This is a genomic window from Flavilitoribacter nigricans DSM 23189 = NBRC 102662, assembly GCF_002646595.1.
In the GTDB taxonomy this organism is placed as follows: domain Bacteria; phylum Bacteroidota; class Bacteroidia; order Chitinophagales; family Saprospiraceae; genus Flavilitoribacter; species Flavilitoribacter nigricans.
The window spans coordinates 1-109,597 of sequence record NZ_PDUD01000044.1 but is presented as its reverse complement, the minus strand read 5'-3'; the positions used below and the strand labels follow the sequence as shown (position 1 = coordinate 109,597).

Below are 109,597 nucleotides of genomic sequence, written 5' to 3'. Positions count from 1 at the left end.
TTCAAAGCCCTTCTCTAGACGTTTGTCTCCTAGTTTACTATTTAATCGCTTTCCCATTTGGGAAAGATAGCAATCTTGTCAAAGAACTATTGGCACATTTGTGTGCATACCGTAGGTCTTCGAGACTTAGAAGGTCTCAAGCTCCCAGGATCAACTCTACCCGTGTACCCGCCGCCCGGCCGTTCTGCATCTGGTCAATGATGTTGACCACGAAGTTGCTATTGAACAACGCCTTGTTAACCTGCAGGCGATCCATGATCAGGCGGGTGCCGAAGGAGCGATGCTGGTGTTGCCGGCTGAGATTCAATGCCGCTGCCTGTTCCCGGCCGATACCGTTATCCTCCACGATGCATTTCACGCCGGCCCCTTCCGGTCGAATCTCCAGCCGGATCTCCCGATCCCCTGCTTTATGCATCAGCCCGTGCCAGATGGCATTTTCCAGGAAGGGTTGCAATATCATCGGGGGCACGCGAAAAAAGCTGGGATCTACCTCTGGTGCGATTTTGATACGATAGGTGAAGGATCTTTCAAAGCGTAGTTTTTCCATCTCGATGTACAGCCGGGACATTTCCAGTTCCTCCTCCAGACTGATCTGTTTTTCTTCGGAATGTTGCAGCACCCGCCGGATAAATCTGGAGAATAAGGTCAGGTAATGGATGGCCTGTCTGTTGGCAGCCTCCTGGATCAGTCCTTTGATGGAATTCAGGCAATTGAAGATGAAGTGCGGGTTCATCTGGGCGCGCAGGGCCTTGGATTCGATCTGAAGCAGGTCATTCTGTAGTTGCGCCTTTTGCTTAACCGATTCCAGTTTTTCCATTTGTATCCGATTGTTGCGGATGCCGATCAGGATACCAAATAGCATTAAGGTTAGGAAATGACCAGCGATAAAAGGGGCGGCTCTTTCCAAATGAGGAAATAGGAGTTGGCCAAGCGGTGAAGCAATCACCATTGCCATTATCAGAGGTAGAAAAGACAGCACAAAACTAGCACTCAGCGGGATTTTTCGATAATAGGATTTGATGCCTGCGCATAGCACTAATATGGCTGAGCACCCTTGAAGCATCCCTTTGATACTATTGGCATAACAGGTGATACACAGATCTGTGGTTGGTAATCCATGCGTCGACCACCAGAGTATATCCAATAAATCTATTATGCTTATTATTATATACAGGCTAATAAGATAATTGGCGATCCGAAAAAATAAAGGCAGTGTGTTTTTTAGATTCAGCAAATGCTGGGTGAACTTCAACAGGGCGAATACGGCAAGAGGAGCGGCCAATCCGAGTATCCAATCCCGTTCCAGGGTACTAAACCGGAAAATAGCCTCGGTGAAATTAAGAAATTGGCTATGATCCAGCGCCATCATTAAATAGGGTGATAAACCAACCAGCAGTAAGAAAAAATATAACTGCAGGGAATCCCGATAGACGATTAATTGTAGGAAAATATAGATTAGAAAGAAAGCAAGTCCGCCGATAAAAAAAGTTTTATACTTGTCTCGATACTGTCGCTTTTGCAGATCGCCCGGATGAATATCCGCCATGTCGCCGTCATCGGCATAGGTGTAGGAGGAGGTCCGTCGGGGGTAGCGAATATAGAGCTCCAGGGTATCTCCGGCCGGAATGGAAAATGAAAATGCCTCCCTCCCCTCTGCACTCGGGAAGGCTTCCATTTTATGGTAGCGACCGACGGTATCCGGAAGGTGATATTCGATGCTTTTCCACGGATCTGAGGGATACGCAAAAGTCCTGGATTGAGCGTAACGTTTGGGATTGATCACCCGGAGTCTAGCCCAATGGCAGCTGGTATAGTCGAATTCTACCCTCTGAAATCCCTTGAAATACGATCCGCTATCCCAGCTTCGGCGTACAGATTCCAGATCCAGGTTGCAGTCGGTATCCACATAAAATTCAAAATACCAGGAGACATCTACCATTCTGGGTGGTTCAAAACGGTTCGGCTCCTCCATCGTTTCCAGGTCCTGCAAGATGTAGGCTGCCTCCAGAGACCTAACAGTAGAATGATCGATATAAAAAACAGAGAGCGGACGTTTTTCAAATTCAAAATAGCAATGATCACAATCTCCGTACTGATTATCCACCCGGATATACACCGTTTGGATAGTATCCGCCGGCAGATCCACCCAGAAGTAGGAACCCGAACGCCGGATGGTCTTTTCAGCCGGACGCCGCCGGAAACCAGCGGTCTGGTGGTAGAGCGAGTCGCCCTGCTGGTAGTAGATGTCCACCAGATTATTCTCCTCGTAAAGACGACCAACCGAAAACAGATGGGAGTCCCGGGCAGTGGCCCTAAGCTGCAATTTCATCCAGTAGATCTGGGCCAGATCACGATCCGTGCGGGTGGTGTTGGGGCCAAACTGATCGGACCTTTGCAGCACTTCCTCATATCCCCATGCTCCCGTAGGATCAAGCAGGATCTCCGTGTAATCATACAGGTCATTGTATGGTTCCTGCTCCGCGTTGACCTCCGCGAATTCAAATGATATACGGTACACCGGTGATGTCTGGGCCGACAGGAGCTTAGTCAAACATAGTAATACCGGTAGTATAGCGATATTTTTCATAGATGCTGGTGGTTCTTTTTGCAGAGTATGAGACCTTCTAAGTCTGCGAGACTTAGAAGGTCTTTAATTCGGATAATGACCGATAATCATTCGTGTTTATGGTGCGTCTCCAAATGTTGCCGCAGCAGATCTTTCCCGTAGTCATTCCCATTGGGTGTCCTCACCACCGTATGGATGTGCTTCCTGACCGGCCCCGGATACAGACGCTTGCGATCCCAGAGAAACACCGGTCCCTGGTGGTCAAATTCGATCAGGATCACCGGACTGTGAATGCGGTAATAAAAAGGCGCATCGTCCCGGGCCTCCCCTACCCAACTGAACCAGGTCTCTTCCAGATGAGCTTCCACTTCCTCCATTTTCACCCCGGCGTGTTCTTCCCGCATATTGCCGACGTATTCCCGGGTCAGGGTGAGTAACTGTTCCTGTTGACGGCTGTTTAACTCCCCGGCGGGAATGCCCACGTACGGCAGCGTACGGTTATCCTTAAAAGCTTCGGTTTGGGCAAAATTGTACAGTTTGCGATCAAGTAATGTGGTCCGGGACCTTTGCGACTCATTGAGGGAGCGGTACAGTTCCCAGCCCAATTTTTCTTCCTGTTCAAAAGTGCGAATGCCCTGATCCGGTCCCTCTTCGATGTAATTGGGTTCCGAGCCCATAAAGGTCGGCGTCATGACGACCTGATCGCCCAGAATGAAGTAATTAATAGCGAGGTGGTGTCCATCCAGCTGCCAGCCCCAGGGCTCGGTTGCAGAAGGTTGCCCCATGAAAGTCAGGTGGTAGCGGTCGTGCCCGATCAGATCGGTCCGGTTGCTGCCTACTTCGCCGGATCGGATGCTCAGTAACTTCAGATAATCTTCCATGGCCATGATGTCTCTCGTCTTTTGCAATCCCCGGGGCGAGAGGCTGGCGGCCAGTAACTGGAAAGTTAGTTCCCGTTGTACTTCGGACATTTCATACAGCCCTATGCCCTGCCGCCGGTAGGTCTCAATATTGTGCCACTTGTGCCATTCTTTATCCTCGATGCCGAAGGTAGACTGACTCCGCTGTTCCGGTGTAAAAGCCGTCAACAGGGATTCGGCCGCCTGCTGAATATCCTGGGTTGGGAATCCCGTGGATCTGATGGAAAACAAGTTTTCCCGGGCTTGCCCATTGGTCGTAATACCCGTATAAGGTTGGGCGAGTACGGCTGCTTCCTCTGAAGTATTGGTTTGCCGAACGGGCATGGGCGGCGATGGCAGAATGTGTTCCCCCGTCGTACCGACCAGGTCATTAAAAAGCGCTACCGGTAGTACGGTAGACCTCTCGGGCAATAAGATCTGGCGGTAATGGTATCCCCGGTTCTCCAGATTGAAGGTATCCACGACAAAGGCATAGGTAAGACGACGACCGATTAGCGTATCCGGCACCGTAAGCCGGATAGCATAAATGTTGCCATTGCGTTTCATCAGTTTTCTCTTATATCTGGCCAGCAAGGGGCCTTCGCCCAATACGCCTACGGAATTAGGATCCTGCAGCTGATCCAGAATCGGCGTAACGTCCACCCGTAGGGTCAGCACAATTGGGTTGCGTTGCGAACGGCAGGCCAGATTGAGCAGGAAAAGGCAAAAAACGAAGTACAGATATTTAGGCTTCATGGCTGAGGCTGGTTAGTGATAAAATAGTGGATCACAAACGGCTTGACGGAGTCGGAACCGGCCATTCGTGATATTGATCGGTACTGCAAAATGAAAAGAATATGCGGAGGAAACTACAGGCAGTTAGTATTTGGGGGCCCTTCTTAGTAACGGACGGGAGGAGCGTAGGATAGGCGGATGGTGAGGAGCTATACGAAGACTTAAGACCTTCTAAGTCTGCGAGACTTACGGTATGCACACATTTTGTGTAAGTTCTTTGACAAGATTGCTACCTGAATAAATAATATCCTTCGAGGATGTTATAGAAGCGGTTTAAGCCTCTAATAAAAGTAATGGGTCCTGGTGGTTTGTCCTTTTGGTAACCTGACCATCCTCCGAGTCTGGCGATGATCCAAGCGGCAAAAGAGAGGGTGTTTGGAGGATGTGGATTTTTTTGTTTTTGGGTCTTGCCTTCTACTTTGGTATTTAGGGCAGTCAGGCATTGTATTTCGGGCTCAAAAAAGGCATCGCCTATTCTTTGTAGTGTTTGCCCATCTCTGGCCTGGACTAGTTGCATGACTTGCACAGCCGCTATTAAGGCCATAGTAGCTAAATTAACCAGTCCATGGAACGACTCTACTTCCGCTTTTTCCACGTTGAGCCCTTTAGATTTAAGGGTTCGGAATAATTGTTCGATAGTCCATCGCCATAAATACCATTGAACAATTTGCAAGGCTTGTTCGGTATTTTGAACAGGGTGGGAAGTCAGCAAGATCCAGTGTACAGGTTTTTCTTTGCCCACTATGGTTTGTGATCTTTCCTTAGCCTGTACTACCCAGAGGTCTATCTGATCACTTAAATCAGTATTACGGCAACTTTCCGGTTTTGCAATAGCTACCGATCCGAATTTCAGATCTATAATAGCTTGGTGTGCAGTACGTTTTTTAGTCCCAGGCAGATCTAATTCATAAGTATGAGCTACCGGCCATTGTTCAATGGCTTGATATAACTTAGTCTGGCCATGGGAAGGAGTACTTAATAATCGATTCGTTCGGCTACGATACACAAAATCCCACTGCTGTTGCAGGCCCAACCCCATCAGATCGTAGATATCTGCTTCGCGATCTCCTATCAAGGTATAACTGGATGCATCAGCATAATTGGCAATAGCCTGGCGAGGCGCATCAAACCATTTATAGCGCTCCTTTTCCTCAAATGGGGTCTTCCATTTATCGCGACGCCTCTGAGCCTGGTCGGCCTGTTCTTGCTCGGTGCGAGCAAATTCTGTCTTGTAGATCGAGATGCCGCCCAAGCCATAGCAGGCTCCATTTTCACCATCTAATACAATCGCCGGATGGACATCAAAACCACTTTTGGTACTATTTGGGCCTACAAATCCTAGCTCCTCACGTCGAGCATTGGGAGCAAATGAAATTGTGGAAGTGTCATTGATCACCAATACCGGGCGACCTTTTACATCAACTCCAAGCTGCTCGCAGCAATGATCTACCAGGCCCTTTGAGGTGACTTTAGGGTTATTTACAAACCGCCCCAATTGTACTTCTTCCCCTCGACCAGTGGCTAATTGGCGCAGGATTACCGAATAATGTATCAACATACTATTGAGTAAGGCTTCAAAGCCCTTCTCTAGACGTTTGTCTCCTAGTTTACTATTTAATCGCTTTCCCATTTGGGAAAGATAGCAATCTTGTCAAAGAACTATTGGCACATTTGTGTGCATACCGTAGGTCTGCGAGACTTAGAAGGTCTTAGCAGTTTCATCACTTCACCGCCTGCATTTTTTTAGTATCCACGAGTTCTCCGTCCAGGACCAGGCTGTAGAAATAGATCCCCTGGCTCAGTTGATCGGTCTCAAGGATGGTTTTTCCCTGGCCGCGTTCGGACAAGATCATCGATTTTAATACCCGGCCCGCAGCATCCGTAAACCGGATCTCCGCCGTACGCACCGTGTCGGGAATGAAATACGAAATGGCCGTGCTGCCGGAGAACGGATTGGGTTGATTCTGATCGAGGCGGGCACTACTTAGGGTGCCGACATTCGGATCACCCTGAGCGGTATTATTCTGCGCCATTTGCCGGACCAGCGCTTCCAGTTCGTTCAGCCGATTTTCCAGAGTTTCGTTGTCTCTTTCCAGCGCGCTGATCCGGGTCTCTTTATCTTCCAGCATATTTTGTTGCTGCTGCATGGCCTGGGTGAGGATAGGGACCAAGCTGAGGTAGTCGACTCCCAGGTAATCGATCTCTTCGGTAGTCAGTTTACCGGGTTCGATCTCGTTGGTAATGACGTTTTTTTGCTGGTGTACCAACTCTGGAAATACTTCCTGTAACTCCTGGGCGATAAACCCAAACTGCCGGCCAGCGGCGAGATTCATTCGTTTAAACTCTTCCCGCTTCATGTCGAAAGACCGGGGCTGTAGTTTCATAACGCGATCCAAAGCGCTAAAAGATGTGATGTTTTTCTTGAACTTTCGGTCGGATACCATACTCAATGTGCCGGTATAAGCCAAATCGCCGTTGGCGTATACCGCGTAAGCAGTGCCTACTCCATCGTTGTCTCCGTACACACCATATTTGGTGCCGCCACCGGTGGTAGCATAGCCGTGTACCCCGTAGCGGTTCCCCGAACCGGAGCCGGAATTTGCAAAATAAGCGCCCCAGGTAGTAAAATTCGCGGTTGCGAGCTGATTAGTCCAGACCCCAACCTGTTGGGAGCCGTCCTCATAAATGTACAACTGGGCATCCCCCGTTGCAGCGGAAGAGCCTATCGTGAGATTGCCAAGTGAGGGATTGGCAAACAAAAAAGAAATATCCGTTGGGGTGACTCCCTGCAGACGATGGTATTCCAGGGAAAAAGCGGAAACCACCGGGTCTCCACCATCAAAAATACCGGCATCGGTAAGCCCGACTCTCCAGCTTTCCTCATCCGGATTCCCCTCGCTGCCGCCAATGGTCGAGAAGGATAACTCCCGGCGATCAAAATTGCCTTTACTGGCGGGAAACAGGGCGAAGTCTTCTACGGTCAGCCCCGCAGCATTGATCTTTGCGCGCTGCAGATCGTCTCCGGCCGAAACCGTATTCTCGGTAATATCGGTATAACTGAAACCATTCTGGATATGGATCGCTCCAATGTTAAAGAATGCCCCGGCGAATGGATTCCCCAGGTCGTCAAATGTGAGCGCGGTTGGTGTTAATTTTGAAGAAATCTGCCCGGTAAGCGTGATTGCAGTGGATAAAAATAAGAGCATGGGGATCAATAGATTGATCGGGTTTTTCATAGGAGCTTTGGTTTGATATTAAAAAAATAACCGGTCATCGATTTTGCATATCGGAGATCGGTGTTTTTAGGATAATGCAGAAAACAGTCCCCGGTGAGCAGGTTACAGGTTAGTTTGTTTTCACTCGAATATTATTCAGATCCACGTAGCACGGTAGCCACCGGAGGAAAGAGAAAAATGAGCTTATGTAGAGAGCTCATCAGTTGCTTATAAAGATAATCAAATATTTGATTGGATCTGATGTGATGGATTTAAGACCTTCTAAGTCTCGCAGACTTAGGTCACCGGGCGTACATCAACCCAATCTCCTCTCCACCCGCGTCCCCGCCGCTTCAAATCTTTCTGCTGGCCGATGTAGAATACTAAAAGATCTCTCCCAATACTCATCAGCACTACCCTTCGGGCACCATTCCCCATAGCTTTGTCCCATTCTTAAACAAAAAAAATGACCATGAAAACTTTACTTCCGTTATTTCTCATGTTGGGTTTCACCCTGAATCTTTCTGCTCAAAACCCCCAGGGGAGTTGGGTGATCACCACTCCCTGCGACTGTCAGGATAAAAAGGAAATGACCTGGCAATGGACCGTGAAAACAGACGGCACTTTCGAAGTGGATATCGATCTGGATGGCACAGTGGAGGTTACCGGCAAATACTGGGTGGAAGGCAACAAAATTATGGTGCAAAATGATGAAGGATGTACGGCAAAGGGGACCTACGAATTCACCGTAGATGGCGAAAAGCTTTGGATGGACCCCATTGAGGATAGCTGTGAGGGACGTAAGCCTCCGAGAAAGGTCTTTTTTACCAAGGCTTAATGACCAATCCAACGTAGATCCTCCAGCAGCTTTTTTTAAAAACCTACCTTACAAAAGTACCTCATCACTCTGGTGATCTTTCAGGCGCTTATAACTTTAAGGTTAGCCAGCGTTTTAGTAGGTAATCGTTTGTACCAAAGGGGGAAGGAGGGCTCGTATGCCAAACTTCCCCTTTCAAACTCATTTCCAGTTTATTCCTGCTCGTAATTCGTACCCGCGAATTCGGAAGTAATGGGATAAACCGGTGCCGATAGCCCGGACAATTGACCGGCGAAGCCCAGCAGAAGGAAGAGGAGGTTTTGGATTTTCATAATTGTGATTATTTGGGTCCAAGACCTTCTAAGTCTGCGAGACTTAGAAGGTCTGGAGCATACATCAGTCCAAACTCAACTCCACCCGTGTACCCGCCGCCCGGCCGTTTACGATCTTGTCGATTATATTGATCACGAAGTGATGGTTGAATAGTTGTTGATTGACCTGTAGCCGGTCCAGAATGAGCTTGGTACCGAAGGAGCGGTGTCCGTTCCGGGCATTGACCTGTAGTGCCGCGGCCTGTTTCCGGCCGATACCGTTGTCTTCCACAATGCATTTCACGCCTTCCCCTTCGGCTTTGATCTCCAATCGGATCTCCCGGTCGCCCTGTTTGTGCATGAGTCCGTGCCAGATGGCATTTTCCAGAATGGGTTGCAGGATCATGGGCGGTACGCGGAAAAAACTGGTATCCACGGCCGGATCGATCTCCACTTTATAAGTAAAAGACTTTTCGAACCGTAAGCGTTCCATCTCGATGTACAGGCGGGACATTTCCAGCTCTTCCTCCAGACTGATCTGCTTCTCTTCGGAATGTTGCAGCACCCGGCGGATGAATTTGGAGAACAAGGTCAGATAATGGATCGCCTGTTGGTTGGCCGTCTCCTGGATCAGGCCTTTGATCGAGTTCAGGCAATTGAATATAAAGTGGGGATTCATCTGCGCGCGCAGCGCTTTGGATTCTACCTGGAGAAGCTGATTCTGGAGGTAGGTACTTTTCTGGGTAGCCCGGCTTTCCTGCAGTTTCATGCGATTGAACTGCCCGCCGATCAAAATGCCGTACAGCATCAGGGAAACCAACATGCAGATGATAAAAGGAAGAAAGACGGGGATCTCCGGTAAAAAATAGGGGCGTACGATGGTATTGTTTAAAACCCCGATCGCCAGGGGTAAGATGGCGATCAGGTAATTGCCGCTCAAAGGAACTTTCCGAAAGTAAGCCTTTACGGCCAGAGAAATAATGAAGATCATCAGGATTCCATTGAAGGAATTAAATCCTTTTTCTACCAGTCGGAAGGTTGAATTAGAAAAAAAATTGGGAACATTGGTGATGATGATGGCCGTAATGGTAGCGACCAGACCCAGCATGCATTCTACGAAAAGAATGTAGCCGATCAAGCGATTGAATTTTGGGAAAGTAGTCTTAAAATCGAGGATGATCTGAGAGAATTTTAAAAACCCGACAGTTGCCAGGGTTGCTCCCACGAAAAGACTGATCCAGTGTAAGGTTCGGGAAACGTGAAAGATATTCTGGGTATACTCAAAAATCGGCGTGAGGTTCAGGGAAGCCAGCAGGTAGGGCGATAATCCGAAAAGCAGCAGGCAGTAATAAAACATGACCTTCTCCCGGGTAACGATTACCTGTAGTAAAAAGTAGATCATAAAAAATAGCATGCCGCCCGCCAGCAGGTATTTGTACCGGATGAGTTGCTGACTCCGATGAAGATCTTCCGGGTGAATATCTACCATGGAGCCGTTGGCCCCATAAGCATTGGTCTGGCGGGGATAACGAATATATAATACCACGGTATCATTAGCCGGAATGGTAAAAGTAAAGGCTTTTTGATCATTGGCGTTTGGAAAGGCTTCGTGGGCTGCGTACTGGCCGTCAGAACCCGGCAGGTAATAATCGATGCGGTCCCATCGGCAGAAGGCGTAGGCAAACGTCCTGGTTTGCGGAAAAGGTTCGGGATTGATCACCTCCAGACGGGCCCAGTAGCAGGTATCCCGAGCAAAATCAAATCGCTTATAGCCCCGGAAAAATGCCTTGTTGTCCCAATCTCTCTGCACTTCTTCCAGACTGCGGTTGCAATCCGTATCCGGATAAAATTCGAAATACCGTACCAGCGACACCACTCTCCTTTTCGTGGCCAGCCAGCTGTTATCAGTTCCCCTGACTTTGTCCATTCGACCCACCATTTCCCCGGTTTCCTGGTCCAGCGAAATAAATTCGGGAGCTTCCATGTCCGGTAAAGTATAGGCCGCCCGCCAACTCATGATGGACTGAGGATCTATATGGTAAATGGAAACGGGATAGCGTTGCATGCATTCGCAGTACCAGGTAACATCATCTACCCGGAGATAAACGGTCAGGATGTTATCCGCCGGGACGTCTATCCAGAAATAGGAACCCGACCGGCGAATGATCTTTTCCGCTGCTTTTAGCTGATAGCCGGCGGTCTGCCGGATCAGAGAATCCTGATGCTCGTAGTAAACGTCCACCTGGGCAAAATCCCCGTAGAGGTAACCCGCTGAGAAGAGGTACCTGGCAGCAGTATCCGCCCGTAGCCGGAGTTTCACCCAGTAGATGTGATCGACATTGCGATCCGTGCGGGTGGTGTTGGGCCCAAACTGATCGCTACGGGTGCGTGCGTCTTCGTAAGTCCACTCCCCGGTAGGATCGATCAGGATCTCGGTATAGTCATACAGGTCGTTATAACGTTCCTGCTCGTAATTGGTGCCCGCGAATTCGGAAGTAATGGGATAGACCGGTGCCGATTGCCCGGACAATTGACCGGCGAAGCTCAGCAGAAGGAAGAGGAGGTTTTGGATTTTCATAAGTGTGATTATTTGGGTCCGAGACCTTCTAAGTCTGCGAGACTTAGAAGGTCTGTACATCAGTCCAAACTCAACTCCACCCGTGTACCCGCCGCCCGGCCGTTTACGATCTTGTCGATTATATTGATCACGAAGTGATGGTTGAATAGTTGTTGATTGACCTGTAGCCGGTCCAGGATGAGTTTGGTGCCAAAGGAGCGGTGTTCGTTGCGGGTATTGACCTGTAATGCCGCGGCCTGTTTCCGACCGATACCGTTGTCTTCCACAATGCATTTCACGCCTTCCCCTTCGGCTTTGACCTCCAAACGGATCTCCCGGTCGCCCTGTTTGTGCATGAGTCCGTGCCAGATGGCATTTTCCAGAATGGGTTGCAGGATCATGGGTGGTACGCGAAAAAAACTGGTATCCACGGCCGGATCGATCTCCACTTTATAGGTAAAAGACTTTTCGAACCGTAAGCGTTCCATCTCGATGTACAGGCGGGACATTTCCAGCTCTTCCTCCAGGCTGATCTGCTTCTCTTCGGAATGTTGCAGCACCCGGCGGATGAATTTGGAAAACAAGGTCAGATAGTGGATCGCCTGTTGGTTGGCCGTCTCCTGGATCAGACCTTTGATCGAATTCAGGCAATTGAAGATAAAATGTGGGTTCATTTGAGCGCGCAGCGCCTTGGATTCGATCTGAAGGAGTTGGTTCTCCAGTTGGGTCTTTTGCTGGGAGGCCTGTGCTTTTTCCAGTTTCAGAAGGTTAGACCGGCCGGCCGCTATGATCCCGAACAGCATGGTGGGGAGGAGTAAACCACCGACAAAAAGAATCTGCCTGACCAGTAACGGAACAAACGAAAACGGGGAGGAAATTAAGACTATACCCAGACACAAGGGAAGCAGTGCGATCAGAAAGCTACCGCTTAGAGGAATTCTTTTGTAAGCGGCCCGGATAACAGTGAACAAAATGAAGGCCGCACTTAAGGAATAGAAATTATAGATCAACCAATGCAAAAATTGATGAAAGTCATTTGCATAAAAACCGGGAGCTTCCCAAAACCAGATCTCAAAACCGATCTGGATCAGACCAAGTATGATAACAACCCAAATGAAATATTTTCGAATGCGGTCGTAAGTTGGGAGAGTAACGGGCAATTTCAGGGCAATCCTGGTAAAATTAAGTAGCCCAATTTGTCCCAGCGTACCGGCCAGAGCCGTGACAGTGGAGCGCTCCGGATTGGGAAGGTGCAGATAGATTACCTGGGTAAATCCCAAAAGTTCTCCATCCTCCAACATGATAATCCAAAAGGGAAATGAACCTAATACCATTAAAAAATAGTAAAAAAGCATCCGATCCCGACTCAAAATGAGCTGTATCAAGCAATAGCCCAGGAAAAAGGTCATACCGCCACACAGGAAGAATTTATATTTCACCAGCAATTGCTGCTTTTTTAAACTTGCGGGCTCTACATCCAGCAGGGAACCGTTTCTCGCCCACCCGTCGGGTCTTGCCGGATATCGGATGTAAAGGGTGAGGGTATCCCGGGCCTGCACCGTAAGGGAGAACGCCTCCATCTGGCTGGCATTGGGATAAGCTGTAAATGCCTGGTATTTCCCATCCGCATCAGGTAGAAAATATTGAATTTCTCTCCAGGGATAGCGCCAGTAGGCAAACGTCCGGCTTTGGGCGTAGGGCTTTGGGTTAATGACCACCAGCCGGGCCCAGTTGCAGGTATTATAGTCAAAACTGCGAATTTGGTAGCCCCGGAAGAACGCCTCGTCATCCCATCGGTCTCTTACATCCGTAAGGGTAAACTGGCACGCCGGATCGGGAAAATATTCAAAATACCGGCCCAGAGAAATTACTTTTGGAGGTTCGGTCAGCCAGTAATCGGGTACCGGGAACTCTCCCGGAAATTTAGACAACTGCGGTTCCCAGGTATTCACCGCCACCCGGTCTTCCGGAAAATCCAGTAAAACGTAAGCTCCGGTCAGATCCGGCACCGAGGTGGGATCGATATGGTAAAGTGAAACCGGATAGCGCCGCCAGAAGTCATTTTTCCAGGCCGCATTATCCAGGCGTAAGTAAACGGTCAAAACCGTGTCCTGCGGCACCTCTACCCAGAAATACGTACCACTGCGCCGGATGGTTTTTTCGGCAGCCAGGCGTTGCGCCCCGCCCTGCTGGTGGATGGTAGTATCGCCCTGGTCGTAGTACAGGTCCACCAGTGCGTAATCTCCGAAGGGATAGCCGGCGGAAAAGAGATGGTTCCCACCCATTGTATCCTGTAATTTTAACTTCACCCAGAACACCTGTTCCAGATCGCGATCCGTCCGGGTGGTGTTGGGGCCGAATTGATCGGTCCGGGCCAGGATGTCCTCGTAGGTCCATTCGCCGGTGGGATCGACGAGGACTTGGGTATAGGTATAGAGATCGTTATACCGTTCCTGCTCGGAATTGAGGCTGTCAAACGGGTAGGCAAGCGGGTAGACAGATTGGGCAGTCAGTAATCCGCCACAGAGTTGCAGCGCAAGCAGGGTAATGGTGGCTCTCATGGTTGTGTTTAGTTCTATTAGCAGAAAAATACACATTTTTTGCAGCGGTTCTTCCTTGTAGGTTTCCAAGTGGGTAATTAGGGTGAAATCCGATACTACCGGCCCCAGGCATCTGGCATGCGGATACAATAAATAGCTCCCGGGGCAACCACCGGACTTTACACGATCTTTTCAAAATACAGGACTCTTCCAATCCAAACCACTACTAATTAGTATCGGGCGCGCTGGTTGAGTATTGGACATAGATACATTGCTCCCGTAGGGAAAACTAATGACATCCTGTTTGCCGGCGGTAGTTCACCGTCAGCAAATACAATTCACTTCAAACTGCCGATCACCAGCCTTAGCCCATGTGACCAAAAGCCATCCTGCGGTCCATATTATCACAAGTTGTAATAAAACCTTACAGACCAAGTTGAATCGAATGATGATGAAAGTTGTTATTTATGAAGATAATCTAGCGGATCTCACATTAATGAAGATCGCCTGCGAGTCCCTGGTAGAAGAGATCGAATTCATCCATTTCAAGGATGGTAATAAACTGGTCCGATATCTCGATACTGCCGATACCGAAGAGATCTCCCTCTTTATTGTTGACCTTCGGAACGGCGTGTTTTGCGGCAAGGATATCCTGCGCAACCTGAGAGCCATGCCGGAACTGGATAAACACCCGATCGTCGTTTTTTCAACCTCCAACTATTTTGTCGAAATGGTAGAGTGCAAATCTCTGGGTGCCAACGGCTATGTGGTTAAACCGGCAAACCTCGAAGCTTTTGAAAAAGCCGTCCGCTTCATTATGAAGACCTGGGCGAATACCTTCTCATAAAACGTGCTAATGTGTGAATGTGGAAATGTGTGAATGTTTGTTTCCCGGACACTCAACTTATACATTGCGCCAGACGATCGCCCGGAATTTTAGCGTGGGTTGGTCGGATAGCGCGGGTTGGCTGCGGACTTAGTATCCTTATTTATTCCGCCTGGTGAATCCATTGATATTTTCCGTCTTTGAAGGTTATCAATCCACCACCTTCCTCCTCCTTTCTCACGGCAATGGAAGGGTTTTCCAGCTCAATCTTTCTGGTGCCGGTTATTTCATTATTCTCGATTACTATTTCATAAGTTCCGGAGTCATTCACTAGGGCCCATAAATCAATCCAATTCAAATTAAAATCGGTCCAGATTGCGAAGCTCTGGCCAAAACCTATCCTGATCTCTTCCATGGTTTCCCCGTGTTGAATTAGCAGTCCGGAAGTCTCGCCAATTTTTTTTAGAATTGCCCGATCTGAATTTCCATCTCCGTTAAAGTCCGCTATTAGGGTATCCGTCAACTTGAATACTGTTACTTCTTTAAATTCAGTATTCAATCTTTGCCTTTAATCATAAGCCGAGTCCGATAAATTCAATGGTTTTTCTGATCTGATTTCCTCGCTTTTTGAGCCGATATCTACGAACTCCTCTTCAATTGGAATTTCCGAACCATCACTTTTTTCTGAGTTTACCTGTCCACAACTCAGTAAAACCAGCAATGAGAATATGTAAAATATCCGTTCCATTCTTGTTCTAACTTACAGCCAACATTCAAACATTTCCACGTTTCCACATTCACACATTCTACCGGGAGCCTATTTAGCAAATTTCACCCACTTCTAGCCGGGTACCTACCCCACCACCTGGTGCCGCGCTAAATAATCCGAATCGATCTCCACGCCCGAACCCGGACCGGTTGGCACTTTCACCGTACCATTCTCGCTTTCCAGAGGAGAAGTCGGGCAAGTCAGGGGCAGGGACCGGTTGAGGCCTTTGAATTCGTGAAAGGGCCCGGCATTGGGTACCGCAGAAACGAAGTGAAGCATATACAGATAACCGAGACCGGAGCCGGAGATATGCGGCGTACAGACTTTCCCGAAAGCCGCCCCCATCCGGGCTACCCGCATGGAGCGGATCATACCGCCGAAATAGAAGATGTCCGGCTGTACGATATCCAGCGCATCGTTGCCGATCAGCCAGCGGAAATTGTGCAGGCTGGGCTCCTGTTCGCCGCCGGCAACGGGCACTTCCAGAGCGTCGGTTACCATTTTGGTCTCCTCGTACCAGTCGAACGGAACCGGTTCTTCGTAGAAATCGATACGGTATTCCTGCAATATTTTTCCTACCCGGATCGCTTCGGGCACGCTGTAGGAGCCGTTGGAATCGGCGTAGATGGTCATGTCATCGCCGAAAGCCTGCCGAACCAGCGGGATCAACTCCTCGGTTCGTCCCGGCGGGTCATCGGCATCCTTACTCATCCGACCGCCCACTTTGAACTTGACAGCTTTAGCCTGAGATTCCGCTACGTTCTGTTGGATCCGTTCGAGCGATTCTTTGGCCGAACGTCCCCGGTTGTTGTTAGCCTGATACACGGCGATCTCCGGATGGTGGATATCTCCGATGAGCGCACCTATCGGTTGGCGGGCAATCCGGCCGAGCATATCCAGAATCGCAAACTCGATGGTAGCCAGTGGCACCCAGAGGGCCAGGTTCTGTAATTTGTAATTGCTTTGGTGGACATAGACCCCTTCCAGCAGGTTTTCCAGGTCCCGCGCGTCTTTTCCCAGGAAAAAACCCTGGAGCCGATTGACGAAAATGGGATACAGGGAGATCATCTGCATGTTGTTGCTCACCGAGAGGCCTTCCGCTCCGTCTTTCGACCGGACCCGGCAGATAAAATTATCTTCGTACCGCAGCAGTTCCAGCGATTCGATCAGCACCGGATCCGGTAAGAGCCCCGTCTTCAATACGGGGCGGGCGAGGATGCGATCCAGTTCCGGATACCGTTCCTGTTGCAGATTGGTTTTAGGCGGAGTCGCACAAGCGGAAATGCCCATGCTTCCGGCCAAGCCGGCGAAGCCGGTCTGCAAAAATGCTCTTCTGTCTTTTTTCATGTGGATAAGGGATAGTCTGATCATAAAACGCAATTTTGGCACAGTCCCCCTGAAGTTTTTGCCGCGAAAGCTGAGTTTAAGCAGCAAAACTTAACTTCGCCGGATCGATTCGTGCAAGTAAGTAACCGTAATAACGCCCTGCCCCCACTAAACACCATCACCAATGGATCAGCAACTAAATGCAGCAAGATTTACCGGAGAGCAATACGTTCACTTATACGATCAGTTCCGGCCCTCCCCTCCTATCGAGATCATTTCCCAGGGCTTGTCCTATCTGAATTCACCAAAACCGGAAACGGTCAGGGTGGCGGACCTGGGTTGCGGCACCGGAATTTCGACCAGGATCTGGGAAGGCTACGCCGTCGCCATCTACGGTATTGAGCCGAGTGAAGCCATGATCTCTATCGCCCAAAAAAACAACCGCTCGGGGAAAATAACCTACCGTACCGGGTTTGCGAATGATACGGGATTACCGGCTGGATCCGTTGAGATAGTTGCCTGTTCACAGTCCTTCCACTGGATGGAACCCGTTTCCACACTGCAGGAAATTGGCCGGATACTAGCCGATAAGGGAATACTGGTGATCTATGACGTCACCTGGCCACCATCCGTTAACTACCAATACGAGGTAGCCTACCGCAAACTCTTCCAAAAAGTTGAGGAGATGACGCTGGCCCTAAACGAAGTGATAGCTCATAAATGGGATAAAGACCAACACCTGGAACAGGTAAAAAAGAGCGGCCTATTCAGGTTTGTAAAAGCGGCCTATTTTCATAAAAGCGAAACATTTCACAAGGAAAAATTTATCGGACTGGCACTCAGTCAGGGTGGCCTGGAGGCTCTGCTCAAACGGGGATTCAGCGAGGAGGTGATTGGAGTAACTGCGTTCCAACAGGAAGTAGCAGCAATCCAGGATAGCCCTGCCAATATGAATTTTCACTACAAAGTGATCTACGGAATCCGGTAGTATGGAAATCCATAATTATTTTTACCTTATCATCTCAGTTGACATCAATGACCAAACCACCTAAAATGAAAAAATTACTATTTACAACACTCGCGATTGCTCTCTTTCAAATAGCCCAGGCGCAGATCACCCCGAGCAAAGACCTGATCAAACAGGAAGCGGCCTCAAGTGAACTATCAGTTGACATGAAGGACCCCAAAGTATTTAAGGCCAACGTTTTAGTTATCGATGGCTCTACCTACAAAAACCTTTGTGTACCGGCCAACAAAACCGGAGGAGATTGCGCGAGTTACGAAAACGCCTGGAAAAACGGCTACCTCTATACCTGCTCCGGCAACGATGGTCCCAGATTGATCCCCTTTCATTCCGGCGATAATTTCAAATGTTACAGCGACGGCGGGATCATTCACGTACAGATCACCTCTACCGCTACGAAGCAGGGCAAAAAGAAGGGGATTGAGTAGTCATGCCATTTCTTTCTTAAGGGCAGCGGGAATTGCCGTTCTTCTTCAATAGTCATCTTCCCACCACCTATTTATGTAGTAAACTTTAACGGGTATTTGTACTAATTTTAGTCGTCGGTGACTTGTCCCAAAGGTGACAACCACTGAGAAAGGGTCCCAAGATCACAAGTTGAAACCCTGGAGGTACGAGCAAACTTCGGGTCGGACGAGATACCTGAAAAGTCCAGCGTTTCCAGATCCCCTTGTACGGGGAAGTTCAGGTTACAACCGCCGTAGCTGTTTATTATCAAAATAATTCTTGCGTACCATGCGATTAGCCGGCAAAAGCCGGATCTATCCATCTAATTCTGCGTACACGGGAAGAATATTTACTGCATGGAACTGATCAAAATCGTTTACATCGAAGACGATCCATATATCCGGGAGTTTATTGCCGAACAATTGAAAAAGGATCCCGAATTTGATTTTCTGCTGGCATCCGAGTCCGTGGAATCATTTCTGGAACAGGCAAAATTAATCCGCAAACCGGACGTGATCCTCCAGGATATCAGTTTGCCCGGCATGTCGGGGCTGGAAGCCATCCGGCATTTAAAAGACCTTTTCCCCGCGGCTGAGATCATTATGTTTACCATCTATGACGATTCCGAAAAGATCTTCAAAGCGCTCTGTGCCGGTGCCGGTGGATATCTGCTAAAAAGCACACCGGTACCCAAAATACGCGAAAGCATTGTGCAGGTATACCGGGGCGAAGGAGCCATGTCACCGTCCATTGCCCGCAAAGTCATGGAATATTTCCGGCCGGAACAGCAAAGAAGTACGGTACTTACTGCCCGCGAACTGCAGATCGTACAGTGCATGGTAGAAGGACTTAGCTATAAACTCATTGCAGATAAGTTGATGATTTCCGTCAATACGACCGGCTATCACGTGAAGAACATCTATCGCAAGTTACAGGTGAACTCCAAAGCTGAAGTCATCGCCAAATCACTAAAGGGAGAAGTGTAACCAGGTTGCCGGGCCTGACCAGTTAAGTGCGCAGCGCATCCCCCTACCCTCTGCAGGGCTGTTCAGTTCTATAAAACGCAATGCGAATTTTTCAATTACAATGTCAAGCACAATAGCAATAGCAAGCAAAAGGCAGCTTTCTGCTCCGATTTTGACCTTTTCGCCTGATTTTGAGTTATTGAAATTGCTATTGCCATTGAAATTGCTATTTTTTATATTCAATGATTTGAGAACTGAACAGCCCTACTCTACCCTCTGGGTGCCGGACGTTTTAAATTCAGCTTGAGTAATTCCCCCTGCGCCTTATTCCGAAACGGAAAATTCTAATCCTTGCATACCAAATTTTCAGATCTTTTTGATAATATTGTTTCGAGCGTACAGTTGATAGCTGAAATTCGATCCGCTATCTATCGGATACTTGTAGCCCCTGCATATTTCAGTTCGTAGTCTTGATAAAATAAAGCCTCACCGTCGCTCATTAACCTACACAAGCACGATTGTTGTAACATGAAATTTCTGACCCTGCTACTGGCCATTGGATGCCTGGTCATCCCTGGGACTACAAATGCTCAAAAGCATTTATCTGATTTACCGATCGACTCTTTAGTATCAATTGCCAACGGCCTGGATACCGAAACCAGGCGAGATTCCATCATCACTTTACTGCAACTCGCGCTGGAAAAGACAGAGAGCGTGCAGGACGACACCCTTCGTCAACATTACCGCGGGCAGATCGGCGAGAAATTCTATCTGATGGTCCAGTACGATCTGGCCAAGCCGATCCTGGAGCAGCAACTGGAGTACGAAGAGGGCCGGGGAAATACGATCAGGAGCGCCGAGCTCTATCCTAAACTGGCCCGGATCCTGCGGAATCAGGGAAATCCGACCGGGGCGCTTGAACTGGCACAGAAGGGTTTGCAGGCTGCTCTGGAAGTCAAGGATACCTTCAATATGATCGAATCCTACCAGATGATGACGGCCGCCTATCTAACGGTAACCGTCATCGATACCGCCGCGGTGCTTAACAACTCCAGCAGCATGTACGAACTGGCCGTCGCCTACGGCCAAAATTTAGCCTTGGCTAAAGCCGGGTTTATCAATGGTATCGGCAACTTAATAGCCCATAATTTCAAAACGGCGGTAGAGATGTTCACGATCAGTAGTGATCAATACCTGCTGTTGGGGGATACGGTACAGAGTATGGCCGCACTCACCAAGATCGGTAATGTGTACGAGCTGAAGCAGGAAATAGAAAAAGCCATTCCTTACTACGAACGTTATTACGAATATACCCGCGAAAACGGTGGGTTTCAACCCAAGCTCAATGCCATTATGTACCTGGCGTACGCCATCATTACCCTGGAGGATCCGGAACGGGTGCGACGGGAAGCACTGCCGTTGCTGGATGAGGCCATGCGGTTCGAATCGTTAAAAAGCTTGCGCTACGAGTATACCCTGGTCATGGGCTACTACAAAGAGGCCTATCGCATCCTGCGGGATTACGAGTCGGCTTTTTTCTGGGCAGACCGTATGATGGCGTACAAAGACAGCACGCTGAACGAACAGCATTCCAAAACGCTGGCCGAGCTCCAGACCAAATACGAAACGGATAAAAAAGAACAGGAGATCCGGCTGATGGCCGAACAGCAGAAAGTGCAGGAAGCACGGATCGCCGCCTCCTTAAACCGAAATATTCTGCTGGGTGCCCTATTGTTGATCGCGCTGCTGGTTGGAGGCTTATACTACTACCGAAACCGGCTTGAACAGCAATTGAAAATGCAAAACATGCGGAGTCAGATCTCCAGTGATCTGCACGATGAGGTCGGCAGCTCACTTACCCGCATTTCGATGATCATGAATGCGGTGAAAGTTACGGATGATGAGCAATCCAGACAATATTTTGAAAAAGGCAACGAGATCCTGATGGAATCCATTACCAAAATTCGCGATGTGGTCTGGGCCATTGACGCCCGCAACGATCAGGGGGGAGATCTGCTGGATCGGATGGAGGATTTTGCGTACGATATGTTCACCTCGCGGGATATTGCCTATCGCTTTGAGCATCAGCATTTTGACCGCAAAGCCATCCTGCCGCCACTGATCCGGCAAAATATTTACCTCATTTTCAAAGAGGCGGTAACCAATGTGATCAAACATTCCAATGCTACTTCGGTGGACATTTCTCTTCAACAGAGAGACAACCGGATCCACTTGACGATTAAAGACAATGGGCAGGGTATCCATCACAAAAAGGTGGCGGGGTCCGGGCTGGTCAGTATGCAATTGCGGGCCGAGCGGATTGGCGGCCGGTTGAACTACGAACAGCAACCGGATGGATTTTTCGTAAGGTTGGAGGTATGAGAGACCGTTCCAAAACCAGAAGATGGATTTTGGAACGGTCTCTGAAAGTGCTTATTGCCGAACCAGCCGGTTGGTCCAAACTAAACTGCCGGAGGTCAGGCGGATCAGATAAACACCAGGCGGTAAGGAATTACCTTCCCCGTGGCGACCATTCCAGCTCAGCCGGTGTTCACCTGACTCCAGGAATTGTTCCGTCAATACCTCAATCTGACGTCCGGAAGCATCAAAAATACGAACGGTGGTATACCCTTCGACGGGCAGGTTGAAGTAAATGTTCACCTCATTGGTGAAGGGATTGGGAAATGCCCTGGCCTGGAAACCCGATGACTTATTTACGGTAGTGGATCCCGAAGGTTCGTAAGTGCCGGGCAGAGAGCGTCCGATGCCCTTGTTATTTCCGTTGCGCACGACCAGATTGCCGGCTGCCAGCAATTGTTGGGCCGTCTCCGCACCGGTCCAGTGACTGGAATAGCGCAGGAAGCCGTTGTTGTCGTAGAGGGTCAGACCGAGCAGGTCCAGTGTACCCGGGTTGCCGTTATCCGTCATTACTACCTGGAAATCGCCGTTGCCGAAAACGGGAATCGGGTTGTTGGGATCTGTTACATCTTCTACATTGGCTTTGCCGTAGAAAACAGCGCTTCCGTTGGATGCTTCCGTCGACAGGGAAGTCATTTTATTGCCTTTAATTTGGTAAACGCGTAAGCCGTTGGCCTCCGTACGCCGGATCAGCGCCCGGATATCCCCCATCAGATTCGTCCCCGCTTTATTGAATTTGATATTGAACCCGAAGTGCTGTCTGGACCCCACATCACCGGCCAGAGGTCCGGCAGAATGCTGTAGGAGCAGAGAACCACCTCCCGTCACAAAGTCGTCCAGCGGACGGGATACCGTGATCACCACATCGTCCTCGGGCGTATTACGGATGTAATGACCGCAAACTTCCACGCCGACCACAAATTGCCGGGAATCGTTGTTGCCGATATCTACTCCCTCCCAGGTATAAACAGCAACACCAACGCCCGGATCGTCGGCATCAACGGGCAGTACCGGAATAGGGGCAGGATTGATCACGCTGCCGTCCCGGTCAATAAAGTTGACCGTTGTGTAACCTATATTTCCGGCCAGATCATCACCGTTGGCGTCGGCCGTGAGGCTGATATCCTGGATGGTAGCCGTCAGCAACAGGTCGGCTGAACTGCTCTTGGCGTTTGCGGTGGAGACAAACAAGGCTCCGGTATAAGTAATGCGGGCGTCCTCCGGTGCAATGAAAAAGGATAGATGCTCATCGGCATCCGGTTCGTACACAACCTCCGTACCGGCATAACCAGCCGTTACGGAATAGCCATAGACCGGATCGCGCCCACAGGATTCCGAAGGAGGCTGGGTGATCACCAGGCTGGTAACTGCCAGGCCGTTGGCATCAGTAAGCGCCGAAGCGGATTGTTGACCGATTGTAAAATTAACGGTTTGACCGCCAATTCCCGCACCATTTACATCATCCGTCAATTGCGCGCGAAGCTGTACCGCATCCGAATACTGCACCCGTTGTTCTCCCGTATACGTCAGAGTAGTCGGCCGTTTTATTACGGTCACGTTTGTAGAGCAATCACTACTATTGCCGCCGAGGTCCGTTACCGTCAGGGTAACGGCATTGGGTCCCAGGCCGCTAAAGTGGCTGGGCATAACGTCCAAAGCTGCAATACCGCAATTGTCTGTGCTGTTGCCGCCGATCGCGTCAACATCATCCGGACTCAGGGTATAGGTGCCGTCGGGTTCGATATATACCTCCAAGGCCCGGCAATCAGCTTGCGGTGGCGTATTTTCTGCTACGGTAACGGTACTGTTGCAAACCGCCAGATTATTGCTCCTGTCCATGACGGTTAGCCGTACCGTATTTTCTCCCAGATCATCGCAGGTGAAAATGGATTGGTTGACCGCCAGATGACTGATACCGCAGACATCGGACGAGCCGTTATCCAGATCAACGGCCTGAATAGTAGTTTTATCATCCGGCCCGAGCACTACTGCAATATCCCGGCATTTAGCTACCGGGAAGGTTTTGTCTTTAACCATAACCGTTGCGGTACAATTGCTGGTGTTCCCACGATTATCCACAACGGTCATGACCACATAGCGCGGAGCATCCGTATCCAAACAGCTGAAATTTTCGGCACTCAGACTAAAGGCACTGATACCACAGGCATCCGAAGAACCTCCATCGACCTCAGCGGGAGTAAGGTGGCCCCGGCCGTCGGCATCCAGGATGACGGTAGCCGGTTGGCAAACCGCCGCCGGATCGATACCATCCAACACCGTGACGGTAGTGGTACAGGAGGATTCCCGATCTCCGGCATCTTTCAGGTGCAGGGTAACGCTTAGTTCGTAGTCATCACAATCGATCCCGCCGGCCGGCAGACCGGTGACCCAGCGGTTGACAATGCCGCAATCATCGGTGGAGTTGTCATCGATCTGGTCGACTTCCAGATTGCCCCGGCCATTGCCATCCAGCAGCACGGTGGCCGGTTTGCAGCGAGCCGTCGGGGCGGCGAAGTCGACAACCGTTACCGTCACTGCACATTCTTTATCGACCAGGCGGTTGTCGGCGTAAACGGTTACGGTTTGGATACCTACATCACTACAGTCAAATTCCGACTGAGAAGCAGTGTAAATTACCGCTTCGTTGCAGGGATAACCGTATACGGTGATGAAGCTGGTTATATCGTCCAGCGGTAGAGTACCGAACCCGTCGGCATCGAGTTGAATGGTGAGCGGGCGGCAACTCATGCTGAAGTTGGCCGCAGTGAATTGGTTGTCGTTGCTATTGTGCAGATAGCCCGTGAAGGTTTTGCCACCAATCACCGGAACGGGCGTATTAGGGACGGGCATAGCGATGACAAAATCGAGATCTTCCAACAGCTTGGACTTATCCACCAGATTATTGGCGGTCATGATCTGATAGATATTGACCGGCGTATTCGCCCAATCAACCGTTGTCTCCACGTCCTTTTCCAGTTCTCTCACATCGATCGCATCCTTGATCTGCATCACCGCGAACTCAATAGATACGGTGATGACCGATATTACCGAAGCGGAAGTAGAGACCAGGGTACTGATCATCTTAACGGTGGTGGCGCTGGCAATAGAACCGGCTTTTGCAGCGACATCGACTGCTGCCTTTATGGCCGAATAAATGGGCGTTTTATGGAGGATCATCCCGGCTGTAATACTGGCTCCGATACCCCCGGCCAATTCAAAGGCATCAGATGCTTCTTTTGATACAAAACGGTTGCGCAGTCCCAGATTAGCCCCCGCCTGTATGTAATTACCGTACAGGACGACCTGCTCCTCGGTCAGCTCGTCGTAATTGTACTGGGACGGCCACAAAAAATCGTTGGCATCATTATAAAAAAAGAGATCGGAGGGGGTCGCAATATCCCCTTCATTCACCACCTGTAAAAAAGCATCCAGCGACTGATCTAGCTTGGCGGCATAATTTCGACGGTTAGTTTGTATCCGGTTCTGATAAATATTGACCGCTGCGACATCAGCAGCGGACCACTCTGCCGGATTACGAAAAGCCAGATCTTCCGAAACATAGCGCCGAACGGCTATCGCGAGGTAGCCCCGGTGATCCGGGTTGTTCAGATTGATGCGGGCGATATAGTTATCCAGTTCGTCACCCGTCAATTCGGAATGATAGCCGAGGGCATTGCGGATAAAATCAAAATACTGCGCTTCAGCCGGCAATCCGACACGTTCGGCCAGTCCGCGCTTAAAGGAGGTTCCGAAAGCTTGCAGGCAACCAGCAGGCAGGGCACTTTCTTCTATTTCATCCATTTCGGTGGGCACCCCTTCCGGCTCTTCCAGCAGAACGCGGTACAGATACCATTTAATATTGGCCTGGGTGGTGATCTGAAAACTGATATTTTCCGTACCGGGCGGAGTACCCAGAAAATAGCCGGTGTATTTGCTTTTGAAGACAAAGTGATCGTTCCGCCGGATCAGTTCCCACAGGGCATAGTCGCCGGTATTAGCGATGGAGGACTCCATACGGACGGCATCGATATCACCACCCAGGCCCTGACCGCCGGTGGCCACGATGTACTGATTGGTAAGGGCATTCTGGATCTTGAAATAACCGTTACCCTGGTTGATAAAGCGCCAGTAAACGGATTGATCCGCGCGACGGATACGTTTCATATCCACCAATTCCTCCCCTTCACCGTAGATCCCTTTATCGGACAGAAAATCCGTATGCTGCTTTCCGACCACCGCGTAGCGCACGGTCGGATCATCCGGAATGTCCAGTTGAAAAGCGAACTTTTGCCGGGTATTGGTAGGCAGGAGGGCCGTTGGCGTACTCACGATGAGTCGCCCGCCCGGATGCATCTCCAGCACCAGATTGCCCAGGCGGGATCGCAGCTTGTACCAACCCGAGCCGGACGGGGCCGGGATAAGCCGGAACTGCTGATCTGCATTGTCCAGATTTGGCCCCAGATCGGCAAAGGTGACAGCACTGCCGGAAGTACTACCCGTAACCGTCAGATATTGACCGTTTTCCAGGCTGCGGATGTGAAACCAGCGCTTGTCTGCGGTCCACCACTGTCCGTCATCCGAACCATCTTCGATTAGGAAGGTAGCCTGGGGACCATTGTCCGCCGAAGAGAAATACTGGGGCAGGCCATTCAGCGTACCGAGTTTACGCTCGTCCAGTTTATTGTAGATCTGGTAGGCTTTACCGATGATATTCTGATCGTTCAGGATGGCTCGTTTAGTCAATTGATCTTCTTCGACGAGCGCCAGTTCAAAGTTCTGGTAGGATTCGTCGCCGATATTGTCGTTTTTCAGCAGAATAATCGGACTGCCGTTGTCGGTATTGTCGTCTTCAATAGAAATGACCAGAGCCACTCCGCCCTGTTTATAGCGGGAATGGATCTTGTAGAAATCGGTGGCCCCCTGCTGGATAAACTGAAACAGCTGCTGCTCGTCGTCAAAATCGGCATCCGCTTCCAGACTGAGATAAGGGTTGCCGGTCGGAGAGATCACCGTTACCAGACGGCCGGAGGCGACATGATAGATCTTATACCAGTTAGCCATTTCCGTTTTCTGGATGATGAAGACCGATCGATCAGCATCAAAACCGGCCGCCTGAAACAAAAAACGATAGGGCGAATCCTCATCGAAGCCGCCTACCCAAAAGTTGTTTTGTTTGATGTTCATTGTTACCATCTCGTCCTGAAATTTTCCAGCCAGATAGGTAAATTGGGCATCCAGGCTGCCCCAGATGGATAGAAAGCATAAGAATAGCCAGTACCTGAGCATAAGTTTGAAGATTATGAGCTGTGGAAATGATTCCCCTTAACAGAATACGAACCCGTATCCTGGTTGAAGGAAATTGGTGAATGCGGATTATCAGGTACAAAATTAGATGGGCTGAGCGTACGAAAAACCACAGGAATATGTGGGCAGTTCGAGGGCGACCGGACCGATGCGGTTAAATACCTGCCGCCGGCTCGCGGTAGACACTGAAATTTAAACTCTTGTTCTATCCAAACTTTCAGCAACTCTACCTGTTATAACTATATTGACTACCTATCTTTCGCATATTCCATGCTTCCTACTAGAGACTAAAGGACTTCCTTCTACTGAGCTGCAGTGTACAACTGTGTGCTATGCTCTTTTTTTCCAACGGAGAAAATGCAGGCAGGAAGGATCAATTATTGAATACGGCTTAGAGCCTATTCAGCAACCGTTTTTGCTGTCGAAAATGACCAGATCTGGGTGCTCACGAAGTCAGTTTCGAGTTTCGTAGCAGCGCTACGGAAGAGGAAATGAGGTTCCATTGATGGTTATTTTAAGACCAAAGGATGGTTTTTGGAGAGGCTCTTAATCACTCCTTAAGTCCAGATGTTATGCGTATTTTTCAATTTCATATCAGCCTTCCCGGCTGTAGTTTTCCGATCTGGCGTCGTTTTCGGGTAACCGAAGATTATCGCTTCGACCGTTTTCACCAGGTTATTCAGCTGGTTATGGGTTGGAAAAATTATCATTTGCACGAATTTTCCATCCAGAGCCGGCGCGTCGGTATGGTACTCGGGATTGACGATGAGACCACGGAACCGGAAGATGAAACGACCCTGCGCCTCAAAGATTTTCGTTTAAAGCCCCAGGATCACCTGGAATATCTTTACGATTTCGGAGATCACTGGCAACATCTGCTTAAGCTGGAATCGATCAGTGGTGGAATGCTGACGGCCCCGGAATGTATCGCGGGAGCCGGCCGTTGTCCGACGGAAAACAGTGGCGGGATCGATCGCTATTTATGCCTGTTGGAGGCTAGGAACAATCCGCAACATCCGGATTCGGCATTTTGGGCGAACGACGCGGAGGAAGGATTTGATCCGATTACTTTCCCCATTGAAAAAGTAAATGCGGAGCTGGAGTTTTTCGGACTGTGGCACAACAAATACCCGGCCTCCAAATCAACTCCCTGGCCTCAATTGTAATGATCGGTTTAATATGGGGATAAGAGACTGTTTGCTCCATAAAGCGTGGGTCGACTAATCGTTAGCACCACGCCTGAATACGATCTACTAACACAGAATCATCATAAATATGCAAACCGTACTTGGCGCAAACGGCCAGATTGCCGAAGAACTGACCCGGGAATTGTACCGAAACCATACCCAAGCAATTCGGCTGGTCAGTCGAAATCCAAAAAAAGTACAGCCAACCGATCAACTTTTTTCCGCTAATCTGCTGGATGGTCAGGCGACTGAAAAAGCAGTTGAGGGTAGTGATATCGCCTATTTTACCGTTGGCCTTCCCATGAACTCGCAAATGTGGGAAGAGCAGTTTCCCACGATGATGCAAAACGTCATCGCGGCTTGCAAAAAGCACCGTTGCAAATTGGTCTTTTTCGACAATACGTATATGTACGCCAAGACCAGTGAGCCGCAAACCGAGGAGAGCCCCTTCGTGCCAATCGGTCGGAAATCAAGTGTGCGAGCAGCAATGGCGGAAATGGTGTTACAGGAAATAAGCCGTCAATCCATAGAAGCGGTGATCTGCCGGGCACCCGAATTTTACGGGCCAAATAAAACGCAAAGTATTACCAATACCCTGATCTTTGATCGCATTGCGGAAAGCAGATCCCCAAGAGTACCGCTCAGGGACGATACCCGGCGAACTTTAATCTGGACGCCGGATGCCAGTCGCGCCATGGCCCTGCTTGGCAATACACCGGAAGCCTATCAGCAAACCTGGCATCTGCCCTGCGACGATGACCGTCCCACCTACCGCGAACTGATCGACATGGCTTCCGAGATATCGGGGCAGGATCTCAAATATTCGGTCGTAAAAATGTGGCAGTTTAAACTAGGTGGCCTGTTCAGCAGCCGCCTGCGGGAATTACAGGAGTTACTTCCCCGCTACCGGCACGACAATATTTTCGTTTCCGATAAATTCAAAAAGAAATTCCCGTCATTTGCGATCACGAGTTATCGGGAGGGGATTCATCAGATGATTGGATGATTCAACCGTTTGGGGGTTCGATTGTTTGGTACTGAAAAGCGTATTGGAACCCGGCTACAGCAATTGAACAGTCGATCAATTGATCTCTGTCCGGGCTAAATTTCAGTATTTCCTATGAAGTTCGGTTTCGGGCCATATAGTTCAATTTTACTGGTTTTCTTCTTTCACCTCGTAGTGTCCGGTGCACTTATCCTGAAACTGGGATTGGAACACAGATTAAGATCAGCTCAATGGCTGAGCCTGGTGCTCGTGCTGGTGGCGCTGTATATTTCGCCCTTTATGCTGGGTTATGCCGGATGGTACGGTATGGATGGATACCGGGAGACGCTTTTCTACCTGCCGCTACAGCAGATCCTGTTTATCGGTCCCGTCTTTTTATTTTATCTGAAAACCCTCTTGTATCCCGAATATTCCCCGAGCAAACGGGACCAACTTCATTTTTTACCGGGCAGTCTGTATCTACTCTATAGCCTGGTGGTATTTATTTTCGATGTTTTCCTGTTCGATCAGGTGTACTTTTATCAGGACGGGCGGGATAAAGATTTTGATCTCTGGTATCAGATCGCCGGCTTCATCTCCATGATCACCTATTTTTTGCTGAGTCTGCGACTCTACCAGCGCTACCGCCGGCAGATATTCGATCAACTCAGCTACGCGGAGGAAGTAGCCTACAATTGGGTCCGCAATTTTTTACTGATCTTTTTGCTTATCCTTATCCTGCGGGCTTTGTTCTTCATCATCAATCCCGAATGGGGTGAATTCGGCCGCAAATTCTGGTATTATCTGTCCATCTCCATAGTGGGGTATTTTTTAGCCATCCGGGGCTATCGGCAAAGTATCTTGCTGAGCACCTCGCTCGGATTGCGTAACCTGGTCCCGGAAGTGATGCCGCCCGCAATTGCGACGACCGACGCTACCACCCGGGAAGCATCCGAAAGTGAGGCCTTAAGTGAAGACCACGTTCAGCTGGTCAGGCGGATTGAGCAGATTATGCACCGGGATCACTTGTACCAAAATTCCACGCTGACCCTTTCCGGCTTAGCGGAACATCTCCAGACCACTTCCAAGAATATTTCCCAGGCCATCAATAAGGGAACGGGCCTAAATTTCAACGACTATGTGAACCGGTTCCGGATCGAAGCCTTCCTGCAGGAGATCGAAGCGGGTACGCACGAACAACACACCCTGCTCGGCATTGCCATTTCCTGTGGATTTAATTCCAAGTCTACCTTCAATCGAGCTTTTAAAAAACAGCTCGGGCTGAGCCCTAACGAATATGTACGAAAGCACCGTCAAGGTGGTGCCAAATCGTGATTTGGAGCGCAGAGCGCGGCTTTTCTGCCAATATTTGCCCAAAATTCAACCAAATCAAAATTATGTTTAAAGGAAAAATCACCCTACTTATTTTAGTACTGTGCTCAATCGTTCTGGAAGTTTACCCGCAAACACCGCTCAGCCCGGACCAGCAAAAGGCCATAGCGGCGCTGGTAACCAGGGATGTTCCGGAAGGAGCGCCCGGCGTCGCTTTTGGGATCGTACAAAACGGCCAGGTCACCTATACGCAATATGCGGGCTATGCGAATCTCGAAAAAGAGCTGAAGATCGGGAAGGACACACGCTTCAATATTGCCTCCACCGCCAAACAGTACACTGCACTCGCCGTACTGACGCTGGTAGATGCCGGCCGGCTCAGCCTGGAAGATGACCTCCGGAAATTCTTCCCGGACCTGCTGGAGGAAGTGCCGGGAAAGATCCAGATCAAACACCTGCTGACCCACACGAGCGGCATCCGCGACATATACGAGCTGTTGAGTCTGCAAAACATCACCTGGTGGAAAAAAACGCTGGATAATCAAGACGTGATCCGGATCCTGGAAAAACAACAGGGCCTGAATTTTGAACCCGGTACCGATTACCTCTATTCAAATTCCAATTACATCCTTCTGGCGGAGGTTGTTGCCCAAGTTACGGAACGGCCATTTACCGACTATCTGGATCAAATGTTTCGGAAACTCGGGATGCCCGACACCCACTTTGAGCCGGATTACACGCGCATCGAGGATCCCATTGCCCGGCCTTATTTCAATTTTAATACCTGGACCGGCTACGAATGGATCTGGAATGCAGTCGGCGACGGCAACCTCTTCACTACCCTACCCGATCAGTTGCGATTTGAGCAGATCCTGCAAACCCGAAGCTCGGACTACCTGAGTAGCGAGGTCATTGAGCTTTCCCAGGAAAGGATACTCGATGATCTGGACTACGGCTACGGGCTCGAATTCTCTACGTATAAAGACCATCCAGTAGTTTTTCACCACGGTGGCACCGGCGCCTGGAAAGCTACGGTCCTGCGGTTTCCGGAGCAAAACCTCTCCCTCATTACCCTCAGCAATAGTGGTAAAACCATAGTGGTGGACCAAAATCAGCAGATCGCCGATGTGCTCCTGTCCATCGATGAGGACCAAGCTGGCTACCTAACCGCTCCTCGGGGCATCGGAGACGCAATTACCGGAGAGGAAGTATGCGGTATCTACCGCGACGCGTCCGGAACCACCTTCCGGTTCCAGGAAAAAGAAGACGGTCTGTATCTCATTCGATGGGGCCGCAATGATGTCCGACTGGAACGGGAAGCTCAGGGCATTTTTCACCAGGCAAATGATCCGGATTTTAAGCAGGAATTTAAAAGAGACGAAGCGGGCGTATGGACGGTGACGGCCTATTACCCTACGCATGCACCCTACACCCTGAGCAAGATCGAAGCCGATTTCACCGGTTTCGTACCCGAGACGCTGAACGGTGTCTACGCCAACCGGGAGACCGGTACTACCGTGGAGATCAAGACTACGGGCGACAGGGATTATGCGGTGAAGATCGGCACCTACGAGGTCCCCGGGCTTTTGCTGACACCAGGCAGTATACTGGCGGGAAACTATACCCTGGAATTTTGTAAAGACCAGGGGCTGCTTCTGAATGGGGACCGGATCCGGAATGTGCAGTTCGTAAAGACGGAATAAAGGGGCTGGACCTAATAATCTGCCACCGTCTGCCCGGGCGGTGGCAGCTTACTTCGGCAAATGAAATCGGCACCGTACAGATCCTCAATTCCTCCTGATCCGGTGCAGCAGCATGGACGTTCGGTCGTTCGGCTGGTATTGCAGGGTCGAGACCTGATAATGGCCGGGCTGCAGATAAAAGATGATGACGTCCTGCCCGAAAAGATCGAATCCGGATACCGTGGCGTCTAATAAATAAAACTTCCGGTCCTCCAGCTGAATGTCGAAATTAATGGTCCAGCCATTGAGTTGGTTCAGCCGCTCATAATCCAGAAAGCTTTCAAATTCCTCCGTACTATCTCCATAATCCCACTTGGCGATAATTTTATTCCCGTATCGACTTTCGCCGATGACCGTCATTAAATCCGGAAGATCACCGATCACGATAACGGCATCGCCACCTTCAGCGATCCGGACGGACGCAATGGGATCTTCTACGCTACACGCTAATCCATAGTGACTCTGTTGGGGATCCATGGAATCCTCCACTTCTTCGTATTCCCCCCTCCCGGCCCCTTCGACGGAGCCGATCCCACTCCAAAGTTTGAGCAAAGGAGCACCAATGATCACCGATGGCCCTCCCAAAGATCCGATCCATTTCAGCTTCCTGGCTCGTTTATTCATTTTCATCGTTTATACCACGAAAAGTACCATTTGTATGGTTCACTCCTCCTCTCTTTATTTTTAGAACAAAAACCGCTAATAACCCTCCAATGCAGGAAATATCCAGGTATATGATTGAAAATTGCACCTGTCCCCTGCTTCGGTTTCCGATCTTAGCCACTGAAAATATTCTTTTTTTTACAATGGCGGGGATAGACGGGCAGATAGCCGGAACCGCGGTGAGCACCTCCCGGGATCAGCTTCTGCAACCAAGCCGTTAACTTTGTATCTTTAACATTGGATACCATCAATCGAATTCAATGAATATACTCCCCGGGCAATTTCGTTTGAAGATGCAAGGAGTTTGGGTACTACCGGCAATACTGTTGTTTTCCATTGCTCCACTGCTCGGCCAAACCGGTGCCGTGCAACCCATCCTGCGTTTTGAATCCCTTACCACCGTTGAAGGGCTACCCAACAACAGCACCAATGCCGTGGTGCAGGATTCGGCGGGTTTTCTTTGGATCGCTACCTGGGAAGGTCTGGCGCGTTACGACGGCTACGAAGTGCGTGCCTACCGCACCGATCCCGGTGATTCGACCACGCTGACCAACAACCGTATCGAGTGCCTGCTGGTGGACCGGAGCGGCCGGCTGTGGGTCGGCACCTGGGATGGCATCAATCGCTACCATCCGGACCGCGACGCTTTCGAAAGGATCCGCTTTGTCAACGGGGCGGACGATCAAAAGCTGCTCGGTCAGGTGAACGCTATGGCGGAAGATAGCCGGGGAGACCTCTGGGTCGGCACGCAGGCCGGAGACCTCTTTCGGTTTGATCCGGTATCCAACCAGTTCGAACGCTTCCTCGGTAGCGAAGCCGGATCCCATTCCCTGTTGAATGAAGAAGTACGGGTCATCCTGGGCGACCGGGAAGGAAACGTCTGGATCGGGACCGGTGAGCCCTTCAACCCCACGATCACCGGCGCCGGACTATTTAAACTCCATCCCGAAACCGGCGAAGTAAAGACCTACCGTCACGATCTGAACGATGCGCAGAGCCTGATCGATGACCGGGTCAGTGCGCTGCACGAAGATGAACAGGGCATGATCTGGATCGGCACCTGCCAGAGCGGCCTGCACCGCCTCGATCCCAGTACCGACAACATGATGCGGTTACCCAGTGCGGAGTTGTCCATCCGCGCCCCAATTGGCGATCCCGGTCCCTGGTCGGCCTGTCCGCCCGTTACCCTGATCGGGGAAGATCGCCAGGGAGGGCTCTGGATCGGCACCTACAACGGTGGTCTGCACCGTTACGATCTGAGTACGGGAGCCCTGCAGGCCTACGCCAACGATCCTACGGATGAAGAAAGTCTGGCGACCGATGAAGTCTGGTCTTTCTTCATCGATCGCTCCGGCATCCTCTGGATCGCTTCGCACGCATCGGGCCTGCAGAAGGTCAATCCATTCGCGAAAAAATTCCGCACTTTCCGGGAGGATCCCGATGGGCTGAGCCATTCCTTTATTTCGGGGATCTCAAGTTTTGATGAGACGCCAGAATTGCTGTGGGTGGGCACCCAGCAGGGCGGACTCAACCGGATCGACCTGCGCAGCGGTGAGGTAGCCTCCTGGCTGCACCAGCCTGCCGATCCCGGCAGTCTGAACGGCAATACGATCTGGGCCGTCCGGCACGACAGCAAGGGCCAACTCTGGGTGGGTACCGACCAGGGCATGGACCTTACCGGCCCCGTCGTCGAAAGCTTCCGGCATTTTATGGAGCAAATGGGGAGCAGCGGCAGTTTCCGCGGCAATACCGTCCTGACCATCTACGAAGACCGGCAGGGCTATCTGTGGGTGGGTAGCTGGGACAGCAACTTGTACCGCTTTGATCCCAAAACCGGAAAATATCAGGCCTTCGATTATGCCGGAGAAATAACGGCCAGCGATAGCCGGATCCACCACATCTTTGAAGATGAGGATGGGATGCTCTGGCTCAGCACCTACCTCGACGCCCTCTATCGTTTCGATCCGGCTTCCGGCGAATCCATTCCCTTTCTCAAGGGGATCGGTTCCAACTGGGTGCATCCGGCGGCCGACGGCCATTTTTGGGTGGGTACCAACGATCGGGGCCTGATCCGCTTTCATCCCGAAACGGGAGCGATGGTCGAGGCCTTTACCCACGCGGAAGGCCTACCCAGCAATACCGTATTTGCGATCCTGGAAGACGCGGCGGGCTGGTTGTGGATCAGCACCGGGAACGGTCTGGCCCATTTCAATCCCGAAACCGGGCAGTTTATCAATTACGACGCATCGGACGGCCTGCCGGGAAATAGCTTCAACATCGGAAGCGCCTTTCAGGATGCACGGGGCCGGATGTTCTTCGGTGGCCCCAGAGGAGTGGTGCTCGTCAATCCCGGCCAGATGGTCCAAAACCTGACCCCTCCCCGCGTGGCGCTGACCGGATTAAAGATCCTCCGCCGGGGTGAACCGGAACAATTGGAAAAGCTACCGCCCGGATGGGAACCAGAGCAGGAAATTAAACTGGGATATAACGAAAATGACCTGACCTTTGAATTCGTGGGGCTCCACTTCGGAGATCCTTCCCAAAACCTGTACCGCTATCGCCTGGATCCCTACGACGAAGCCTGGGTCTACGCCGGCAGCCGTCACGAGGCCCGCTATACCAGTCTGCGGCCGGGAGAATACACATTCCGGGTATCGGCCGCCAACTGTGACGGCGTGTGGAACGAAGCCGGCAAATTCGTTCAGATCAAGATCCAGCCTCCCTGGTGGAGCACCTGGTGGTTCCGCACGCTGATGATACTCGTTCTGGGACTGGCGGCTTACAATATCTACCGCTACCGGGTGAATCAGATCCGCCGGGAAGCGAAAACCCGGGTAGCCTTCGAAAGAAAACTGGCCGACGAGAAACTCAGCGCCCTGAAAGCGCAAATGAATCCACATTTTCTCTTCAACTGCCTCAACTCCATCGATCATTACATCATCAAGAACGATATTGCCAAAGCGTCGGAGTACCTCGGCAACTTCTCCCAGCTCATGCGGCTGACCCTGCAGAACTCCCGGGTCAGTTTCGTCCCGCTCAATGAAGAACTCGAAGCCCTGCGACTGTATCTGGAAATGGAAAACCTGCGGTTTAACGGCAATTTCGACTACGAGATCCGGTTGGACGATCAGATCGACCCGGAAGGCATAGAAATACCACCGATGATGATCCAGCCCTTCGTGGAGAATTCGATCTGGCACGGATTGATGCACAAAAAGCAGGGCGGTAAGTTATCCATAACCATCCGGCAGCAGGGAGCATATCTATCCTGCCTGGTGGAAGATAACGGGGTGGGCCGGGCCCGCGCCCGTGAGCTGGAAGCCCACCGCTCTTCCAAGCGCCGCTCCTTCGGGATGCGGATCACCGAAGACCGTATCCGGATGATCAACGAATTGTACAATGCCGGTGCCAATGTGGAGATCACGGATCTCTACGATCAGGACGGCGAAGCGGCCGGCACCCGCGTGGTCCTCAACTTACCGCTGTAAGTTTAGACTGATCCGGAACAGTAAGGATGATCAGGCCCGGGAAAAGTGACGGAATCGCTTTTCCGGGTCCATATTTTGGATTTCAATCCCAACTGTTTAACCGATTCAAATCCGGTAAAAAATGGCCAAAGTCGTTGTCTTTGAGAAAAATAGAGCGGGTTTTGTGTTAATGCGGGTTGCCTGCGAACCATTTCTGGAAGAAATTGAACTGATCCATATCCTGCATGAGAATGCCCTGTTCCGGTATATTGAACAGACCGATATCCGGGACATCGCCCTGTTCATCATTGCGCTGCGTAGCCCGGTTTGTTATAGCCGGGAGGTCATCCGCAAATTGCGAAGTACAAAAGAACTGATCCCAATCCCCATCATCATCTTTTCTCCAACTGCTTACCTGAGAGATGCGATTGTCTGTAAAGACCTGGGCGCAAACGGCTATCTGTTGCGTTCGCAAAATTTAGAAAAATTTCAAAAAACCGTTCGGTTCATGATCCTCACCTGGGTGGATATTGATCTGGATAGTAACCGCTACCAGTCGCTCACCTCCAGTGATTCCTGAGCAATGAAGCGGCAGCGATCCCTTCTGCACTCGAGCTATTGAGTTCAAGCAATGATGATCTTTTCAATGGCAATGGCAATTGCAATGGCAACTACAATATCCTTAACCGGCGACTGCCGAGTTAATTATTAACCTTTTCGTCTGATTTTAAGTAATTGAAATTGCTATTGCCATTGAATTTGCAATTTTATACATCCTGCAATTTGACAACTGAACACCTCTCCCCTGCTCTCCCAACGTCCGACCTCCCATTGGTACAGGCGGATTTAAAAACGATAATTCAGATACAATCCATTTCCGGTCGGTGACCAGCTCAGCTTGCTTTTTTGGCTGGGTTTTCGGTGGAGAACGGGGATAAAATAGCCGATACTGGCGCCCAGGAGATAACCTGCCACTACATCAGTCGGATAATGTTGGCCCCCTCTTACCCGCAGGTAGCCGGTGATGGCCGGCATGCCGATGGCCAGTCCCCAAACGTACGGACGCAGTTTGCTATCCGGATAATAGTCCGAAAATACACGGGCAAAAAAGAAAGACGCGGCGGCCGAACCCGAGGTGTGCCCGGATAGAAAAGAAGCCCGGTCGTTACTGCGCAGGATAGTTGAAGGCGGTAAATTTTCATCAAATACGTAGGGCCGGGGCCGCAGTGAAGTCGATTTAATAATATCCGTGAGGCCCTGATTGAGCAACATCGTTTCGGTAAACAGGATCGCGATCTTCCCGAAATCATTCCGCGTATCCCGCCCGGCCAGCAGCAACAGCGGTAACCCCGCCGAAGCCAGCAGTGTTTTATCACTCAGGCGGTCTGCTTTCTCGGAACTAAAATTAGTGGCGACCCGGTCGATGAAATTGATCCCTTCCAACTCCAGATCGGACCGCATCAGATCCGGAGTTTTCGATCGAAGATAATTGCCCAGCAAGGTAGTGGCCGCTCCGGCACCACCGTACACTATCTCTTTTTTGAAAGATAAATAATAGGGCCCCGACGATTGTCCCCAGGAGCTGAGATAGCAAAATAGCAGGGCGAGGAGCATAAAACTGCACTTCCGAATAGTATTCATAAGAAATTAGTCATTTAAGGTTCTGATCTGTCTTCGGGTCAAAGATCAGTACAGAATTTGGAGACAATTTGGAGACAATTTGGAGACGGGCGATCATTTCTGCTCTTCAGGGGACAATCTCCGGTCGCCTCCAAAATTTCTCCAAAATTGTTCCCTATTTTGTGGTTTATCCGGTACGGCAGCGCCCGACCGGGCAGTATTGTACTGCGTTCCGGTGTAAGCACTATGAGGCACATACGGGAATAAACAACCATTAAAAGATAATTTCATGAGAGCACTGCTCCGCCTTTGTATACTGGTCATTTGCGGCACGCCCCTGTTGGGACAAGACGATATCACTATATCCGGAAGGATCCTGGACCGCAGCAACGAGGAGGGAATTGCCTACGCGACCGTCGTGTTAAAAGCAGATACCTCAGCCGCTATTTTAAGCGGAACCATTTCGGATGAAAGTGGTCGCTTCGTACTCCAGTTGAGAGAGCGGGGAAATTTTGTCGTTCAATGTTCCTATCTCGGGTTTACGACCCTGAACACGGATGTCCTGATCGGACAAAAGAACAACATTTACGACCTGGGCAAACTTTACCTGGAACCGGAATCCGAGCAATTGGAGGAAGTCACCGTCACGGCCCAGAAAGCTATCATAAATGAAGGCCTGAGCAAAAAATCATTTAGTATGGCCGATCAGATCGCCCAATCGGGCGGTTCGGTGGCGGAAGCGATGAAGGCCCTGCCGGGCGTGACGATCGATCAGGATGGCAATGTACTCTTACGGGGCAGTGACAAGGTAGCGGTCCTCATCGACGGTCGCCAGTCCGGCATGACCGGCTTCGGCAATCAGCGGGGCCTGAATAATATTCCCGCGGCCAATATCGACCGGATAGAGATCATCAACAATCCTTCGGCCAAATACGATGCGGCCGGCATGGCCGGGATTATCAATATCATTTACAAAAAAGAACGGCAGAATGGCTTCAACGGCTCGGTGGGTTTCACCTACGGACTGGGAGAACTTACCACCCGGAAAGCAAGCCTGCCCACGCAGCTGGGGCGATACGCCGTTAATCCCAAATATATTCCGAGCATCAGCCTGAACTACCGCACTCCAAAGGTCAACACCTATTTACAGGCCGAGGTCATCCGGCAAAAAAAGCTGCCGAACAACGAATTTACCACCCGGCACTACGCGGACGGCGCCAATACCGTTTCCCAGGTCCCGGAAAACCGCACGCAGACCCATTATGTCCTCAAAGGTGGTATCGACTATCAGCTTGACGATCGGAATGCCCTGCGCTTTTCCAGCATCTACGATTATGAGAACCACGTGGATACGGCCCAGGTCCCCTACATCAATCTGAATACCGGGCAGCGGTACCGTTACTGGCACTGGCGCGAAGCCGAAGTCACCGGCTATCTGAATTTCCGCCTGGATTACGAGCACGATTTCCGGGAACCGGGGCACCGGCTGAACCTTGCCGCCCAGTACGTACGGGGCTGGGAAGACGAATCCTACTTTCTGAACGACAGTTCCGAAATCCGCCAGGCCAACGATATGACGCACATTATCGCTACGGAGCATACGACCTCATTTACCGGCGACTATATCAAACCGCTGAAATGGGGACGCCTGGAGGCCGGGGCCAAAGTACAGATCCGGACGATCCCCGTCACCTACGATATCCTGCGGGGCCAGCAGTCGATCATTTACGAGGGCCTGGGCGACTGGTCGGACTGGGGCGAGAATATCGTGGCGGCCTACGCCAACTACATCCTGGAAAAAAGAACCTTCGACATCGAAGGCGGCCTGCGGGCCGAGCAGACCAACGTGTTTTACGACATCTCTCCCGAGAACACCTTCTATCCGGAGAATGACGCCTACGATTATTTCGAGCTGTACCCCAATATCCGGCTCACCTTCAAGATCAGTGAGCAGAACAATTTATCGCTGTTCTACAACCGGCGGGTGGACCGGCCGGGAGAACCCGAGCTGCGGATCTTTCCCAAATACGATGATCCGGAGTTGCTGAAAGTCGGTAATCCCTATCTGCGGCCCCAGTTCACCCAAACCTTTGAAGTTGCCTACAAGCGGATCTGGAACAGCGGTTCCGTTTATCTGGCTACTTACCACCGGATCATTGAAAATCCGTTTACCCGCGTTTACAGCATCGACAGCTCCGATCCGAACTACGCCATTGTCAACAAGATCTATCAGAATGTAGGCAGCGGTACGAATACCGGGATCGAAGTCCTGTTATCCCAGCGCATTGAGAATTTCTGGAAGCTGTCCACCGGCATGAACCTCTATAACAACGTAGTGGATGCCTATCGGGGCACGCTGCTGTTCCCTACGGAGCGTCCCTTCGATATCCAGAAGACCTCCGATCAGACCTGGGACCTCAAGATCAACAATCAATTTGACCTCGGCGGCCATACGCAGATCCAGCTGACCGGGATTTACATGGCACCGAAGAACATTCCTCAGGGCCGGCAACTGGCCCGCTCGTCTGTCGATCTTGGCGTACAGCGAAATATTTGGGGTAAAAAGGGCGAACTCACCCTGGCTTTTAGCGATATATTTAATGGGTTCGGGATCCGCCAGGAGATCAACGGCATAGATTTCAGCGCCCTTTACGAAAATTATTTTGAGACCCAGGTCGTGCGTTTGGGATTAAAATACAAATGGTGAACATAAAACAGTATCTGATCGATGAATTCCGGCGGCTGCGGCATCATCCCCGGCTGGGTTTTTATTTTGTAGTTATTTTGGCCACCGCTTTTTTGCTGCTCACGACCTTTGTGCACCTACTGCCCAATTCCAATATCGATGTGGAATTTTCCGAGGAGATGCAGGAGCACCAGTATCCCTGGCTGGATGCGATCATGAAGGCTATCAGCTGGTTCGGCCATCCTCCCGTGGCGCTGGCGGTTGTTTTGGGTACCGCGCTGATCTTTGTGGTGAACGGGTACAAAAGAGAAGCGCTTTTCATTGTCCTTTCGATCTTTTCGGCCGGTGTAGCCCATTTACTCAAGATTCTGGTTAACCGTCCCCGGCCAACCGATGATCTCGTCAATATCATTGAGAGTGCCAAATTTCAAAGCTTTCCAAGTGGCCATACCGTATTGTATGTCGCCTTTTTCGGCTTTCTGGCTTATCTGATGCATCATTTGGAGAAGCTTCCCCGGAGGCTGCGCTGGACGGTGGGCATCTTTTGCCTGGCGCTCATTTTCTCGGTCCCATTCTCCCGGGTCTATCTCGGCGCCCACTGGCTGACCGATGTCACAGCGGGTTTTATGGTAGGACTGTTGTGCCTGTACGGGATCATAAGGTGGTATCTGAAAGGTAAGCTGGTTCTAGCTCAGCACTAAGATTTTACGACAGAGTGAAATCGGACGGCCCGGTATGGAAGTGGATCACTGAGCGTGAAACGATACTTCCATCTGGTGCTCTCCCTGCTGAATATCGTAATGCACCGACCATCCGTATAGCGTACAGATCTCCCGGACAATGGCCAGCCCCAAGCCGAGGGATTGTTGTTTGGTACTCTCCTTGGCAAAGCGTTCAAATAATTCTGCGGGAGGGGTACTCAGCGGTGCTCCGGTATTAGTGATCCGTAATTTACCATTACCAAGAAAAATACCGATCTGTCCATTCGGAAGGTTGTGTTTGATGGCATTCTCGAGTAAATTATTGAGGAGCACATCCGCCAGCACCGGGTGAATGTCCAGGGTGAGTTCCGACAGTTCGGTCTGCAGGTTAATATTTCTTTCTTCCAACAGCGGTTGGAGCGCAGCAAGTTTTTGTTCCAGCAGCGGAAGTAGTTGAACCCGCTCGGTATTTTGGTACTGCTCATTTTCGATCTTAGTCAGCAGCAGTAAGGCACTGTTGAGCCGACGGAGTCTGGATATAGCTTCACTCAGGTGGCTTATGCTGGCAAAATCCGCTGCCGGCCGGTCGGCATTTTGCAAAAGCAGGTCCACCTGGTTGCGCATGATCGCCAGTGGTGTCTGCATTTCGTGGCTGGCATTTTCGGTAAACCGTCGCAGGGACCGGTAATCCCGCTGCAATTTCTCCGTCATTCTTTCCAGGCTCCGATTCAGCTGATCGAATTCTTCGGTTTGGGTATGAGATAATTCCAGCTTTTCATTGTCCTGGATCGAAAACCCCTGTATTTGTTGGATGGTCTGGTAGAAAGGCCGCCAGAGTTGACGCGACAAAAATCGGTTTACCTGGTTGAGCGATACCAGCAAAAGGCTCAAAATGCCCAGATTTACCAATAAAATAGTTGTGATCAGATCCTGACTTTCCACCCGGCTATGATTGATGGAAACCAGGTAATTTTGGCCTCTGATAGAATCGAGAAAAGTAAACTTCCGGTATGGTTCGTACTCCTGCTCTTCGGGATCAAAAAATGAGGTATCGGAAAATACCTCGACCTCGGTTGCGGTAGGTGCCAATTGCAATTCTACGACCTCATCCATGATCTTCAGCCTGTCGGGCAGGGTATCCAGATCCATCAAATATTGCTTCACCACCTTGCTCGTGTGCCGAAGGCCCTCGTCCGTTTCGTAATCCAGTACCAGGCGCAGTGCCAGGAACATCACCAGCGCTCCCAATAGAAATACCATTAGGGAAAAAATAAGGTAGTAGTAGCCTGTTCGCTGCAGCAATTTCATGTTACCGACCATTTATAACCCATCCCATAAACGGACTTAATATAGTCACCGGCGCCGGCATCCATTAATTTTTTTCGCAGATTTTTAATGTGCGAATAGATGAAATCGATAGTGTCCAGGAGATCGGCGCTATCGCCGCTCAGGTGTTCGGCCACACTTTCTTTGGTGAGTACGCGATTGGGATTAGCCAGAAAATACAGCAGCAGAGCGTATTCCGAGCGGGTCAGCCGGATAGGCATTTCGTTAACCAGTACTTCCTGTTTCTGCGGATCAACCACAATTTCCCGAAAGCGGATCTGGGGCTCGCCCCCAAATTTTCGCCGCCGCAACAATGCTTTGATACGGGCATTGAGTTCCGCCAGGTGAAATGGTTTCGGCAGGTAATCATCCGAACCGATCTCCAGGCCGGTGATCTTATCGTCAATGGAATCTTTGGCCGATACAATGATGATCCCGGCCTGCTTGTGTTCTTTTTTCAACTTTCGAATGATGTCCAGACCGGTTCCGCCCGGCAAGCCGATATCCACCAGGATGCAGTCGTACTCATATACTCCGGACTTTAACCAGGCCTCCTCGAAAGTAGCCGCCGTTTCGCAGAGATTACCTTCCTGCTCCAGATAGGTAGTCATAGCCTGGGCTAAGGCCGGTTCATCCTCGATAATTAGAATTTTCATAGTCCAAAGTAACTCATGAATTTTGGATTCTTTTTGGATTTTCCGGTGGTCCGTTGGATTTTCGGTGGTTTTGGGTATTTGATTTCGGCGTTCATTAAAAGTATGAATACTGCTCTGTGTCGGTTAGACCGATCCCAAAAGGTATATTTTAGACCGATAATCTGCATCTTTGTCCAAGTAAGGGTCATAAAACCGGCAATTGATGATATAACCACAACTCCTTTCCGGGTAAAGATCCTTTCCGCTTAACAAAATACCAGCGAGGCCTTCATGACGGCACTTAACAAATTAATCCTGGGTTATGTATGCATTGTCCTGGTCGGATTTGGCCTGCTGAGCTTTCCTGTTTTCCACCTGCGGGCCGGCAGTTGGGTAAACGATCTGTTCTTTGCGGTTTCAGCCGCTTCCACCACCGGTCTGGTACCCGCGGATATCCATGAAGTCTACAATTTCGGCGGCCAGGTGATCCTGCTATTGCTGATCCAGATTGGCGGTATCGGTTATATGTCGGTCGGCGCGCTCGCCCTGCTGCTGGTCCAACATCACTGGAATCCCGAAGAGACCACCCTGATCAAAACTGATCTGGCCCTACCCCACCATTATAATCTGCTGGATTTGTTGAAGGTCAAACTGCTGTTATCGCTCGTTCTGGAAATTACCGGGGCCGTCATGCTCTATTTTGCCTTTCGCAGCCGGGGCGTGGATGATGCGCTGTGGCAGGCGGTCTTCCACAGCGTATCGGCATTTTGTACAGCGGGTATGAGCCTGTTCAGCAACGGTCTGGAGGATTTTGCCGACGATCCCGTGATCAGTATCACCATCAGCGTCCTTTGCTATGTGGGTGCGGTTGGGTTCATTGTATTTGCTGATCTGTGGCAACGGCTGCGCAAGAAACGTAGATCCATCAGCTTCACCTCCCTGATCATTTTGAAATACAGTCTGTTGATCATCGGGATCGGCACCATATCGGTATACCTGCTGGACTATGCAGCCTATCCGGCCTGGAGTTGGCAGCGATTCATAACGGCCTTTTTCCATGTCGTTTCGGCCAGTTCCACGGCGGGATTCGATACCGTTCAGGTCAGTAGTTTTTCACCCGCCATTTTGGTGATCCTGACGATCCTGATGGTCATTGGCGCCAGCCCTACCGGTACCGGCGGCGGGATCAAAGTAACCACTTTCAGCATCGTGCTGGCTCAGATCAGGAGTAGTTTTAACGGGAGAAATAAGGTTGTACTCGAAAAATGCCTGCTGCCCGATTATCGCGTTCGTCTGGCTCTCGCTACGTTCAGCACCTATATCATTGCGGTGAGCGTGTGCCTCTTACTGCTGGCCGTGACGGAAAAAGCCGACCTCTTTGCCCTTTTCTTCGAAACGGTCTCTGCCTTTTCCACGGTAGGACTGAGTCTGGGGATCACTTCCGGGCTGAGCGATATAGGTAAGTTGCTCCTCGCGCTGGGCATGTTCATCGGCCGGATCGGCATTTTATCTTTCGGACTCGCCTTGTTCGTCGAACACCGGCACATTTCCCTGAGTAAAAGTCACGATGTTGCCATTTGAACCGACCATCCTCCACTAGCGATCCAATGATGGCCAATAAATGAGCCCGGGCCTCCAGCAGGATGACCCGGGCGATGATTTAAAAATTATGGGGCGATACGTTTCTGGTTTATTGACCCCAATACTTACTGCCCTATCGATCAAACTTCTAAGAATGCTGTTGCAGCCAACCCGTCATTTTATTGATCTGGTGGCCGGTCGCATTACCCCAGTCATTGGCTTTGGTATCTTCTTTTTTCAGAAAAGCCTTACCCTCCCGGATCATGTCCTCCGCTTCCGTTTTGGCCCGACCTTCTAACCTGGCGGACGCACTCTCCATTCTGGCAATCGCTTTCTCGAGTGCCCCTCGGGCATTTTCGGGAGATTCCAAGGCGTAAACATCCGTAAAGGTCAGATAGGCGTGGGCCACATTCATTTCCGCATTGGCGAATACCTTATTCAATTCCGCTTCGTCTTTCACTTCGCCCTGCTTTACCTTATCGGCCAGGGTATTGAGGTTGCCGACGGCCATTTCCAGTAATGTTTTGTGGTTGCCGGTCAACTCCTCTCCTTCCTCCTCGATATCCGTAACAGCCTGCTCGATATAGGCGGATGCGGCGGTATTGTCGCCATCCAGAAAAGCCGCAATCGCTTCGTCCAGTTCCAGATCTGATATATTCGGTACTTCGTCAATTTCGGTCTCTTCCACCAGGGTAGCCTGTACCTCTTCCGCAGACGCTTCCTCTGATTGATTATTCTGGCAGGCGGGGAAAAGCAGTAAACCCAATAGGGCGATATACATTAGGTTTTTCATGTTGGTATATTTTTAGCGGAAAGCAATGGCGCGGCAATGAGCATCTAGCCCGGCCGGCCTTTACGTTCCCTGCGTTGATAATTCCAGGTTTCAGAGGCAAAGTTATCCACTGCACCAGGGCGCGGTGGGAATATTCGTTGGGTCCGGAAAATGGATCGGTGAGTCCGGGGTATGTGGAGGTAAGCAGCGTAATAGATGGTATTCCGGCTGCCACCGGAAGCAAAATTGACCGCAGTATTCCAAACCAATCTTATTAATTTCCGTTTTCCTTGCACATCAATGTTCAACCGTATGTCAATTCGTCTGGTCATCCTTTGGCTGAGTCTGATCACCCTCGTCAGTTGTGCGGGGCAATCAACACCCGCTACTCCACCCGAATCAAAACCCGAGCCCCAAACCGATCCTTACACCCAGGGCACTGCGTCCAGGGACGGTATCGGCAAGTTCTATCTGGGGCGGGAGATTGCCCACGTCATGGGCCACCGCGCCGCCAGCTGGCTGGAACGACCGGAAAGAGAAGAGGAAGAAAATGTAAGTACGGCTCTCCAAAACATGGAGCTACAGCCCGACATGCGCATCGCGGACATCGGTGCCGGATCGGGTTATTATACTTTTCGCATGGCCGAACAAGTACCGAATGGGAAAGTTTTCGCCGTGGACATCCAACCGGAGATGCTGGAACTCATCCGCCAAAAGGCCGAGCGGGAAGGCATCGACAATATTGAATTAATCCAGGGCCGGGAAACCAGTCCGCAATTACCGGAAAATTCGGTTGATCTGGTGTTGATGGTGGACGTCTACCACGAATTGTCCCACCCGCGGGAAATGATGGAAGTGGTGGTGAAGGCGCTGCGCCCCGATGGTAAATTTATCCTGTTGGAATACCGCATGGAAGACCCCGAGGTACCCATCAAAAGACTGCACAAAATGTCCGTGGAGCAGGCCGAACGGGAGATGGCCACGGTTGGCCTTCGGCTGCAGGAGAATAAGTCTAATCTGCCGTGGCAGCATTTTATGGTTTTTGTTAAGCAATAATGTGTTAAGGTGTTGAGGTGGAAATGTGTTAATGTGGGTATCCGACAAGTTTAGGGGCTTGCGATAAAGTGTGCCCGATCTTGATTAATCGAACAACAACAAGCTGATTTTCAATTAAATGAGCTAAACAACAAACCAAAAAAACATGAATCCTCAATCAAATTTCACCAATGCCCCCACTTCAACACTTTCACACTTTCACACCTTAGCACATTGAAACTTCTTTTCATTCAAAGGAAATGGCCAATTTTACCTCATCCGGCATTTTAAAATACCCCGCCTCCCGGTAATTGTCCTTCGTGATCTTCAGGCCGTTGATGTAGAGATCTTCAAAGCGGATATTTTCGTAGCCGTATGCCGCATTGTACGGTAGCAGCAGGTTGCCCGAGTGTTCATTGGGGGAAGTCATGCGGACGTGAATGTTCCGAAACGTAAAGTCCAGCAGGCGATGGGCGCCGCCGTCTTCCCGTCCCTTTTTCTTATCCCGGAACCGCAGATCCAGAAAGCGGTCGACCGGGGTTTCTACGTAAATGTTTTCGAAGATAAAATCACGCTGGGTTTTTCCATTTTCGCCGCCGGAAGCCAGTCGTAAATTGATCACACTATTGTTGGCCCCGCCGTTGTTGCGCCATTCGGTCCGGATCACATCGATATTGCGCACCCGCACCTGTCGGGCGGACAGGGATTGCCAGCCGAGTTGCAGGCAGGCGCCGTTAGTCATTTGCCAGATGACACAATCCTCTACCGTTACGTGGTCATCGTAAAGTTTAATGGCATCGTCATCGGCGTGAATGAAATTATGGGACAGGGTGGTACCCGCCCAGCCGACCAGGCCGTCTGCATTGTAGATCCAGCCGCCGACGCATTTCACCCAGCGCACTACATTATCCCGACCGAGAGTTCGAACGGCAAACTGAGCGTAATCGGCCACAGTGATCCCTTCGATCACTACCCGCCGGGCTGCAGGTGGTGTTTCCAGCGTGTGCGCTTCCCGGTGGGCCAGCCGGGCGGACGAAAGTACTCCCCGTCCGTCAACCGTAACGTCCGAATGGCCAATGTAAATAGCACCGTAAACAAAGGCACCCGGCGCCAGATACACCCGTTTGATCTGCGGGGGCAGTTCCAGCCGCCCGCCCAGGTCGTACATTCCTTTTCCGAAATAAAGGGTGTGTGCTTGCCCAAGCTCCGAACTTGGATCTCCCCGAAGATCCGGTGGAACCGAAAAGACGCCGGCGTCCGTCGGATCGGGAGCTGAGGTTTCCCAGGGATCATAGGCGATCACCAGCCCGTGGCGATAACCGGTTTCTCCAAATTCCAGGGTGTACTGGCCGGCACGGGGAAGTACAAAACGCACTCTTCGCTCACCGCTGATCTCGGGTTCAATGCCCCAGCGAGAGGGCCGCACCTTTGGCGCACCCGGCAGCAAGCGTTCATCCGCTAATCGTTCCACTTCCACCGTCACGACCCCGGTGGCCATGAAGCCGGTATAGGAAAGGGTACGCTCCTGCACGAATTGAGTACCGGGGCCCTCGGTGCGCGCGTGGCTGATGTACACGAAGGCCGTTTCTTTTTCTTCCCCCTGAGTAACCGTCACCTTGTAAAAGGGAGACGCCGGAAATTCGGAGGTTGGCGCCGGATAGGTACGAACGGTACAACGCCCGGGCTCCGGCAGGAGGAACAGGAGTAGCAAACCGAGACAATAGTTGAAAAACCACGGTATAGTGCTTCTTTCGGTAATCATTCTGGATAGCCTTTAATCTGAATGTTGCGATAATAGATCTCCGCCCCTTCCGCCTGCAACAGGATCTTGCCGGACGTCAGCGGTTGCCAGGCGGCGGTGGTCTCGTCCCAGTATTGCATGTCGATCGCTTCGTTCACGAGGTGTCCGTTGACCAGAAACCTGGCCTGATCCCGCCGGACCTGCAATTCCACGCGGTTCCAGCCGGGTACTTCCCAACTGTAGGCGCGATGGAAGCGGCTGAAACGCTGTCCCCGTTCGCCCCGCACTTCCAGTCGTCCGCCGGGTGCATAATTCCGGATCACCGGTTGTACCCGGGAGCCGGCGCGGGTGCCGATCAGCCATAGATCACCGGTATCCCCTTCCTGGATCTGACATTCTACGCCATTTGGCCAGATGATATCCTCGCCGTGCATGTGGAAAATGACGCCGGCATCGCGCACGAATTCATGACGCGGTTGGAATTTCTTTTCGCCCCATTTGTACTCAAAGGTGAGGATGAAATCGCTGTATTCCTGCCGGGTTATGAGGCCGCCGAAAGATTGGGTGGAAAGTGCCGTTTGGTTTTTGTAGACGTGGATCTGATCCCGCTCTACGGCAAACAGGTCCTTTTCGACCCCCTTCTCATCGATCACGGTGTACCAGTCATCCAGGTTTTCTCCGTTGAAAAGCCATTGGAAGCCCGGCTCCAGGACCGGGGCCAGTTCGGGCGCGGTGGTCCGGCAGCCCAGTATCGACAAGCTGATGAGCAACAATAAGGTCTGTAAAATGTCTTGGCGTTTATCCATTATTGGTCGGTTTGCTAAAAGTAATTTTGGAATCCGGATGCCCGCTCCCCTATCTCCGTTCCCAGGGCATCAGTTCCAAACCGTTCGGCCGGTAGCGTTTGATCACCTGACCGGTATCTTCCGCCCGTTGCTTTTTGGCTTCAAACTGTTCGGCCGTGTCGCCGGGATTCCAGTACCAGGGATGGGGAGTGTGGATCGTATCCAATTTGGCTTTGAAAGTCGCGGCTTCGTTGGGATAGAAATCGGCAAGATTAACGGAAAGCGTCTGATCCTCCTCCGGCAGATACAATTGTACCGGCTGATCGGGATGATCCCTATAGACGAACCACGGCCCCTGCCGGAGCGCCTGTTCGTTTTGCTTGTAGAAGTACATAAGCCGATCGGCGGGGATCGCATCCTGGTCTCCGGCCAGTACAGGCAGCAGATCGTAGCCATCAAGGGTATCCGAAACTTCCGTTCCGGCGAGTGCTTCGAAAGTCGGGAACAGATCCGGTAGCCAGACCGGCGTACTCACCATTTGCGCCCCTTCCTGACCGGGCAGATGAATAAAAAAGGGAATCCGCATCCCTCCTTCCAGCACCCCAAACTTTCCGCCGCGAAAAGGTCCTTTATTGGCCAGATCCCGGTCGTCCAGCCACACGCGACTGCCATCAGCCTGCGCTACCGGGCCGTGCATGGAGTAACCGTTATCCGAGGCAAAAACAATCGCGGTACGCTCGTACAGCCCCTCTTCTTTAAGCTTCCGGACGATCTTTCCGACCGAAATATCGAGCCGTTCGACCATAGCGCCCCACTCTCTGGCGGTTAACTGCTTTTCACGCTGACCGGTCATTTGGCGGAGATCATCCACGATGGTGGGCCCATGCGGCAGATTGGTGGTGTAATACAGCAAAAAGGGCTGTTCCCGGTTATCCGTTATGAATTGCAGCGCCTTTTCGTCCAGTAGATCCGGTGCGTATACGGCACCCTTCCGGTCCGTCTTTTTCGCATCGGCCCGGTTGTCCAGTTTCACCAGTTTTCCCGTGGTATCGTACAATAGTTCGTAGTCCGACTGCTGCCGGCTGCGTTGTTTATCATAGAGCATTTGAATATGGTGGCCGGCATTTTGCGGCAGGGGAACCTCCCGGCCATTTTCGTACAGTTGTAACGGGAAGTATGAATGCGCTTCGTAGTGGGTCAGGTAGCCAAAGTGGTAATCAAAACCCTGCCGGGTCGGACGTCCCGCGGTATCCTTATAGCCCAGTCCCCACTTGCCCACCACGCCGGTACGATAGCCTGCCTTTTGCAACATTTCGGCAAAGGTATAACTGTCCGCCGGCAGCGGTTCAAAACCCCGGGCGCTGCTATTGAGTCGGATCGGCGCCCGCCCGACGTGCAGGCCCGTCAGCATGGTCGCCCGCGAAGGCGCGCACTCGGGGGCTCCGGCATAAGCCTGGGTAAAGCGGGTAGATTCCCGGAGGAGTGCATCCAGATTGGGCGTCCGGTAATTGAGCTGGCCATAGGCGCTGAGATCCCGAAAGCTCAGATCATCCGAAAAAATGAAGACGATGTTGGGGCGCTTCAATTCCAGCAATCCCTCGTCGTTTTCCCGTACGGGAGCCAGATGCAGGCGTTCTTTTCCCCCGCCGTTGGGTTGATGGAAAGCCAGTTGCAACTGACCGTCCAGGTCCCGGAAGAACATGCCATGCCCACCGTTGGCCCGCACCAGCGGTTCCGCAATTTGTTCCCAGGGTCCAAATACCGATCCGCTACGGGAAATCGCCTGACCGATCGCGTACTGGTGATCTCCGAAGCTGGACCAGATCATGATCAGTGCTCCTTTTTTATTCCGGTAGAAAGCCGGGCCGTCGGTAACCAGGCCGTTGCGTTTGATCCCCACATCCTGCATATTGCGCACCCAGGGCGCTTCGGAAGCCCGGAATAAAAGTCGGGGCTCCCCTACCGGATCGGAGAGGTCCGGTCGGAGTTCCACGACATCCATGGTACCGTCCAGTGTTTGGGCCCATTCGTGGCAGAATACCATATAGGGCCGGTCATTTTCGGTAAACAGGGTGCCGTCCAGGCTCATCCATTCGGCGGGGGTATGGGCCGCATCCCGAAGGGCAGTAAAGGGGCCGGTAGGCGAATCCGCCCGGAAGACGTGCGTGCCCCGTTGCCATTGCGTTTCTCCGTTCCTGGAGTTGGGGTTCTCCGTGATCTTCTCCTCCGAGGTGAGGGTTACGAACAAATAGTATTTGCCCCGGTAGGCGTGTACCTCCGGGGCCCAGACACTTCTCCAGCCGGCGGGCAAACGAAGTACGGTCCGGGGCGGTGTCCAGTTTTTCAGATCCCGGCTCGTGTAAACCTCAACCCCCTGGGGAGCGTCCGCATCATCCTGCCGATTGTGCATCTGGGCGTACATATAGTAAGTACCCGTACTGGTATCCGTCAGAATGAAGGGATCGCGGATCCGGATCTCCGAAGTGGTCATGGTCTCGCCCTGACCTTGCAGTCCGGTGGGAAGGATCCAGCTTAAAATAAAAAGGGTAAAAAGTCGTTTCATCGGTATTTTCTGGTCGTTTAAAGTCTTTAAAATGGAGTAGCCTTCTAACCGGCACACTATGATCAACGCCGTTGATTAGCTTAATCGCCGCCGGGACTAAGGTTCACATTTCTGATCTTTTGGAACGCTTCGGTGCGGCCACCCAGCGAGGGCGCGAAAGTTTTGGGAATGGATCGGGCCAGCCGGTCCATGACCTCCCGATAATCCGCGCTGGCCAGATTGCGCCATTCGTGAGGATCAGACTCATGATCGTACAGTTCTTCCGTCCCGTCCGGATAGCGGATATAGCGATAGTGGCCGTCACTGACGGAGGAGTATTCCTCCCCGTAGGTCATGAAACTGGGCGCTCTTTCCTGATCGGGATCTTCGATCAGCGGCAGCAGGCTGTTGCCGTCCAGCGAATGCGTGGGCGGATCCAGCGAGCAATAATCGACCAGGGTGGGATAAATGTCCAGCAGATTGACGGTGTGGGGCAATTCCATTTTCCGTCCGTTGGGCAGGCGGATCAGCAGTGGTGAATAGGCGGACAATTCCCAGAGCGTGCCTTTCTGCCATTTAAACTTTTCCCCCATGTGGTAACCATTATCGGAGGCCACGATCACAATGGTGTTATCCGCGTAAGACGTGCCGTCCAGGGCCTCGATCACCCGGCCGACGGACCAGTCCGCAAACGAACTGGTGGCTGCGTAGCCGTAGATCATGCGTCGAAAGGTCTCTCTTCTCTCCGCTAGCGTTGCCCCGAAGAAACCGAGGGAATCGATCAGATCCCGGCCCATAGCCGGTATATCGTCGAGATCGTCCGCCCGGAAACCATCGGGATAAGGCAGTTCCACGCCTGCGTACTGCTCAAAGAATCTTTTGGGTGCAGTGTAAGGCGTGTGGGGACGCCAGAGTCCCAGATAGCAGAAGAAAGGAGCTTCGTGGGATTGCTGCAAAAACGCTACAGCAGCCTCGGCATTGACTACATCCGGGAAATCCGTATCCGGTCCTTCCCAGGGGGTGACGGACTGGAATCTCCCCTTGCCGCCAACCCAGTCCGCTTCCGGCCCGAATGGACCGAACCCGCCTTTGTAAATCGGGCGATTGTTGAACATTGCCTCCTCCCGGCCTTCCGCCAGTTGGGCGTGAAAGATCTTGCCCCGGCCAAAAGTATTATATCCGTTTCGTTTAAAACACTCCGGAATACTTTCCGCCTCCCGGAGAATCTCCGAGCTTCGCCAGGGATCACAACCGTTGTAATAGGCCCCGGTCCGGTAAGAAGCCACCCCGCTGAAAAAGGCCGCCCGGGAAGGTACACAAACGGGGGCCGGACAGATCGCCCTGGTAAAATTGACGGCTTGCGATCGCAGCTTTTCAAAAGAAGGCATCTTTACCTGTGGGTAGGTTGATTTTACCCCCCAGCCGTTCATATCGTCCACGGTGATGAACAGCACGTTCGGCCGGGCCGAAGGAGTCTGCCCTGTTTTTTCCGCCACACCGCAGGCCAGGCCCAGCAGGATAATCAGGAGTATCGTAATGGTCCAGTATTGCATCATTCCGGATATTTTGCTTTCAGGCGATCCTGCGCGTAGGTGGACCGGTTGGCATTCGTCACCTGTTCCCGCTCCAGCTTAATGACCTTTCGGTCGTAGGTATAGATCCCGTTCATTTCGTTTTCCAGATCGGTCCACTGGGTGTAGACCGCCGCGCTGAGCCCCTCTTCCTGAAAACCATAGATCATTTCGATGAAGCGGATATACTCGGCGGTGGCGGCGGCTTTGTCCGCGTAGTTATAGTGTACCCAGGGGCCGTCCGTATCCCAGACGTGGCCGTCCGCCAGATACCCGATCGCCCCGTATTCCCCGTTAACCACCGCCCGTTGGGTATTCCCGAAAGGGACCGATGGTGGCCGGTAACTGTGGTTATCCTTGATATGGCCCACGGCGTAATCCACATCGGGACGTCCCGCATCGATGCCGCTGTTGCCCGTTACCAGACGGGAAGGGTCGAGAGCCATGACCATTTCCGTAAGCCGTTCTACGTCGTAAGCGCCCCAGTGCTCGTTAAATACGATCCAGTTAATGATCGACGGATGATTCCAGTGGGATTTCACCATGCGCAGCAGTTCCTGTTCGAAAACCGTTTTTTCCACTTCGGTCCTTTTTTTGAAAGTACTCGGCATATCCTGCCAGACGAGAAGCCCCAGTTTATCACACCAGTAATACCAGCGTTGCGGCTCCACCTTGATGTGCTTGCGCACCATATTGTAGCCGAAAGCCTTGATCTGGGCCACATCCCAGCGTAAGGCCGCATCGGTCGGAGCGGTATATAGTCCATCCGGCCAGTAGCCCTGATCCAGCGGGCCCATCTGAAAGACGAATTCGTCGTTCAGCATCAGTCGTTGTATTCCTTTATAAGGGGACATGCTGATCTTGCGCATGCCTACATAGCTGCGCACCTGATCCAGCGTACGGGTGCTATCAACAACGCTGATCTCCAGATCGTACAGGAAGGGGGTATCCGGGGTCCAGAGGGTAGGATCCGGGATGGGCAGTCGAATGGGTGTATGGAATTTCCCCGTGGCGGTTCCCACCGTAGAGGTACCGTCCAGCGCTTTTACGCTTACCCGCAGCTCGTTGGTTCGCTGCGTCGAAGCATTCACCGTCACCATTACCGCTTCCCGGTCGATATCCGGGATGATCTTGAGGTCGGCAATGTATTTTTCGGGTACCGGTTCCAGCCAGACGGTCTGCCAGATCCCCGAAGCGGGCGCATAGGCATAGCGCTGCGGATCGGAGAAGCGGTCATTGTTCTGTTTGCCCACGGTGATCCCCTCGGCGGTACCCGGATCGTAAACCGCTACGATCACTTCCTGCTGCCCCTCTTCCAGGAAAGCCGTAATATCAAAAGAAAAGGCATCGTAGCCCCCCTGATGGATGCCGACACAACGTCCGTTCACGTAGATGGTTGCTTCCCAGTCTACCGCTCCGAAATGCAACAGGATCCGCTCCGCAGACCAGTTTTCCGGCAGGTCGAAGGTCCGGCGATAGATGGCCCGGTAGGAATCGAACTGTTTTCGAACGCCCGACAGGGCCGATTCCCAGGGAAAGGGGACCAGGATATGTTCTTCTAGCTCCGTACCGAAGGGTAATTTTTCTCCGGCCACAGCTTCCTTGAATTGCCAGAGCCCGTTCAGGTTCATCCAGTCCGGCCGTACCATGATCGGGCGGGGATATTCGGCTAAGACCTGGTCGGGGTCCACTTCCTCCGCCCATGGGGTCTGCAATGGCACCTCGGTCATCGACCAGGTTTGCGCCCAAAGCGAGGAAGCGGCCCCTCCCAGGAAGGAAATAAATAAAGCAATTCTTGATAGGTTATTCATTACTGGTTCCTTTAGCGGCTAAAAGCGCATTCATCTTTTCAGCCAGTTGGTTTTTATCGTTTTGATAGGCAGGATCCTCGCTCAGATTGTTCCATTCCCTCGGATCCTGCCGGTGATCGTACAGTTCTTCACTGCCATCTTCGTAGCGCAGGTAACGGAACCGTTCGGTCCGCAGGCTGTTCCGGCCCTCCCCCATCTGGGTGAGGCTGGGGAAATCCCAGGCCGTTTCCGGGTCTTGCAGCAGCGGCACCAGGCTTCGGCCGTCGTTTTGCTGGTTTGTGGGTAAGTTGGCCAGATCCGTCAGCGTGGGATACAGGTCCAGTAAATTGACGGTGCGTTCACAGCGGCTTCCCGCCGGCGTGATACCCGGCGCCTTGATGATGAGCGGCATCCGGCAAGCTTCCTCCCAGAGGGTGAATTTTTTGTAGCGCAGTTTTTCTCCCAGGTGCCAGCCGTGGTCTCCCCAGAGCACCACAATGGTATTGTCGCGGTAAGGACTGCGCTCGAGGGCATCGAGTAAATGACCGATGCAGGCATCGGCGTAGTTGATACTAGCCAGATAAGCCCGGACCGCTTCGGCCTCTTTACCGTGCTTTTTGATGGTTCGGTATTCCCGCGTTGCTTGCTGGACACCGGCGGATACATCTTCCAGATCATCTTCCTTTACCAGCGGCAGCGTAAGCGTTTCCGGGTCGAATTTATCGAAGAACTCCCGCGGCACATGCCACTTTAAATGCGGCCGGAAAATACCGCAGGCGAGGAAGAAGGGCCGGTCGTGATCTTGCTGTAACTGTCGGGCCGCCCAGTCGGCGTTCAGGAAATCGGGCGTTTCCTCCAAAGCGGCATCCGTTGGTCCCCAGTCCATATTATCCGCCATTTCCCCCGTGGGGATGCCGTTGGCCATGCGGCCCGGCGCTTTTGCAGCTTTTCCGTAAGCACCGCTCACGGGTGACCACACCTCCCAGGTATGTTTGCCGGTGGCCGGCGTGTGGTAGATCTTACCGCGGGACAGGGTTTTGTAGCCGAAACGGGACAGATACTGGGGCAGCATGACCCCGTCGCGGATCAGGGGCGCTTCGAACATGTCCTCGCCGTTGTGGTAGATCCCACTGGTGGAGGGCCTGAAACCGGACATGATGGCCGCCCGGCTGGGATTACAGACAGATGCTGCACAGTACGCCCGTTCGAATACCATGCCTTCCCGGGCCAATCGGTCCATATTCGGCGTAAGGGTCTGCGGATGGCCGCCCAGGAAACCGGTCCAATCGTTCAGATCATCCACGGCGATGAACAATATATTATAAGGTTGGGACGGTTCGGACGCAGTCGTGGCCGGTCCACCGGTAGAACAAGCCAGCCACGGGGCCAGCGCTAACCAAAGGAGCAGACGGAAGATGGACTTGTTTTTCATAGTGGGAAAATACGGCCGCCGCCGGTCGGCCAGTTGCTCAATCGTCCCGGAAAAGTATGCTATTGAACAAACGCCAGCTGGACGGTATCCAGTGCGGAATTTCCGTTTGACCGGTTTCCGTTGCTTCCCTGCCAATCCACACTACGGTTAGCCTTCCCATCTTGTTAAACGGCACCTCCTATCCTCAATTAGCCGCCCGGGCCTCATTTTCACCAATTGTATGATCGAGCATAGCAAAAAAACAAATGAGCAATACCCTCGCATAATTTAATTTCAAATTTGGGAAGACTTAAGCTTTGCCATAAAAAATTTCGGCGCGTAATAATTAAACACTGAGCGTTATGAAGCAAATCCTATTATGCCTGGCCTTCCTTACACTCGCGGTAGCGGGCATCGGACAACGAACGATCCGCGGCACCGTCACCGATGAAGAAACCGGCGATCCGCTGATCGGAGCCGCCGTACAAATTAAGAACTCCAGCACCGGTACGGTTACCGATTTCGACGGCACCTATACCCTCGAAGCCGAAGCCAATTCCCTGCTGGTCTTCAGTTATGTAGGTTTTCAACCCAAAGAAATTGAGATCGGGAACCAAACCGAGATCAACGTCAGCCTTTCCGGAGCCACCGTTCTGGATGAAGTAGTGGTGGTCGGTTACGGCGAACAGAAAAAAGAAAGTGTGGTGGGAGCCATCTCCCAGACCACCGGTGAAGACATCCAGCAAAAGACCGGAGGTGCCGACCTGCGCAACGCCCTCACGGGGCTATTGCCCGGCGTGATCACGCTACAGGGTTCGGGGCTGCCCGGCGGCGGCGGATTCAGCGCCGACGGCGATGACGACGCCACCCAGATCCTCATTCGCGGCCAGTCTACCTGGAACGGCGACGGTACGCCGCTCATCCTGGTAGACGGTGTGGAACGCTCTATGGCCGATGTGGATCCCAATCAGGTCGAAAAGATCTCCGTACTGAAAGATGCTTCCGCGACGGCCGTTTTCGGGGTCAAGGGAGCGAACGGAGTGATCCTGATCACGACCAAACGTGGGGCCATCGGTAAACCTCAGCTTTCCTTCGAGACGACCCAGTCGGCCAGTACGATCTCACGAATCCACCAGGTACTGGACGCTCCGACCAGCCTCCGGCTGAAAAACCTGGCGATCCTGAACGAAGTGGCCGTCAGCGAGAACAGCTGGGGTTTCTATACCCCGGAGGCCGTCATCGGCCTGCACGAGAGCCAGCGCTTTCCCAATCTCTTTCCCGATACCGATTGGTACGACCAGATCACCAATGATTGGGCCTGGTCCCAGAAGTACAATATGAACGTAAGCGGGGGTACCAAATTCGTTAAGTATTTCGGTTCCCTGTCTTACCTGCACGAAGGAGATGTGCTGCGCACCGAGGATTTTGGTCAGGGGTATGATCCCAACTTCCAGTACGACCGGGTCAATTTCCGATCCAACCTGGATTTCGACATCACGCCTACGACCACTTTCAGCGTCAATCTCGCCGGCTACTACGGCCAGCAGCAGCGACCGGACGGCGATAAGTTCCAGTTCTGGAAAGGCGTCTACGGAATGCCGCCCACGGCTCCCGTTCGCTTTGCCGACGGCACCTGGGCTGCGCTGGAAGAATTTGACCGCTTTGACAATGCCGTTTTCGACATCAATTACGGGGGTATCGATAAGGAAAACCGGGTGGAGGTCAATACCGACTTTATTTTAAACCAGAAACTGGACGGTATTCTACCCGGCCTGAGCTTCAACGCCCGGGTGGCCTTTGACAACCTTTTCCTGACAAGGGGCGATCAGATCCAGGACGACGACCTGATCACCAAGTACATCGACTCCCGGATCATTCAGGATCCCCGTTTCCGACTGGATATGAGTCCGACGGAAGCCGATGCGCTGGCCGAAGATTACGAAGTATTCGTGATCCCGGCCGAGACCACAAGCGGTTACAATTACATCAAAGCTCCCTACCGCGTGGTCGGCGAAAATGTAAATGATTTCGCCAAGAACAACCTCTCCCGCTCACTTTTCTACCAGGCCTCGCTGAACTACGCGCAGACCTTCGGCGTGCACAGTATATCCGCCCTGGCCCTGATGAACCGGCGGGAAAACGCCCGCGGCACCGCCTTTACCAACTACCGGGAAGACTGGGTGGGACGCCTTACCTACGATTACGACTCGCGCTATCTGCTGGAATTCAACGGCGCCTACAACGGTTCCGAAAAATTCGACCGCCAATACCGCTTCGGCTTCTTTCCCTCGGCCGCCGTGGGCTGGATCGTATCCAATGAGGACTTTTTCAAATCCTCTTTTATGAATAAACTGAAGCTGCGCTATTCGCACGGGATCGTCGGTAACGACGACGGGATCGAGCGCTGGCTGTACGTAGGCGGATATAATATTACCGCCGATAACTGGCAGTTCGGGGATCCGTTTGTGGTCAACAGTCCTTACCCCTGGCGACTGGAGGGAACTATTCCCAACCCGGAGATCCAGTGGGAGACCGCCCGGAAGCAGAATATCGGTTTGGAACTCGGTTTTTTCAACAGTGACCTCCAACTCACGGCCGACTACTTCTGGGAAAATCGCACCAACATGTTCCTGCAGGCCCAGGACCGCAACGTACCGATCGTGTTCGGTGCCGACCCCGTGGGTGTCAATGCCGGAGAGGTCAATACCAGCGGTTACGAACTGGAACTGAAATTTTCCAAAGCCCGGGCCAACGGCATCAGCTACTGGGTGAACGCCAATATGGCCTACGTGGTGGATGAAGTTATCTACCGGGAAGATCCAGAGCTTACGCCGGATTACCAGAAACAAGCCGGCTATCAGATCGGACAGACCCGATCCTACCTCAACCAGCCCGGATTTATCACTTCCTGGGATCAACTCTACACCGGAGTACTCGGCCTACAGAACGAACAGGTGCTCCCGGGCGATCTGCGTCAGATCGACTACAATGCCGACGGGGTGATCGATAACGACGATATCGTTCCCTTCGGCTACCCGGCGCGGCCGCAGTATACCTACGGCATATCCTTTGGCGGAGCTTATAAAGGCTTCAGTGCGTATGTGCAGTTTTACGGTGCTTTCAATGTGAACTACAACGTTTCCTTCGGCGAATTTTTCCAGAATAACACCCTGGCCTACCAGGTACATCTGGATGAGGCCTGGTCGCCGGAACTGGGCACCACCGCCGGGGCCACCTATCCCCATCTGCGCTTCAATACCGGTTCGGGCAAAGGACAGTTCTGGTTGGGCGACAAATCCTACCTCAAGCTGCAAAACGTGGAAATCGCCTACAACCTGCCCACATCCCTGACCGGTCGGCTGGGCTTGACCAACGCCCGGATCTTTGCCTCCGGCAACAACCTGTATACCTGGTCCGATATTCTGGAAGACCGGGACCGGCCCCGTCGCACCAACCGGGATTATCCCCTGATGCAACGGGTCAGTCTGGGTACAAAGGTGACTTTTTAGCACGAGCGTCGGCCGCAGAAAAGCGGCTGCCGGCCCGAAAGCATTTCAATCTAAAAGCAACAACATGAAATATATATCCTACCATAAATTAATGCTGGTGGCGGTGATGATCCTGCCACTGGCCGCCTGCGATGATTACCTGGATCGCACACCCGACGCCGAGGTTACCGAAAACGACGTCTTCGGCACCTTTGAAGATTTCCAGGGTTTCATGGAACCTCTCTACAGCCTGGTGATCGATTACAACAGCCACGCCCTCACTACGGGCATGTGTATTGGCGGTGAGATCATCGGATTCCAGGGGTGGAGTTCCGGCGACCGCGCCAAACGCGGCGATTACCTCTCCTGGCACGGCGGCGGTAACGGCCCGGCCCAGCAATCCAACTTCTGGTGTACGGAAAACAACGAGATCGGCAACAACGACAGCGGGATCTGGCCGGATTCCTGGCGTGGCATCCGCCTGTCCAATCTGGCGCTGGAACGGTTGGACCTGATGACCGACGCTACCCAGGAAGAACGCGATCTGATCGAGGGTCAGGCGTATTTCTTCCGGGCCTGGTTCCACTGGGAACTGGGGCGCTATTACGGCGGCATGCCCTACGTGGATCGTTTTCTGCAGCCGGCGGACGATCTGCTGCTGCCCCGCCTGAGCTGGCACGAAATGGCCGAAAAGATAGTAGCCGATTTCGACCGGGCTGCGGCACTCCTGCCCGAAGACTGGAACGATACTGCCGTTGGCAGCCAGTTTCGAGGAGCCAACGCCGGCCGGGCCACCAAAGGCGCAGCGCTGGGATTCAAGGCAAAGACCCTGCTGTACGCAGGTAGTCCGCTGATGAATCGTTTTTCCACCGGCAATGTCACTTTCGACAATACGTATATGGAACGAGCCGCAGCGGCCGCCTGGGAAGTCATTCAGCTGGCGGATCAGGGCGTCTACTCCCTGATTCCCTTCGCGGAATACCAGACCATGTTTGCCCGCAACGACGGTGAAATGCCCTGGACTGCGGAAACCATTTTTCAGAAGGTTAAAAGCCAGGTGGGCGACGCCCAGCAAAATACCCGCCACGGACGGCTGTTCACACCGGCTCGCTTCGGGGGCAACGGCATCTGTGAAACTGTGAATCAGCTGTATGTGGATCGCTTCGAAATGGCCGACGGTACCCGTTACCAGGAAGCCTATGACCAGGACGATTCCAAACGCTGGGAAAACCGCGATCCCCGCTTCCGGCAGAACGTACTGGTAGACCGGGACCGCGCCGGTATTGCCAACGGTACCATCGTCAAACTCTACGATGGTGGGCAGGACAAAGGACACGTCGGACTGCTCACGCCCTACATCGTACGCAAATTCTGGCCGGTAGGCGTTAACCGGATCGATCAGGTCTGGAGTCAGTACCGCTATGTGACACCGCACCTGCGCCTGGCGGAGATCTACCTCATTTACGCCGAAGCGGTCACCGAAGCCTACGGTGCGTCCGGAAGTGCTCCCGGAGCCGGTCTGACGGCCGTCGACGCGATCAACCTGGTGCGTCAGCGTTCCAATATGCCGCCCGTCAGTGCCAATGCCGCCGGGTACGACAGCTTCCGGGAACTGGTACGCAACGAACGCTTTGTCGAACTCTGTTTCGAAGGCCACTGGTTCAGCGACATCCGCCGCTGGAACATCGCCCATCTTCCGGAAATGAAACCCTATGTAGATCTGGTTTTCGATCAGGACTGGACCACCTTCAACCGGCAGGTCATTGCCGAAAGGGTCTTTGACGATCCCCGGCATTACTGGATGCCGATACCGAGGAGTCAGACCCAGATCTACGCGGAATTCAACCAAAATCCGGGATGGTAAGACGGTAAACGGCCCGGAAGGGCAATTTCCTGGTCAAAAAAATAAAAACAATGATGCAAACTATAAAAAAATGGGCATTCCTGCTGGGAGCATTCCTGCTGCTCCCGGCCTGGCTCAGCGCCCAGAATAATCTGAAAGAAATATCCGGAAAAGTGCTCGATCAAATGGGGCAACCCATTGAGGGAGCGGAAATTTCCGGAAAAGAAGGAGCGATCAGTATGCGAACCAACGCCGAAGGCCTATTCGTGATCCGGGTAGATCCGGCGGATGCCCTGCTGATCGAAGCGGACGGTTACGCCAGTCGCCGGGTAGCCGTCAGCAGCGTGGTGGCCGGGGAGCAGATCGCACTCGAAGCGCTGGATTTTCATCTGACCGAAAAAGACGAGGTGCAGTTACCCTTTGGTACCATGAAGAAAAGACGGATCACCGGCGGCGTAACGGCCATTGATCCGAAAGAGATCCTGACTTACGACAACGAACAGCTTTTCGGCGGCGTGTTGAACTCCCGGGTACCGGGGCTGTTCGGTGGGTCTAATATTCGCGGGCTGGGTGATGCCCTGGTCGTCGTTGACGGCATCCCGCGTTCGGCCGGTTCCCTGAACCTGCAGGAGATTGATCAGATCTCCGTACTGCGGGGTATTTCGGCCCGGATGCTCTACGGCGCCCAGGCCGACAAAGGTGTGATCATGGTGACCACCAAGCGGGGCAAGGCCTTCAAGCGCACCATGAACATTACGGGAGAAACGGGAACGCTTGATCCCATCAGTTTCCCCGACTACCTGGGCGCAGCGGACTATATGGGTCTGTATAACGAAGCATTGGTCAACGACGGTCAGGATCCGCTCTACAACCAGCAGCAGATCCAGGCGACCCGCAACGGGACCGACCGGGTACTGTATCCGGACGAAGATTTTTACAACAGTACCTACCTGAAAGACCGAGCCGCTTTTCAGAAACTGATCATGGAATCCTCGGGAGGGAATCAGGCCGCCCAGTATTACGTAAATCTGGGGTGGAACCGCATCGGTACACTGCTCAATCTGGGGGAAGGCGCCGAAGAGAATACGGACCGTATCAACCTGCGGGGCAATGTGGACTACCAACTGAACGACTGGCTGAAAATGAGCCTGGACGGGATCGCCCTCATCGACATCACCCGGGGGCCGCGCTACAGCAATTTTGACGGACAGAATAATACGGCTGATGATTTTTGGAGCATCTCCACCGGGATCTGGCCCAACGCCTACCCTACCCTGATCCCCGCCGGACGGCTGGAAGACTCCGGTTTGCTGCCCTCCGCCGTATTGGTGGGAGGCGATCGGGTACTGGGTGGCACTTCAAACGCCCAGTTCAGCGAAGTCAATCTCTACGGAGAACTGACACGCAACGGTTTTCAGGTAAACACCAATCGGGTCGTTCAGATCAATACCGGTCTGGATTTCGACCTGGGTGGTATCGCCCGGGGGCTGACCGCCAAGGCCTACCTTTCTTTTGATTTCATCAATTCCTTCATCCGGCAGCAGGAGAATGCCTACGCCATTTACCAGCCGGTACTGGGCATGGACACCACCGGCAATCAGGTGGTCGCCTATAACAAGATCGGAGTGGATGAAAAGCGGGACGATCAGACGATACCCAACGGCAATATCGGCTTCAACCGGCGACTCGGCCTGTATGGCGTCCTGGATTACGACCGGACCTACGATAACGACAACAGCCTTAAGATCACCGGGGTAGCCTACCGGGACCAGTTTGAAGAGCTCGGCGTACTGCAGACAGCCAAAAATCTGCATTTCGGACTGCGGGGCAACTATATGATCCAGAACAAATACATCGTGGAAGCTACCGGAGTATACGCCGGATCGCCGCGATTTACCGGTGATCAGCAGTTCGCTTTTTCTCCTTCCCTGGGGCTGGGATGGGTCTTAACCGAGGAGCCTTTTTTGGCCAGCAGCAGTTTGTTCCAATATCTGAAACTCAACGCGAGCTGGGGCATTCTGAACACGGATCAGGGGGTGAACAACTATTATTTGTACCGCACTTCCTACGTGGAACCCTCCGCCAACTTTGACCGCATTTACGACTACAATAACGAAGTAAGCTCGAATAATGCCCTGAATATCGTTACCGGTAACCCCAATATCGGTTGGGTAAAACGCCGGGAGATCAACTTCGGACTGGAAGCCCTACTCGGGAAATCGCTCTGGCTGGAAGCCAATTATTTCAATACGGAATCCTACGATCAAATCACCAAGCTGACCTCAACTTACCCCAGCGTTCTGGGAGGAGAGGACTTTACGCCTTTTGAAAATTTCGAAGCCTATTCGGATCAGGGCGTAGAACTGGGCCTGCAGCTCAATCAGGGACGGGGTGATTTTAGATACAGCATCGGAGCCAATTTTGTCTACGCCGAACCTACCGCTGCGGAAGTCAACGAACCGGATGCCCTACTGGCTTATCGCAAACGCGAGGGACAGCCGACGGACGGAATGTTCGCCTACGTAGCGGAAGGCTTATTCCGCGACCAGGCCGATATCGACAACCACGCCCTGCAAACCTTCGGGGCCGTACAGCCGGGAGACATTAAATACCAGGACCTGAACGGCGACGGCATCATCAATCAGAACGACCAGCAACTGATCGGCAACAGCCGGTCCCGCTTTCAGTACGGCCTGAACATCCGTCTGGGATTCAAAAATCTCGACCTTTTCGTACAGGGTATCGGTCAGACGGGCGCCGAACGCTATTTCAACGATCCGTACTACTGGGTATTCGGTAATCGCAAATATTCGACCGAGGTGCTGGGTCGCTGGACGCCGGAAACCGCCGGCACCGCCACCTACCCCCGACTGTCGAGCACCAGCAATCCCAACAACTTTCGCAATTCCACTTTCTGGTTGTACGAAGACAACTGGTTCAACCTGCGCCGAGTGCAGCTGACCTACGCCCTGCCGCTGGAGGTGAACGGTATAAAAAAGGTAAGCATCTACCTGCGCGGTGCCAATTTGCTGACCGTTTCCAAGATTCGCGAAAAGCGGGAACTGAATATCGGCAGTACGCCGCAAACCCGCTCTTTCGCTGTGGGCCTCAACGCATCATTCTAAAAAAACGATCCATGAAAAGGCAATATATTACTTTACTATTCATCAGCCTGCTTGTCTGTTCCTGTCAGGAATTCCTGGAACCGGACCTCGACAACGCGTTCAGTGAAGAGCAGGTCATCGACAATCCCACGCTGGCGGAAGGTCTGCTGCTGAAAGCCTACAAGGGATTGCCGGACAATATCTTCGAACAACTCGATCTGGCCGTTGCTTCCGATGAAGCCACCTCCAACGATCCCGCCTCGAACATCGTACAAATGGCCACCGGAGCCTGGCAGGCTGCGGATAATCCCATCGAAAAATGGGACGAGGCATACAAAAATATCCAGTACCTGAATCTTTTTCTGGAAAACGTCGACCGGGTGCGCTGGGACCTCAACAGCGATGACCTGGACCGGCTCCACCGGTACCGCCTCACCGGCGAAGCGCACGGACTGCGGGCCTGGTATCAGTTCCAGTTGCTGCAGCACCACGCCGGTCCAGGTGCGGATGGTACGCTACTTGGTTTTCCCATAGTGACCCGCACCCTCAAAGTTGAAGATGACCTGTTCCTGCCAAGGAATAGTTTTCAGGAATGCGTCGGTCAGATCATGATGGACTGCGATATGGCGATCGCCAATCTGGTGGCCTTTTACGAAAATGGTTCGCTCGGCAGCATCCTGGGCGGAGTGCTGGAAGCGGAGGATTACGATGCCGGCGGCCCCGAAGTGGGCTATCACGATACCAGCGCCGGCAACAACGGCAACGCTTACCGTTCGGACGACGTAGACATAGAGACTTCCAGCCAGGGAGGTTTTAACATCGGCTGGACGGCCGACGGGGAGTGGATGAACTATAGCTTCAGTCGCATCTACGCCGGGCTTTACGATATCAACGTATCTATAGCTTCCGGCTCGGGGGCACCGGGATCCCTGCGCATTCTGACCGGCAGCAGTGCCGATAATCTGCAGGAAGTAGCCACCGTAAACGTTGAGAATACCTCCGGCTGGCAGAGCTGGCAAACCTTTTCGCTGGAAGATGTGGCTATTCCGAGTGGATTCGACCAGATCCTACGGCTGGAGATCGTCGGCGGGGGATTCAATCTGGATTTTGTTGAATTTACCAAAACGGATGGCACTCCGGCCGAGGCCACTATTCTGTTCAAAGGCGAAGAATACAAGATCACCGAATACGATCAGGCGCTCGGTGCCCGCTGGCGCAATCGCTTCAACGGCAGTGCCGCCCGGGCGATCAAATCCAGAGTATCGCTGTATGCGGCCAGTCCGGCCTACAGCCGGGGCAGTAACATCGACTGGGCGGCTGCGGCCGGGATCAGCGGGCTGTTCCTGCGGGATGCGGGCGGCATCGACCGGCTCGCTGCCGACGGGGTGCTCTTCTACCAGGATAACGGAAGCAGCGAGATCATTTGGAATAATTCCCAGACGGGCCGGCTGAACTGGGAGGAGGCTAATTTCCCGCCATCGCTGTTCGGTCTGGGGCGTACCAATCCCAGTCAGAACCTGGTGGATGCCTTTCCGATGGTCAACGGGTATCCGATCGGGCATCAAAATAGCGGCTACAGCGAGCAGTCGCCCTATGTTGGACGGGATCCCCGCCTGGAGCAATACATCGTCACCAACAACAGCACGCTGAAAAATACGACTATTCTCACCCAGCAGACCGCCGAACCCGACGGGATCAATGTGCAAAATAATTCCACCCGTACCGGTTACTACCTGCGCAAATTCATGGACGAAGGCGTCAATCTCGCCACCGGCAGCCGGGTATCCACCAAGCACAGCTTCACGCATCTGCGTTTCACGGAGGTCTTCCTCAATTTTGCCGAAGCGGCCAACGAGGCCTGGGGTCCCGACGGCGACCCACTCGGTCTGGGCTTCACCGCCCGGGACGTGATCGGCGCCATCCGCGGCCGGGCCGGCATCAGTCAACCCGATGATTATCTGAGCAGTCTGAACGATACCGACGGGTTCCGGGAACTCATCCGCAACGAGCGGCAACTCGAGCTCAGCTTTGAAGGCCACCGCTTCTGGGATCTCCGTCGCTGGGAAGCACTGGCTGCGGTGCAGGCCCCGATCCGGGGTATCTTCATCGCTCCGGATCAGAGTTCCGCCACGATCCGGGAGATCGAGCCGAGACGATACGAGGATTACATGCTCTACGGCCCCATTCCCTTTGCGGAGACCCTGAAATACAATATTCGACAAAACCAAGGTTGGTAAAGCGCCGCCGCAAATCCGAATGCAATGGATCTTCTAAAACCTATCTATCCCTACCTTTTGGGTATACTGATCATTTCCGGTTGCAAAAACCAGGAGGTCACTTTTGATGACTACGATTATACCGCCGTATATTTTCCGCTCCAGGCTCCGCTGCGCACCCTGGTACTCGGAGAGGACCGGCTGGACAATTCTCTCGATAATGAACTAAAATTTAATGTGGGTGTGAGCATCGGCGGCCTGTACGAGAATACCCGCAGCTGGAGTGTAAGCCTCGATTATGCCTACGATCTGGCCGGAGGGCTGAAAAATGCCAATGGCGATACCATTCTGGCCTTGCCGCGGGAATACCTGACCCAGTCGGATCCCAGTCTGCCGGGTACCACGGTTATCCCTGCCGGAGAATTTAACGGCCTGGTAGAATTCCAACTGACGGACGCCTTTCTGGAAGATACATTGGCCTATACCGGCCAGTATGTACTACCCCTGCGGATTACCGAATCGGATGCCGATTCTATCCTGAGCGGCATGCCCCTGATCAGCGATGCCGACAAGCGCATCACTTCGGAATGGGACGTGGAGGCTCCTCCTAAGGACTTTACCCTCTTTGGCATCAAGTACATCAACCCCTTCCACGGCAGTTATCTGCACCGCGGTACCAGCGTAGAACAGGACGCCGACGGGAATACCGTAAATACTGTGGTTTACCGACAGAACTTCATTGTACAGGATGAGATCTGGAAATTGTCCACCCGGGGCCGGAATCAGGTCGTTACCAATGGCATTGCCCAGAATAACGGCGGCGATTTTGCTATGCAACTGGATTTCGACGGTAACAACATTCAGGTGAATACGGCGCCCGGATCACCCGTAGAAGTGAGTGGCAATGGGCAGTTCATCCCCTCGGCGGAAAGCCGGGAGATCTGGGGAGACGAGAGCCGGGCCGCAATCTATCTGAATTACAGCTATTCCGAGGCCGGTAACACCTTCCAGGTGAACGACACCCTGGTACTAAGAGATCGTGGAGTGGTATTCGAAGAACTGACGCTGGAAGTAGTAGACAACTAATTTGTTTATCATAATTCTAGTTTTAGATGCCACTTCCCATTGTGGGAGTGGCATTTTTTTGAATATCCCGGCAGTTTTATAAAACCCCTTGGATCAGCTTATTGGGCCAACTAACTTCAACCTATGCGTATACTCCAAAAGACACGCTGGATCTTTCTGCTCAGCGCATTGCTGTTGGGTCTAGGCGTGCCGGAAACCTCCGCTCAGTCCGACGGACGTTTCGCGGCCGGGCTGGTCGCCGGCATCAATGCCGCTCAGATCGACGGCGACACCTACGCCGGTTACCGGAAACTCGGATTCCAGGCCGGGCTGCAGGGTATGGTCCTGCTCGGCGAACGTTTTGCCCTGAGTACGGAGATCCTGCTCAGTCAGCGCGGAGCTCAACCCAGTCGCAAAGAAAAACTGGAGGATTTCGACAATTACATCAACATCCGGCTGACTTACATTGAGATCCCGATCCTGCTCAATCTGAATGTCGGCCGGGCCGCCGGCGCCGCCCTACCCTACCGCATTTTCGCGGGGGTATCCATCGGCCGCCTGATCGGTAGTCGCATCCGCGAGATCGGCGAAAGCGTCCGCTTTTATCCCTATCTGAATATGAATGCGATCAAAGATGATTTTGCCGTTTTTGACACCAGTCTGATCCTGGGTCTGCAACGGCAACTTTCCCGCCATACCGGTCTGTTCCTGAAGCATACACTCACACTCCAAGAACTCTACACGCCCATGGGCGAGAACGATATTTTTAATGAACTGGAACCCTTCCACTTTACGGTGGGGATGAGTTATGTTTTTTATTGATGAAGACGGGGGACGGTCGACGGGGGACGGTCGATGGTGGACGGTCGATGGTCGATGGTGGACGGTTTTTGCGCGTCGGGTCATAGTTAAAAGTAGCCTATGAAAGGTAGCATTCTCTTCGGTATGTTGATGATCTTTTTGCTGGTCATGGCCTGTCCGGAAGCAGGAGAAAACCTAGCTGAAGGCGAAACCGGCGAAGCGCTCGCCCGGCGATACTGCAGCAATTGCCACCAATTTCCGGCACCTACTCTGCTCGATCGTACTACGTGGCAGCAGGAGATCCTTCCCAAAATGGGGTATATGATGGGCATGCGTCAGCTGTATGATTCGATGGCGCACCATTTTACAGAAGAGCAGTTAGGGACGCAATTGATTGACCAGACGGAAATATTTCCCCGGGAAACTACCATCAGTCCGGAAGCCTGGCAAAAGATCCGGCAATTTTATCTGGACCAGGCACCGGCCCAACTGGATACCGCCGGGCGGCCGCCGATCACTTCGCCACTTGACATCTTCTCCGTGCGCCTGCCCGAAGAGCGGTTCTCTCCACCCGGCACCTCGCTTATTCAGATCATGGAGGGAGGTAAGATTATGATGGGTGATATCCATCAGGGATTGCTGCTCCAGTACGACCGGGATCTCCATCTGCTCAAAAGCGCTCCGGTCGGGACCGGGGCGGTCCATCTGAACCCAACGGAAGAGGGATTGTGGCTCACCGTGATGGGTAATTTCCTGGCCAGCGACCAGGCCGAAGGCTATTTGGTCTTCTATCCCCGGGATAAGCAACTGCCGCCTACCCGGCCGGTTACCGGCCTGAAGCGCCCCGTACATACGGCACTTGGAGACCTGAACCAGGACGGACAGACCGATATTCTGATCTGCGAATTCGGAAAATGGAACGGGCAACTCAGTTGGTGGGAAGCCGGCGGGGATGGCTACCGGCCGCATATCCTGTCCGGCCCGTCCGCTCCCATGCGTGCCTACATCGAAGACCTGAACGGCGATGGCCGGCCGGACATCATCGCCCTGTTTGGACAGGGGCGGGAAGGCATCCGCGCTTTTTACCAGGAAGAGGCCGGGCAGTTCCGGGAAGAAGAGCTGATCGCCCTGCACCCCGCCATGGGATCTTCTTTTTTTAACCTTCGCGATGTGGATGGAGATGGGGATCTGGATATTCTCTATACCGCCGGGGACAACGCGGATTACCGGCCGATCCGCAAGCCTTATCAGGGTATCTATCTGTATCTCAACGAAAACGGTAGCTTCCGGCAGGAGTTCTTTTATCCGCTTTACGGGGCTTACCGCGTGGCCGCCGAAGACTTCGACCAAGACGGTGATCTGGATCTGGCCGCCATCTCCTTTTTTCCCGATTACCGGAATCAGCCCGAGGCTTCCTTTGTCTATCTGGAAAATCAGGGCGATTATCAGTTTTCTGCGTCAACATTTCAGGATGCGGCCCGGGAACGGTGGATCAGTATGGATGTGGGTGATCTGGATGCGGACGGTGATCTGGACATCGTCCTGGGTGCACTGGCTTTTGAGATCCCCGATGCGGAGCTGCAGCATTTCCAGGAAGCGTGGCTCCGAAATGGGATCCCTTTTCTGGTGCTTGAAAATCAACTCGATCAAGCTTTTCCGACAACAAAATTGCACAATTGAGTTCCTTCACCCGGTGGCCAGTCCGGATATTGGCCCTAAACTTCAGACGATATGAATCGAAACAACCAACTTTTGATCTTACTGCTTTTTATTGGCCATGTCTCTCTGACCGCCCAAAGCGCCGACTATCAATTCGAGGAAAACAACGGCTTGGTCAGCGTGGAAGCGGAGCATTTTGCCAGTCAGGAACTGACGGATACCCGCCGGTGGGAACTCACGACCACCGACCGGTCACCGGAAGCTTCATCCGACGGCGATGAGCCCCATACTACCGGAGCCAGCGGCGATGCTTACCTGGAGACCCTGCCGGATACACGGCGCAACCACGGCGAAAAGCTCATCCACGGCGAAAATTTTTCCAATCAGCCCGGTAAACTGGGCGTCCTGCACTACCGGGTTTATTTTAATAATCCCGGAAAATACTACGTCTGGGTACGAGCCTACTCCTCTGGCTCGGAAGACAACGGCATTCATGTCGGCCTCAACGGTGAATGGCCGGAAAGCGGGCAGCGCATGCAGTGGTGTGAAGGAAAAAATGCCTGGACCTGGGCCAGCAAACAACGGACCCAGCGGGTGCACTGCGGGGTCGAACAACTCATCTACCTGCAAATTCCCGAAACCGGCTGGCATACGGTGTCCTTTTCCATGCGGGAAGACGGATTTGAATTCGACAAATTTGTACTCTCCCGGGATTACGCCGCCCCCTACGGTACCGGTCCGGCGGAGACCGTTTACGGACAGTCCGCAGAAGACAGTGCCGACATCCAGGGCGAATTGAAAAAGTGGCATAAGGTCACGCTCAATTTCGACGGCCCGGAATCCGATGAGCAGGCCACCGACAATCCCTTTCTGAACTACCGGCTAAACGTGGTCTTCAGTAATGGCGACCGCCGTTACCTGGTGCCCGGCTACTTTGCCGCGGACGGTAATGCCGGATCGACCTCCTCCACTGATGGCAATCGCTGGCGGGTGCACTTCGCACCGGATGCCGAAGGAGAATGGACCTATCAGGTAAGTTTCAAAAAAGGAGAAAACATTGCCGTCGACGAAGCCGAAGATGCCGGGAGCAGCGCCGGTTTCATGGATGGGACCGCGGGCAGTTTCACGGTAGGGCCCACCGATAAGACCGGACGGGATTTTCGCGCCCACGGGCGACTGCAATACGTGGGCGAACCCTATCTGAAATTTGCCGAGACCGGCGCGTACTTTCTCAAGGCCGGAGCCGATGCCCCGGAAAATTTCCTGTCCTACGTCGAATTTGACGGCGATTTCAAGACCGACGGCCACAAAGATCAGTGGTTGAAAACCTGGGAAGCCCACATTAAGGACTGGCAAGCGGGAGACCCCGAGTGGCAAAATGGAAAAGGTAAGGGGATCATCGGTGCGATCAACTATCTGGCCGGTAAGGGGATGAACGTCTTCTCTTTTCTGACCTGCAATATCAAAGGGGACGATCAAAATGTATTCCCATACCTTAGCTACGACGACCTGGACCGCATCGATATTTCCCGGATGGATCAGTGGGAGATGGTCTTCCAGCACGCACAGCGGCTGGGCATGTTCCTCCACTTTAAAACCCTGGAGGTGGAGAATCAGGGATTGCACGACGGCGGTGCCCTCGGGCCGCAGCGCAAACTCTACTACCGGGAGCTGATCGCCCGCTTCGGCCACCACCTGGCTCTCAACTGGAATCTCTGCGAAGAGAACGGCAAGTGGAAGGCCAAAAATCCGACGCCGGAGCAATACACCCCGGAACGCATTGCCATGACGGAATATTTTTACCGGAACGATCCCTATCACCACCATCTGGTGATCCACAACGGCATCCATTTTGACGATCTGCTGGGCGACCGCTCCCGACTGACGGGGGCCTCGGTCCAAACCCACCACGCCAATTTCGATATGGTCCATCGGGAGGTGTTGCGCTGGCGAAAGCTCTCCACCTATTGCGGCAAACCCTGGGTGATCTGTGTCGACGAACCCGGCGATGCCCAGCACTCCCTCCTGCCCGATGCGGAGGATCCCGGGCACGATGTCCCCCGTAAAAATGCCCTCTGGGGTACTTTGATGGCCGGCGGGGCCGGTATTGAGTGGTATTTCGGCTACGATCACGCCCATTCGGACCTGAGCTGTCAGGACTGGCGCTCCCGGGACAAGATGTGGGATCAAAGCCGGTACGCCCTGCAATTTTTCAACGACAACGAGCTACCATTCTGGAAGATGATCCCCGACGATGAATTCACGGACCGGGAAGACGATTATGTATTCTATCTACCGGGAGAAGTTTATGTCTTTTATCTGAAAGAAGGCGGCGCTCTGGAAGGCATTGATATGCGGGCCCAGGGTGGTGACTATGAGGTTTCGTGGTACAATCCACGTACCGGGCAATTTGTCGGAGAACCGATCATCCGTACCGGTTACAGCCGGATCGATCTTCCCGAACCGCCCGAAGCAGTCGATCAGGACTGGGTGGTACTGATGAAAAAGCGATAGCTCCGGCATTTGCGCAGAAAAGCAAATCCGAACGCAAATCACGTATATCTGAGCAAGGCCGGTATCTGCTTTTATCGGAGTTTGGAAGAAAACGATTGCCATGAAACGCACAAGATCGCTTCTTTCATTCCTGCTGTTACTGGTTTGTTCGTTATCCGTCCTGCAGGCGCAGGTAATCCCGTACAACTGGCCGCCACAGATACCCGAGTCCGACAAATACGCCGTACGGGTATACCAGGATTGCGGGCAGTCCGATCTGTTCGTGCATTATTCTGCACCCAACCTCACCGAGGGCCCGGACGGGCACGGGGTAACCGGACTCCATCAGGATCGATCGCTCTCCTTTGTTCAGTTCGCCTTCGACGGAACGATCATTATCGAAGTCACTAAACTGTACGGAATGGCCGCAGATCGCGTGGAGATCGCCCCCGACGCCTTCGGGATCGAGCCCAGTTATTTCGACGGCCGGACCGTGCAGTTTTCCCTGAATCACGAGGTACGACCCAGCTATGTCAGCGTACATTTTATCAGTGCGGATAATCAGGATAACGGCCAGAACGAAAGTAAAGCCATAAAGCACGGACTGATGATCTTTGCGGACCGGCCGGAAACCGATATTCCCACCCTCTCCGCTCCGGGAGTGGTCGATTATTCCACCGCCACGGCCAACGAGGTCCGGAATGCCGGTCTGGTTTACTTCCCATCGGGCGACCATTATCTGCCGGATAAATTCCCCGAAACCCAGGGACGGCTCTACGCCGCGCGGCAGGGGCAGCAATTTTACCTTGCGGGCGGGGCGGTTGTCCGGGGATCCATCGATGCCGATGGGTACGACAATATCCGGATTTTCGGACGGGGGATCCTCACGGGGCGGGATTTTTACTGGCATTTCTTTCAGGAGGATGGAAAAAAAGCGCCCTATATTGACCTGCGGGGTGCCGATTTCTGCCGGGTCGAAGGGATTGTGATCACTAATCCCACCCACCACACCATCCCCTCCGGTAAAAATAGTTATTTCAAAAATCTAAAGATCATCGGCTGGGCTTCCAATCACGACGGAGTGCGCTCCGGCGCCAATTCCTACATGGAGGAACTGTTCATCAAAACCAGTGATGATCTGGATTACGCCCGGGATCCCCACCGGATCGTAAACAGCATTATGTGGCCCATGCGCAATGGCGCTTTCGGCCAATTGGGATGGAACGATCTGGGGTCAGGTTTTACTGAATACGAGAACATCTATTTCATTCATTCCGAGTGGGATGTGAATGTGGATATCAAACGCAATCAGGGTGTGATCGGCTCGGTCCTGAACCAGGGCGTCCATCTCAGTCACAATTCAATCCACAACATTTACGCCGAAGACGGCACTGCCCTGATCGCTAACCTGACCATTGCTTACGATGCCTCCGCCGACCCCCAACCCGAGAACGGCAGCTGGGGTGAACTCCAGCACTTTCAATTCAAAAATATTATCCTGGAATATCCCTTTCTGAATTCCGGCGGCCAGCCGATCCGGAACAAGATCGCCGGTTTTGAACGCGACGCAGCCAAAGCCATTGTCCACGACATTGAATTTATCAACCTGATCGCGGGGAATACGGTGGTGACTATGGAAAATGCCGGCCAATATTTTGATATTGATCCGCATACCACTCACAGTATCTCCTTTCGCACGGGAGGCGATCTGCCGGTGGTTACCACGAGCAGCAATGCCGGCGGCCGCCTGGTACCGGACGGTAATATTCCGACCCCGGCGGGCATGGATCGCAGTGTTCAGATCATTCCCGATCCCGGCCGTCGCATTCTGGATGTGATCGTAGATGGTATCAGTCAGGGAAGACGGCAATCCGTTTTCTTTCCGTCCATTGATCGGGACCACACGGTGGAAGTTGTTTTCGGAGACGGTACGGACCATTTCGGAATTCCTTACACCTGTACGGTTTCGCCCACCCAAAGTCCGGCCCGGCCCGGGTTCAAGCTTTATCCCGTGCCGGCTACCGACAAAGTCTTCCTGGAAGGAATCACTCCCCGCCGGAAAGTGGAATTGTACTCCGCCACGGGACAGCTCATCCGCAAAATGCACTATCGGAACGGGCTGCGGACCGGCGATCTACCGCCGGGTCTGTATTGGGTAAAAATAGAAGGATATAGTCCCGGTCGCTTTTCTAAGCATTAAGTCAACATTGGTCTACTCATACTCCCACTTGTAGACCCACGGATCACCGGTCTGCTCCTGGAACGACTGCACTTTACGCTGTAACCCGTTCAGGATCTCCCGAAATTCCGGGAGGTCCGCCAGATTATAGGTTTCGTACGGATCTTTACTCAGGTCGTAGAGCTCAAAACGCGGTCGCCGGAGGAATTCCGCGATCGGTTTTTCGCCGAGTTTATCCATATTCCGTTCCAGCAGGCTCTGCCAGGTCTTGGAAGCGTAGAGATCGGAAGCGAAAGGATACTCGAGGCCACTGGCCAGATTCATGATCAGCTTATAATTTTCACCGCGTACCACGCGCATCGGATAATACATCGTTATCTCGTGAAAAGTGTGGGAAGCGTAGATCTCATCCCGTTCCCAGCGGTCACCCGTCAGTACCGGGACAAAAGACCGTCCCTGAAAGGTAGAATCCGCCACCTTCGCCCCGGCTATCTCCAGAATGGTGGGCGTGAGATCTGTCCAGCTGATCATTGCGTCGGTAACGGCCGGCTCCTGCTGGCCCGGCGCTTTTACCAGGCAGGGCAGCTGCATACCGGCTTCGTAGAGGGTCGTCTTCGCCCCGGGGAAGGCCATGCCGTTATCCGAGATGTAAATGATCAGGGTGTTGTCAAACTTACCCGTAGTTTTCAGTTGGTCCATCAACCTGGCTACACCCTGATCCAGTCGCGAAATGGACTGATAATACTGGGCGATCTCCGCCCGGGTTTCCGGCGTATCCGTCAGATGGGGCGGCACCAGCACTTCATCCGGGTCGTAAGTTACTTCCGTGATGCCCGGATAACTTTCCGGCCGGTTGCCGAAGCGATCGGGCTGGTGAGGCAATTCCTCCGCAAATCCCCCACCCCGGTGCGGATCCGAAAAGCAGAAATACAGAAAAAAGGGATCATCCGCACGTATAAAATCCGCACAGGCATCGGCCATCTCCACCGGACTGCGGGCGGAAGCCTGGAACACCTCCTGGAAATGATAGACCGACTCCGGCGCGAGATGGTATTTACCCACCCGCGCGGTGCGATAGCCTTCATTTTCCAGCAGAACGGGCAGACTTTTCACTTTGTCAAAGGCGCTGAAATGGTGGTAAGCGTGCTGGTGCCCGTAGTGACCATTGGCGTGATTGTGTAATCCGGACAGAATCACGGAGCGACTGGCACTGCAACTGGCCGTAGTACAAAAGGCCCGATCAAAGCGAAAGCCCGTAGCGGCCAGCGCATCAAGGGCCGGGGTACGTACCACCGGATTGCCGTAACAACCCAGCGCATCCTTACCGTGGTCATCGGCCACCATTAGAATGATGTTGGGTCGGTCGGTAGCAGACGCATTAGGGCCGGCTTCTGCCGGGTCTTCTGCGGTGGGTTGGCAGGATAGGATTAGGAATACGGTCAGAATGTAAAGGGTGGGTTGGGAGATTTGCATTTTGGTGGTTTTTGATTGACGGTCGAAGGTTGATGGTCGATGGTTGACGGTCGACGGTTGATGGTCGATGGTTGACGGTCGACGGTTGATGGTCGCACAGCTCACGGTTGAAGGTTGACGGTGGTCAACAGTTGGGAAGTGTCTCGATTACATTCGGGGTGTTGACAGATTGCTACTCACTGGAATACCACAATGAAAAGGGAGAACTCCCATTCATATAGCAGCAGAAAGGACGTCAACACCATCATTCGTTTCCCACCCCGATTACCAACCTTAACACATTCTCACATTAACTCTTTAACACCTCCTAAACGGTTTGCCCTCTAAGGTAAAAGTTATTTCTGCTCCGATCTAGGATTCCGGGCAAAATGAACAGCAGGACAAAAGAGACGTCCTTCCGAACAAGCCCCCGCTACGGACACAGCGTAGTTTTAACCCGGCTCTTAACAACGTCGTTTATGATAGGACTCGAATGCCCGGATTTCCGGGAATGTTCGCTGCCCCGACGTGTGCGCTAACGGAGCGTATTTCCCGCTGATTGGCCATTCTTTTAGAGCAGTCAGCCGCAGTTTTCTCCTTTTATTTGTAAGCAAAGCTATACCGCAGAACGTCAATAGCTTATAAGAAAAATCAACTTTGTTTAACCAAAAAAGCAAACAGCTGCCAGATGAGCACCTATAAAATTGCGGCCGTTTACGGAGATGGTATCGGCCACGAGATCGTTCCCGCCGGACTGGAAATATTGCAGGCCGTGGCCCGCAAGCACCAATTCACCCTGGAGGTAGAGGTCTTTGAGTGGGGCGCCCACCGCTACCTGAGTGCAGGAAGTTTTATGCCCGAGGACGGCTTGGAAGTTCTCCGTCGGTTCGATGCCGTTTATTTCGGAGCGGTCGGGCTACCGGAAGTGGACGATCGGCTGCCTTTCCAACTCTACACCTACAAGGTGCGCAAGGCCTTCAACCAATACGTCAACTACCGGCCCGTAAAACTGTTGCCCGGCGTAGACGGTCCCCTGAAGTTCAAGCAAGCGGAGGACATCGATTTTGTGATCATCCGGGAAAATATTGAAGGTGAATTCGTACAGAACGGCAAGATATTCGACGCAGACCGGCCGCATGGTTTTGCCACCGAGACCAATCTGTTCACCCGGCACGGGATCGAACAGGTAGCCCATTACTCCTTCCAGCTGGCCCGGAAACGCAGGAAAAAACTAACCAACGTCACCAAATCCAACACCCTGATCTACACCCTATATTTCTGGGATCAGGTGATCGCCGAAATAGCGGATCAATATCCCGACGTGGAATACCAAAAGCTGTACGTGGACGCCGCCTCGGCCAGTTTCGTGCTGCAACCCGAACGATTTGACGTCATCCTGACCACTAACATGATCGGGGATATCCTGAGTGACCTGGGCGGGGCTACCATGGGCAGCCTGGGTTTGGGCCCCAGCGGCAATATCAATCCGGAACGGAACTTCCCCAGTATGTTCGAGCCCATCCACGGCTCGGCCCCCGACATTGCGGGACAAGGAATTGCCAACCCCATCGGTCAGATCTGGTCCGGGGCCCTGATGCTGGAACAGCTCGGGGAGACCGCTGCCGCTGCGGATATTGTCCATGCGATTGAACAAACGGTTGGGGATAAGATCCTGACCCGCGATCTCGGCGGCCGGACCACCACCGCCGAAGCCACCTCCATCTTACTCGATCACCTTTAAGTCCGAAGCCATGCAGCACCTATTGGATGCCAAAGCGATCGACCTGAGCCTAGCCTACGATGACAGTATCAGCGGCTATTCGGAGGCAACCGCCCGGGAACTGGGCAAGGACGGCTGGAATGCCCGGACCTTGCAGATATACTCCCACGCCGGCACGCACATGGATGCCCCGGCCCATTTTGGGCTGACGGGCACGATCGATGCATTTGAGCCCCAGCAACTGATGGGACCGGCCTGGGTAGTTGATCTGTCGGATATTTCGGCCGGGGCGCTGATCTCCCCGCAGCAACTCGGGGGGATTGCCGACCAGGTACAGCCCGGAGACAGTCTGCTCCTGCGAACGGGCTGGAGCCGGCACCGTCACGACCCGTCAACGTACCGAAACCAGCTGCCTCGCATCAGTACCGAACTGGCCCAATGGTGCGTAGAGAAGGGTATAAAAATGCTGGGTGTAGAACCGCCGTCAGTAGCCGATGTAAACGATCTGGAAGAAGTCACCCGGATCCACCAGCTGTTATTCCGGGGCGGAGTGATCATCATTGAGGGCCTGACCAATCTGTCGGCATTAAGTCGCCCGAAGGTCTGGCTGATCGCGCTCCCCCTAAAGATCCGGGCGGGAGACGGAGCCCCGGCCCGGGTGATCGCTCTGGAAATCGAAGTATGATCACAGTTATAGACCAAAAAGAAACCAATAGCTTATGGATACTAAAAAACTGGTAGCCGAAACGGCTTTCGCCGAGCTACCCCCGGTGCAGGAGGTCGATCTCAGTCACACCATACAGACGGCCACGCGGAAAAAAGTGGACGTCTTCATCGTGCTGGATGACGATCCGACGGGTACCCAGACCATTTACAACATTCCCGTACTGACTAACTGGTCCGTAAAGGATATCCGGGAAGAGCTGATGAAAGGGACTCCCCTCTTCTATATCCTGACCAATTCGCGGAGTTATCAAAAAGAAGCGGCCGACCGTCTGGCGCTACAGATCGGCCGGAACATCACCGAGGCTAACGCCAACTTTGCCCGGCGCATCATGGTGATCAGCCGGAGTGACAGTACGCTGCGCGGTCATTATCCATCGGAAGTAGAGGCGCTGGAAGTCGGTTTGGGCAGCAACCAGGCCGTCAATATTCTCATCCCCGCCTTTTTTGAAGGCGGTCGGTACACCATCAACAATGTGCACTATGTGCGGCAGAACGGACACCTCATTCCCGCTGCGCATACCCCCTACGCCCAGGACCGGGTATTCGGTTATACCCAATCCGACCTGCGGAAATGGGTCGAACAGAAAACCGGTGGTGCCGTGGCGGCCTCCGAAGTGATCACCTTCTCCATCCAGGAGCTTCGAACGGACAGTATTGAATTCATCGCTGAAAAACTGAACAACTGCGAACCGGGTATGACCTGTGTGGTAAATGCCGCAAACTACCACGATCTCCAGGTATTTGCCCTGGCGCTGATGCAATCTACTATCCACCCCATTTGCCGAACGGCGGCCTCCTTTGTAGCGGTACTCGCCGCCCAGCCCGTTAAACCGCTGCTGCAACCGGCCGAGATCGTAGAGGACCAGGGGCGCGGCGGACTGCTGGTGATCGGTTCCTATGTACCGACCACCACCCGGCAACTGGAACACCTGCAGGCGCATACCGACCTGGAAACCATTGAACTGGATGTGAGCAGGCTGTTAAACGCCGGAGCCGATACCCAGGCGCAACTAAAAACGTACAGCGACCGGATCAATGCTCTGATCCGCGACGGCAGGGACGTTGCCCTGTATACCAGCCGGGACCTCATTGCCGCCAATACGGCCGAAGAGAATCTGGCCATTGGCACCCGCATTGCCGCATTTCTTACGGACATCGTCAGTCAACTGGCACTGCGCCCCCGCTATCTGATCGCCAAGGGCGGCATTACATCCAGTGAGATTGCCACCAAATCCCTGCGTGTAAAAAGAGCGATCGTGAAGGGGCAGATCCTGCCGGGCGTACCGGTCTGGAGTTGCGGGCCCGAAAGTAAATTCCCCGGTCTATCCTACATCATTTTTCCAGGAAACGTGGGAGAAGCGGACTCGATTACCAAAGTAGTGAATGACCTGATGATCTGATTTTATAAATATCTGAAACCTGTTTCGGATGAAAGCAAGACACCTCGTGGCCGTAGGAATGTTCCTGCTGGCCCTCCTGTTGTACATCGACCGGATCTGTATCTCGGTAGCGAAGGATCCGATTGCCGATGCCCTTTCGCTCAGCGACAAAGCCATGGGTTGGGTACTGTCCGCCTTTGCCCTCGGCTACGCGCTCTTTCAGGTGCCGAGCGGCATGCTCGCCGACCGCTACGGTCCGAGGCGCGTCCTTTCCGGTATCGTCGGGATCTGGTCGGTAGTTACTGCCCTGACCGGTGCCGCCTGGAATTTCCTGTCGCTCGTCATCATCCGGTTTATCTTCGGAGCCGGAGAAGCCGGAGCATTTCCCGGTATGTCCCGGGCGATCTATTCCTGGTTTCCCCTACGGGAGCGCGGCCTGGTGACCGGGATTAATTTTTCCGGTTCCCGGCTGGGAGCAGCCTTTGCACTGCCGTTCGTCGCCTGGATGATCGAAAGTTACACCTGGCGCACCACCTTTTTCATCCTGGGCGGTATCGGACTGGTGTGGGCGCTGCTCTGGTGGTATTTTTTCCGGGATACGCCCGAAGAACAGATTGGAATTAATGAGGAGGAAAAAGCTTACATCATTGCCAACCGGCAGACCGAAACGGATACGGTTGCCGGCAAACCTCCGGGGCGGCAGGAATTATTGAGTTCAAAAAACATGCAATCGGCCATTGTCCAGTACTTTGCCAGTAATTTCACCTTCTTTTTTGCGCTCACCTGGTTGTTTCCCTACATCAAAAGCACCTACGAGCTGGACGCCATGCAGGCCGGCTGGTACAGCGTTGCGCCTTTCGTGGCCGGTGCGGCCGGCAACTGGCTGGGGGGCGGAGCCGTGGACGCCATTTTCAAAAAGGGCAACTGGAACGCTTCCCGCAACCTTCCGGCCATGGTCGGATTTGCCCTGGCTGCCGTCGGACTGATCGGCAGCATTTTCATGACTACCCCCTTGGGAGCGATCTTCATGATCAGTATCGCCATTTTTGGAGCGGACATGACCCTGCCGCCGTCCTGGGCCCTGTGTGTGGACATCGGTAAAAAACACGCCGGCATGGTATCCGGCACTATGAATATGGCCGGGAACATCGGTTCTTTTCTCACCGCACTGGCTTTCCCTTACCTGACGGCCTGGATGGGATCCACCGATTATTTCTTTTACACCGCGGCGGCCCTGAACGGTATCGCCATCTGGATGTGGTGGCGGGTGAAGGCAGAGCGGGGGCTGGCCTATTGATCATTTAAAATTCGTTTTTCGGTCAAAACAAAAAATTGTCCAATGACCAAGATCGCATGCATCGGAGCCGGTTATTTCGCGGCCTTTCACGTAGAAGCCTGGCAACGGATCCCGGAAGTAGAGCTGGTCGCGATCTGCGACCTCGATCGGGCCAAGGCCCAGGCCATGGCCGACCGCTACGGCGTAGCCCGGGTGTACGACCGGGTGGAAACCCTGTTTGACCGGGAAGAACTGCAGGTAGTGGATATCATTACTCCGCCGGATACCCATCTGAAACTGTGCCGGCAGGCTGTGGCGCGCGGATTACACATCATTTGCCAGAAGCCCCTGGCGCCCGATCTGGAAACTGCCCGGGAACTGGTACAACTGGTGACCGACGCCGGACTCCGTTTAATGGTACACGAGAATTTCCGATTTCAGCCCTGGTACCGACAGATCAAAGCCCTGCTGCGGGCAGGAGTCATCGGCGACCGGCTGCACCGGATCTATTTCCGGATGCGAACGGGCGACGGCTGGCCGGATGATGCTTACCTGAGCCGTCAGCCCTATTTTCGCACCATGCCTCGCCTGCTGATCTTTGAGACCGGTATCCACTTTATCGATACTTTCCGGTTTCTGGCCGGGGAGATCGCCGGGGTGACGGCCAGACTGCAGCGGTTGAACCCCCATATTGCCGGGGAAGATGCCGCCCTGCTGCTGTTTGAATTTGAGAACGGCGCACTTGGCATTTGGGACGCTAATCGCTACAATGAACCCGCCGGAGGCAACGCCCGCTATACTTTCGGAGAGATGCTGGTGGAAGGGAGCGGCGGAAGTATACGGCTCTACACCGACGGACGCCTTACCCTGCAACTGCTGGGCAAAGCGGAAGCAGACATTCCCTACGACCACGAAGACCGGAATTTTGCCGGTGACTGTGTCTACGCTACCCAGCGGGCTTTCGTAGATGCGTTTCTGCAAAACGAACCTTTTGAGACCGGCGGACCGGATTACCTGCGCAATATGGAGTGGCAGGAAGTTATCTACAAACAGGCCGGCAATTGACAAGGCTGCCACTACATTTTCCGGCAAACTACCGGACAAAATGAAAAAGAAGGGCGGAGAGAAGAAGAATGAGAGGCAAGGCGAAGGGTTGAAACGCAACGCTCCCCCCCCTCTCTTAGGATCTCGGTCTCCCAATCTTTGCTTGATCAATGCAACTTATCCATTAGTATGATTTTCCCTACCATTCCGTCCGGAAGTCTCCGGATTCTAAGGGCTGAACGATAAAGCAATTTAAAAAGATAAACGAGCAAAGTCTCCACCTTGGCCGAATATAGTTTTGTTACAAATACAAGCAACAAAATGATTCGCCAATTCACACCGTACTTTTTTTCACTCCTGCTGCTGTGGCCCCTCGCTGCCTGTAACCATCGATCTCAGCCCGATGCATCGACCTCAGCAGTAACCGCCGGTAAACCCAACATTATTTACATCCTGGTGGACGATATGGGCTACGGCGACCTGAGCTGCTACAGTCAGCAACTGTTGCAGACACCTAATATCGATCAGTTGGCAGCGGACGGTATGCGATTTACCCGTCATTATTCCGGATCGACGGTGTGTGGTCCGTCCCGGGCCGCTTTGCTGACCGGCAAACACACGGGTCACACTACTGTTCGGGGCAATCAGCCTTCCGGACAATTGCTGGCGCCCGAGACCACCACCCTCGCCGAGGCGTTGAAAGCCGGTGGTTACGTTACCGGCATGGCCGGGAAATGGGGTATCGGGCATCCACCGCCTCCGGATGATCCGCTGCGCAACGGTTTTGATCAGGCTTTCGGATACATCAATATGTGGCACGCCCACAATTTCTATCCGGAATTCCTCTACCGCAACGGACAGCGGGAAAAAGTGCCTGGCAACATCACCGATACGACCTACAACTACGCCCGCTACCATCCGAACGGCATGCCCGAAGGAACCGGCGTAGCCCGGGTAAAGGAACAGCACACCCATCCCCTCTTTGAAGAAGACGCACTCAATTTCATCGAAGCCAACCGGGATACCAGCTTTTTCCTCTATCTCGCCCTGAACATCCCCCACGCCAACAACGAAGCCGGCTACTTTCTGGGAGATGGTATGGAAGTCCCCACTTACGGCCCCTACGCCGACCGGGACTGGCCGCAACCGGAGAAGGGTTTCGCCGCCATGATCGACCTGATCGACGGTACGGTGGGGCGCATCCGGGACAAAGTACAGTCACTCGGTCTGGATAAAAATACCCTGATCGTTTTCACCAGTGATAACGGCCCGCACCAGGAAGGGGGCCACCAGGCCGATTTCTTCGACAGCAACGGCCCGCTGCGCGGTACCAAACGCGATCTCTACGAAGGCGGCATCCGGATGCCGACCATTGCCAGTTGGCCCGGAACCATCGCGGCGGGATCAACCACTGACCATATCTCGGCTTTTTGGGATGTGCTGCCCACTTTTTGTGAACTGGCGGGCGTAGCGGCCCCCGAAGATATTGATGGTATCTCCTTTTTGCCCACACTGCTGGGCACACCGGAAAAGCAGCGACAACATCAATACCTGTATTGGGAATTTTACGAAGCCGGCGGCAAACAGGCCGTACTGGAGGGAGACTGGAAACTCGTCAGACTCCATCTTCGGGACGACAGTAAAGCCGTGGTAACGGAACTCTATCATCTCGCGGATGATCTCGGCGAAACCCGTGATCTGGCGGACGAGAACCCTGAAAAGGTAGCCCAACTCGAGCGGTACCTGAAAGAAGCCCACACGCCATTCCCGGGCATCTCACTCTTTGACAGCGGGGCAAATGCGGAGACGGCTTTCTGAGCCGATGCCGACTACTGTGGATTGTAAGTGTCTAAAAGTCTAAACTACTTAAAACGTCATGAAGAAAATTATCTATCTGCTGGCTATAGCGATAACGTTGATCGCGCTCCGTGCCTGTACTTCCGCCAATTCGGAGAACCTACCTGTCACGCCCCCCACTTCGGAAGCGGTCGTACTGGACAAATTTGCGAATGTAGCGCCCACGCCGCCCATGGGCTGGAACAGTTTTGACGCTTATGACTGCCGCATCAACGAGGAAGAATTTCGGCAGGTCGTTGACTATATGGCCGACGAACTAAAGGATTACGGTTGGGAATACGCGGTGATCGATTACATCTGGTGGCATCCGGAGCCCGGCAACTGGGATACGCCCCGCCGCTTCGGACATCCCAATATCCGGTACAAAGATAATGGTGAGCCGCTGTTCCCGGAATACATCACGATGGATGAATACGGGCGGCTGCTGCCCTCCGTGGAGCGTTTTCCCTCAGCCGCCGACGGGCAGGGTTTCAAGCCGCTGGGGGATTATGTGCACAGCAGAGGCCTGAAATTCGGGATACATATCATGCGGGGCATCCACCGGTATGCGGCTTTTAAAGATACCCCCATCAAGGATTCCGAATACACGGCGGCGGATATCGCCGAGCCCTGGGATACCTGCAAATGGTGCAATCACATGTACGGTGTGGACCCCACCCAGGAAGCGGCAGCTCAGGCTTACTACAACTCCCTATTCGAACTGTATGCCTCCTGGGGTGTGGACTACATCAAGGCCGATGACATGATGTTCCAAGATTACCACAAGGGGGAGATCGCCATGATGCAGGAAGCCATCCGCAATAGCGGTCGACCGATGGTACTGAGCCTGTCCTGCGGGGAAGCTCCGCTGGCCCGGGCCGATCATCTTGTGGACCATTCCAATATGTGGCGGATCTCCGCAGACTTCTGGGACGAGTGGGATCACCTGCGACATAGTTTCGACCTGCTGAATGCCTGGTCAGCCCACCGGGAAGCGAACCACTGGCCGGATGCCGACATGCTGCCTATCGGACGGATCTCGCTGAACGGACGCCCCCACGGTCCGGAACGGATGTCCAAATTCACCGAACCCGAGCATTATACCCTGATGAGCCTCTTTTCCATCGGCCGTTCCCCGCTGATGTGGGGAGGGGATCCACTATCGACCCCGCAGGAAACGGTGGATCGCTTTTTGCGCAACAAGGAAGTGCTCTACGTGAACCAACAAAGCACCGACAACCGGCAGGTGATCAACCACCGCGGCGAGGCCGTCTGGATCGCTACCGATCCGGCCACCGGGGACCGTTTTCTGGGGCTTTTTAACCTGAAGGAGGAAACGAGCCGGATCGAGTTCAATTTCGAGTGGGAATACCTGCGGGATACCTACCGGATCCGGGATCTCTGGGCCGGAGAGGACCTGGGGAATTACGAGGGGCAGTTTGGGGTGGAGCTTCCGGCGCACGGGGCTGGTTTGTATCGTTTGACGAGGGTGGCGGAGAATTAGCTTGGATGGTCGATGGTGGAGGGTGGATGGTCGACGGTGGATGGTCGATGGTCGATGGTCGATGGTGGACGGTGGATGGTCGATGGTCGACGGTTGAGGGTGGTACTGGGTGGGAAGCACTAAGGGTGATCCGGCGGTTTAAGAGTTTGTAATCCGTTCGAGGAGCACTAATTCCCGGTTATTTTAGTAAATTAGAATTACGCCAAAGCGATTTTGCCGAAACAGAACTGACATTATTAAGCCAATACGCGCCTCGGCCAAATTAACTAACTGGCATCAACTAGATTTATGAGAAGCAAGCAAATTAGTCTGTTACTGAGCTTTTGGCTCGGTCTGACCGCAATATCGGCGCAGCATACCAATTTTCAGTTTCGCCATTTAACGGTGGATGATGGCCTGGCCCACACCGATGCGACCTGTATTGCCCAGGACACCAACGGTTTTATATGGATCGGCACCTATTTTGGGCTCAACCGTTTTGATGGCTACGAAGTAAAGTCTTTCGTCAACGAGCGGCAATCCACCCAGAGTGCCTACCACAACCGGATCAATGCCATATGCATCGATGGCGATAATAATATCTGGCTGGCCTCCCAGGGCGGTCTGGAATGTTTTGATATTACCCGGGAACAGTTTTTGTCCCTGGAATACCCGGAGAGTCAGAATGATATTTTCCAGCGTGAGATCACGAATGTGCATGTGGGTAATAGCGGTCAGTTGCTGATCAGCAAAAAACAGGGGTTAGTGGCGTACCGGATCGGTGCGGGTTACCAGTTAACTGCGGTTGAGTTGCCGGCGGTGCTGAAGGAGGTCATCTGTCACAACATCAAACGAGGTCCGGAAGGCAATTTCTGGCTGGCCACCTCCCAGGGGTTGTTCTACCTGAGCGAAGACCTTAAAACTCTGCGGACTGTTCAACTTAGGGATTCCTCCGGCTTTGCCTATACCTATCTTCATGATCTTTCTTTTGCCGATGGCGATAAAGTCTGGGGCATTAATGGTACCAGCCTGATCCGCTTCGATCTGCGGGATATGGACTGGGTGCAGGCCAGCGTTCGGGGTGAGTCCGTTCGCTTGCAGACTCCGGAAGCGGACGGTTTGGGAGAAGATATCAACCATACCATCAATACGCTGGTGGCGGACGGAAAAGGCAGTATCTGGATCGGCACCGCTTCCGGGCTGATCCAATACATTCCCGAGCGGGGTTCCTTCAAGACTTATAGCAGTTCTTACCCGATCAACCGTTATGCGCTGACTTCCAAGCACACCAATAACCTGTTCGTGGATTTTTCCGGATGCCTGTGGGTATGTACTTTTGGCGGAGGCATCAATTACCTCGATCTTAATCAGAAACAATTCTATCTGCTGCAACACGATCCGGCGCGGGAAGGCAATACCCTTTCCGGCAATTACATTCGGGCCATTCTAGAGGATCCGCAGGGCAATGTCTGGATCGGCACCCGGGAAGAAGGGTTGAACCATTACAACTTTGCCACCCAGGAATACACGGTATACCTGCATGATCCCAACGCCCCGACAAGTTTAAGCAGTAATGATATCCGGTCGTTGGCCTACGACGATCGACAACGGCTCTGGGTGGGTACCGCCAAAGGCGGGATCAATATACTGGACCGGCAAAGCGGAACTTTCCATCAACTGGTCCAGCAGAACGACTCACTGCACAGCCTGACGAACAATACCATATTCTCCCTGGCCCGGGATAAATACGGTCAGATGTGGGCCGGCTCCTGGCAAAACGGCCTCAACCGGATCCGTTACCGGAATGCCGATGACTACACTGTAGAACAGATCCTGCCGCCGGGTAATCCGAATGCTCCTTATTACGTCAGTTCCCACCGGATCTCCTTCATCTACGCCGATGACATCTACCCGGAAGTATTCATCGGGACCGATAAGGGGCTGGACCGGATCTTTCTGAAAGCGGACGGCAGCGTTGACCGCATTGTGCACTATCTGGGAAAGGACCGGCAGGAAGGAGGCCTGAATTCCAATTTCATCTGGCCCATCGAACGGATCAACGAAAACACGCTGTGGGTGGGTACCATTGGCGGTGGTTTGAATAAGATCATCTTATCCCCCGACAACGCCACCTACACGGCCGAGCATTTTTCGTTGGAAGAAGGCGCACCTTCCGCGGACATCGAAAGCCTGCTCCGCGACCAAAGGGGAAGGATCTGGATGGGCACCAAAGGCATTGCACTTTTTGATCCGGAAACCAAAAATTTTCGCAATTTCGATATCAACGACGGCCTGCAGAGTAACAGCTTCAAGATCGGTGCTTCCCATAAAGGAGCCAGCGGGCGTTTCTATTTCGGCGGGACCCGCGGTGTGAATTATTTCTATCCAGACAGCATCCGATTGAACGAACAAAAACCCAAAGTTGTCCTCACGGACCTGATCATCAACAATACCTCGGTGCGGCTGGGAGAGCAAAAGAACAAGTGGGTAATCCTCGAAAAATCCATTAACGAAAGTGAGCAGATCGAGTTGAGTCATCTGGAAAACAATCTTTCCATCAGTTTTGCCGCCCTGCACTACGCCAACCCCGGCAAGTGCCGCTACCGCTATAAACTGGAAGGCTTCGATGACGACTGGATCTATACGGATGCCCGGAACCGGAAGGCGACCTATTCCAATCTGGATTACGACCATTATACCTTCCAGGTATCGGCCTCCAACGGGGACGGTATCTGGAGCGATGAGATCACCAGTCTGGCCATCTCCGTACACGCACCCTGGTGGCAGACCGGTCTGGCTTACTTTTTTTACGCGCTGTTTTTCCTGGGTAGTCTGGGCGCCATCTACTACGCGCTTATCCGCTGGTATAAGCTCAAGCAGGCCTACGAAATCAGTCTGCTGGAAGAAAAGCAGACGAAAGAACTCCACAATATGCGCCTGCAGTTCTTTACCAATATCTCCCACGATTTCAAAACACCCCTGACACTGATCCTCAATCCCCTGGAAAACCTGCTGCACGGGCAGGTCGGAGAGCGCAAAGCCAGAAGGTATTTCCACCTGATGCACAACAACGCCAAAAGGCTGTTGCATCTGGTGAACGAACTGATGGATTTCCGGAAAGTAGAGACCGGTGCCTACCGGCTCGCCGTGAAACGATCAGATCTGGAAAGTTCGGTTCAGGAGGTGATGGATAACTTTGACGAGCACGCACTTACCAAGGATATTAAGTTCGTCTTTCAGTCGAGACTGGAACAAGCGGATTGCTACTTTGACCGGAGCGTACTGGAAAAGATCCTGATCAATTTGCTGGGGAATGCCTTTAAAAATACGCCACCTTCCGGCACGGTATCGGTCAGTCTTTACGACCGTTACGAGCATTTCCATCCGGAATATGCCCACTCCTACAAGATCAAAAGCGAATACCGCTCCGATGCATATTGCTGGGTACACATTAAGGACAACGGAAGCGGCATTGCCAAAGATGACCTGCCGCTCATTTTCGACCGGTATTTCAGCCGGGGGCAGGAAGGGCAGCCGGAAAGCGGTTCCGGTATCGGCCTGGCCCTCGTGAAAAGCCTGGTCCTGCTGCACAAAGGAGAACTTTCCATCTACAGCGCTCCCGGACAGGGGACCGAACTACTGATCGGCTTTCCGAACCTCGCCCAGGCCTATGACCTGGAAGAGAACACGACCGTACCGCTCTCCAATGAGTCCCTGCTGCAGACTATCCAGGACGGCCTGCTGAATGTAGACGAAGTGGTCGCCGAGTCCCTTTCGCTGGATACCGGAGCGAGCAGCTATCGTCCCAGCGTCTTGATCGTGGAAGATAATCTGGAACTCCGCCACTTTTTCCGGGAGTCGCTCGAGCAGGACTACCATGTGCTGGAAGCCGGAGACGGCCGGGAAGGACTGGAACTTGCCCGAAATACGCCACCGGACCTCATCATCAGTGATATCATGATGCCCAAACTGGATGGTATGGCATTTTGCGAACGGATCAAAAACGATCCGGTACTCAACCACATCCCCTTCATCCTGCTAACTGCCAAATCTTCGGCCGAGAACAAGGTGAAAGGGGTGGAATCCGGAGCGGATTACTATTTCACCAAACCCGTCAATCTGCGGATGCTGCAGGCCACTATTCAGAATATCATTTCCTCCCGCGCCAAACTAAAAGAGTTGTACATCAACAATGCCTTTTCCAAGGCCCGTGAAATGGCCGTCAACGATCAGGAAAAAGAGTTCATGGACACCTTCGTGCGCATTGTGGAAGACAATATCGAACGGAACGATTTTGATGTGGATCAACTCTGTCGGGAGATCGGGATGAGCCGCACCAAGCTCTATAACAAGGTCAAAAATATTACCGGCAAATCGGTGGGTGAACTGATCCGGAGCCTGCGCCTGAAGCGGGCGGCCCAGATCCTGGCCAGCGAAGAGGTATCGATCATCCAGGTGATGTACCGGGTGGGCATCCAGAGTCAGTCCTATTTCACGAAGGCCTTTCGGAAGGAATTCAATAAATCGCCGTCGCAATTTGTGAAAGGCCTATCGCAAACCTGAGTTTGGAGACCTCTTTTTTTTTACTGACAAGGCTGATCGGATTTATAAGTCCTTACCTTTAGTACCTACGGCTTTGTGATTAGCCCATGATTACCGATCACACTAATGAAATGCCATTAAGCATTAAGGGTGATCCAGTTGAAGAGTCCAAAATGATAAATATTATAAAAATTTTTAATCCAAAACTTGCGTCTAACCGATAACGGGCGTATATTGTTTACTCATTCATTTGCTGATAACTTTTCTAAAGATTATAACTGGGGTTTAGTTTTATTTTCGAAAGCCGGGAAGTTTACTTTTCGGCTTTTCGTTAATTCAGTCTGATTAAACTTTCTCCATTTTTTTTCAGCAGCCCAAAGCCTAGGTCTTGTTCCTACGCTCACTTCATCGCCCTATCCTACCGATAGTCTCATCTTATTCCCAACGCGACAATCATCCGCTCAGACCGGACAAATACCCCCAAAGTTCACTACATTAGTCGGCAACTATCCTAAGCGGGGTATCGCCCCCTCCATTTATTACCAAGCAGAGCTTTTAAATCCAGCAACATGAGTAGCAAAACCGGCATTCTTCTGGCCATTCTGAGCATAGGAATGAGTATTCCCGCATTTAGTTTTCAGGACGAAGCGGAACCGGCCGATTCGACCAAAAAGGACCTGCCCCTCCAGGCCGGCCGGACATTTACTTTTGACCTGACGGAAGGGTCCTGGATGTCGCTGGATGTGAGTCCCGACGGGCAGCAGATCGTTTTTGACTTTTTGGGCGATCTGTACACCCTGCCGATCGGCGGTGGCGATGCCACCCGGATCACCAGCGGTTTCCCGTTCGACAGTCAGCCCCGTTACAGTCCCGACGGGCGGGAGATCGTCTACATTTCCGACGAATCCGGTGGGGAGAATGTCTGGGTGTACCAACTGGAGGATCAGGAAAAGCGACAGATCACCAAAGGCAACGATAACCCGTACCAATCGCCCGACTGGTCACCCGACGGGCAGTACATCATTGCTTCCAAGCAGTCCGGGTCCAATCTCCATAAGATCTGGCTGTACCATAAGGACAGCGGCGGCGGGACCGCCCTGGTGAGTGAACCCAACAACAAGCGCATGCTGGAAGGCGTATTCAGTCCCGACGGCCGTTACATCTGGTTTTCGGAAAGGACCGGTAGCTGGAATTACAATGCTGCCCTGCCCCAGTACCAGATTGCCAAATACGACCGGGAGGAAGGTAAGATCATTCCCCAGATCTCCCGTTACGGCTCTTCCTTCCGCCCTACCCCTTCCGGGGACGGCAAGTGGCTCGTCTACGGCACCCGCCACGATGCAGAGACGGGGCTGGTCCTCCGCGACCTGCAGACCGGCGATGAAAGCTGGCTCGCCTATCCCGTCCAGCACGATGATCAGGAATCGCGCGCCAGCCGGGACGTACTCCCGGGTTTTTCCTTTACCCCGGACCATCAGTCGGTAATGACGGCCTACGGCGGAAAGATCTGGAAGATCGATATCGGTACCAAAACCGCCCGGGAGATCCCTTTTCGGATCAATTCGAGCATTGAGCTGGGTCCGGAACTGGATTTTGATTATCCGATCGAAGACACGCCGGAGTTTACGGCCGTACAGATCCGCGATGTTGCCCCTTCACCCGATGGTCGTCAACTGGCGTTCACGGTACTCAATGAAGTCTATCTGATGGATCTGCCCGACGGTACACCCCGAAAATTGACAACGCTGGACGCCACCCAGGCCCAGCCGGCCTGGTCGCCGAATGGAGACTGGATCGCATTTGTCACCTGGTCGGCTGATGGCGGAAAGGTGTACAAAGTACGCCCCAATGGCAGCAACCTCACCCAACTGAACGAAGAAAACGGCGTCTTTCAATCTCCCGCCTGGTCCAATGACGGTCAGCGGATCGTTTTGATCAAAGGTCTGGCCCAGGATTTCCGGAACGCCTTACAACGGACCGCCTTTCGCGGCACGAGTGATCTGATCTGGATCAGCGCCGACGGTTCGGCCAATAACTTCATCACCTTTACCGACGGGAAGGGAAATCCCCATTTCGTGCGGGGTTCCGACCGCATCTACCTATCGGATAATGACGGCCTGTCCTCCATTCGCTGGGACGGAACCGACGAACAGTTCTATGTCAAAATAACCGGTAAAAAAGCGGCTGGCGCCAGCAACCCGCCCTCGGCGTCCTGGATCAGGATGGCCCCCGTGGGTGATCAGGCCCTGGCCCAGATCGGCATGGACCTGTACGTAGTTACGGTACCGAAGACCGGCAAAAAATCCTTTACCATTTCGGTATCCGATCCGGGTAAGGCCAGTTTCCCGGCCCGCAAACTTACCGATATTGGCGGCCAGTTCCCGGCCTGGTCGGCCGATGGGACCACCGTTCACTGGGCAATCGGCAACGCGCACGTCGTATACGACCTGACGGCGGCCAAGCAGCAGGAATCGGCCGGGGACGAAGATGAGGCCGAAGCCTATACACCCCGGGAAAACCGGATCGAAGTAAAGATCCCGCGCGATCTGCCCCAGGGCACCCTACTGCTGAAAAACGCCCGGCTCATCACCATGAAGGGCGATGAGATCATCGAACGGGGGGATATCCTTATTGAGAACAACCGCATCAAGGCGATCGGCCGGGAGCTCAGTGCGCCGGCCGGCGCGGAGGTCATGGATGTATCCGGAAAGACGATCATTCCCGGGTTTGTCGATACCCACTCCCATTTCCGGCATCCCGTTAATCTTCACCGGGGACAGTTCTGGCCCTACCTCACCAATCTGGCCTTCGGGGTAATGACCACCCGGGATCCGCAGACGGCAACTACCGATGTACTCAGCTACGGCGATCAGGTAACGGCCGGCCGACTGATCGGTCCGCGTATCTATTCTACCGGTCCCGGGATTTTCCGGGGAGAGGTCATCAAGGATCTGGAACACGCGCGGGACATCATGAAACGGTATAGTGCTTACTACGACACCAAAACCATCAAAATGTACGGCTCCGGTAACCGCCAGCAACGGCAGTGGCTGATCATGGCGGCCAGAGAGCAGAATATCATGCCGACCACAGAAGGCGGCCTGGATTTCAAATCGAACCTCACCCAGGTCATCGACGGTTACCCGGGTCACGAACATTCTTTTCCTATTTTCCCGCTCTACCAGGATGTGATCGATCTGGTCGCTTTTTCCAGAACGGTATATACCCCTACCCTACTTGTCGCCTATGGCGGCCCCTGGGCGGAGAACTACTACTACGCCACGGAAGATCCGCACAGCGACCCGAAACTGACGCACTTCATGCCCCATTCCAACCTGGACGCCCGTACTCGTCGGCGCAATGCCGGTTGGTTTATGGAAGAGGAACATGTTTTTGAAGAACTTGCTACCTACCTGAAAGATCTGGTGGAAGCCGGTGGCCGGGCCGGGGTGGGCAGTCACGGACAGTTGCAGGGCCTCGGCTATCACTGGGAGCTTTGGGCGATGCAATCCGGAGGTCTGTCGACCCACAATACCCTCAAAGTCGCGACCATCATCGGGGCCGAAGCGATCGGGCTGGAGCAGGACCTCGGTTCGCTGGAAGTCGGCAAACTGGCGGACCTGATCATTCTCAACAGCAATCCGATCGACAATATCCGCAACTCTAAAGATATCTTGCACGTTATGAAAAACGGTCGGCTGTACGAAGGCAATACCCTGAATGAAGTCTACCCGGAGGTGAAACCTCTGGAGCCGCTGTGGTGGCAGGAGTTTGCGCCGACGGGGGTGCCGGGGGTGAGGCGGTGATTTTGTGAGGGGGGGACTTGGAGAGGGGGAGACCTGGGGGACTTGGTGATGGGGTGATTACTCGCTTCCTGGGTCTCCGGATCGGTCTTTCCTGGGCTTCAGAGAAACAAAATTCTCAATACAATTACAAAAACCCGGAAGATTTGTATCTTTAGAACCATAATGTTTTCGGGAGGCGATTTTCAGACACTTCTGGAACTTAGCTAACATTCTCATCCCAATTCTCCGCATTTCAAGAACAAAAAGAGCCTCCGCTCCGGGCATATTTTCATGGTCCGGCCATTTTTGGATCCCCAATTCATACGATTCCACATTTGATCTGAACACAAGAACCTTTTTTGGAGCCCCTCCGGAAATTCAGGATATAGTATTCTACTGTAGAGTACTGGTTCGCTCCGGAGATCGGGCCCGGCAGATAATGCAATGCTCTGCACTGTACTGCCTTTATACGAGCCCCTTTACTCAGAACGTCACTTTTGCATAAAGAAGGTTAAGACACTGGGTATAGGACCATATTTTCGGTGCATTGGCTTGCAATGATACCGGAATTCCCAGGGCTATATTCCAGCCCGGCAAAATTTTGCGCCATAACGGACCGGCGAAGTTATTTCGCTGGCGGTTTTCGTCCTATACACAGTTTGAGTTCGCTGCCTGACTCAAATTCTTAGAGCTATGATTGAAAGCCATGTCACCGTTTTGGTACTTACAGACGACTCCGAACACTTTGCTTCGATAAAGTCGCTCGTTAGGCAACGGGCGCAATCGGCGGTATTCATCCCGGCTTTCAATGAAGCGGATTTTAGGAAAAAATTTTCCTGGCTGCCGGCGACTTTCCTCATCGTGCGGGCCGAGCTACTCAGTGACGGTTTACAACAATTTCTGGAGGACGTGCAGGCAAAGGACCGGTCCATCGTGAGCCGGTTTCAGGCGGATGACCTGAATGCGCTTCCGGTTACCCTCAAGATCGTTTACGAAAATAACTTTCGATCTGTATCCATTTTGCAGGCGGAGAGAAAATCATCTTTGGCTGAACAGAAAAGGCAGGCTTTGAGTAGTAGGAGGTAGGTGCTTATGTTGAAATGTGTTAAGGTGTTAAAGTTTTGATGTGTTCATGTTGGATCCCGGGCACCTAACGTTAACACCTCCACACTTTAACACTTCAACACCTCTCCACTGCCGCCTGGATACGAACCCATAAGATTTACAGATCGTCGACAGGGTACCCAACGTATACACTTTCACACGTTTCCACGTTCCAACTTCTACCCGGCTGCAATCAGTCCCTTAATCGTCCTAAGTAGCTGGGTACCCTGCAGCGGTCATACTAGCAAATCCGGAACTATTTCTGTAATTAAAGTATTGCTTAACTTCCAGTTCTCCGAGCCATAAAAACGCTTGGAAGAAAACCCTCAACTAAACTCCATGGAAAAAATTTTAGAAAAACACCGCAACCAGCTTCAGCTTAACGAGCGACTGCGACAACTTGTAGAAAAAGAAGGTCCCAAAGCCACCGGGGAGATCATGCATCTTTTACACCAGGGGGCAGATCCGAATGATCGGCCACCGCATACCGACAGCCTTGTTGACTGCATCCTGCACGGATGGCCGGCCGATTCGCGGGTGATGGGCATTGAATTACTCACCAGTTTCGGCGCTAGTGTCAACCTGCCTGGTCTCATGGGTGAGACGCCTCTGGCAAGTTGTCTGGAAAGTAAGTATCCTTCGGACCTGCAAGATATTTTACTATCCAAAGGGGCGGTTCCGATCACCGCTTCACTCCGTGATTTTGCATCTACCGATGTACATTGCCGGTACGGTGCAGCTAATCCGGAAAAGGTGACCTCTGACTATTATACGTTTATGGTGGCTACCGGTACGGAGGCCTCGTTTGTCGGACCGGATCGTTTTAGGGAACTGCTGGCCTCGGGGGAGATCAAGGATTTTGCCAAAGATTTCGAAGAACTCACCGGTAAGGTGAAAGACGGGAAATTATCCGCCCAGGCGGCGGCCGGGTTCTTCAATTATCTCACTAGCGGGAAACCGAAGTGGTGTAGTTACCGCTTTGGCAGTTCCTATCATTTTCTGGAAGACGGTAAGATGCTCCAAATTGGCGGAGAACACGAAGATTACTACGAACCGGATTTTAATATCTATAATGACGTGATTCGCATAAGTCCCACCGGCACGGTAGACGTTTTTCTTTATCCGGAACAGGTCTTTCCGCCGACTGATTTTCATACTTCAACCAAAGTCGGGAATCAAATTATCATCATCGGCGGTTTGGGATACCAGAAAGACCGGGTGGCGAGGCGAACGAATATGCATATTTTAGATCTGGACGATTTTTCCATAACTTCGATGTCCACTTCCGGGAAAAATCCCGGTTGGATCTTTAAGCATACGACCCTGCATGATGAAGAGAATCATTGCCTTTACGTGCTGAACGGCAAAAAATGGACAAACGGAAAGATCATCGACAATGATGGGACTTATCGCTTTGATCTGGTGACTAAGCGTTGGAGTTGCGTTGTTTAGTACCTGAAGTATTGAATATCAAGAAGATTAAGGCCGAGTAAGTCCAACTTTTACCAAACCGCAGAAGCCGTACCTCTACCCTGACCGCTCGGAGGTGTTTGTAACGCCGACTTCATATCTTATTGCTAAGGCGATAAATAAAACCCGAAAATTAAGAGAGGTTCCAGACAGGATATATTGAAATATCAATCGTATCTAGAGATTAATATAGGCCGCCGAAGTTGCAAACTTCGGCCAGCGTACGGTAGGATATTTAAGTTCGGATCCTGAAGGACTGAATCAAATTAGTCTGGCCCTCAAATCACTTAAACTTTATTCAACAGTGTCGATTCTATTAAAAAACAATAAGTGGTTGGTAGCCGATTGGGTGATGAGAATGTTCTTCTCGGATTGTAGAGAAATTGCGGGTTCCAATGATGTTTACAGTGAAATAATTTCTGACATAAATGACAGTATCAAGTTGTATACCTTCCTTCTACAGTATACTGAACCAACTGACTTACATAAAATGAAAATTCTTCAGAAACTGATCCAGGAAGTGATCCAGTTTAATGAGAATAGAGATCTAAAGCCCGATTGGGATGAGGGTGCGTTTGTAGTATATCGGAAAAAACTGAACGAATTGGATGATTTACTCCGCGACGAATTAGCACCGTAATACCAGAAACTATGTAGGGTTACAGATTATTCCTTTATAACTGTAGTTTTAGGTCGAAATAGGCAGCTGAACTTACAACCTTAGGCGAGCGGAGGGCGTTGGAGTCGCGTTGTTTAGCACCTGAAGTATGGAATATCAAAAAGATTAAAGCCGAGGAAGTCCAACTTTTACCAAACCGCAGAAGCCGTACCTCTACCCTGACCGCTCGGAGGCGTTTGTAACGCCGACTTTATATCCAATTCCTAAAAAAGACGATCCGGGCAGAAAGTACAGGAAAATCAAACCTGATTGCCGGGCAAAACAGGGAGTCGAAATTGCAACCTTAATTATCAATAACAATGCTGAAAGTAGCCGTCATATCCACGGCAACGTTCTCATAGGTACACCAGGGGCCTAAATCTACTTTGGAGATACCGTGTTTCAGTTCAATAACGAAGAAGTTTTCGTCATCAATTACTTCGTTTGCGGTCCAGAGGGTATTGATCAATCCAAGCGGATCCTGATTGGCGTCCTGATCTTCGATTTCAACGCCGAATCTATCCGTGGGGACCAGAAAATCAAAACAAACCAAATGGGACACGGCATCGGCCCGTATCGACTCGGTCAGGGAAGTTATTTGGCCATCCGTATCGGTGTGGAGAAAATCGATCTCCAACATATAAGTTTCGTTGGGCTGCAGTCTGATGCCCTGGGCCTGGGGCGAAGTGCCGCCTTCTCCGTCCGGATCAAAATAGCTAAACGTCCGGGTCTCACTTCCCATCTGCGGGGTAAAGGTCAGCTGAACGGTATTGATGCGGTTCCGATGGTCAGCCGTTTCAGGATCGGTAGTTTCCTTTTTACAACCAACCATAAAAAGTAACAAATAGAGGAGACCGGAAAGAAGCGTAATTTTTTTCATACGGGTCAGATCAAGAGCAGGTTATTGATATACCTAGAACTCTTCTTTCCACTCATAGGTTTGGTTCGCAAAAACCTATTCAGGAAAAATTGACCGTAGCGGTACGCCCAAACTGCAACCAAGATATGCTAACCCGTGAGACAGGGGAATTATTTACCGGGATGCGTCATCATTTTGACTTACCAATATTATTGAAGTGCTCCAAAATTTTAGGATTATTAATTTTTTGACGATTGTCCGGTGAAATCGCTTCTGACGGGTAGCTACCGGCCACGGTTAAGGTTGGATGGTCCGGGCTGATCAGGGTAATATCAGTCAGCACAATGCCGGATTCGCTTAGCGAGGAAAGATTTGTCCAAAATTTCCCCCTGTACATTTCCTCCTGGCCCAATCTGGCCACAAAGGGCTTTTGATAAAGACCGGCATCAATTTGCAGGGAAGCCTGGTAGGCCTTCATTTTTTCGGCGCCTGCCGGCGTAAAGATGAAAGTATGACTGGCCACCTGGTAGGCACTAATATCATCTTCGGAAAAAATCATCTGATTGGAGTCCAGATGGTACACGGCAAACTTATTCATGCTCTCATTCGAAATGCCGGCGGATTTTTCGTTTAGTGAACAACCACTCATTGTCGCAAACAACGCAATAACGAATATTACTTTTTCTCCAATCATAACTTATAAATGCTGATCCGCTTTCAAACTTAGCCACTTTCGGCATAGAGAGGTGTTAAGGATAAGCTTTAATCTATCTTCCATGCTTACAGAAATCCAAGCATTGGTGGGCATTCGGTGGACCGGTAATTTGCCAAAAGCAATCCCTGTGATACCGGAAAACAGCTACTGGTCGTACCAGGCTTAGCTTTCCGGCAACTGCTTAGTTATCTTTTTGCCAGGTAAAAACAATTGAAAATCTAAGCTACGAGCAGCATTCAGGTTGTTATAGTAGAGCACGAGCGTTTTACCATAAACTTCTAGTACCACATTTTTCTTTTATGCGATCCTTCGATTACAGCCTGGATTATTCCAAATTAAACCTGCGCGAACACCCGGAACTCTACGCCATAGGCAAGGGAGAACAGGGCGTTTTACTGGTTGAGCCCTATAAATCGGAAATCCTCCCCCACTGGCGATTTAAAACGCCAGAAATAGCGACCCGGTCTTCGGAAAAGATCTACAGCCTATTTTTGCAATACCTGGCGGATGAAGATTTCGTGGGTGCCGATATGGCCCGCAAATTCCTGCAGATGGGCTATACCCGCTCGCGCCGCTACGCCAATTACAAGGGAGGAAGAAAATACGAAGGCCCGGTGCCGGCTGATAAAAAAGGACAGAGCGGTGCGCACGGGCGTCCCCAAAAGGATCGGCAGGCCGAAGATCCGGTTAAAGCAGCTTCCGCACGCATCTTTAAAGCAAAGTGGGACCAGGCCCGGCAGCATCCTGAGTATCTTCGGCAAAAGGCTGCATTCATCGAGAAGTACCCTAAAGGCTCGTGATGTGTATCTAATTTTTCTTAGCGCTTCCGCCTTATCCATACCGTCGTGCGTACCGGTCTTCACATTTATAGCCCGTATTACCCCAATGAGTTCGGCCATTCTTTTTTATCTTGCCCCGGTAGCAACCAGGGCCAGCATATGATCTACCATCTTCGTCATTTTTTCTCTGTCATTATTTTCAATTTTCTGCTTATGGCGATCGGCCATGCGCAGCCGGAAGGATTGAAGCTTCATTTTTCCGTAGCGATGGATGATCCGGCCGCACAGCTTTTTCAGGTGCAAATGGTTTGTGAAGGCCTGGATACCGGTTATACCGACTTGAAGATACCCGTTTGGATGCCGGGATATTACCAGGTACTAAACTACCCGGAAAAGATCCAAAACTTCCGGGTGATGGAGGACAATGGCCAAGCGATCCGCTGGGAAAAAGCCAATCGGGTGACCTGGAGAGTCTACCACGGAGTCGAGACATCCCTGACTGTAGCCTACGAAGTACTGGCCGATCGCCCCTTTGTAGCGACTAACTTTCTGAGTGAAGAGCGGGCCTATCTGGCCCCGGGGGGGATCTTTATGCACCTGGCCGGAAAAATTGACCAGCCGGCTACTATTACCATTATCCCCAATAGGGATGGAGAGGCAGTAGCTACCGGTCTGGAGACAGTGGATAACAACCCCCTCCATTTCTATGCTCCTGACTTCGACGTGCTTTATGACAGTCCATTACTGGTCGGGCCTCTGGATACCCTCCCCTCTTTTGAGGTCAGGGGCGTACCGCATCGTTTCGTCGGTTACCAGTTGGGAGATTTTGATCACCAGACCTTTATGGACGATCTAAAGCAGGTAGTAGAAGCGGCGGTGGACATGATCGGCGATATCCCCTTTGAGGCATACACCTTTATTGGTATTGGTCCGGGTGCAGGGGGGATCGAGCACCTTAATTCGACCATGGTGTCCTTCTCCGGCAGTGAAAGGCTCAATACCTTCGAGGGGCGAAAAGGTGTACTGAGTTTTCTGGGACATGAATACTTTCACCATTACAATGCCAAACGCATACGCCCCATCGAGCTCGGCCCATTCGATTATGATCATGGCAGCCGTACCAATATGCTGTGGGTAGCAGAGGGCATCACGGCCTATTACGACGAACTGCTGCTGCGCCGGGCCGGGCTGGTAGCGGGCGAGGATATCATCAAAACCTTCGAACGCACCATTCGCAGTGTAGAAAGCTCGCCCGGCAGCCGGTTTCAGTCGGTAACGCAGGCCAGTTTTGATACCTGGTCGGACGGCCCCTTCGGCAGAAAGAATGATGAATTGAATAAAACCGTATCCTATTACGAAAAGGGTCCTATTCTGGGGCTGTTGTTAGACCTAAAGATCCGTCAGGAAACCAGTAATAAAAGATCCCTGGACGATGTGATGCGTAGCCTGTACTTTGACATCTATAAAAAAGAAGGGCGCGGCTATACGGAGGAGGAATTCAGAGCCATTTGTGAAAAAACGGCCGGAGTCCCGCTGCATGAATTCTTCAGTTATGTCTATTCAGTACAGCCGATCGACTATGCTAAATATCTCGGTTATGCCGGTTTGAAGATCGACCTGGAACCCAGGATCCAGCCGGGGGCTTACCTGGGCATACGGGTAGCGGAAAAAGAAGGAAAGTTGATCATCAATCAGGTCGAGTGGAATTCACCGGCCTGGTACGAGGGGTTACGTAGGGATCAGGAAATTATCGGCATCAACGGGCAACCGGCCAGTGCGGCTCTTTTGGAGGAACAACTGATGAACAGTAGTCCGGGAGAGATCCTACGTTTTGAAATGAAGTTAGCTGATGGATCAACGAGAATGGTGCCCCTCTTACTTGAGGAGAAAAAAGAGATCTCATTTGCGATAGAAAGAGTGATCAGCCCGAGTGCACAACAACAGGCTATCCTGGACGGGTGGTTAGGGACCAACCATTAGGTAGCGAATTGCTTACCAGCACACCGTAATATATCAACAACAGGACAAAGTCCCCGGGCGTAAATTTTGGCCAATGCCATTGTAAGCAAGAGCTAATCACTTCACTTCCCCTTGGCCAGTTCTTCGGCACTAGGTTCCGTTACTACCTGCTGGTAGGCCCGATCCTCGTACTCCTGGCCGACCATATACCAACAGGTGGTGAACAGCGCAGCGATAATCGGTCCCAGCACAAATCCGGATAAACCCACCCAGTACAAACCACCCAGGGTAGAGAGTAGGACCAGATAGTCGGGCATTTTGGAGTCTTTTCCCACCAGTCGCGGCCGCAGGAAATTATCGATCAACCCGATAAATCCGGCTCCCAGAACCAATAGAATGATCGCTCCGGTATAATCTCCCTTGCCAAATAGGACCAGCACCCAGGGCCCCCACACCAGACCACTACCAATCGGCAGCAGGGAACACACCATCATAATCGCTCCCCAGAGGAAGGGGGCGGGAATCCCCAGCAAGAAAAACAACAATCCACCCGCAGCGCCCTGGACAATAGCCACTACGAGACTGCCTTTCACCGTGGCGCGGGCTACACTTTCAAAACGTTTCAGGAGGCGTATTTCCTTTTGATCCTGGAGGGGAAGCCCCCATCTCAGCTGTTGTACCAGCCGTTTGCCGTCGCGCATGAAGAAAAAGAGGATATAGATCATCAGGGCAAAATTCACGACCACGCTCAGGATATTTTGCGAAAAGGAAATCGCTCTTTCTGCCAGATACTTGATCCCATTATCTTTGATCTCCACGATCTTGGTTTCGATTTCCCGGCTGGTAATGCCCAGATGTCTCAACTGCTTATCATTAAGCGGAAGTTGATCCTGTAACTCTTCGACCTGCTCCTCGATCATTTCCGTACTCTCGGTAATCGTGTTGACGATCGCTTCCGATTCGAGAAAAACAGCAAGGCCGAAAATAATGATGGGAATGATCACGATCAACAGAATACCGCCAATGGTCAGGGCCGTAGCCGTATTGGGTTTGGTAGGCATCTTGCTAAGGATCTGCTCGTACCGCCGGTGGAAAATGATGGCGAAAATAACCGCCCAGAACAAGGCTAAAAAAAATCCGCCGATCAGGCCGAAGAAGATAACCGTTATCAGCAGGACCAGCGATATGAAAAATATTTTTTGAAAATCAACCTTCATAGGACTACTTTTTAACGGTTCATAAATTTAGAGTCTGGCACCACAAGGGCAGGATTGCCTAAATTTTACCAGATCGACGCGACGCGCCTTTCCCGCTTTTCAAACAGCGAACCCAAATGACTAAAAACGACCGGGTCATCTTGAGTTCTTTCAGTTCAACCACTTATTTTCACTCCGGGTTTGCCGTGTACTTACTGGAAAACGGGGTGACCTGCATTATTTACTGAATTCAACAAGGTGTGCACATTGACGGGTCAGGAATCCTCGACCTGATCCCAGACCAAACTGCTATGACGCAACTTCCTTTTCTCCCCTAATAGCGATAGGAAAACCAGCCTGCGGGCACATAAATCACTAAGCTTAATGATGCCAGTCATGACTTATTAACCTGGTACCGCTTAAATTCTTTTGATGGAATGGTAGGGCATGGATGCTACTGGCATAGAGGCTAGTCAGCACGAGGAAAGCTTTTTTTAATTACCCAAAACCTGAAAGACCGATGAAAACCTCCATGATGGAAAACAAAAGAGCGCAGGCCAAAGCGAAAGTGGAATTCCGAATGCATGTATTCACTTTTGTGGCGGTGATTGTTTTGCTGGCAATCATCAACCTGATTACCTCCCCGGATCACCTTTGGTTCATATGGCCCATGTTCGGTTGGGGAATTGGCATTGTAGTTCATGCAATAACGGTCTACTTCTTTTCGGGGGAAACCAGTCTGAAAGAAAGGATGATCGAAAATGAGATGAATAAACACGATGTATAGGTGACTGGAAAAAATTGGGCCCAGTGAAAAGATCCAGAAAAATATTTCTTCTGACTGCTTGTTTCATGGTGCTGGCGGCTGCGTTTACTTTGCTGGTTTTGCAACCTTCCATAATCCCCAGAAAAACCTTCTCCGCGCCTGAATCAAGCTATAGGGGTTGGGAGGAAATTCTTTCGTCCCCCCAGCCTATCACCATCCAAACGTATTCGACGGGCGTGATGCTGACAGAATTATCCGGCATTATGAATCTGGCGCACGAACGAGCCGCAGCTATCGAAGATGTGGTAGTAGAGGCCCCCGTCAACGCAAGTATCATCCACCACCAGACATTGGGTTACTACCTGATCGATGCGGGACTCGACTCCTCCTATATCGACCACCAGTACGGCACTTTCAGAGGCCTTTTTGTTGAGAAAACCTTAGGTAAAGGGTCACAGGAGCCCAATACGAACATTGCGTCGGTCATAAAGAGAAAAAACATTCCGCTTCGGGGCGTTTGGCTAACTCATCTGCATCCTGACCATATTGCAGGGATTATCGATCTACCCAAACATCTTCCATATGTCGCCGGTAAAGGCGAGCGCTATATAAACTTTCGGTTCTTTATGCGCTCCGATCATCTGGCAGGAATTGAAGCACTATACGAAATTGATTTTACCGGGGGAATCGATCTGCCTCCATTTGGAAGGGGGATCGATCTATTGGGCGACGGCTCTTTCTGGGCTATCGAATCCAGTGGTCACAGTAAAGGCCACGTGATGTATTTTATCAACGGGATCGAGGAGCGGGTGCTCGTAACCGGTGATGCCTGCAACGACCAATTCCAATTTGACACCGGGATCGGTCCGGGATCTTTCTCCAGTGATCTTGAGCAGGCACAGCAGGTGTTGGAAACCATCATAACATTCAAGGAACGCTACCCTGAGGTCAGCTTGGTCTTTGGTCACGATAGAATCAGCATACAGCATGAGTAAATTCTTGATTAAGCGGCATGCGGTCAAATTTTATTTCATCCTAACATTTTTAATTTCATGGGGTGCAATTCTCTTCCTGTTTGGCACCGATGGGATACCGGCAACTGCGGAGCTGCAGGAACAGATTGGTATGACAATCCTACTAGGACCCGCTCTGGCCAGCATGATCCTCATTGCCATTTATAAGGGTAAGCGAGGTTTACGAGAATTGGGAGCAAAGTTGGTTAAATGGCGAATAAACATTCGCTGGTATTCCATTGCCCTTTTAACCGCACCGCTGGCTACGGTACTATCCCTGGCGGGACTTGCCTTGTTCACGAAGGATTATCAGCCTGCAATTACTAACTCGAATGATATCTATAGTCTGTTGTTTTTGGGAATTGTTGGTGGACTTATCATTGGCCTATTTGAAGAACTTGGCTGGACCGGATTCGCGGTCCCTCGCTTATTACAGAAGTTTAACAGTTTTACCAGCGGAGCCATCATTGGTATAGTTTGGGGAGCCTGGCACTTCATCTTATTTTGGGAACATGACAGCTTCACGGGAACTGTTCCCTTTCTCCTCCTGCTGGCAAGGCTTTTTTCCTGGTTGCCCGCCTACCGAATATTAATGGTTTGGGTTTATGAACGTACCGAAAGCCTGCTCGTGATCATATGCATGCATGCGAGCCTCGTTGCTAGTCTTGCGATCTTAGATCCGATCATTTACGGGAAAGATCTACTGATCTACATTTTGATAAGAGCCACTATTCTATTGATACTGGTTGGCCTGCTTACCGTGTATACAAGAAGAGCAGAACGGTTAGCGGTCAGCAATTAAGTCAGGAAGATCTTATTAATGCGGCTTTACTTTTGGTAGGTATTCCGTTCTCTCGAATACTATATATACAGCAGGAAGGCAAGCTCAGCTGCCCTCCTGCCGAATAGGGTTACGCTGCATCTTTCCGTTTCCAGAATCTCAATGATTTACAGCTTTCCAGAAATCTTTTGATCTCCTTTTCATCACTGACCTTAACGAATCCCTCATCCAGCCGTTTGGGCAGGCCGGTCTTATTGAAGAGCGGCAGTGCTGCCTCATTATAGGCGACAAATTTATAGTGGGAATAAGCGTTGGCCACAAACTCCCGGGCCGGTGGCATAGCCGCCAGGGCGTCAATGCCTTTCTTGCCACCAATAACGGCCACGGCGTCAAATAATATGGAAGGCCCTCCGTCGATCTTGTGGTCCATGTCCATACTTTCTCCGTCGGCAGTCATCACTCCGGCAATGCGGGGACCGATCATCGCCACGGTAGCTCCTACCCTTTCGGCGCCGGCTTTAAGGTCCGCTACAAGCTGAGCATCGAAACCGTCGCTCACGAGAATCCCGATCTTCCGTCCTTTGAAATGATTCGGCACATTTTTCAGAATGCTCAGGGCGTCGGAAGGTTTGAGATCTTCATTGACGGGCACGGCCGCCTGGGGTGGTTTAGGCATCTTTTTAATCCCCAGTCCTTCGGCTACCTGTTGGGCCAGATCCTTATCGATATGCAATAAATGCCCCACCAGCCGTTCCCGGATCGCAGCTTTCTCTACTTTACTCAACTCAAAGATCAGGGCATCGGCGATATGCTCCTGCTCCGTATCCGTCTGACTGATGTAGAACTGCCGGGCCTGGCTGTAATGATCGGCAAAACGCTCCGAACGAACGCGCATCTTAGGTCCGCTCGCCTCCTCGGGTTGCGTATGGTAACCTCGCTCCACCGACTCGCGGGGTCCTCCTTCTTCCGGCCCCCAGCTATTCGGTTCATAGTTGGCCCGCCCCTTTACATTGTGCATCGACATATGACCATCCTGTTGAAAATGGTGAAACGGACATTTAGGCGCGTTGATCGGGATGTGCGCAAAATTGGGACCGCCCAGTCGTTTAAGCTGAGTATCCAGATAGGAAAAATTGCGCCCCTGTAACAGCGGATCATTGGTAAAGCCAATACCCGGGACGACATTGCCGGTTTGAAAAGCAACCTGTTCCGTTTCCTGAAAAAAGTTGTCAGGCATCCGGTCCAGCACCATTTTGCCGACGGGTTTGGCCGGCACCAGCTCTTCGGGGATGAGCTTGGTGGCGTCCAGCACATCAAACTCGAATTGATCCGCAAATTTTTCATCGAAGGTCTGCAGGCACAGTTCCCATTCTGGGTAATCTCCCATTTGGATCGCATTCCAGAGATCCCGGCGATGAAAATCCGGATCGGCACCATTGATCTTTACGGCCTCATCCCAGACCACAGATTGTACTCCCTGCTTGGGCTTCCAGAGAAATTTGGTAAAAGTTACTTTACCATCCTCATTGATCAGTTTGAAAGTATGCACACCAAACCCTTCCATAAACCGAAGGGAACGCGGAATGGTCCGGTCCGACATGATCCACATGACCATATGCATAGCTTCCGGCATCAGAGACATAAAGTCCCAAAAATTATCGTGGGCCGTTGCCGCCTGCGGAAAGGCCCGATCCGGTTCCTGTTTGGCCGCGTGAATGAGGTCAGGGAATTTTATGGCGTCCTGAATGAAGAAAACCGGGATGTTGTTGCCGACAATGTCCCAGTTTCCCTCCTTGGTGTAAAAGCGAACCGCAAAGCCGCGGACGTCTCTCGCCAGATCTGCCGACCCTTTATTACCGGCCACCGTGGAGAAGCGGACAAAAACCGGCGTTTTTTCTCCGGCGCGTTGGAAAATATCGGCCGAAGTTAGTTCGGGAATGGGATCATAAGTTTCGAAGTAACCGTGAGCTCCGTAGCCGCGGGCGTGCACCACCCGCTCGGGAATACGTTCGTGATCAAAGTGGAACAACTTTTCCCGAAAATGGAAATCCTCCATCAGCGTGGCGCCTCTCGGGCCGTGTTTCAGCGAGTTTTGATCATCCGCCACGGGAATGCCCTGTTGGGTAGTCAGGGTTTCGTAGCCCTGCTCAGCTGTTTGGTGCGTTTCGCCGCCATTACCCTGATATACCGTTTCCTTTCCGTAGGTGACCTTCTTGTTCTTTGAGGTCGAGGTGTCTTTTTTCTTGGCCATTGGTTATTTTGTTGAATGAAGAATAAAGGATGAGTGTTACCACAGGCCGGTAAAGACCTGAGATAATAATGTTTGGAATGAGGCTGGATCAAATCGTGGAAAAATCCTTAGATGGGCTCTGCTTAACAAATAACAGACGGAGGGAAATGTTCGATCGGAAGTGAAAAAATTACGAATGGAAGCTGGCCGCCACTTCAGTTGCCTGTAAAAAGCAGTTGCCGTTTAACAGTGCTGGAGCAGCTACTGGTAACCGGCAACTTATAAAATGATTGAGATACAGTTAATGGCTATTGGGTTGTAGGTCAGGGATTAGGTTAGGATCAGTTATTTTATTGCAATTACATGTCGGCCGCTACTGGTTCCGGCAGGCGATTTTTGGCGATCATCATTTCTTTCAGTTGCTGCCGGGCGGTATGCAGTCGGCTCTTGATGGTACCGATCGGAATATTCAGCTCTTCGGCAATATCTTTGTATTCGTAGCCCTGGAAGTGCAACAGGAAAGGAATGCGATAGATCTCATTCAGTTGATCCAGCGCCTGGTAGATCTCCTGGATGCGCACATTCATTTCGCCCTGGTTCGCGAGCGGATTTTGTCCTTCCAGCGCATAGGTGAAATTTTCGATTGGCTCGCTCACCGTCCGCCTTTTTTTCGCCGCACGGCATTTATTGATGAACGTATTCCGGACGATAGTAGACATCCAGGCCCGGAAATTAGTTCCTGTTTCAAACTTTTCACTGTAACGGAATCCGCGAGTGACAGCATCCTGGAAAAGATCCTGGGCGTCCTGATAATCCTTCGTCAGCTTCAGCGCAAATCCGAAGAGCGTGTCTTTGATGTTGTTCAGTTCACTGTTAAATTCAAGGTGAGTCATGGCAGTTTCGTTATTTTGGTAGTTTACTTTTTTGCATTCAGTTGCTTATCTATATTCAAACGGCGTGCCAATTTTTTAATTAATTGAATATCAATAATTTACATTGACACAAGGAAATTTTTCATTCAACTTATTGATTTTATTTAATCCTATTGGATCTTATTTGATCCATTTTTTTAGCAAGTATTTTCTGGAAGAAATTAATGATAGAATATGACTTGGATAAAAATTGAATGGTGGTGGGAGGATGGCATTATAATTGGTCTGGACGAATATCATATGGAATATCTATTCCTGAAGAATCGTAACTTTGGGAAAACTAGGGCAATCGCATTAAATGAACAAATTCGAAAAATTAGGTTGTACACCTAGAAAATAATCAGGTAACAGGCCTATTTTGGAACAAAATGTCGAGGTTAGGCGGGTTGGGAAGCGGCCAATGCGGTGGGTGAGGGTGATAGCCTTGTGTTGGGCATAGGATTGGCCGGAGTTTTTGGCTCTTTTTGCGATCAAAAAGAGCGGAATGAATTTAATGCAATTGCCCTACTCTGAACCTTTGAGCAATCGCGTTTAGATGCTTTTTCACACCTAAAAAGACACCAAAAAATCTTGCGAAATAAATGCTCAACACGAGGCAATTCCCTGAGAGGTACGATCCCTTCGGGCAATTGCATTAAAACTATACTGACATAAGATAGGTTTGGGAAATCCAACCCACTTCGCGTCAAGTAT

The 109,597-nt window shown here is 52.2% G+C and carries 68 protein-coding genes; 42 read left to right on the top strand and 26 right to left on the bottom strand.

Features of this window, described 5'->3' with window-relative positions; all coding sequences use genetic code 11:
• Positions 1-136 precede the first annotated feature (136 nt).
• From CRP01_RS33790 to CRP01_RS33775, 4 genes are all read right to left on the bottom strand, one after another.
• Entirely contained in the window at positions 137-2,587 is a 2,451-nt protein-coding gene (locus CRP01_RS33790) for a histidine kinase (RefSeq protein WP_099154508.1), read from the bottom strand.
• Between the two features lie 86 nt (positions 2,588-2,673).
• Positions 2,674-4,221 (bottom strand): DUF3500 domain-containing protein, encoded by a 1,548-nt coding sequence (locus CRP01_RS33785; protein ID WP_099154507.1) that lies wholly within the window; start codon positions 4,219-4,221, stop codon positions 2,674-2,676.
• Between the two features lie 268 nt (positions 4,222-4,489).
• A complete protein-coding gene (locus CRP01_RS33780) occupies positions 4,490-5,890 on the bottom strand; it encodes an IS4 family transposase (protein WP_099154506.1) in 1,401 nt (466 codons plus the stop codon).
• 91 nt (positions 5,891-5,981) lie between these two features.
• Complete coding sequence (locus CRP01_RS33775) at positions 5,982-7,496, bottom strand: tail fiber domain-containing protein (protein WP_099154505.1); 1,515 nt, start codon at positions 7,494-7,496, stop codon at positions 5,982-5,984.
• A gap of 451 nt (positions 7,497-7,947) precedes the next feature.
• Here CRP01_RS33775 and CRP01_RS33770 point away from each other — a divergent pair, with 451 nt between their 5' ends.
• The gene (locus CRP01_RS33770; protein WP_099154504.1) at positions 7,948-8,313 is read left to right on the top strand and encodes a hypothetical protein; all 366 of its coding nucleotides are present in this window, start codon (positions 7,948-7,950) and stop codon (positions 8,311-8,313) included.
• 375 nt (positions 8,314-8,688) lie between these two features.
• Here the strand turns inward: CRP01_RS33770 and CRP01_RS33765 are convergent, their stop codons facing one another.
• Positions 8,689-11,181, bottom strand: a complete 2,493-nt coding sequence (locus CRP01_RS33765) for a histidine kinase (protein WP_170110654.1) — start codon at positions 11,179-11,181, stop codon at positions 8,689-8,691.
• Between the two features lie 59 nt (positions 11,182-11,240).
• Entirely contained in the window at positions 11,241-13,721 is a 2,481-nt protein-coding gene (locus CRP01_RS33760; protein WP_170110653.1) for a histidine kinase, read from the bottom strand.
• A gap of 424 nt (positions 13,722-14,145) precedes the next feature.
• On the opposite strand from CRP01_RS33760, the gene CRP01_RS33755 reads away from it, so the two are divergent.
• A complete protein-coding gene (locus CRP01_RS33755) occupies positions 14,146-14,547 on the top strand; it encodes a response regulator (protein ID WP_170110652.1) in 402 nt (133 codons plus the stop codon).
• Positions 14,548-14,689: 142 nt separating this feature from the next.
• On the opposite strand, the gene CRP01_RS33750 is transcribed toward CRP01_RS33755, so the two are convergent.
• A complete protein-coding gene (locus CRP01_RS33750; protein ID WP_099154500.1) occupies positions 14,690-15,085 on the bottom strand; it encodes a hypothetical protein in 396 nt (131 codons plus the stop codon).
• 294 nt (positions 15,086-15,379) lie between these two features.
• The gene (locus CRP01_RS33745) at positions 15,380-16,666 is read right to left on the bottom strand and encodes a mandelate racemase/muconate lactonizing enzyme family protein (RefSeq protein WP_222845880.1); all 1,287 of its coding nucleotides are present in this window, start codon (positions 16,664-16,666) and stop codon (positions 15,380-15,382) included.
• A 139-nt stretch (positions 16,667-16,805) separates the two neighbouring features.
• Here CRP01_RS33745 and CRP01_RS33740 point away from each other — a divergent pair, with 139 nt between their 5' ends.
• The 4 genes from CRP01_RS33740 to CRP01_RS33720 all read left to right on the top strand — a co-directional run bounded on the left by CRP01_RS33740 (position 16,806) and on the right by CRP01_RS33720 (position 21,439).
• Entirely contained in the window at positions 16,806-17,609 is an 804-nt protein-coding gene (locus CRP01_RS33740; RefSeq protein ID WP_099154498.1) for a class I SAM-dependent methyltransferase, read from the top strand.
• Between the two features lie 65 nt (positions 17,610-17,674).
• Positions 17,675-18,073, top strand: coding sequence for a hypothetical protein (locus tag CRP01_RS33735; RefSeq protein ID WP_099154497.1), 399 nt, complete (start codon positions 17,675-17,677; stop codon positions 18,071-18,073).
• A 375-nt stretch (positions 18,074-18,448) separates the two neighbouring features.
• Positions 18,449-19,078 carry a response regulator gene (locus tag CRP01_RS33730; protein ID WP_099154496.1) on the top strand — a complete coding sequence of 210 codons (630 nt, stop codon included), beginning with the start codon at positions 18,449-18,451 and terminating at the stop codon, positions 19,076-19,078.
• Positions 19,079-19,585: 507 nt separating this feature from the next.
• Positions 19,586-21,439 (top strand): sensor histidine kinase, encoded by a 1,854-nt coding sequence (locus tag CRP01_RS33720; protein ID WP_099154494.1) that lies wholly within the window; start codon positions 19,586-19,588, stop codon positions 21,437-21,439.
• A gap of 51 nt (positions 21,440-21,490) precedes the next feature.
• Here CRP01_RS33720 and CRP01_RS33715 read toward each other — a convergent pair whose 3' ends face one another.
• Positions 21,491-26,761: a T9SS type A sorting domain-containing protein gene (locus CRP01_RS33715; protein ID WP_099154493.1), complete on the bottom strand. Its 5,271-nt coding sequence runs from the start codon at positions 26,759-26,761 to the stop codon at positions 21,491-21,493.
• 590 nt (positions 26,762-27,351) lie between these two features.
• On the opposite strand from CRP01_RS33715, the gene CRP01_RS33710 reads away from it, so the two are divergent.
• From CRP01_RS33710 to CRP01_RS33695, 4 genes are all read left to right on the top strand, one after another.
• The gene (locus tag CRP01_RS33710; protein ID WP_170110651.1) at positions 27,352-27,945 is read left to right on the top strand and encodes a plasmid pRiA4b ORF-3 family protein; all 594 of its coding nucleotides are present in this window, start codon (positions 27,352-27,354) and stop codon (positions 27,943-27,945) included.
• A 109-nt stretch (positions 27,946-28,054) separates the two neighbouring features.
• Positions 28,055-28,972, top strand: a complete 918-nt coding sequence (locus CRP01_RS33705) for an NAD-dependent epimerase/dehydratase family protein (RefSeq protein ID WP_099154491.1) — start codon at positions 28,055-28,057, stop codon at positions 28,970-28,972.
• Positions 28,973-29,086: 114 nt separating this feature from the next.
• Positions 29,087-30,286 carry a helix-turn-helix domain-containing protein gene (locus CRP01_RS33700; RefSeq protein WP_099154490.1) on the top strand — a complete coding sequence of 400 codons (1,200 nt, stop codon included), beginning with the start codon at positions 29,087-29,089 and terminating at the stop codon, positions 30,284-30,286.
• A gap of 62 nt (positions 30,287-30,348) precedes the next feature.
• A complete protein-coding gene (locus tag CRP01_RS33695; protein ID WP_099154489.1) occupies positions 30,349-31,986 on the top strand; it encodes a serine hydrolase domain-containing protein in 1,638 nt (545 codons plus the stop codon).
• 84 nt (positions 31,987-32,070) lie between these two features.
• Here the strand turns inward: CRP01_RS33695 and CRP01_RS33690 are convergent, their stop codons facing one another.
• The gene (locus CRP01_RS33690; RefSeq protein ID WP_170110650.1) at positions 32,071-32,649 is read right to left on the bottom strand and encodes an Imm21 family immunity protein; all 579 of its coding nucleotides are present in this window, start codon (positions 32,647-32,649) and stop codon (positions 32,071-32,073) included.
• Between the two features lie 299 nt (positions 32,650-32,948).
• Here CRP01_RS33690 and CRP01_RS33685 point away from each other — a divergent pair, with 299 nt between their 5' ends.
• Together CRP01_RS33685 and CRP01_RS33680 are read left to right on the top strand one after the other, a co-directional pair.
• A complete protein-coding gene (locus CRP01_RS33685) occupies positions 32,949-36,176 on the top strand; it encodes a ligand-binding sensor domain-containing protein (RefSeq protein ID WP_099154487.1) in 3,228 nt (1,075 codons plus the stop codon).
• 121 nt (positions 36,177-36,297) lie between these two features.
• Positions 36,298-36,735, top strand: a complete 438-nt coding sequence (locus CRP01_RS33680) for a response regulator transcription factor (protein WP_099154486.1) — start codon at positions 36,298-36,300, stop codon at positions 36,733-36,735.
• A 266-nt stretch (positions 36,736-37,001) separates the two neighbouring features.
• Here CRP01_RS33680 and CRP01_RS33675 read toward each other — a convergent pair whose 3' ends face one another.
• Positions 37,002-37,796, bottom strand: coding sequence for a phosphatase PAP2 family protein (locus tag CRP01_RS33675; RefSeq protein WP_099154485.1), 795 nt, complete (start codon positions 37,794-37,796; stop codon positions 37,002-37,004).
• A 268-nt stretch (positions 37,797-38,064) separates the two neighbouring features.
• Here CRP01_RS33675 and CRP01_RS33670 point away from each other — a divergent pair, with 268 nt between their 5' ends.
• The gene (locus CRP01_RS33670) at positions 38,065-40,482 is read left to right on the top strand and encodes an outer membrane beta-barrel protein (protein ID WP_099154484.1); all 2,418 of its coding nucleotides are present in this window, start codon (positions 38,065-38,067) and stop codon (positions 40,480-40,482) included.
• The gene (locus CRP01_RS33665) at positions 40,476-41,162 is read left to right on the top strand and encodes a phosphatase PAP2 family protein (protein WP_099154483.1); all 687 of its coding nucleotides are present in this window, start codon (positions 40,476-40,478) and stop codon (positions 41,160-41,162) included. The genes CRP01_RS33670 and CRP01_RS33665 overlap by 7 nt, the downstream gene beginning before the upstream one ends.
• Before the next feature lie 45 nt (positions 41,163-41,207).
• Here CRP01_RS33665 and CRP01_RS33660 read toward each other — a convergent pair whose 3' ends face one another.
• On the bottom strand, positions 41,208-42,470 hold the full coding sequence (locus CRP01_RS33660) for a sensor histidine kinase (RefSeq protein WP_170110649.1): 1,263 nt from the start codon (positions 42,468-42,470) through the stop codon (positions 41,208-41,210).
• Positions 42,467-43,144 carry a response regulator transcription factor gene (locus CRP01_RS33655; protein WP_099154481.1) on the bottom strand — a complete coding sequence of 226 codons (678 nt, stop codon included), beginning with the start codon at positions 43,142-43,144 and terminating at the stop codon, positions 42,467-42,469. The genes CRP01_RS33660 and CRP01_RS33655 overlap by 4 nt, the downstream gene beginning before the upstream one ends.
• Positions 43,145-43,414: 270 nt before the next feature.
• Between CRP01_RS33655 and CRP01_RS33645 the strand changes: the two genes are divergently transcribed.
• Positions 43,415-44,704 carry a TrkH family potassium uptake protein gene (locus CRP01_RS33645; RefSeq protein ID WP_099154479.1) on the top strand — a complete coding sequence of 430 codons (1,290 nt, stop codon included), beginning with the start codon at positions 43,415-43,417 and terminating at the stop codon, positions 44,702-44,704.
• A 148-nt stretch (positions 44,705-44,852) separates the two neighbouring features.
• Here CRP01_RS33645 and CRP01_RS33640 read toward each other — a convergent pair whose 3' ends face one another.
• Complete coding sequence (locus CRP01_RS33640) at positions 44,853-45,497, bottom strand: hypothetical protein (RefSeq protein WP_099154478.1); 645 nt, start codon at positions 45,495-45,497, stop codon at positions 44,853-44,855.
• A gap of 291 nt (positions 45,498-45,788) precedes the next feature.
• Here CRP01_RS33640 and CRP01_RS33635 point away from each other — a divergent pair, with 291 nt between their 5' ends.
• Positions 45,789-46,532 (top strand): class I SAM-dependent methyltransferase, encoded by a 744-nt coding sequence (locus CRP01_RS33635; RefSeq protein WP_099154477.1) that lies wholly within the window; start codon positions 45,789-45,791, stop codon positions 46,530-46,532.
• Between the two features lie 226 nt (positions 46,533-46,758).
• On the opposite strand, the gene CRP01_RS33630 is transcribed toward CRP01_RS33635, so the two are convergent.
• The 6 genes from CRP01_RS33630 to CRP01_RS33605 all read right to left on the bottom strand — a co-directional run bounded on the left by CRP01_RS33630 (position 46,759) and on the right by CRP01_RS33605 (position 56,372).
• A complete protein-coding gene (locus tag CRP01_RS33630) occupies positions 46,759-48,273 on the bottom strand; it encodes a hypothetical protein (RefSeq protein ID WP_099154476.1) in 1,515 nt (504 codons plus the stop codon).
• Entirely contained in the window at positions 48,270-49,058 is a 789-nt protein-coding gene (locus CRP01_RS33625; protein WP_099154475.1) for a 3-keto-disaccharide hydrolase, read from the bottom strand. Before CRP01_RS33625 ends, CRP01_RS33630 begins: the two co-directional genes overlap by 4 nt.
• A 49-nt stretch (positions 49,059-49,107) precedes the next feature.
• Positions 49,108-51,600 (bottom strand): sulfatase-like hydrolase/transferase, encoded by a 2,493-nt coding sequence (locus CRP01_RS33620; RefSeq protein WP_099154474.1) that lies wholly within the window; start codon positions 51,598-51,600, stop codon positions 49,108-49,110.
• An 80-nt stretch (positions 51,601-51,680) separates the two neighbouring features.
• The gene (locus CRP01_RS33615; protein ID WP_099154473.1) at positions 51,681-53,135 is read right to left on the bottom strand and encodes a sulfatase; all 1,455 of its coding nucleotides are present in this window, start codon (positions 53,133-53,135) and stop codon (positions 51,681-51,683) included.
• A complete protein-coding gene (locus tag CRP01_RS33610) occupies positions 53,132-54,961 on the bottom strand; it encodes a glycoside hydrolase family 2 protein (protein WP_222845879.1) in 1,830 nt (609 codons plus the stop codon). Before CRP01_RS33610 ends, CRP01_RS33615 begins: the two co-directional genes overlap by 4 nt.
• The gene (locus CRP01_RS33605; RefSeq protein WP_099154471.1) at positions 54,954-56,372 is read right to left on the bottom strand and encodes a sulfatase; all 1,419 of its coding nucleotides are present in this window, start codon (positions 56,370-56,372) and stop codon (positions 54,954-54,956) included. The genes CRP01_RS33610 and CRP01_RS33605 overlap by 8 nt, the downstream gene beginning before the upstream one ends.
• Positions 56,373-56,713: 341 nt before the next feature.
• On the opposite strand from CRP01_RS33605, the gene CRP01_RS33600 reads away from it, so the two are divergent.
• The 9 genes from CRP01_RS33600 (at position 56,714) to CRP01_RS33560 (ending at position 75,220) form a co-directional block, all read left to right on the top strand.
• Positions 56,714-59,860, top strand: coding sequence for a SusC/RagA family TonB-linked outer membrane protein (locus CRP01_RS33600; RefSeq protein WP_099154470.1), 3,147 nt, complete (start codon positions 56,714-56,716; stop codon positions 59,858-59,860).
• Positions 59,861-59,924: 64 nt separating this feature from the next.
• Positions 59,925-61,703: a RagB/SusD family nutrient uptake outer membrane protein gene (locus CRP01_RS33595; protein ID WP_099154469.1), complete on the top strand. Its 1,779-nt coding sequence runs from the start codon at positions 59,925-59,927 to the stop codon at positions 61,701-61,703.
• A gap of 50 nt (positions 61,704-61,753) precedes the next feature.
• Positions 61,754-64,807 (top strand): SusC/RagA family TonB-linked outer membrane protein, encoded by a 3,054-nt coding sequence (locus CRP01_RS33590; RefSeq protein WP_099154468.1) that lies wholly within the window; start codon positions 61,754-61,756, stop codon positions 64,805-64,807.
• A gap of 11 nt (positions 64,808-64,818) precedes the next feature.
• Positions 64,819-67,023, top strand: coding sequence for a RagB/SusD family nutrient uptake outer membrane protein (locus tag CRP01_RS33585; RefSeq protein ID WP_099154467.1), 2,205 nt, complete (start codon positions 64,819-64,821; stop codon positions 67,021-67,023).
• Between the two features lie 24 nt (positions 67,024-67,047).
• Positions 67,048-68,088, top strand: coding sequence for a DUF5627 domain-containing protein (locus CRP01_RS33580; RefSeq protein ID WP_099154466.1), 1,041 nt, complete (start codon positions 67,048-67,050; stop codon positions 68,086-68,088).
• Between the two features lie 123 nt (positions 68,089-68,211).
• Positions 68,212-68,889: a porin family protein gene (locus tag CRP01_RS33575; RefSeq protein ID WP_099154465.1), complete on the top strand. Its 678-nt coding sequence runs from the start codon at positions 68,212-68,214 to the stop codon at positions 68,887-68,889.
• A gap of 99 nt (positions 68,890-68,988) precedes the next feature.
• Positions 68,989-70,548, top strand: a complete 1,560-nt coding sequence (locus CRP01_RS33570) for an FG-GAP repeat domain-containing protein (RefSeq protein ID WP_099154464.1) — start codon at positions 68,989-68,991, stop codon at positions 70,546-70,548.
• A 51-nt stretch (positions 70,549-70,599) separates the two neighbouring features.
• Positions 70,600-73,041: a DUF5060 domain-containing protein gene (locus tag CRP01_RS33565; protein ID WP_099154463.1), complete on the top strand. Its 2,442-nt coding sequence runs from the start codon at positions 70,600-70,602 to the stop codon at positions 73,039-73,041.
• Positions 73,042-73,141: 100 nt separating this feature from the next.
• Positions 73,142-75,220, top strand: coding sequence for a T9SS type A sorting domain-containing protein (locus CRP01_RS33560; RefSeq protein WP_099154462.1), 2,079 nt, complete (start codon positions 73,142-73,144; stop codon positions 75,218-75,220).
• A 12-nt stretch (positions 75,221-75,232) separates the two neighbouring features.
• Here the strand turns inward: CRP01_RS33560 and CRP01_RS33555 are convergent, their stop codons facing one another.
• Positions 75,233-76,672 carry a sulfatase family protein gene (locus tag CRP01_RS33555; RefSeq protein WP_099154461.1) on the bottom strand — a complete coding sequence of 480 codons (1,440 nt, stop codon included), beginning with the start codon at positions 76,670-76,672 and terminating at the stop codon, positions 75,233-75,235.
• A gap of 667 nt (positions 76,673-77,339) precedes the next feature.
• Between CRP01_RS33555 and CRP01_RS33550 the strand changes: the two genes are divergently transcribed.
• The 12 genes from CRP01_RS33550 (at position 77,340) to CRP01_RS42560 (ending at position 97,656) form a co-directional block, all read left to right on the top strand.
• Positions 77,340-78,392 (top strand): isocitrate/isopropylmalate dehydrogenase family protein, encoded by a 1,053-nt coding sequence (locus CRP01_RS33550; protein ID WP_099154460.1) that lies wholly within the window; start codon positions 77,340-77,342, stop codon positions 78,390-78,392.
• A gap of 10 nt (positions 78,393-78,402) precedes the next feature.
• Complete coding sequence (locus tag CRP01_RS33545; protein ID WP_099154459.1) at positions 78,403-79,056, top strand: cyclase family protein; 654 nt, start codon at positions 78,403-78,405, stop codon at positions 79,054-79,056.
• Positions 79,057-79,090: 34 nt separating this feature from the next.
• Complete coding sequence (locus CRP01_RS33540) at positions 79,091-80,497, top strand: four-carbon acid sugar kinase family protein (protein WP_099154458.1); 1,407 nt, start codon at positions 79,091-79,093, stop codon at positions 80,495-80,497.
• A 28-nt stretch (positions 80,498-80,525) separates the two neighbouring features.
• On the top strand, positions 80,526-81,773 hold the full coding sequence (locus CRP01_RS33535; protein WP_099154457.1) for an MFS transporter: 1,248 nt from the start codon (positions 80,526-80,528) through the stop codon (positions 81,771-81,773).
• A 42-nt stretch (positions 81,774-81,815) separates the two neighbouring features.
• Positions 81,816-82,817, top strand: coding sequence for a Gfo/Idh/MocA family protein (locus tag CRP01_RS33530; RefSeq protein WP_099154456.1), 1,002 nt, complete (start codon positions 81,816-81,818; stop codon positions 82,815-82,817).
• 300 nt (positions 82,818-83,117) lie between these two features.
• The gene (locus tag CRP01_RS33525; RefSeq protein ID WP_099154455.1) at positions 83,118-84,614 is read left to right on the top strand and encodes an arylsulfatase; all 1,497 of its coding nucleotides are present in this window, start codon (positions 83,118-83,120) and stop codon (positions 84,612-84,614) included.
• Positions 84,615-84,672: 58 nt separating this feature from the next.
• Positions 84,673-86,136, top strand: coding sequence for an alpha-galactosidase (locus tag CRP01_RS33520; protein ID WP_099154454.1), 1,464 nt, complete (start codon positions 84,673-84,675; stop codon positions 86,134-86,136).
• A gap of 288 nt (positions 86,137-86,424) precedes the next feature.
• A complete protein-coding gene (locus tag CRP01_RS33515; protein ID WP_099154453.1) occupies positions 86,425-90,678 on the top strand; it encodes a hybrid sensor histidine kinase/response regulator transcription factor in 4,254 nt (1,417 codons plus the stop codon).
• A gap of 548 nt (positions 90,679-91,226) precedes the next feature.
• Positions 91,227-94,463: an amidohydrolase family protein gene (locus CRP01_RS33510; protein WP_099154452.1), complete on the top strand. Its 3,237-nt coding sequence runs from the start codon at positions 91,227-91,229 to the stop codon at positions 94,461-94,463.
• 672 nt (positions 94,464-95,135) lie between these two features.
• Complete coding sequence (locus CRP01_RS33500) at positions 95,136-95,528, top strand: hypothetical protein (protein WP_099154450.1); 393 nt, start codon at positions 95,136-95,138, stop codon at positions 95,526-95,528.
• 357 nt (positions 95,529-95,885) lie between these two features.
• Positions 95,886-96,998: a hypothetical protein gene (locus CRP01_RS33495; protein ID WP_099154449.1), complete on the top strand. Its 1,113-nt coding sequence runs from the start codon at positions 95,886-95,888 to the stop codon at positions 96,996-96,998.
• A gap of 508 nt (positions 96,999-97,506) precedes the next feature.
• Positions 97,507-97,656 carry a hypothetical protein gene (locus tag CRP01_RS42560; protein ID WP_170110648.1) on the top strand — a complete coding sequence of 50 codons (150 nt, stop codon included), beginning with the start codon at positions 97,507-97,509 and terminating at the stop codon, positions 97,654-97,656.
• A gap of 322 nt (positions 97,657-97,978) precedes the next feature.
• Here CRP01_RS42560 and CRP01_RS33485 read toward each other — a convergent pair whose 3' ends face one another.
• Together CRP01_RS33485 and CRP01_RS33480 are read right to left on the bottom strand one after the other, a co-directional pair.
• Entirely contained in the window at positions 97,979-98,554 is a 576-nt protein-coding gene (locus tag CRP01_RS33485; protein ID WP_099154447.1) for a hypothetical protein, read from the bottom strand.
• A gap of 169 nt (positions 98,555-98,723) precedes the next feature.
• On the bottom strand, positions 98,724-99,227 hold the full coding sequence (locus CRP01_RS33480; protein ID WP_143473654.1) for a hypothetical protein: 504 nt from the start codon (positions 99,225-99,227) through the stop codon (positions 98,724-98,726).
• A gap of 320 nt (positions 99,228-99,547) precedes the next feature.
• Here CRP01_RS33480 and CRP01_RS33475 point away from each other — a divergent pair, with 320 nt between their 5' ends.
• Both CRP01_RS33475 and CRP01_RS33470 read left to right on the top strand, forming a co-directional pair.
• On the top strand, positions 99,548-100,048 hold the full coding sequence (locus CRP01_RS33475) for a DUF4385 domain-containing protein (RefSeq protein WP_099154445.1): 501 nt from the start codon (positions 99,548-99,550) through the stop codon (positions 100,046-100,048).
• A gap of 138 nt (positions 100,049-100,186) precedes the next feature.
• Positions 100,187-102,007 (top strand): M61 family metallopeptidase, encoded by a 1,821-nt coding sequence (locus CRP01_RS33470; RefSeq protein WP_099154444.1) that lies wholly within the window; start codon positions 100,187-100,189, stop codon positions 102,005-102,007.
• A gap of 101 nt (positions 102,008-102,108) precedes the next feature.
• On the opposite strand, the gene CRP01_RS33465 is transcribed toward CRP01_RS33470, so the two are convergent.
• The gene (locus tag CRP01_RS33465) at positions 102,109-103,203 is read right to left on the bottom strand and encodes an AI-2E family transporter (protein WP_099154443.1); all 1,095 of its coding nucleotides are present in this window, start codon (positions 103,201-103,203) and stop codon (positions 102,109-102,111) included.
• A 499-nt stretch (positions 103,204-103,702) separates the two neighbouring features.
• Between CRP01_RS33465 and CRP01_RS33460 the strand changes: the two genes are divergently transcribed.
• Genes CRP01_RS33460 through CRP01_RS33450 form a run of 3 tightly spaced genes read left to right on the top strand, consistent with a single transcriptional unit; the run spans position 103,703 to position 105,763 of the window.
• Complete coding sequence (locus tag CRP01_RS33460) at positions 103,703-103,969, top strand: 2TM domain-containing protein (protein WP_099154442.1); 267 nt, start codon at positions 103,703-103,705, stop codon at positions 103,967-103,969.
• Positions 103,970-103,992: 23 nt separating this feature from the next.
• Positions 103,993-104,943 (top strand): MBL fold metallo-hydrolase, encoded by a 951-nt coding sequence (locus CRP01_RS33455; RefSeq protein ID WP_143473653.1) that lies wholly within the window; start codon positions 103,993-103,995, stop codon positions 104,941-104,943.
• Positions 104,936-105,763: a CPBP family intramembrane glutamic endopeptidase gene (locus CRP01_RS33450; RefSeq protein WP_099154440.1), complete on the top strand. Its 828-nt coding sequence runs from the start codon at positions 104,936-104,938 to the stop codon at positions 105,761-105,763. The genes CRP01_RS33455 and CRP01_RS33450 overlap by 8 nt, the downstream gene beginning before the upstream one ends.
• Before the next feature lie 109 nt (positions 105,764-105,872).
• Here the strand turns inward: CRP01_RS33450 and CRP01_RS33445 are convergent, their stop codons facing one another.
• Both CRP01_RS33445 and CRP01_RS33440 read right to left on the bottom strand, forming a co-directional pair.
• Positions 105,873-107,993 carry a catalase gene (locus CRP01_RS33445; RefSeq protein ID WP_099154439.1) on the bottom strand — a complete coding sequence of 707 codons (2,121 nt, stop codon included), beginning with the start codon at positions 107,991-107,993 and terminating at the stop codon, positions 105,873-105,875.
• A 338-nt stretch (positions 107,994-108,331) separates the two neighbouring features.
• Entirely contained in the window at positions 108,332-108,865 is a 534-nt protein-coding gene (locus tag CRP01_RS33440) for an RNA polymerase sigma factor (RefSeq protein WP_099154438.1), read from the bottom strand.
• Positions 108,866-109,597 lie beyond the last annotated feature (732 nt).

What these genes read in the sequence shown, in the direction of transcription:
- CRP01_RS33655 (WP_099154481.1), bottom strand. Translation starts at nt 43,144, where the DNA reads ATGAAAATTCTAATTATCGAGGATGAACCGGCCTTAGCCCAGGCTATG.
- CRP01_RS42560 (WP_170110648.1), top strand. Translation starts at nt 97,507, where the DNA reads ATGAAAATTCTTCAGAAACTGATCCAGGAAGTGATCCAGTTTAATGAG.
- CRP01_RS33790 (WP_099154508.1), bottom strand. Translation starts at nt 2,587, where the DNA reads ATGAAAAATATCGCTATACTACCGGTATTACTATGTTTGACTAAGCTC.
- CRP01_RS33740 (WP_099154498.1), top strand. Translation starts at nt 16,806, where the DNA reads ATGGATCAGCAACTAAATGCAGCAAGATTTACCGGAGAGCAATACGTT.
- CRP01_RS33465 (WP_099154443.1), bottom strand. Translation starts at nt 103,203, where the DNA reads ATGAAGGTTGATTTTCAAAAAATATTTTTCATATCGCTGGTCCTGCTG.
- CRP01_RS33590 (WP_099154468.1), top strand. Translation starts at nt 61,754, where the DNA reads ATGATGCAAACTATAAAAAAATGGGCATTCCTGCTGGGAGCATTCCTG.
- CRP01_RS33760 (WP_170110653.1), bottom strand. Translation starts at nt 13,721, where the DNA reads ATGAGAGCCACCATTACCCTGCTTGCGCTGCAACTCTGTGGCGGATTA.
- CRP01_RS33550 (WP_099154460.1), top strand. Translation starts at nt 77,340, where the DNA reads ATGAGCACCTATAAAATTGCGGCCGTTTACGGAGATGGTATCGGCCAC.
- CRP01_RS33720 (WP_099154494.1), top strand. Translation starts at nt 19,586, where the DNA reads ATGAAATTTCTGACCCTGCTACTGGCCATTGGATGCCTGGTCATCCCT.
- CRP01_RS33440 (WP_099154438.1), bottom strand. Translation starts at nt 108,865, where the DNA reads ATGACTCACCTTGAATTTAACAGTGAACTGAACAACATCAAAGACACG.
- CRP01_RS33735 (WP_099154497.1), top strand. Translation starts at nt 17,675, where the DNA reads ATGAAAAAATTACTATTTACAACACTCGCGATTGCTCTCTTTCAAATA.
- CRP01_RS33715 (WP_099154493.1), bottom strand. Translation starts at nt 26,761, where the DNA reads ATGCTCAGGTACTGGCTATTCTTATGCTTTCTATCCATCTGGGGCAGC.
- CRP01_RS33450 (WP_099154440.1), top strand. Translation starts at nt 104,936, where the DNA reads ATGAGTAAATTCTTGATTAAGCGGCATGCGGTCAAATTTTATTTCATC.
- CRP01_RS33770 (WP_099154504.1), top strand. Translation starts at nt 7,948, where the DNA reads ATGAAAACTTTACTTCCGTTATTTCTCATGTTGGGTTTCACCCTGAAT.
- CRP01_RS33660 (WP_170110649.1), bottom strand. Translation starts at nt 42,470, where the DNA reads ATGAAATTGCTGCAGCGAACAGGCTACTACTACCTTATTTTTTCCCTA.
- CRP01_RS33595 (WP_099154469.1), top strand. Translation starts at nt 59,925, where the DNA reads ATGAAATATATATCCTACCATAAATTAATGCTGGTGGCGGTGATGATC.
- CRP01_RS33630 (WP_099154476.1), bottom strand. Translation starts at nt 48,273, where the DNA reads ATGATTACCGAAAGAAGCACTATACCGTGGTTTTTCAACTATTGTCTC.
- CRP01_RS33510 (WP_099154452.1), top strand. Translation starts at nt 91,227, where the DNA reads ATGAGTAGCAAAACCGGCATTCTTCTGGCCATTCTGAGCATAGGAATG.
- CRP01_RS33515 (WP_099154453.1), top strand. Translation starts at nt 86,425, where the DNA reads ATGAGAAGCAAGCAAATTAGTCTGTTACTGAGCTTTTGGCTCGGTCTG.
- CRP01_RS33705 (WP_099154491.1), top strand. Translation starts at nt 28,055, where the DNA reads ATGCAAACCGTACTTGGCGCAAACGGCCAGATTGCCGAAGAACTGACC.
- CRP01_RS33675 (WP_099154485.1), bottom strand. Translation starts at nt 37,796, where the DNA reads ATGAATACTATTCGGAAGTGCAGTTTTATGCTCCTCGCCCTGCTATTT.
- CRP01_RS33700 (WP_099154490.1), top strand. Translation starts at nt 29,087, where the DNA reads ATGAAGTTCGGTTTCGGGCCATATAGTTCAATTTTACTGGTTTTCTTC.
- CRP01_RS33580 (WP_099154466.1), top strand. Translation starts at nt 67,048, where the DNA reads ATGGATCTTCTAAAACCTATCTATCCCTACCTTTTGGGTATACTGATC.
- CRP01_RS33520 (WP_099154454.1), top strand. Translation starts at nt 84,673, where the DNA reads ATGAAGAAAATTATCTATCTGCTGGCTATAGCGATAACGTTGATCGCG.
- CRP01_RS33565 (WP_099154463.1), top strand. Translation starts at nt 70,600, where the DNA reads ATGAATCGAAACAACCAACTTTTGATCTTACTGCTTTTTATTGGCCAT.
- CRP01_RS33710 (WP_170110651.1), top strand. Translation starts at nt 27,352, where the DNA reads ATGCGTATTTTTCAATTTCATATCAGCCTTCCCGGCTGTAGTTTTCCG.
- CRP01_RS33575 (WP_099154465.1), top strand. Translation starts at nt 68,212, where the DNA reads ATGCGTATACTCCAAAAGACACGCTGGATCTTTCTGCTCAGCGCATTG.
- CRP01_RS33570 (WP_099154464.1), top strand. Translation starts at nt 68,989, where the DNA reads ATGAAAGGTAGCATTCTCTTCGGTATGTTGATGATCTTTTTGCTGGTC.
- CRP01_RS33755 (WP_170110652.1), top strand. Translation starts at nt 14,146, where the DNA reads ATGATGATGAAAGTTGTTATTTATGAAGATAATCTAGCGGATCTCACA.
- CRP01_RS33530 (WP_099154456.1), top strand. Translation starts at nt 81,816, where the DNA reads ATGACCAAGATCGCATGCATCGGAGCCGGTTATTTCGCGGCCTTTCAC.
- CRP01_RS33695 (WP_099154489.1), top strand. Translation starts at nt 30,349, where the DNA reads ATGTTTAAAGGAAAAATCACCCTACTTATTTTAGTACTGTGCTCAATC.
- CRP01_RS33780 (WP_099154506.1), bottom strand. Translation starts at nt 5,890, where the DNA reads ATGGGAAAGCGATTAAATAGTAAACTAGGAGACAAACGTCTAGAGAAG.
- CRP01_RS33610 (WP_222845879.1), bottom strand. Translation starts at nt 54,961, where the DNA reads ATGAATAACCTATCAAGAATTGCTTTATTTATTTCCTTCCTGGGAGGG.
- CRP01_RS33625 (WP_099154475.1), bottom strand. Translation starts at nt 49,058, where the DNA reads ATGGATAAACGCCAAGACATTTTACAGACCTTATTGTTGCTCATCAGC.
- CRP01_RS33765 (WP_170110654.1), bottom strand. Translation starts at nt 11,181, where the DNA reads ATGAAAATCCAAAACCTCCTCTTCCTTCTGCTGAGCTTCGCCGGTCAA.
- CRP01_RS33540 (WP_099154458.1), top strand. Translation starts at nt 79,091, where the DNA reads ATGGATACTAAAAAACTGGTAGCCGAAACGGCTTTCGCCGAGCTACCC.
- CRP01_RS33670 (WP_099154484.1), top strand. Translation starts at nt 38,065, where the DNA reads ATGAGAGCACTGCTCCGCCTTTGTATACTGGTCATTTGCGGCACGCCC.
- CRP01_RS33485 (WP_099154447.1), bottom strand. Translation starts at nt 98,554, where the DNA reads ATGAAAAAAATTACGCTTCTTTCCGGTCTCCTCTATTTGTTACTTTTT.
- CRP01_RS33470 (WP_099154444.1), top strand. Translation starts at nt 100,187, where the DNA reads ATGATCTACCATCTTCGTCATTTTTTCTCTGTCATTATTTTCAATTTT.
- CRP01_RS33680 (WP_099154486.1), top strand. Translation starts at nt 36,298, where the DNA reads ATGGCCAAAGTCGTTGTCTTTGAGAAAAATAGAGCGGGTTTTGTGTTA.
- CRP01_RS33605 (WP_099154471.1), bottom strand. Translation starts at nt 56,372, where the DNA reads ATGAAAAACAAGTCCATCTTCCGTCTGCTCCTTTGGTTAGCGCTGGCC.
- CRP01_RS33620 (WP_099154474.1), bottom strand. Translation starts at nt 51,600, where the DNA reads ATGAAACGACTTTTTACCCTTTTTATTTTAAGCTGGATCCTTCCCACC.
- CRP01_RS33525 (WP_099154455.1), top strand. Translation starts at nt 83,118, where the DNA reads ATGATTCGCCAATTCACACCGTACTTTTTTTCACTCCTGCTGCTGTGG.
- CRP01_RS33775 (WP_099154505.1), bottom strand. Translation starts at nt 7,496, where the DNA reads ATGAAAAACCCGATCAATCTATTGATCCCCATGCTCTTATTTTTATCC.
- CRP01_RS33690 (WP_170110650.1), bottom strand. Translation starts at nt 32,649, where the DNA reads ATGAATAAACGAGCCAGGAAGCTGAAATGGATCGGATCTTTGGGAGGG.
- CRP01_RS33635 (WP_099154477.1), top strand. Translation starts at nt 45,789, where the DNA reads ATGTCAATTCGTCTGGTCATCCTTTGGCTGAGTCTGATCACCCTCGTC.
- CRP01_RS33585 (WP_099154467.1), top strand. Translation starts at nt 64,819, where the DNA reads ATGAAAAGGCAATATATTACTTTACTATTCATCAGCCTGCTTGTCTGT.
- CRP01_RS33600 (WP_099154470.1), top strand. Translation starts at nt 56,714, where the DNA reads ATGAAGCAAATCCTATTATGCCTGGCCTTCCTTACACTCGCGGTAGCG.
- CRP01_RS33460 (WP_099154442.1), top strand. Translation starts at nt 103,703, where the DNA reads ATGAAAACCTCCATGATGGAAAACAAAAGAGCGCAGGCCAAAGCGAAA.
- CRP01_RS33730 (WP_099154496.1), top strand. Translation starts at nt 18,449, where the DNA reads ATGGAACTGATCAAAATCGTTTACATCGAAGACGATCCATATATCCGG.
- CRP01_RS33475 (WP_099154445.1), top strand. Translation starts at nt 99,548, where the DNA reads ATGCGATCCTTCGATTACAGCCTGGATTATTCCAAATTAAACCTGCGC.
- CRP01_RS33640 (WP_099154478.1), bottom strand. Translation starts at nt 45,497, where the DNA reads ATGAAAAACCTAATGTATATCGCCCTATTGGGTTTACTGCTTTTCCCC.
- CRP01_RS33645 (WP_099154479.1), top strand. Translation starts at nt 43,415, where the DNA reads ATGACGGCACTTAACAAATTAATCCTGGGTTATGTATGCATTGTCCTG.
- CRP01_RS33445 (WP_099154439.1), bottom strand. Translation starts at nt 107,993, where the DNA reads ATGGCCAAGAAAAAAGACACCTCGACCTCAAAGAACAAGAAGGTCACC.
- CRP01_RS33555 (WP_099154461.1), bottom strand. Translation starts at nt 76,672, where the DNA reads ATGCAAATCTCCCAACCCACCCTTTACATTCTGACCGTATTCCTAATC.
- CRP01_RS33615 (WP_099154473.1), bottom strand. Translation starts at nt 53,135, where the DNA reads ATGATGCAATACTGGACCATTACGATACTCCTGATTATCCTGCTGGGC.
- CRP01_RS33665 (WP_099154483.1), top strand. Translation starts at nt 40,476, where the DNA reads ATGGTGAACATAAAACAGTATCTGATCGATGAATTCCGGCGGCTGCGG.
- CRP01_RS33560 (WP_099154462.1), top strand. Translation starts at nt 73,142, where the DNA reads ATGAAACGCACAAGATCGCTTCTTTCATTCCTGCTGTTACTGGTTTGT.
- CRP01_RS33480 (WP_143473654.1), bottom strand. Translation starts at nt 99,227, where the DNA reads ATGATTGGAGAAAAAGTAATATTCGTTATTGCGTTGTTTGCGACAATG.
- CRP01_RS33545 (WP_099154459.1), top strand. Translation starts at nt 78,403, where the DNA reads ATGCAGCACCTATTGGATGCCAAAGCGATCGACCTGAGCCTAGCCTAC.
- CRP01_RS33495 (WP_099154449.1), top strand. Translation starts at nt 95,886, where the DNA reads ATGGAAAAAATTTTAGAAAAACACCGCAACCAGCTTCAGCTTAACGAG.
- CRP01_RS33685 (WP_099154487.1), top strand. Translation starts at nt 32,949, where the DNA reads ATGAATATACTCCCCGGGCAATTTCGTTTGAAGATGCAAGGAGTTTGG.
- CRP01_RS33745 (WP_222845880.1), bottom strand. Translation starts at nt 16,666, where the DNA reads ATGATCAGACTATCCCTTATCCACATGAAAAAAGACAGAAGAGCATTT.
- CRP01_RS33500 (WP_099154450.1), top strand. Translation starts at nt 95,136, where the DNA reads ATGATTGAAAGCCATGTCACCGTTTTGGTACTTACAGACGACTCCGAA.
- CRP01_RS33785 (WP_099154507.1), bottom strand. Translation starts at nt 4,221, where the DNA reads ATGAAGCCTAAATATCTGTACTTCGTTTTTTGCCTTTTCCTGCTCAAT.
- CRP01_RS33535 (WP_099154457.1), top strand. Translation starts at nt 80,526, where the DNA reads ATGAAAGCAAGACACCTCGTGGCCGTAGGAATGTTCCTGCTGGCCCTC.